At 49.1% G+C, this 113,251-nt stretch carries 114 protein-coding genes, 1 tRNA gene and 3 pseudogenes (2 of these 118 only partly in view); 56 read left to right on the top strand and 62 right to left on the bottom strand.

Features of this window, described 5'->3' with window-relative positions:
* A protein-coding gene (locus SYN6312_RS12635; protein WP_015125278.1) for a beta-lactamase hydrolase domain-containing protein crosses the window boundary here: on the top strand, nt 1-375 show its 3' portion. Its footprint begins 72 nt before the window's first position; the window shows 375 of its 447 coding nt (coding positions 73-447); its start codon lies beyond the left edge, outside the window; the stop codon is at nt 373-375.
* Between the two features lie 155 nt (nt 376-530).
* Complete coding sequence (locus SYN6312_RS12630; RefSeq protein WP_015125277.1) at nt 531-971, top strand: beta-lactamase hydrolase domain-containing protein; 441 nt, start codon at nt 531-533, stop codon at nt 969-971.
* Here the strand turns inward: SYN6312_RS12630 and SYN6312_RS12625 are convergent.
* From SYN6312_RS12625 to cysK, 4 genes are all read right to left on the bottom strand, one after another.
* Nucleotides 947-3,226, bottom strand: a complete 2,280-nt coding sequence (locus SYN6312_RS12625; protein WP_015125276.1) for a family 2A encapsulin nanocompartment cargo protein cysteine desulfurase — start codon at nt 3,224-3,226, stop codon at nt 947-949. The genes SYN6312_RS12630 and SYN6312_RS12625 overlap by 25 nt on opposite strands.
* Nucleotides 3,219-4,151, bottom strand: coding sequence for a family 2A encapsulin nanocompartment shell protein (locus tag SYN6312_RS12620; RefSeq protein WP_015125275.1), 933 nt, complete (start codon nt 4,149-4,151; stop codon nt 3,219-3,221). Before SYN6312_RS12620 ends, SYN6312_RS12625 begins: the two co-directional genes overlap by 8 nt.
* Before the next feature lie 96 nt (nt 4,152-4,247).
* Entirely contained in the window at nt 4,248-5,210 is a 963-nt protein-coding gene (gene epsC / locus SYN6312_RS12615; RefSeq protein WP_015125274.1) for a serine O-acetyltransferase EpsC, read from the bottom strand.
* Complete coding sequence (gene cysK, locus SYN6312_RS12610; RefSeq protein ID WP_015125273.1) at nt 5,207-6,196, bottom strand: cysteine synthase A; 990 nt, start codon at nt 6,194-6,196, stop codon at nt 5,207-5,209. The genes epsC and cysK overlap by 4 nt, the downstream gene beginning before the upstream one ends.
* Nucleotides 6,197-6,684: 488 nt before the next feature.
* Here cysK and SYN6312_RS12605 point away from each other — a divergent pair, with 488 nt between their 5' ends.
* Complete coding sequence (locus tag SYN6312_RS12605) at nt 6,685-7,266, top strand: Crp/Fnr family transcriptional regulator (protein ID WP_015125272.1); 582 nt, start codon at nt 6,685-6,687, stop codon at nt 7,264-7,266.
* 375 nt (nt 7,267-7,641) lie between these two features.
* Here SYN6312_RS12605 and SYN6312_RS12600 read toward each other — a convergent pair whose 3' ends face one another.
* The 5 genes from SYN6312_RS12600 to SYN6312_RS12580 form a co-directional block, all read right to left on the bottom strand.
* Nucleotides 7,642-8,727, bottom strand: coding sequence for a sulfate ABC transporter substrate-binding protein (locus SYN6312_RS12600; protein WP_015125271.1), 1,086 nt, complete (start codon nt 8,725-8,727; stop codon nt 7,642-7,644).
* Nucleotides 8,728-8,850: 123 nt separating this feature from the next.
* Complete coding sequence (gene cysW / locus SYN6312_RS12595) at nt 8,851-9,690, bottom strand: sulfate ABC transporter permease subunit CysW (RefSeq protein WP_015125270.1); 840 nt, start codon at nt 9,688-9,690, stop codon at nt 8,851-8,853.
* A gap of 44 nt (nt 9,691-9,734) precedes the next feature.
* Nucleotides 9,735-10,640, bottom strand: a complete 906-nt coding sequence (cysT, locus tag SYN6312_RS12590; RefSeq protein ID WP_015125269.1) for a sulfate ABC transporter permease subunit CysT — start codon at nt 10,638-10,640, stop codon at nt 9,735-9,737.
* A gap of 6 nt (nt 10,641-10,646) precedes the next feature.
* On the bottom strand, nt 10,647-11,672 hold the full coding sequence (locus SYN6312_RS12585) for a sulfate ABC transporter substrate-binding protein (RefSeq protein WP_015125268.1): 1,026 nt from the start codon (nt 11,670-11,672) through the stop codon (nt 10,647-10,649).
* 210 nt (nt 11,673-11,882) lie between these two features.
* Nucleotides 11,883-12,896 (bottom strand): sulfate/molybdate ABC transporter ATP-binding protein, encoded by a 1,014-nt coding sequence (locus SYN6312_RS12580; RefSeq protein WP_015125267.1) that lies wholly within the window; start codon nt 12,894-12,896, stop codon nt 11,883-11,885.
* Nucleotides 12,897-13,291: 395 nt separating this feature from the next.
* Here SYN6312_RS12580 and SYN6312_RS12575 point away from each other — a divergent pair, with 395 nt between their 5' ends.
* Together SYN6312_RS12575 and SYN6312_RS21045 are read left to right on the top strand one after the other, a co-directional pair.
* On the top strand, nt 13,292-15,154 hold the full coding sequence (locus SYN6312_RS12575; RefSeq protein ID WP_015125266.1) for an iron uptake porin: 1,863 nt from the start codon (nt 13,292-13,294) through the stop codon (nt 15,152-15,154).
* Nucleotides 15,155-15,290: 136 nt separating this feature from the next.
* Nucleotides 15,291-15,407: pseudogene (locus SYN6312_RS21045) on the top strand (IS200/IS605 family transposase); the annotation flags it as partial.
* 200 nt (nt 15,408-15,607) lie between these two features.
* Here the strand turns inward: SYN6312_RS21045 and SYN6312_RS12570 are convergent.
* Entirely contained in the window at nt 15,608-16,402 is a 795-nt protein-coding gene (locus SYN6312_RS12570) for a PspA/IM30 family protein (RefSeq protein ID WP_015125265.1), read from the bottom strand.
* Nucleotides 16,403-16,561: 159 nt separating this feature from the next.
* On the opposite strand from SYN6312_RS12570, the gene SYN6312_RS12565 reads away from it, so the two are divergent.
* The 6 genes from SYN6312_RS12565 to SYN6312_RS12540 all read left to right on the top strand — a co-directional run bounded on the left by SYN6312_RS12565 (nt 16,562) and on the right by SYN6312_RS12540 (nt 21,575).
* Nucleotides 16,562-17,110, top strand: a complete 549-nt coding sequence (locus SYN6312_RS12565) for a peroxiredoxin (RefSeq protein ID WP_015125264.1) — start codon at nt 16,562-16,564, stop codon at nt 17,108-17,110.
* A 568-nt stretch (nt 17,111-17,678) separates the two neighbouring features.
* Complete coding sequence (locus SYN6312_RS12560; protein ID WP_371257358.1) at nt 17,679-18,017, top strand: YciI family protein; 339 nt, start codon at nt 17,679-17,681, stop codon at nt 18,015-18,017.
* Nucleotides 18,018-18,033: 16 nt separating this feature from the next.
* The gene (locus SYN6312_RS12555) at nt 18,034-18,651 is read left to right on the top strand and encodes a glutathione S-transferase family protein (protein WP_015125262.1); all 618 of its coding nucleotides are present in this window, start codon (nt 18,034-18,036) and stop codon (nt 18,649-18,651) included.
* A gap of 8 nt (nt 18,652-18,659) precedes the next feature.
* Nucleotides 18,660-19,892, top strand: a complete 1,233-nt coding sequence (locus SYN6312_RS12550; protein ID WP_015125261.1) for an RNA polymerase sigma factor — start codon at nt 18,660-18,662, stop codon at nt 19,890-19,892.
* A 498-nt stretch (nt 19,893-20,390) separates the two neighbouring features.
* Nucleotides 20,391-21,089, top strand: a complete 699-nt coding sequence (locus SYN6312_RS12545; RefSeq protein ID WP_015125260.1) for an HAD family phosphatase — start codon at nt 20,391-20,393, stop codon at nt 21,087-21,089.
* 15 nt (nt 21,090-21,104) lie between these two features.
* Entirely contained in the window at nt 21,105-21,575 is a 471-nt protein-coding gene (locus SYN6312_RS12540; RefSeq protein ID WP_015125259.1) for a DUF2752 domain-containing protein, read from the top strand.
* 5 nt (nt 21,576-21,580) lie between these two features.
* On the opposite strand, the gene SYN6312_RS12535 is transcribed toward SYN6312_RS12540, so the two are convergent.
* Nucleotides 21,581-22,864: an FGGY-family carbohydrate kinase gene (locus SYN6312_RS12535; RefSeq protein WP_015125258.1), complete on the bottom strand. Its 1,284-nt coding sequence runs from the start codon at nt 22,862-22,864 to the stop codon at nt 21,581-21,583.
* Between the two features lie 176 nt (nt 22,865-23,040).
* Here SYN6312_RS12535 and lepB (SYN6312_RS12530) point away from each other — a divergent pair, with 176 nt between their 5' ends.
* The 4 genes from lepB (SYN6312_RS12530) (at nt 23,041) to nblS (ending at nt 28,107) form a co-directional block, all read left to right on the top strand.
* Nucleotides 23,041-23,703, top strand: coding sequence for a signal peptidase I (lepB, locus tag SYN6312_RS12530; RefSeq protein ID WP_015125257.1), 663 nt, complete (start codon nt 23,041-23,043; stop codon nt 23,701-23,703).
* 40 nt (nt 23,704-23,743) lie between these two features.
* Entirely contained in the window at nt 23,744-24,646 is a 903-nt protein-coding gene (locus SYN6312_RS12525) for an alpha/beta fold hydrolase (protein ID WP_015125256.1), read from the top strand.
* A gap of 53 nt (nt 24,647-24,699) precedes the next feature.
* On the top strand, nt 24,700-25,977 hold the full coding sequence (locus SYN6312_RS12520) for an acetate/propionate family kinase (protein ID WP_253276351.1): 1,278 nt from the start codon (nt 24,700-24,702) through the stop codon (nt 25,975-25,977).
* Between the two features lie 168 nt (nt 25,978-26,145).
* Nucleotides 26,146-28,107: a two-component system sensor histidine kinase NblS gene (nblS, locus tag SYN6312_RS12515; RefSeq protein ID WP_015125254.1), complete on the top strand. Its 1,962-nt coding sequence runs from the start codon at nt 26,146-26,148 to the stop codon at nt 28,105-28,107.
* Here the strand turns inward: nblS and SYN6312_RS12510 are convergent.
* Nucleotides 28,104-29,768 carry a serine/threonine-protein kinase gene (locus tag SYN6312_RS12510; RefSeq protein ID WP_015125253.1) on the bottom strand — a complete coding sequence of 555 codons (1,665 nt, stop codon included), beginning with the start codon at nt 29,766-29,768 and terminating at the stop codon, nt 28,104-28,106. The genes nblS and SYN6312_RS12510 overlap by 4 nt on opposite strands.
* Nucleotides 29,769-30,127: 359 nt before the next feature.
* On the opposite strand from SYN6312_RS12510, the gene yqeK reads away from it, so the two are divergent.
* The 4 genes from yqeK to dnaB all read left to right on the top strand — a co-directional run bounded on the left by yqeK (nt 30,128) and on the right by dnaB (nt 33,137).
* Nucleotides 30,128-30,757, top strand: a complete 630-nt coding sequence (yqeK, locus tag SYN6312_RS12505) for a bis(5'-nucleosyl)-tetraphosphatase (symmetrical) YqeK (RefSeq protein WP_015125252.1) — start codon at nt 30,128-30,130, stop codon at nt 30,755-30,757.
* Between the two features lie 91 nt (nt 30,758-30,848).
* Complete coding sequence (gene rsfS / locus SYN6312_RS12500; protein ID WP_015125251.1) at nt 30,849-31,256, top strand: ribosome silencing factor; 408 nt, start codon at nt 30,849-30,851, stop codon at nt 31,254-31,256.
* Nucleotides 31,257-31,319: 63 nt separating this feature from the next.
* On the top strand, nt 31,320-31,778 hold the full coding sequence (gene rplI, locus SYN6312_RS12495; RefSeq protein ID WP_015125250.1) for a 50S ribosomal protein L9: 459 nt from the start codon (nt 31,320-31,322) through the stop codon (nt 31,776-31,778).
* A gap of 6 nt (nt 31,779-31,784) precedes the next feature.
* Nucleotides 31,785-33,137 (top strand): replicative DNA helicase, encoded by a 1,353-nt coding sequence (dnaB, locus tag SYN6312_RS12490; protein WP_015125249.1) that lies wholly within the window; start codon nt 31,785-31,787, stop codon nt 33,135-33,137.
* Nucleotides 33,138-33,193: 56 nt separating this feature from the next.
* On the opposite strand, the pseudogene SYN6312_RS21040 reads toward dnaB, so the two are convergent.
* Both SYN6312_RS21040 and SYN6312_RS12480 read right to left on the bottom strand, forming a co-directional pair.
* Nucleotides 33,194-33,649 (bottom strand): annotated as a pseudogene (locus SYN6312_RS21040) (hypothetical protein).
* Between the two features lie 129 nt (nt 33,650-33,778).
* Nucleotides 33,779-35,758: a CHASE2 domain-containing protein gene (locus tag SYN6312_RS12480; protein WP_253276348.1), complete on the bottom strand. Its 1,980-nt coding sequence runs from the start codon at nt 35,756-35,758 to the stop codon at nt 33,779-33,781.
* A 177-nt stretch (nt 35,759-35,935) separates the two neighbouring features.
* On the opposite strand from SYN6312_RS12480, the gene SYN6312_RS12475 reads away from it, so the two are divergent.
* Nucleotides 35,936-36,445 carry a hypothetical protein gene (locus SYN6312_RS12475; protein WP_015125247.1) on the top strand — a complete coding sequence of 170 codons (510 nt, stop codon included), beginning with the start codon at nt 35,936-35,938 and terminating at the stop codon, nt 36,443-36,445.
* Between the two features lie 118 nt (nt 36,446-36,563).
* Entirely contained in the window at nt 36,564-37,220 is a 657-nt protein-coding gene (locus SYN6312_RS12470; protein ID WP_015125246.1) for a bifunctional 4-hydroxy-2-oxoglutarate aldolase/2-dehydro-3-deoxy-phosphogluconate aldolase, read from the top strand.
* Here SYN6312_RS12470 and SYN6312_RS12465 read toward each other — a convergent pair.
* Nucleotides 37,114-37,833 carry a DUF1997 domain-containing protein gene (locus SYN6312_RS12465; RefSeq protein ID WP_015125245.1) on the bottom strand — a complete coding sequence of 240 codons (720 nt, stop codon included), beginning with the start codon at nt 37,831-37,833 and terminating at the stop codon, nt 37,114-37,116. The genes SYN6312_RS12470 and SYN6312_RS12465 overlap by 107 nt on opposite strands.
* A gap of 213 nt (nt 37,834-38,046) precedes the next feature.
* On the opposite strand from SYN6312_RS12465, the gene SYN6312_RS12460 reads away from it, so the two are divergent.
* The 3 genes from SYN6312_RS12460 (at nt 38,047) to SYN6312_RS12450 (ending at nt 40,251) form a co-directional block, all read left to right on the top strand.
* Nucleotides 38,047-38,754 (top strand): pentapeptide repeat-containing protein, encoded by a 708-nt coding sequence (locus SYN6312_RS12460; protein ID WP_253276347.1) that lies wholly within the window; start codon nt 38,047-38,049, stop codon nt 38,752-38,754.
* Between the two features lie 5 nt (nt 38,755-38,759).
* A complete protein-coding gene (locus SYN6312_RS12455; RefSeq protein ID WP_015125243.1) occupies nt 38,760-39,575 on the top strand; it encodes a SirB1 family protein in 816 nt (271 codons plus the stop codon).
* A gap of 208 nt (nt 39,576-39,783) precedes the next feature.
* On the top strand, nt 39,784-40,251 hold the full coding sequence (locus tag SYN6312_RS12450) for a hypothetical protein (RefSeq protein ID WP_015125242.1): 468 nt from the start codon (nt 39,784-39,786) through the stop codon (nt 40,249-40,251).
* A gap of 95 nt (nt 40,252-40,346) precedes the next feature.
* Here the strand turns inward: SYN6312_RS12450 and dxr are convergent, their stop codons facing one another.
* Nucleotides 40,347-41,531, bottom strand: coding sequence for a 1-deoxy-D-xylulose-5-phosphate reductoisomerase (dxr, locus tag SYN6312_RS12445; protein ID WP_015125241.1), 1,185 nt, complete (start codon nt 41,529-41,531; stop codon nt 40,347-40,349).
* Between the two features lie 480 nt (nt 41,532-42,011).
* Here dxr and SYN6312_RS12440 point away from each other — a divergent pair, with 480 nt between their 5' ends.
* The gene (locus tag SYN6312_RS12440) at nt 42,012-42,614 is read left to right on the top strand and encodes an L-threonylcarbamoyladenylate synthase (protein WP_015125240.1); all 603 of its coding nucleotides are present in this window, start codon (nt 42,012-42,014) and stop codon (nt 42,612-42,614) included.
* A gap of 8 nt (nt 42,615-42,622) precedes the next feature.
* On the opposite strand, the gene SYN6312_RS12435 is transcribed toward SYN6312_RS12440, so the two are convergent.
* Nucleotides 42,623-43,045 carry a DUF4359 domain-containing protein gene (locus SYN6312_RS12435; protein WP_015125239.1) on the bottom strand — a complete coding sequence of 141 codons (423 nt, stop codon included), beginning with the start codon at nt 43,043-43,045 and terminating at the stop codon, nt 42,623-42,625.
* Between the two features lie 41 nt (nt 43,046-43,086).
* Here SYN6312_RS12435 and SYN6312_RS12430 point away from each other — a divergent pair.
* From SYN6312_RS12430 to SYN6312_RS12420, 4 genes are all read left to right on the top strand, one after another.
* A tRNA-His gene (locus SYN6312_RS12430) sits at nt 43,087-43,159 on the top strand.
* 290 nt (nt 43,160-43,449) lie between these two features.
* Entirely contained in the window at nt 43,450-43,770 is a 321-nt protein-coding gene (locus SYN6312_RS19405; RefSeq protein ID WP_015125238.1) for a DUF2188 domain-containing protein, read from the top strand.
* A complete protein-coding gene (locus SYN6312_RS19020) occupies nt 43,748-44,077 on the top strand; it encodes a type II toxin-antitoxin system PemK/MazF family toxin (protein ID WP_015125237.1) in 330 nt (109 codons plus the stop codon). The genes SYN6312_RS19405 and SYN6312_RS19020 overlap by 23 nt, the downstream gene beginning before the upstream one ends.
* Nucleotides 44,078-44,423: 346 nt before the next feature.
* A complete protein-coding gene (locus tag SYN6312_RS12420) occupies nt 44,424-45,215 on the top strand; it encodes a hypothetical protein (RefSeq protein WP_015125236.1) in 792 nt (263 codons plus the stop codon).
* Between the two features lie 174 nt (nt 45,216-45,389).
* Here the strand turns inward: SYN6312_RS12420 and SYN6312_RS12415 are convergent, their stop codons facing one another.
* The gene (locus tag SYN6312_RS12415; RefSeq protein ID WP_015125235.1) at nt 45,390-45,872 is read right to left on the bottom strand and encodes a DUF29 domain-containing protein; all 483 of its coding nucleotides are present in this window, start codon (nt 45,870-45,872) and stop codon (nt 45,390-45,392) included.
* A gap of 213 nt (nt 45,873-46,085) precedes the next feature.
* Here SYN6312_RS12415 and SYN6312_RS12410 point away from each other — a divergent pair, with 213 nt between their 5' ends.
* From SYN6312_RS12410 to SYN6312_RS12395, 4 genes are all read left to right on the top strand, one after another.
* Nucleotides 46,086-48,806 (top strand): valine--tRNA ligase, encoded by a 2,721-nt coding sequence (locus SYN6312_RS12410; RefSeq protein WP_015125234.1) that lies wholly within the window; start codon nt 46,086-46,088, stop codon nt 48,804-48,806.
* A gap of 304 nt (nt 48,807-49,110) precedes the next feature.
* Complete coding sequence (locus SYN6312_RS12405) at nt 49,111-50,130, top strand: catalase family peroxidase (protein ID WP_253276346.1); 1,020 nt, start codon at nt 49,111-49,113, stop codon at nt 50,128-50,130.
* Nucleotides 50,131-50,406: 276 nt separating this feature from the next.
* Nucleotides 50,407-50,796: a GFA family protein gene (locus SYN6312_RS12400; protein ID WP_015125232.1), complete on the top strand. Its 390-nt coding sequence runs from the start codon at nt 50,407-50,409 to the stop codon at nt 50,794-50,796.
* Between the two features lie 98 nt (nt 50,797-50,894).
* Nucleotides 50,895-52,238 carry a TldD/PmbA family protein gene (locus tag SYN6312_RS12395; RefSeq protein WP_015125231.1) on the top strand — a complete coding sequence of 448 codons (1,344 nt, stop codon included), beginning with the start codon at nt 50,895-50,897 and terminating at the stop codon, nt 52,236-52,238.
* Between the two features lie 21 nt (nt 52,239-52,259).
* Here SYN6312_RS12395 and SYN6312_RS12390 read toward each other — a convergent pair whose 3' ends face one another.
* From SYN6312_RS12390 to SYN6312_RS12360, 7 genes are all read right to left on the bottom strand, one after another.
* A complete protein-coding gene (locus SYN6312_RS12390; RefSeq protein ID WP_015125230.1) occupies nt 52,260-52,718 on the bottom strand; it encodes a cupin domain-containing protein in 459 nt (152 codons plus the stop codon).
* Nucleotides 52,719-52,843: 125 nt separating this feature from the next.
* Nucleotides 52,844-53,080: an MGMT family protein gene (locus SYN6312_RS12385; protein ID WP_216594147.1), complete on the bottom strand. Its 237-nt coding sequence runs from the start codon at nt 53,078-53,080 to the stop codon at nt 52,844-52,846.
* A gap of 134 nt (nt 53,081-53,214) precedes the next feature.
* Nucleotides 53,215-54,495, bottom strand: a complete 1,281-nt coding sequence (locus SYN6312_RS12380; protein ID WP_015125229.1) for an efflux RND transporter periplasmic adaptor subunit — start codon at nt 54,493-54,495, stop codon at nt 53,215-53,217.
* A gap of 149 nt (nt 54,496-54,644) precedes the next feature.
* Complete coding sequence (locus SYN6312_RS12375; protein WP_041430846.1) at nt 54,645-54,893, bottom strand: Ycf34 family protein; 249 nt, start codon at nt 54,891-54,893, stop codon at nt 54,645-54,647.
* 138 nt (nt 54,894-55,031) lie between these two features.
* On the bottom strand, nt 55,032-55,940 hold the full coding sequence (hslO, locus tag SYN6312_RS12370) for an Hsp33 family molecular chaperone HslO (RefSeq protein ID WP_015125227.1): 909 nt from the start codon (nt 55,938-55,940) through the stop codon (nt 55,032-55,034).
* Nucleotides 55,941-56,139: 199 nt separating this feature from the next.
* Complete coding sequence (locus SYN6312_RS12365; RefSeq protein WP_015125226.1) at nt 56,140-57,369, bottom strand: bifunctional cobalt-precorrin-7 (C(5))-methyltransferase/cobalt-precorrin-6B (C(15))-methyltransferase; 1,230 nt, start codon at nt 57,367-57,369, stop codon at nt 56,140-56,142.
* Between the two features lie 172 nt (nt 57,370-57,541).
* Nucleotides 57,542-59,275, bottom strand: coding sequence for a ShlB/FhaC/HecB family hemolysin secretion/activation protein (locus SYN6312_RS12360; protein ID WP_015125225.1), 1,734 nt, complete (start codon nt 59,273-59,275; stop codon nt 57,542-57,544).
* 498 nt (nt 59,276-59,773) lie between these two features.
* Here SYN6312_RS12360 and SYN6312_RS12355 point away from each other — a divergent pair, with 498 nt between their 5' ends.
* Nucleotides 59,774-61,048 (top strand): site-2 protease family protein, encoded by a 1,275-nt coding sequence (locus tag SYN6312_RS12355; protein ID WP_015125224.1) that lies wholly within the window; start codon nt 59,774-59,776, stop codon nt 61,046-61,048.
* Between the two features lie 140 nt (nt 61,049-61,188).
* Here SYN6312_RS12355 and SYN6312_RS12350 read toward each other — a convergent pair whose 3' ends face one another.
* From SYN6312_RS12350 to SYN6312_RS12340, 3 genes are all read right to left on the bottom strand, one after another.
* A complete protein-coding gene (locus SYN6312_RS12350) occupies nt 61,189-61,845 on the bottom strand; it encodes a Uma2 family endonuclease (protein ID WP_015125223.1) in 657 nt (218 codons plus the stop codon).
* A 27-nt stretch (nt 61,846-61,872) separates the two neighbouring features.
* Entirely contained in the window at nt 61,873-64,662 is a 2,790-nt protein-coding gene (gene secA, locus SYN6312_RS12345; RefSeq protein WP_015125222.1) for a preprotein translocase subunit SecA, read from the bottom strand.
* A gap of 102 nt (nt 64,663-64,764) precedes the next feature.
* Complete coding sequence (locus tag SYN6312_RS12340) at nt 64,765-64,989, bottom strand: hypothetical protein (RefSeq protein WP_015125221.1); 225 nt, start codon at nt 64,987-64,989, stop codon at nt 64,765-64,767.
* Between the two features lie 242 nt (nt 64,990-65,231).
* Here SYN6312_RS12340 and SYN6312_RS12335 point away from each other — a divergent pair, with 242 nt between their 5' ends.
* The 4 genes from SYN6312_RS12335 to SYN6312_RS12320 all read left to right on the top strand — a co-directional run bounded on the left by SYN6312_RS12335 (nt 65,232) and on the right by SYN6312_RS12320 (nt 66,941).
* Complete coding sequence (locus SYN6312_RS12335) at nt 65,232-65,693, top strand: photosystem I reaction center protein subunit XI (protein WP_015125220.1); 462 nt, start codon at nt 65,232-65,234, stop codon at nt 65,691-65,693.
* Nucleotides 65,694-65,730: 37 nt separating this feature from the next.
* Nucleotides 65,731-65,847 carry a photosystem I reaction center subunit VIII gene (locus SYN6312_RS12330; RefSeq protein WP_015125219.1) on the top strand — a complete coding sequence of 39 codons (117 nt, stop codon included), beginning with the start codon at nt 65,731-65,733 and terminating at the stop codon, nt 65,845-65,847.
* 215 nt (nt 65,848-66,062) lie between these two features.
* The gene (locus SYN6312_RS12325) at nt 66,063-66,401 is read left to right on the top strand and encodes a lipopolysaccharide assembly LapA domain-containing protein (RefSeq protein WP_015125218.1); all 339 of its coding nucleotides are present in this window, start codon (nt 66,063-66,065) and stop codon (nt 66,399-66,401) included.
* A gap of 36 nt (nt 66,402-66,437) precedes the next feature.
* The gene (locus SYN6312_RS12320) at nt 66,438-66,941 is read left to right on the top strand and encodes a CYTH domain-containing protein (RefSeq protein WP_015125217.1); all 504 of its coding nucleotides are present in this window, start codon (nt 66,438-66,440) and stop codon (nt 66,939-66,941) included.
* Here SYN6312_RS12320 and SYN6312_RS12315 read toward each other — a convergent pair.
* From SYN6312_RS12315 to SYN6312_RS12305, 3 genes are all read right to left on the bottom strand, one after another.
* Entirely contained in the window at nt 66,930-67,289 is a 360-nt protein-coding gene (locus tag SYN6312_RS12315; RefSeq protein ID WP_015125216.1) for a hypothetical protein, read from the bottom strand. The two genes, SYN6312_RS12320 and SYN6312_RS12315, sit on opposite strands and share 12 nt — an antisense overlap.
* Before the next feature lie 94 nt (nt 67,290-67,383).
* Nucleotides 67,384-67,992 carry a potassium channel family protein gene (locus SYN6312_RS18390; RefSeq protein WP_172636055.1) on the bottom strand — a complete coding sequence of 203 codons (609 nt, stop codon included), beginning with the start codon at nt 67,990-67,992 and terminating at the stop codon, nt 67,384-67,386.
* 207 nt (nt 67,993-68,199) lie between these two features.
* Nucleotides 68,200-69,390, bottom strand: a complete 1,191-nt coding sequence (locus SYN6312_RS12305) for an aldo/keto reductase (protein WP_015125214.1) — start codon at nt 69,388-69,390, stop codon at nt 68,200-68,202.
* A gap of 68 nt (nt 69,391-69,458) precedes the next feature.
* On the opposite strand from SYN6312_RS12305, the gene SYN6312_RS12300 reads away from it, so the two are divergent.
* A complete protein-coding gene (locus SYN6312_RS12300; protein WP_015125213.1) occupies nt 69,459-70,097 on the top strand; it encodes an exopolysaccharide biosynthesis protein in 639 nt (212 codons plus the stop codon).
* A gap of 37 nt (nt 70,098-70,134) precedes the next feature.
* The gene (gene lepB / locus SYN6312_RS12295; protein WP_015125212.1) at nt 70,135-70,743 is read left to right on the top strand and encodes a signal peptidase I; all 609 of its coding nucleotides are present in this window, start codon (nt 70,135-70,137) and stop codon (nt 70,741-70,743) included.
* A gap of 245 nt (nt 70,744-70,988) precedes the next feature.
* On the opposite strand, the gene SYN6312_RS12290 is transcribed toward lepB (SYN6312_RS12295), so the two are convergent.
* Together SYN6312_RS12290 and SYN6312_RS12285 are read right to left on the bottom strand one after the other, a co-directional pair.
* Nucleotides 70,989-71,435, bottom strand: a complete 447-nt coding sequence (locus tag SYN6312_RS12290) for an RrF2 family transcriptional regulator (protein WP_015125211.1) — start codon at nt 71,433-71,435, stop codon at nt 70,989-70,991.
* A gap of 2 nt (nt 71,436-71,437) precedes the next feature.
* Nucleotides 71,438-73,003, bottom strand: coding sequence for a SagB/ThcOx family dehydrogenase (locus tag SYN6312_RS12285; RefSeq protein WP_015125210.1), 1,566 nt, complete (start codon nt 73,001-73,003; stop codon nt 71,438-71,440).
* A 297-nt stretch (nt 73,004-73,300) separates the two neighbouring features.
* Between SYN6312_RS12285 and SYN6312_RS12280 the strand changes: the two genes are divergently transcribed.
* From SYN6312_RS12280 to SYN6312_RS12265, 4 genes are all read left to right on the top strand, one after another.
* On the top strand, nt 73,301-73,837 hold the full coding sequence (locus tag SYN6312_RS12280; protein WP_015125209.1) for a pentapeptide repeat-containing protein: 537 nt from the start codon (nt 73,301-73,303) through the stop codon (nt 73,835-73,837).
* 159 nt (nt 73,838-73,996) lie between these two features.
* On the top strand, nt 73,997-76,501 hold the full coding sequence (locus tag SYN6312_RS12275) for a hypothetical protein (RefSeq protein WP_015125208.1): 2,505 nt from the start codon (nt 73,997-73,999) through the stop codon (nt 76,499-76,501).
* 67 nt (nt 76,502-76,568) lie between these two features.
* Nucleotides 76,569-76,979, top strand: coding sequence for a hypothetical protein (locus SYN6312_RS12270; RefSeq protein ID WP_015125207.1), 411 nt, complete (start codon nt 76,569-76,571; stop codon nt 76,977-76,979).
* 2 nt (nt 76,980-76,981) lie between these two features.
* Complete coding sequence (locus tag SYN6312_RS12265) at nt 76,982-77,620, top strand: histidine phosphatase family protein (protein WP_015125206.1); 639 nt, start codon at nt 76,982-76,984, stop codon at nt 77,618-77,620.
* Nucleotides 77,621-77,627: 7 nt separating this feature from the next.
* On the opposite strand, the gene SYN6312_RS12260 is transcribed toward SYN6312_RS12265, so the two are convergent.
* From SYN6312_RS12260 to SYN6312_RS12240, 6 genes and pseudogenes are all read right to left on the bottom strand, one after another.
* Nucleotides 77,628-78,347, bottom strand: a complete 720-nt coding sequence (locus tag SYN6312_RS12260; protein WP_015125205.1) for an ABC transporter ATP-binding protein — start codon at nt 78,345-78,347, stop codon at nt 77,628-77,630.
* Nucleotides 78,337-79,119: an ABC transporter ATP-binding protein gene (locus SYN6312_RS12255; protein ID WP_015125204.1), complete on the bottom strand. Its 783-nt coding sequence runs from the start codon at nt 79,117-79,119 to the stop codon at nt 78,337-78,339. The genes SYN6312_RS12260 and SYN6312_RS12255 overlap by 11 nt, the downstream gene beginning before the upstream one ends.
* Before the next feature lie 2 nt (nt 79,120-79,121).
* A complete protein-coding gene (locus tag SYN6312_RS12250) occupies nt 79,122-79,874 on the bottom strand; it encodes a DNA adenine methylase (RefSeq protein WP_015125203.1) in 753 nt (250 codons plus the stop codon).
* A gap of 42 nt (nt 79,875-79,916) precedes the next feature.
* The gene (locus tag SYN6312_RS12245; protein ID WP_172636054.1) at nt 79,917-80,390 is read right to left on the bottom strand and encodes a DUF3122 domain-containing protein; all 474 of its coding nucleotides are present in this window, start codon (nt 80,388-80,390) and stop codon (nt 79,917-79,919) included.
* Between the two features lie 100 nt (nt 80,391-80,490).
* Nucleotides 80,491-80,745 (bottom strand): transposase family protein, encoded by a 255-nt coding sequence (locus SYN6312_RS20625; protein WP_256377503.1) that lies wholly within the window; start codon nt 80,743-80,745, stop codon nt 80,491-80,493.
* 144 nt (nt 80,746-80,889) lie between these two features.
* Nucleotides 80,890-81,852, bottom strand: a pseudogene (locus SYN6312_RS12240) (ribonuclease Z); the annotation flags it as partial.
* 133 nt (nt 81,853-81,985) lie between these two features.
* Here SYN6312_RS12240 and SYN6312_RS12235 point away from each other — a divergent pair.
* The 4 genes from SYN6312_RS12235 (at nt 81,986) to SYN6312_RS12220 (ending at nt 84,938) form a co-directional block, all read left to right on the top strand.
* The gene (locus SYN6312_RS12235) at nt 81,986-82,702 is read left to right on the top strand and encodes a pyridoxine 5'-phosphate synthase (RefSeq protein ID WP_015125200.1); all 717 of its coding nucleotides are present in this window, start codon (nt 81,986-81,988) and stop codon (nt 82,700-82,702) included.
* 351 nt (nt 82,703-83,053) lie between these two features.
* Nucleotides 83,054-83,509, top strand: a complete 456-nt coding sequence (locus tag SYN6312_RS12230; RefSeq protein WP_015125199.1) for a diacylglycerol kinase family protein — start codon at nt 83,054-83,056, stop codon at nt 83,507-83,509.
* Nucleotides 83,510-83,620: 111 nt separating this feature from the next.
* Nucleotides 83,621-84,211, top strand: coding sequence for an aminodeoxychorismate/anthranilate synthase component II (locus tag SYN6312_RS12225; RefSeq protein WP_015125198.1), 591 nt, complete (start codon nt 83,621-83,623; stop codon nt 84,209-84,211).
* 7 nt (nt 84,212-84,218) lie between these two features.
* Nucleotides 84,219-84,938, top strand: a complete 720-nt coding sequence (locus SYN6312_RS12220; RefSeq protein ID WP_253276345.1) for a DUF1361 domain-containing protein — start codon at nt 84,219-84,221, stop codon at nt 84,936-84,938.
* 2 nt (nt 84,939-84,940) lie between these two features.
* Here the strand turns inward: SYN6312_RS12220 and SYN6312_RS12215 are convergent, their stop codons facing one another.
* The 5 genes from SYN6312_RS12215 to SYN6312_RS12195 all read right to left on the bottom strand — a co-directional run bounded on the left by SYN6312_RS12215 (nt 84,941) and on the right by SYN6312_RS12195 (nt 89,238).
* On the bottom strand, nt 84,941-85,699 hold the full coding sequence (locus SYN6312_RS12215) for a hypothetical protein (RefSeq protein ID WP_015125196.1): 759 nt from the start codon (nt 85,697-85,699) through the stop codon (nt 84,941-84,943).
* A gap of 68 nt (nt 85,700-85,767) precedes the next feature.
* Entirely contained in the window at nt 85,768-87,102 is a 1,335-nt protein-coding gene (locus SYN6312_RS12210; protein ID WP_015125195.1) for an ImmA/IrrE family metallo-endopeptidase, read from the bottom strand.
* Nucleotides 87,083-87,529, bottom strand: a complete 447-nt coding sequence (locus SYN6312_RS12205; RefSeq protein ID WP_041431512.1) for a hypothetical protein — start codon at nt 87,527-87,529, stop codon at nt 87,083-87,085. The genes SYN6312_RS12210 and SYN6312_RS12205 overlap by 20 nt, the downstream gene beginning before the upstream one ends.
* Nucleotides 87,530-87,644: 115 nt before the next feature.
* Nucleotides 87,645-88,916 carry an N-acetylglucosamine-6-phosphate deacetylase gene (locus SYN6312_RS12200; RefSeq protein ID WP_015125193.1) on the bottom strand — a complete coding sequence of 424 codons (1,272 nt, stop codon included), beginning with the start codon at nt 88,914-88,916 and terminating at the stop codon, nt 87,645-87,647.
* 13 nt (nt 88,917-88,929) lie between these two features.
* Nucleotides 88,930-89,238 (bottom strand): hypothetical protein, encoded by a 309-nt coding sequence (locus tag SYN6312_RS12195; protein WP_015125192.1) that lies wholly within the window; start codon nt 89,236-89,238, stop codon nt 88,930-88,932.
* A 302-nt stretch (nt 89,239-89,540) separates the two neighbouring features.
* Between SYN6312_RS12195 and purE the strand changes: the two genes are divergently transcribed.
* Nucleotides 89,541-90,080 (top strand): 5-(carboxyamino)imidazole ribonucleotide mutase, encoded by a 540-nt coding sequence (gene purE, locus SYN6312_RS12190; RefSeq protein WP_015125191.1) that lies wholly within the window; start codon nt 89,541-89,543, stop codon nt 90,078-90,080.
* Nucleotides 90,081-90,114: 34 nt separating this feature from the next.
* On the opposite strand, the gene SYN6312_RS12185 is transcribed toward purE, so the two are convergent.
* The 8 genes from SYN6312_RS12185 to SYN6312_RS12150 form a co-directional block, all read right to left on the bottom strand.
* Entirely contained in the window at nt 90,115-90,993 is an 879-nt protein-coding gene (locus SYN6312_RS12185; protein ID WP_015125190.1) for a tetratricopeptide repeat protein, read from the bottom strand.
* Between the two features lie 74 nt (nt 90,994-91,067).
* A complete protein-coding gene (locus SYN6312_RS12180) occupies nt 91,068-91,550 on the bottom strand; it encodes a 2Fe-2S iron-sulfur cluster-binding protein (RefSeq protein WP_015125189.1) in 483 nt (160 codons plus the stop codon).
* Between the two features lie 95 nt (nt 91,551-91,645).
* Complete coding sequence (locus SYN6312_RS12175; RefSeq protein WP_015125188.1) at nt 91,646-92,323, bottom strand: V4R domain-containing protein; 678 nt, start codon at nt 92,321-92,323, stop codon at nt 91,646-91,648.
* A gap of 51 nt (nt 92,324-92,374) precedes the next feature.
* A complete protein-coding gene (locus tag SYN6312_RS12170) occupies nt 92,375-92,857 on the bottom strand; it encodes a hypothetical protein (protein WP_015125187.1) in 483 nt (160 codons plus the stop codon).
* Between the two features lie 69 nt (nt 92,858-92,926).
* Complete coding sequence (locus tag SYN6312_RS19400) at nt 92,927-93,511, bottom strand: hypothetical protein (RefSeq protein WP_015125186.1); 585 nt, start codon at nt 93,509-93,511, stop codon at nt 92,927-92,929.
* Nucleotides 93,495-94,226 carry a V4R domain-containing protein gene (locus tag SYN6312_RS12160; RefSeq protein ID WP_015125185.1) on the bottom strand — a complete coding sequence of 244 codons (732 nt, stop codon included), beginning with the start codon at nt 94,224-94,226 and terminating at the stop codon, nt 93,495-93,497. The genes SYN6312_RS19400 and SYN6312_RS12160 overlap by 17 nt, the downstream gene beginning before the upstream one ends.
* A 585-nt stretch (nt 94,227-94,811) precedes the next feature.
* The gene (gene bioF / locus SYN6312_RS12155; RefSeq protein ID WP_015125184.1) at nt 94,812-95,984 is read right to left on the bottom strand and encodes an 8-amino-7-oxononanoate synthase; all 1,173 of its coding nucleotides are present in this window, start codon (nt 95,982-95,984) and stop codon (nt 94,812-94,814) included.
* A complete protein-coding gene (locus tag SYN6312_RS12150) occupies nt 95,981-96,346 on the bottom strand; it encodes a DUF1823 family protein (RefSeq protein WP_015125183.1) in 366 nt (121 codons plus the stop codon). The genes bioF and SYN6312_RS12150 overlap by 4 nt, the downstream gene beginning before the upstream one ends.
* Before the next feature lie 221 nt (nt 96,347-96,567).
* On the opposite strand from SYN6312_RS12150, the gene SYN6312_RS12145 reads away from it, so the two are divergent.
* Together SYN6312_RS12145 and SYN6312_RS20835 are read left to right on the top strand one after the other, a co-directional pair.
* The gene (locus SYN6312_RS12145) at nt 96,568-97,248 is read left to right on the top strand and encodes a calcium-binding protein (RefSeq protein WP_015125182.1); all 681 of its coding nucleotides are present in this window, start codon (nt 96,568-96,570) and stop codon (nt 97,246-97,248) included.
* An 86-nt stretch (nt 97,249-97,334) separates the two neighbouring features.
* The gene (locus tag SYN6312_RS20835; protein ID WP_015125181.1) at nt 97,335-100,271 is read left to right on the top strand and encodes a calcium-binding protein; all 2,937 of its coding nucleotides are present in this window, start codon (nt 97,335-97,337) and stop codon (nt 100,269-100,271) included.
* Between the two features lie 165 nt (nt 100,272-100,436).
* Here the strand turns inward: SYN6312_RS20835 and nuoK are convergent, their stop codons facing one another.
* From nuoK to SYN6312_RS12115, 5 genes are all read right to left on the bottom strand, one after another.
* Nucleotides 100,437-100,742 carry an NADH-quinone oxidoreductase subunit NuoK gene (nuoK, locus tag SYN6312_RS12135; protein WP_015125180.1) on the bottom strand — a complete coding sequence of 102 codons (306 nt, stop codon included), beginning with the start codon at nt 100,740-100,742 and terminating at the stop codon, nt 100,437-100,439.
* Between the two features lie 33 nt (nt 100,743-100,775).
* The gene (locus SYN6312_RS12130) at nt 100,776-101,381 is read right to left on the bottom strand and encodes an NADH-quinone oxidoreductase subunit J (RefSeq protein WP_015125179.1); all 606 of its coding nucleotides are present in this window, start codon (nt 101,379-101,381) and stop codon (nt 100,776-100,778) included.
* 11 nt (nt 101,382-101,392) lie between these two features.
* Entirely contained in the window at nt 101,393-101,992 is a 600-nt protein-coding gene (gene ndhI, locus SYN6312_RS12125) for an NAD(P)H-quinone oxidoreductase subunit I (RefSeq protein ID WP_015125178.1), read from the bottom strand.
* 54 nt (nt 101,993-102,046) lie between these two features.
* A complete protein-coding gene (gene nuoH, locus SYN6312_RS12120; protein WP_015125177.1) occupies nt 102,047-103,165 on the bottom strand; it encodes an NADH-quinone oxidoreductase subunit NuoH in 1,119 nt (372 codons plus the stop codon).
* 214 nt (nt 103,166-103,379) lie between these two features.
* Nucleotides 103,380-104,081 (bottom strand): Uma2 family endonuclease, encoded by a 702-nt coding sequence (locus SYN6312_RS12115; protein ID WP_015125176.1) that lies wholly within the window; start codon nt 104,079-104,081, stop codon nt 103,380-103,382.
* 155 nt (nt 104,082-104,236) lie between these two features.
* On the opposite strand from SYN6312_RS12115, the gene SYN6312_RS12110 reads away from it, so the two are divergent.
* From SYN6312_RS12110 to SYN6312_RS18375, 4 genes are all read left to right on the top strand, one after another.
* A complete protein-coding gene (locus tag SYN6312_RS12110; RefSeq protein ID WP_015125175.1) occupies nt 104,237-104,587 on the top strand; it encodes a TMEM165/GDT1 family protein in 351 nt (116 codons plus the stop codon).
* Entirely contained in the window at nt 104,584-105,336 is a 753-nt protein-coding gene (locus SYN6312_RS12105; RefSeq protein ID WP_015125174.1) for a type 1 glutamine amidotransferase, read from the top strand. Before SYN6312_RS12110 ends, SYN6312_RS12105 begins: the two co-directional genes overlap by 4 nt.
* 43 nt (nt 105,337-105,379) lie before the next feature.
* Nucleotides 105,380-105,955 (top strand): hypothetical protein, encoded by a 576-nt coding sequence (locus tag SYN6312_RS12100; protein WP_015125173.1) that lies wholly within the window; start codon nt 105,380-105,382, stop codon nt 105,953-105,955.
* 405 nt (nt 105,956-106,360) lie between these two features.
* Entirely contained in the window at nt 106,361-107,221 is an 861-nt protein-coding gene (locus SYN6312_RS18375; protein WP_015125172.1) for a hypothetical protein, read from the top strand.
* Nucleotides 107,222-107,351: 130 nt separating this feature from the next.
* Here SYN6312_RS18375 and glmS read toward each other — a convergent pair whose 3' ends face one another.
* From glmS to SYN6312_RS12070, 5 genes are all read right to left on the bottom strand, one after another.
* Entirely contained in the window at nt 107,352-109,247 is a 1,896-nt protein-coding gene (gene glmS / locus SYN6312_RS12090) for a glutamine--fructose-6-phosphate transaminase (isomerizing) (protein ID WP_015125171.1), read from the bottom strand.
* Between the two features lie 24 nt (nt 109,248-109,271).
* A complete protein-coding gene (locus tag SYN6312_RS12085) occupies nt 109,272-109,700 on the bottom strand; it encodes a hypothetical protein (protein ID WP_015125170.1) in 429 nt (142 codons plus the stop codon).
* 151 nt (nt 109,701-109,851) lie between these two features.
* Nucleotides 109,852-110,511, bottom strand: a complete 660-nt coding sequence (hisG, locus tag SYN6312_RS12080; RefSeq protein ID WP_015125169.1) for an ATP phosphoribosyltransferase — start codon at nt 110,509-110,511, stop codon at nt 109,852-109,854.
* Entirely contained in the window at nt 110,505-111,728 is a 1,224-nt protein-coding gene (locus tag SYN6312_RS12075; protein ID WP_015125168.1) for an ATP phosphoribosyltransferase regulatory subunit, read from the bottom strand. The genes hisG and SYN6312_RS12075 overlap by 7 nt, the downstream gene beginning before the upstream one ends.
* A 15-nt stretch (nt 111,729-111,743) precedes the next feature.
* Complete coding sequence (locus tag SYN6312_RS12070; protein WP_015125167.1) at nt 111,744-112,694, bottom strand: J domain-containing protein; 951 nt, start codon at nt 112,692-112,694, stop codon at nt 111,744-111,746.
* A gap of 203 nt (nt 112,695-112,897) precedes the next feature.
* Here SYN6312_RS12070 and SYN6312_RS12065 point away from each other — a divergent pair, with 203 nt between their 5' ends.
* Nucleotides 112,898-113,251, top strand: partial view of a hypothetical protein gene (locus tag SYN6312_RS12065; RefSeq protein ID WP_015125166.1) — the 5' portion only. It continues 1,725 nt past the right edge of the window; 354 of the gene's 2,079 nt are visible here — the first part of the coding sequence; it begins with the start codon at nt 112,898-112,900; its stop codon lies off the right edge, out of view.

The following is a 113,251-nucleotide window of genomic DNA, read 5'->3' as shown; positions in this document are numbered from 1 at the left end:
CTGGTGGAGCAGGGGTATCAGTCTGTGATTAACCTCCGCTCTGCTGGAGAAAACGGTTTTTTGGAGAATGAGGCTGATCTGGTGGCTGAAGTTGGCCTGGAGTATCGGCATCTTCCCCTTAATTCAGGAATTGCGGAGGATCGGGAAATTGAGGCTATTCTAGCTGAGGTCAAAAAGTTACCCAAACCGATTGTCTTTCACTGTGGGGCGGGGGCCAGGGGTGGGGCTTTGGCCTTAATTGCCCTTGCCATTGAAGAACATCTGAGCCATGCAGAGATTATCCAGAAGGCAGAGGAACTGGGGATCAACTCCGAACAACCTCACTTAAAGCTGTTTTTGAGTAAATACACAGCACCCCCTGCTGCTTCAAGTTGACTTTGAGGCTGGCAACTCACCTCTCTTTCCCCGATCCTGAAAGTCCAAGTCTGGAAATCACTCCCCTCAAAATAGCCTGGAAATTTTGCCTTAATGTCCAGTTCATGGGGTAAAGTTGAGATAGTACACTTTATCGCTCGTGATTTAGGTGTTTTATGACCATCATTGCAAGAATTAGCCCAGACTATGCCGCAGCCGATCAACTCAACCCCCGTGATTTTCAAGATTTAGTGGCTCAAGGCTATCAATCTGTGATCAATTTACGTTTGCCTTTAGAAAAAGGGTTTTTGGTGAATGAAGATGCGTTGGTGGCTGAAGCTGGCCTGGAATATTGTCATTTGCCCCTGAGTCCAACCAAACCTGATCCGGTGGCTATCGAAGCAGCTTTAGCCGAAATTCAAAAATTACCGAAACCGACCTTGATTCATTGTGCGGCTGGAGTCCGGGCGGCGGCTTTGGTTCTTGTGATCTTGGCCATCCAAGAAAATCTGGGCCACAATGAAGTGTTCCAAAAAGCCAAAGAACTCGGAGTCCCCCCGCAACAACCCATTCTCCAGCAACTGTTCAATCGTTATTTAGCCGTTACCCCCGCTTGAATCCGCCGTAACGCAGTCGCGAGGGCTTCCAGTTCCCCGTGGGTGTTGTAGAAGGCAAGAGAGGGACGCACGGTTGCTTCCAGGCCAAAACGGCGCAAAATCGGTTGAGCGCAATGATGACCGGCCCGCACCGCGATTCCCTCTTGATTCAAGGCACTTCCCACCGCTTCTGGACTGTGGCCCTCCAAGACAAAGGACAACACCGCCGCTTTTTCAGGAGCCGTACCAATCAACCGCAGGCCTGGGATTTCTTGCAACAGAGCCGTTCCGTAAACTAAAAGCTCATGCTCATAACGGCAGATAGACTCCAGGCCAATTTTCTGGACATATTCCAAAGCTGCCCCCAGGCCCACGGCATCAGCAATATTCCCAGTCCCTGCTTCAAAGCGTCCCGGAGCTTGATGATAGACCGTTTTTTCAAAGGTGACATCGACGATCATGTTGCCGCCGGTTTGCCAGGGGAGAGTCGCATTGAGCAAATCCTCTTTGCCATAGACCACGCCAATCCCCGTCGGCCCAAAAACCTTATGACCGGAAAAGACAAACCAATCACAATCCAAGGCCTGGACATCAATGGCCATGTGGGAAACCGATTGCGCCCCATCCAAGAGAACTTTGGCTCCATACCGATGGGCTAAGGCAATCATTTCCGCTGCAGGGGTAACGGTGCCTAAGGCATTGGAAACATGGGTAAAAGCAACAATTTTTGTCCGGTCACTCAAGAGTTTTTGATACTCATCCAGCCGAACTTGCCCATGATCATCCACGGGGACAATCCGCAACCGCGCCCCTTTTTCCGCACAGAGTTGTTGCCAGGGGACAATATTGGCATGGTGTTCCAGATGGGTGAGGATAATTTCATCGCCTTCATGGACATTTTGGGAACCCCAACTTTTGGCCACGAGGTTAATGGCTTCTGTTGTCCCCCGAACAAAGACAATCTCATTCGTGGAAGAGGCATTAATAAACCGCCGCACCTGTTCCCGAGATTTTTCATAGGCATCGGTGGAGCGCGCCGCTAATTCATGGGCCGCCCGGTGGACATTGGAGTTTTCATGCTCGTAGTAGTAGGTCAGGCGATCAATCACCGCTTTCGGTTTATGGGTGGTGGCCGCATTGTCAAACCAAATCAGAGGCCGCCCGTTAACTTTCTCTTGGAGAATTGGAAAATCTTGCCGCACCGCATGGAGATCAAATCCCACACTGGAACCAACCCGTGGCCCCACCAGTTGTGGCACCGTCAGCGGGAAATCATGGCCGGGGTGAGCTTGCAAATAATGGGGATTGAGAGCTGGGGCAGATGGGGCGAAATGTTGCTGCTCATCAATAAAGGCAAACCCAGTTTCAAAAGAAGTTAGGGCCTGGGGAATTTGGGGCAGTGCCGCAGATGTGGGCAAATGGGCTGGCGAAACTGAGCCTAAATCAAAATGATGCGGAACGCTATCAACTGGAACCGTTTTCAAATCTGGCTGAAAAACTGGGGGAGTAAAATCTGGAATCCCAGGCCCCGGTGAACTCGGAACATTCAGTTCTGAAGCAGGTATTCCTTGACCCAAAGAAGTCGGAATTACCCCAGTTGGATTGAGAAGTTCTGGAACCGATGCTGAGGTTGGCGCAACGACAGAGGGACTCGGTAGGCCTGGAATAGAGGCTGAATTGGGAACTGCTCCACTGGGATTAGGAATTCCTGGGTTTGCAGCCGATGTAGGTGCAGCCGCCGAGAGACTGGGAATGCCGGGAACGGCCCCGGAACTGGGAATGGCTCCAGCCGGATTGACCAGGCCGGGAATTGAACCTGAATTTGGGACTCCCGTGGGTGGAACAGGCACAACAGGAATGGCTCCCGAACTCGGAATTGATCCCGATGGATTAGGCAGGCCTGGATTTGCAGCCGGAACCAGACTCGGAACAATGGGAATTAATCCAGAGCTGGGAATTGAACTCGATGGATGAGGGATTGGGACGGCGGCCCCTAGACCAGAGACTCCCGGAATTGATCCAGAACTTGGAATTCCCCCAGTCGGACTGGGTATCCCTGGTACGGCATCAGGAGTGGGAACCTCTTGGGGCGAAACCGCTAACACTTGATTGAGATCCTGCACCACCGCATTGACCAACTGTTCTAAGGCCGCCTCGTTCAATAGGGGATTCGTGGCCGAGTTGGGCGTGAGTTGACTCAATTGACTCGAACTAAAGACCTGTTGGGCAGCACTGGCCAGGGCCTGGATATTCGGAAACGAACTGGGATTACTCATAGCGGTAGGTATGGTACTGGGTCACATCCACGTTGTCTAACACCGCCAAAGCATCATCGGTCAACACCGCTAAGGAGCAATAGAGAGAAACCAAATAGCTGGCCAGGGCTTTGCGATTAATCCCCATAAACCGCACCGACAGACCCATGCCTTGTTCGCCCGGTAAATTTGGTTGATACAAGCCCACAACCCCTTGGCGACTTTCACCCACCCGTAAGAGGATAATTTTCGACTTACCTTCCACCACTGCAACTTTATCGGAGGGAATTAAGGGGACACCCCGCCAAGTAATAAACGGCGTTCCAAAGAGAGAAATCGTTGCAGGCGGCACACCCCGACGCGTACATTCCCGGCCAAAGGCAGCAATGGTTTGGGGATGGGCTAAGAAGAAACCGGGTTCTTTCCACACTTTCGTTAGCAATTCGTCTAAATCATCAGGGGTGGGAGCAGATCCACGGGGGTTAACGATTTGGCTAGGAGCAACATTATTGAGCAGGCCATATTCGGGGTTGTTGATCAGTTCATTTTCTTGCCGCTCTTTCATGATCTCAATCGTCAAGCGCAGTTGCTCGCGAATTTGGTCATGGGGGCTGCTGTAAAGGTCAGAAATCCGGGTATGGACATCCACCACGGCATTGACGGCACTGAGGAAATACTCTCGGGGGTTTTCGATGTAGTCCACAAAGGTTTCCGGCACATCAGACTCATCCCGGCTGGAGCAGGCCACCTCAATTTCTGAAGCATTACGGACTTGGTTGACGCGATAAATCCCAGCTTCTACGGGTAACCAATGGAGAAGCCGGACTAACCATCGTGGGGAAATCGTTTCTAGTTGGGGAACCGTTTTCGTGGCATTGGCTAACTGGCGAGCTGCAACATCCCCCAAGGCTAATTGCTGGGGTTCGTTTGAGGCACTAAACGTCATGAATCTTCCTCAGATAAATGTGTCAAATATTGAGTTCAATTGTAGAACAAAAGCAAGGGAAGAAAGAAAATACTAAAACTCAGTGTATTTGCGTGACTATATCCCGCCGCCGTTTTCAAAGCTATCGGAGCGGATCCGGGCCTGGGAAATGAAGCTACCCGGAGGCACATCTTTCGTTAGCCAGACGTTACCGCCAATGGTGGAGCCTTTGCCAATGGTGATTCGGCCTAAAACCGTTGCCCCAGAATAAATCACGACATCATCTTCAATCACCGGATGCCGAGGTTGCCCTTTAATTAATGCGCCAGTTTCGTCTCGGGGAAAGCTTTTCGCCCCTAAGGTCACGGCCTGGTAAATCCGCACCCGGTCGCCAATCACACAGGTTTCGCCAATGACAACGCCTGTGCCGTGATCAATAAAAAAGCTGCGGCCAATGGTAGCTCCCGGGTGAATATCAATTCCCGTTTCGGAATGACTCACCTCGGCAATAATTCGGGCTAAGAGGGGTAAATCCAAGCGGTAGAGGGCATGGGCCAGGCGATGAAACGTGATCGCGGCAATACCGGGATAGCAAAACAGCACTTCGCTAGTGGATTGAGCCGCGGGATCTCCCAGATAAGCTGCATTGACATCGGTATCGAGGATGAATTTAATTCCGGGCAATGTTTTCGCAAACTGGAGTGTGATGTCTGCGGCTAATTGGCTAATCGAAGCTTCAGTATGCTCGGGATTGTTTTCATATTGCTGTTGCAGCCAGAGTTCCCGTTGGATTTGCTCTTTCAGTAAGTTCAGCGTCTTATCCAGGGTGTTGCCGACAAAATAGTGGGTAGTTTCATCGGAGAGTTCTGGATCGCCAAAATGTCGTGGGAAAAGCACCGCCCGGAGATTATGGACAATAGCGGTTAAATTTTCCCGAGAAGGAAGAGGGTAGTAATGCTCAGCCAGACTGTGGTGTGGTCGCTGATCCGATGGAGCTTGGCTCAGGGCTGTAACAACATCATCCAGGCCCCAACGACCGGAAAAGCTGGACTTAATCGAGTTCGGGGAGAGGTACGTCATACTAAGGCCAACCCTTTTTCATTGAAAATGCCATCGAAAAGAACCGTACTCAGATAACGCTCACCCGAGTCTGGGAGGACAACAACGATGGTTTTGCCTTCATGTTCCGGTTGTTTGGCTAAACGGACAGCCACCGCCACCGCCGCCCCGCAGGAAATTCCCGCAATAATCCCTTCTTCCCGCGACAGACGACGAGCATAGTCAATTGCTTCTTCGTTAGTGACGCTTTCCACCTGATCCACGATGGACAGATCTAAGTTTTGGGGGACAAAGCCAGCCCCAATCCCTTGAATTTTGTGGGGGCCTGGTTTGAGGGGGAGACCCGCCCGGGTTTGAGCAATCACCGGACTATTTTCCGGCTCGACAGCCACCGAGAGAATTGGTTTACCTTGGGTCTGTTTGATGTAACGGGAAACTCCAGTGATAGTCCCACCAGTGCCCACGCCAGAAACCAAAATATCAATCTCGCCATTGGTCGCTTCCCAAATTTCGGGGCCTGTCGTTTGTTCATGAATGGCCGGATTCGCCGGATTGCGGAATTGTTGCAGCAACACATAACGTTCTGGGTCAGACGCTGCAATCTCTTCGGCGGTTAAAACGGCCCCGGTCATCCCCTTCACACCCTCAGTCAAAATCAACTTGGCTCCATAGGCTGTCAGGAGTTTGCGCCGCTCCAAGCTCATGGTTTCCGGCATCGTCAAGGTTAAAGGAATTCCCCGGGCCGCAGCCACAAATGCCAAAGCAATACCAGTATTGCCGCTAGTGGGTTCGATTAACTCTTTCCCAGGCCCGAGTAAGCCCCGTTTTTCTGCATCCCAGATCATGGCCGCCCCAATCCGACACTTAACCGAGTAAGCAGGGTTACGCCCTTCGATTTTGGCTAAGACCGTTGCCGGGGCCTGGCCTGGAATTCGATTTAGTCGTACCAGTGGGGTTTCGCCAATGGTTTGACTATTGTCCGAGAAAATCTTGTTTGTAAGCCCCATAATCACCTCTTGGCACTCAAGACATAAATTTTGAATTTTCAAAAGCAATAGCTTTAGACCGTTCAAGCTCTGGCGTGACTATTTGGTTAAGTCAGGTCTTAACAAATCACTAAAAGCTCAGAGAGTCTGTTTTGCTTACCTACAATACAAGTAACCACACAAATATACTAGGTTTTTAGTAGATTATGATCATTTAATAATATCGAGAAAAATATATGTATTAGAGGGGGGTGAGTGCAGTTTTGCTTAGGACTATAGGCCAGAGTTTATTGTCATGCTCAAAAATGATTGAAGAAGGCTGAAAAATAACTATTAGTTTTTAGAAAATGATACTTCTATAAGCCCATTCACTAACTTCATTCTCTAGGTTCTTGCCATTCTGGAACTGCTAGAGCAAAAAATCATCACTCTACGCTCCTGTGATCTAGCAATTATCAAGGTGTTCACATATACTACTAATATTCTGTCAGGATTTAGGAGTATAGTCCATGGTTGCGTCTTTACCCCATTTTGGCGCGGGCGGAAACTTCGTGGAATACCCTTCTCGGAGTTTCTTGCCGACTGTCCCCAACCGCCTCTGGCTGATCGAGTCTGGTTATGTCCGTTCCTATATTTACACTGAGGAGGGAAGTTTAATCGTGATGGGAATTTGGGGGCCTGGGGAAGTAGTTGGTGCTGCCCTCTACTCAATTCATCCTGTTTATCTAGAAACCATAACACCCGTCCAGGCCCGTTCAACAGCATGGGTTACCTACGCGAATAAACAGCATCTTTATGCAGCCTATCTTAAACAAGCAGAGGCACTTTTAGTCATTCGCTCTCAAAAGCGAGTTGAACTGATGGTAACTAAACTATTGCAATGGCTAGGGCAACGGTTTGGACAATCCTTAGAACAGGGACAAGTTTTAGAGCTGAGGCTTACCCATCAAGATATTGCTGAAATTTTAGGTGTAACCCGTGTTACGATTACTCGCACATTTGGGTTATTGGAACAACAAGGATTTATGCAACGACTCTCAACTCAACGGATTATTTTACGAGAAGCTGATGTTTGGCATTATCAGATTTAAGTATTTAATCTGTTAATGTCCTAACCTAATATAAAACCTGCATATAGCAAAATGATTCATTCATGAGATAGGAATCTTTATGAAATCGAGTTTTTAGGCTCTCCTGTGCTCGCAAATCATCTGTGTTTGCTATACACACTTATTCATCTTAAAATCAAGACATTCTTACGGATATCGTTGTGAGATTTTCTCAGACTTTTTTCTACACATGATTGTTTTTTGCTGTTTCTCTCTGTAGATATTCTCTACGGCACAAGTAAGAGAGTTAATTTAAGCAATTTTAACCCTTAACAAAAATAAATAGCCGCCTATAAGCAAAGACGGCTAAGAGGACTATGTATCAGACTAAGGAGTGTTGAGGAGTCAACAGGGAACTTAACGACGGTTTGCCAGCAAGATTTGATCAAAGAGTCCATTATTGGCAAAGAACTTCTGCTGAGCAACATCCCAACCACCAAACTTGTTGATATTACTCAGGTTAGTGACTGCTGGAAATTGCTTGCTAAATTGTTTAGCGACAGTCGGATTAACAGGCCGGAAGAAGGCCTTGGCATATTCCGTTTGAGCTTCGGGAGTGAAAAGATATTTCACAAATGCTTCAGCTGCTTTACGGGAGCCATTCCGATCCACATTCCGATCCACTACAGCTACAGGAGTATCAATAGAAAAGTTGACAGATGGAATTGTGAAGTCGACTTTTTCTCCTTTAGATTGCGCCAGAAGAACCTCATTTTCATAATTGAGCAATACATCTCCCTGCCCTTGTTTGACAAACACATCTGTTGCTTCCCGAGCATCCTTCGGCAAGATTGGAGCATTTTTCAGCACTTGGGAGACAAACTGCCGAGCTTTGGCATCATTCCCACCAGTTTGCAGGACAGAACTCCACAACCCCAAGAAGTTCCACCGGGCACCACCAGAGGTTTTGGGGTTGGCCGTAATTACCTTGACCCCTGGCTTGATTAGGTCTGTCCACTTAGTAATTTTCTTAGGATTCCCATCACGGGTGATAAAGGCAATGACCGAGCGCTGAACAATGGCATTGTTGGGGGCCCGCTTTTCCCAACCGGGTTTAACCAGGCCGGCCGACTGTAATTGATCTACATCGGCACCTAATGCTAAATGCACCACATCAGCATTTAAGCCATCAATCACGGCTCGAGTTTGGGAGCCAGATCCCCCATAGCTCTGCTGAAATTCCACGGTTTGGCCGGTCTGTTTTTTATAAAGCGCCACAAACTTGGGAATAATTCGCTCATAGGCAGATTTAGTGACAGCATAGGAGACCAGGGTCAGCTTGACTGGCTTATTTTGAGCAAAAACAGGTTGGGCTAAACCCAGGCCAGTCGTAAGGAGCAAGGCAGAGCCACTCAAGCCCAGGAAGGCGCGCCGAGAACTGGAGCCAAGAGGAATAGAAAATTTTTGTGGCAGAGAAGAATTTGATAACCTCATAAAGTCCATAAAACCTGTAGTGATTAAGTAGTTGTTTAATATAAGAATCACATAGACTTTGTAAAAATGCAATAGGATTAGTTTAAGGTGATTGGAAAAATGACCTTGAATTAATGTCCTTTTCAACAAGGCTTAACTGGCAATACGATTATCGAAGCGGCGCAAAAGCTCTTGGCAGATTAAAGTGAGCAGTGCGACTAATCCAAGTAGAGATGCACAAGCAAAGGCAGCAATGGTTTCATACTCCAAGTACATCCGTTCCACATGGAGCGTTAAGGTATTCGTCTCGCCAATAATTTTGCCGGAAACCACCGAAACGGCCCCAAATTCCCCCAGTGCCCGCGCCGTTGAGAGTAAGACCCCATACAAAACTGCCCAACGAATATTGGGTAACACCACTTGCCAAAAGACTTGCCAACTATTGGCCCCTAGAGTTTTGGCTGACTCTTCCTGTTCACGCCCCAGATCCTGTAATGCGGGCAATACTTCTCGGACAACAAAGGGTAAGGTGACAAAAACAGTAACGAGGACAATGCCGGGCAAGGCAAAAATAATTTTTACATTCCACTGGTTCACCCAATACTCAAACAAACTACCGAGCGGACTATAAAGCAACACAAACATCAGGCCGACAATGATCGGGGAAATCGTTAATGGCAAATCTACTAATTGAAGCAGGAGTTTCCGCCCCCAAAATTGTTGCCGAGCAATCACCCAGGCCGCGCTAATCCCAAATAGAGTATTTAAGGGAACTGCAATCACGACTGCTGTTAGGGTTAAGCCAATGGCGTGCCAGGCCTGGGGGGTATTAATGCCTTGCCAATAGGCTAATAATCCTTTGTTAAAAGCCTGATAAAAAATATTGATCACGGGCAATCCCACTACCAGGGCGAGGAAACCTAACCCCAGGCCAATCCAGAGCCAGTCCCAAGCCGAGATAGTTTTTTGGTAACGTGTCCGGTTTGCATTCACCCAGGCCTTAACTCCATCGAGATTAATATCTTCAGAACAAATGGTTATTCAGCATCCCAAGGCCGACTCCACCCCTGGCACCAATTCGCCACTGCTAGCAAGAGCACCGACATGATCAACAACACAATTGCGACCGCCGTGGCCTGGCTCAGCTGAAACTCCTCAATCCGTTGGTAAATATAGACCGTTGAAACCAGGGTTTGATAAGGAATATTCCCAGATAGAATTACCACGACCCCATACTCCCCAATTGCTCGAGCTAAGACCAAGGCAAATCCAGTCAAAAGGGAGTTAAGAGACTGCGGTAAGATAATGCGCCAAAACAATTGCCGAGGGCGCGCTCCTAAAGTCATTGCTACTTCTTCGACTTCCGGCTCAATGGCTAACAGGGCTGGTTGGAGAATTCGCACCACAAAGGGCAACGTCACATAGACTTGGGCAAAGGTTACCCCAATCACCGAGGCAGTTAAATTGACCTCCAGTAACCCAAGCTGTTCAAGCAAGTCTCCCAGGGGATTTCCCGGATCAAACACCTGCCCAATAATCCCCCCCGGCCCGTACAAGGCCACTAAGGTAATCCCCGCCACCACCCCCGGCAAGGCAAAGGGTAAATCAATTAGGGCATCAGCAATTCGTTTTCCCGGAAAGCTATAACGGGTTAAAATCCAGGCCAAGATCAAGCCAAAGACAGTATTGATCGTTGCGGCAATTAGGGCTGTGGTCAGAGTTAGTTTGTAAGCATCCCAGGCCGCGGGGGCTGCAATGGCCGTCCAGAGATCGGTCAGTGGTTCTTGGCTGGCTTTCCAGAACAGGCTACTTAAGGGCAAAACCAGGATAAAGAGCAAGTAAACCCAAACCAAGGCCTGGGTCACCCGTTGATTCAGATGCCACTGCCAACCCAAGAGCCACCGGTAAAGTCGTGATTGGCTGGCCTGGAATAAAGAACTCATCCGCAACTAACGCTTGGCCGCCGCTTGTTGGGCCCGATCAAATAATCCTCCATCCGCAAAGATTTGTTGATCCAACTTGGTCCAGCCGCCAAAATCAGCAATCGTGAAAATCTTGTTCACGGGTTTATATTGCCGCACAAACTGATTCCGCACTTGCTGGTTATAGGGGCGATAACCAAGTTCTGCGTAAATCTTTTGACCAGTGGGAGAAAATAAGAATTTTGTAAATGCTTCGGCCACTTTCCGCGTGCCCCGTTTATCAACAACGCGATCAATCACAGTCACAGGGAAATCTACTTGTAAATTGGGCGAAGGGGCGACATAGGGAAAGTCCCGGGGAATTGCCTCATTGGTGAAAATAATCTCACTTTCAAACGTCAGTAGAGCATCGCCAACCCGATTTTTGACAAAGGTGTCAGTGGCTTCCCGCCCAGAGTTAACCAAGGTCTTAATATTGCGGACAAATCCATTCAAGTAGGCCTGGGCTGCGGACTGTCCCTGAGTTTTCAAAATAGCCCCATAACCGGCCAGAACACCCCAGCGGGCATTCCCTGATGTTTTGGGATTAATCGCAATAATGCCCACATCCGGTTTAGTTAAGTCTGACCAATTCCGGATCTGCTTAGGGTTCCCAGGCCGGGTCACTAAGACCATCACACTGTAGGCCGGAACAGCTTTATTGGGTAAACGTTGCTCCCAGTTGGGCTTCACCAGGCCCTTTTCAACGAGAGGAGTAACATTGGTCTGGAGGTTTTGGGCTAAAACATCGGCTTCTAATCCCGCTAAAATCGCTCGGGTTTGGGCCCCAGAAGCACCATAGGACTCCTTAAAGGTCACCGTCTGCCCAGTTTTAGCTTTCCATTCCTTTTGAAATTCCGGTATTAATTTTGCAAAGACAGGTTTTGCCACCGCATAGCTGACTAAGGTTAATTCAACAGACTGCTGGGCCTGGGCAGGTTGAAAGGGGAAAGCTGGGATCGCAATGGCTGCCAAGGTTGCCATTCCCAGTAATACGTACCGCCGCTGTAACATCTGTCTCTCCTTTTATTAAGTCTAAAAAATCTATAGATTTACCGTAGATTACGGTACAAAGAATAATCAATACCTGTCAAGCTCAGGTCTGAGAAATCTCAAAAACGTTAATAAACGTCACATCTAAGCCCCATGAGGAGGCGGTCCAAAATAACCTGACCCACAATCATCCTCATAGGTTGAAGCTCAAGCCATCCTGGGGAAATTGCCTCAGATCGAGTAGAAGAGGGGGAACGTTTTTGCTCCTTTGGGGGAGATATGAACCCGTTGCTTGGGCGTGAGATTGAGTTGGTCGTAGGATTCCCGCGATAAATGAGCCGTAATCACCTGTCCATCGTCTAGCCCTAACTCCACTTGAACTTCCCAACCGAGATGGATAATCCGCTCAACTTTGGCGGGTACCGTAGTTCCATTGGGTGAGGCAGAAATTTTAATGTCATGGGGCCGCAAAAATAACTCAGACTCCGGCGGGGCATCTTGCTTGGGAAATAAGCCAGCTACATTGGAGACCACATTCACTGGGCCAATAAAGCTCATCACAAACGGACTGGCCGGATTATCGTAAATTTCCGGGGGCGACCCCACCTGCTCCACCTTGCCATGATTCATGACAACAATTTCATCTGCAACTTCCATGGCTTCTTCCTGGTCATGGGTGACAAAAACCGTCGTCACATGAACTTCATCATGGAGCCGCCGCAACCAGGCCCGGAGGTCTTTACGGACTTTGGCATCCAAGGCCCCAAAGGGTTCATCCAACAGTAAAACTTCCGGTTCAACCGCTAAAGCCCGCGCCAAAGCCACCCGTTGCCGTTGCCCCCCCGAAAGTTGGGACGGATAGCGATTCCCCAGCCCCCCCAACTGAACTAATTCCAGTAATTCATCCACACGAGCTTCTACCTTGGCTTTGGGAGTTTTCTTTAGCTCCAGGCCAAAGGCAATATTTTTGCGGACATTCATGTGTTTAAACAGGGCATAATGCTGAAACACAAACCCAATATTCCGATCCTGGACACTTTGATGGGTTGCATCTTTGCCCGTGAGTAAAATCCGCCCCGTATCGGGAGATTCCAAACCGGCAATTAACCGCAACAGGGTGGACTTACCCGAACCCGATGGCCCCAATAAGGCCACCAGCGACCCACTGCCAATTTCGAGGTCAACTTGATGGAGGGCCTGGAAGCTACCAAACTGCTTAGACACGTTTTGAATCTGAATGCCCATTTGCCTGGCTCTCTACTGCAAAGTCAATATAGTCTATCAAGTTACCGTACTTATGAAGATAGATCAACTCCACAAATATAAGAGATTAAAGCCTCTCCAGAGCTATTTTTTTCTTTTTATGAATTCTAGAAAAGTATTTTCAGGATTTTTAAACCGGAGTAAATAATCACAAAAAGTGCGCCAGCCCTAGACAAAATCTGAATTCCTCATTTATAGTACACATACTTAGTCAAGATACCGGTCTTATTTGCATCATTCATGTTCCAACGCCTTTCTAGGTGTATTACGGTTTCATGAACAGTATTTCCCTGTTGCGCTTAGCCGGATTTCTACGGAGCATCATGTCTCTGACTGAGTTTTGAGATTTGTGTGTGAGGAATTTCAAGGAGAAATTTATGTCCCGTATTTTGTGGAAGCTAATAGCCACAACTCCAATTCTTGCCCTAAGTGTGGGTAGCAGTGCTTACGGCAGTCAATCTAATTCAAGTTTGTTACAACTAACCTCTGGGGAATTAAACTCCGGTCTATCCACCTTGCCAGCACAGCCTCTGGTTAATGTGGCTCAAAGCCTGCCAGCAATGCGTTCAGCCCCTTCAGTCTCATCCTTGGAAGCCGACCCATTAGCCGGTGGATTGCCACCTGTTTCCTCATCAACTCAACCCCAAGCACAATCAGCTATTGGCTCACGCGCTCAGCAGTCAATCCCCCAAGTCACTTCTGTCAGCCAGTTGTCCGATGTCAGCCCCACCGACTGGGCCTATCAAGCCTTAGCTTCCTTAGTTGAAAAATATGGCTGTATTGCGGGCTATCCTGACGGCACTTTTCGCGGTAATCGGGCAGCAACTCGGTTTGAACTCGCAGCGGCTCTCAATGCCTGCTTAGATGTCATCAGTGATCGATTTGCCACCAAAGAAGACTTGGCCGCCGTCCAACGCTTAGCTCAAGAATTTGCGAGTGAGTTAGCTGTTATCAAAGGTCGAGTCAATAACCTGGAAGCCCGGACTACCAACCTAGAAGCAACCCAATTCGCAACATTAACCAAGCTAGCGGGTAACATCGTCATTAATACTTCTGATGTCTTGAGTGGACAACGGGCTAACCCGCCTGGGCCTGGAGGTGTGAATACTGCTGGCCCAAACATTGTCGATAACTTGATTGTCAGCAGCCGGACTCGTCTTAACTTTGACACAAGTTTTACTGGAACCGACTTACTGCGGATTCGTTTACAAGCGGGGAACATTGTCAACTATTCCTCAATTACTGGAACTAACGCAGGCCGGTTAGCCTATGACGGGGATAGCCAAAATGCTTTCCAATTGCAGAAATTATTCTATCGGTTCTCCCCGATTAAGAACCTAACAGTCTTCGCTGATGCCAATGCCGGTCAGTGGGAAGATAACACCTTTACGTTCAACCCCTATTTCTCGTCTGGGGAAACGGGTGCCCTATCTCGGTTTGGACGCTTTAATCCGATCTATCGGATTTATGGAACCAGTGCGGCAGGTGTGACCTTCAACTACAAGTTTGCTGAGAACAAACAAGCCGGCACCAGCGTTGACTTTACCCTTGGCTACTTAGGGGGTGGAACTAACACCGCTTCAGGCCCCGTAACGTTTGATCGTAGCCCTGGGAACCCATCCCCGCCTGGTGGTTTTATTGGGGATTCCTACAGTGCCTTAGCGCAGTTTAATGTTCGTCCAGTTAAAAGTCTTGCTCTGGGGGTAACCTACGTCCGGGCCTTTGGTGTTGACCCCAGCGGTGGTACCGGAACATCTGGTTATAATGGAGCTGCAAACAACCCCACTGGCTCTGCTGGCCTGAGTGGCGGCGTGGGGAACGTTGCTTCAGATAACTTTGGGTTTCAATTTACCTATTTAGTGATTCCGCAATTTACCCTTTCAGGTTGGGTGGGTTATTCTAGCGTCAACCAAACCCAAGGAACTCCGGCTCAAGTTGGACGGAGTGCTTCACTGCTAAACTGGGCAATCACGGCTGCTGCACCTGACTTATGGCAGAAGGGTGATGTGGCTGGTTTGATCTTTGGGCAACCTCCCCAAACCATTAGCACTAACTTCACTCCTGCTGGAAACCCAAATATTACCCCATTCAATACCTATCACTTGGAAGGTTTCTACCGCTTTCAGTTGAGTAGGAATATTTCTCTATCCCCTGGAATCATTAGTATCTTCAACCCCAACAACAACTCGGCTAATGCTCCGATTGTCCTAGGAGTGGTACGGACAACGTTCCAATTTTAGGTTTACTCTTCTGAATTTCTTAAACATTCCAAAGAAGATCAATGCAGGACTGGAGACTCTCTCTTCAGTTCTTTTTTATAGATTTCATAGAGTAGTTGCGTAAATATGGCGTTACTTTATCAAGGCAGGATAGGGATGCCCCCAGATCAAACATCAGTTCTGGAGAGGAGAGTTTTCCAGTGATGGATATTTTGCCAGTACAGTTTATAAATATGGTGATGAGAGAATGATTGCCAACTATGTTAAAAATTAAGGACAAGAATATATGTAGTTACATCAAGATCGGCAACTGAGCATTTCTTGATACCAATACCTCCTCAGCTTGTGGAGGCGAGGGTTCACTCACAAGTTGGCACTCCGCCATCCTATAGCTTGTGTGCCTAACAAGACGAGGTTTTAAACCCAAAATTTTCGATAAATAAGAGACTTGTCCTGGAATCTTGCTAGTAGATGCTAATTTTTTTCTAGTGCTCTTCTGATTTCATCAATATCTGGGTCGCTGGGAGCCGTAGATTGATACGAGGCTTGAGAGGAAGAAGCATCTACAGGAAATGGCGAACTCGCAGAGGGTAAAGCCCCAGTCGTTGATGGTGTACCAGATATCTGCCGTTTCAGTTCTTCTAATTCTTCGTTGACATCGCCACTTTCAAGTTGGGCAAACTGGCTTTCCAGAGCACTACCACTGAGTTCAGCAATAGCTTCTGAGCGGGCTTCTTGTTCTAAAACCTTATTTTCCATCCGCTCAAACAAGGCAGCAGAACTACTGGTGTTAATATTACCAACCACCTTCTGGATTTGCTCGCTGGCCTTGGCAGCACGAGCGCGGGCAATCAACATATCTTTCTTGGTCTTCGCTTCGGAAATCTTACCCTCCAAGGCTGTCATGTTTTTCTTAAGGGTTGAGACTTGGGCAGCAGATTGCTCGAGTTGGGCTTTCAGGGCTAAGGCAGTTTCGGTGTTTGTTTTCTTCCGGTTCAAGGCTTCTAAAGCGAGGGCTTCATCCCCTTTCGTGAGAGCCAGCTTGGCCCGGCGTTCCCATTCACTGGCTTGTTGTTGATTGGTGTTGTACTGCTGCTCTAAGCGTTTTTGGGAGGCGATAGCTTGGGCAACGGCCTGGCGTAAACTCACCAAATCTTCATTCATGTCAATCAAGGCTTGTTCCAGCATTTTTTCTGGGTCTTCAGCCGCACTGACCATCGCATTGATATTAGAACTGAAGACTTTGCTAATTCGATCAAAAAGTCCCATACCAACGATTCCTTGCAATGAGGAGCATCTCTTCCAGACTAGCTAAATTACTGAGTTTTGCCTAGTAGTTGCCATTGTCCAGGCCCCTGCCCGGGATGGAGTGATCTTGCTATAACAAAAGAGGCTTATGTTAATCAGGGTTTTGTGGGAGTAATGATCATGCCAACGCGCCGCCAGTGGATTATGGGTTTGCTTGGGGTAGTTTTGGCCTGGAGTTTCTTGGCCTGGAATCAAACAGCCTATGCCCTCGGCGGCAAACTCCCAGAGTTGGATCAACCTGCGCCCACCTTCACCTTACCGACCAACACTGGTGATGGGGAGATTTCTCTAGCAGACCTTCGGGGACAATGGGTGTTGCTCTACTTCTATCCCAAAGACTTTACATCCGGCTGCACCCTAGAAGCCCAACGCTTTCAAAAGGATTTGGCGGAATATCAAACCCGGAATACGGCAATTATTGGGGTAAGTGCAGATTCAGTAGATTCCCACGCCGAGTTTTGTGATTCCGAAGGTTTGAAATTTCCGCTCTTGTCCGATGCGGATGGCAAAGTGAGCAAGGCCTATGGATCGTGGCTGGGGTTTGTGTCTCTGCGTCATAGCTTTTTAATTGATCCCCAAGGTATTTTGCGAAATCGGTTTGTGGATGTTCACCCCGCCAGTCATAGTCGGGAAGTCTTAGCTCGCTTAGATGAGTTACAGAGCACCTGAGTCTTCCTACCTTAGAAACACGAAGCTACAGTAGCCCAGTTTAAAACATAAGGCAGTAAAGCTTTACATCAAGATAAAGAAGGTTCTCTTTCACGTCGATTGATGAAACTTTTGCAGCCTTAAATTTATCCCTGAATCGAATGCAATTATTTAGAATTACCTGTCCGTAGTATTTTAGTACACAAGACATCTCTAAAAATCTGAAAACTATGCCTGGTCTGAGATTAAGCTATTTCGATCAGTAGTGTCCAAGCTAGAACTTCAGAAGCGCTCGGTAAAGGGAAAGTGCATGAAACCAAACTACGGTGATCTATCTAACCACCACGATGCACCGGAGCAGCTAAATAGGATCGGTGGATGACAAGAGTTATCAATGTCCAGCGATTGGGAAAGTCATCTTGCTCGAAAATCGGTAAGTTGAACATCATCCCCGGCCAAGCGGCAATCTAATCAAAAATCAATCGGCCCACAAAATCTTGATTCCTGTCGAAATGGCTAGGCTTCATCCGTTATAGAGATAGAGCGCATAGAAAACCTCTGTGCGATCAGTCAACCCAAGACGGATTTAATGATGAAATATGCCATTTTGGTTTACGAGACCGAGCAAGATGTCGCCAATCGCGAAATGCACATGCCTGCTTACAATGCCTATTCGCAAGCTCTTGCCGCAGCAGGGGTCATGGTCGGAGGGGCAGCACTCCACCCCAGTCACACAGGTACAACCGTTCGTCTCCAAAACGGACAACGGAATGTGCAAGATGGCCCTTATGCCGATACCAAGGAGCAACTCGGCGGCTTCTTTATTATCGATGTGACTGATCTAGATGCCGCATTGAATTGGGCCGCCCGCTGTCCCGCCGCGAGCAACTGCGCTGTGGAAGTCCGTCCTTTATTGCCCATGAATTAGTGCCAGGAAAACTCCAATGAAATTATATTACTTTCCCCCCTCTCCCAACACGCGCAAAGTTCATGCCGTCGCCATTTATCTAGAACTTCCCCTGGAACTTCAGTTAGTGAATTTGGAGAAAGGCGAACAGCGCACATCAGAATTTCTCGGATTAAATCCTACGGGGCGGACTCCGGTTTTACAAGATGGTGACTTTATCCTCTGGGAATCGACCGCGATCATGCAATACCTGGCGAGTCTGCTCCCGAACACGCTTTGGCCTGGGGATTGGAGGAGCCGTGCAGATATCATGCGTTGGCAAAGCTGGCAACTGGCTCACTGGTATCCCGTCTGTCAGCCGTTGCAATATGAGAACTTTGTCAAACCCCTGCTGCAACTGGGCGATCCTGATCCCCATGTGATTGAACAGGCAACAGAGCCATTCCACAAAGCGGCGATCGCACTGAATGCTCATCTGGCAGAACGCAAATTCTTAGTGAACGATAGCCTGACCTTGGCTGACTTTTCGGTGGCCAGTGATTTAACCTATGCCATACCAGGTCGCTTTCCTTTAGAGAATTATCCTCACATTCGCAGTTGGTATACTCGCATTGAGCAGTTACCCGCCTGGGAAAAAACCGCACCGGGAGGCTAATAAAACGGATGGATGCACGTCAAGCAGCAGAATTAGCCGCACGCAATTCCTATGGTCGTCTTGTTGCCTATTTGGCAGCGCGATCCCAGGACATTGGGGCGGCAGAAGATGCCCTTGGCGACGCTTTTCTGGCTGCCTTAAAAACCTGGTCAGAGAGCAACATCCCTGAAAATCCTGAAGCATGGCTGCTCGTAACGGCGCGGAATCGATTGATTGATACCGCGCGGCGCAGCCAAGTTCAAAATCGCGTCCTCCATGTTTTGGCAGAATCAGGGCTGGAAGACCAATCTGTCCGTGTTCTAGAAGATGTTGCCTTCCCGGATAATCGTCTGAAATTACTCTTTGTCTGTGCCCACCCTGCTATTGATGCATCGCTCCATACGCCTTTGATGCTGCAAACGGTTCTTGGTCTAAATGCGGCTCAGATTGCCTCAGCTTTTTTGGTAGCACCCACTACAATGGGGCAGCGACTGGTACGGGCAAAGGCAAAAATTCGAGATGCGGGCATTGGCTTTGAATTGCCTACAACAGAGGAATTACCGTTGCGGTTGTCTGCGGTGCTCGAAGCCATTTATGCCGCCTACACGACGGGGTGGGAGACGGTGGCTGGCAGCGATCCAGGATTCAGGGGACTCACTACAGAAGCAATTTGGTTAGCGCGTCTATGTGTTCAACTCATGCCGACAGAACCAGAAGCACGAGGACTGCTGGCATTAATGCTCTACTGCGAAGCCCGCCGTGAAGCTCGTTGCGATGATTGGGGTGGCTATGTGCCGCTGTTAGAGCAGGATCTGACCCTCTGGTCACAGCCGATGATTGCTGAAGCCGAGCGGGAATTGTCTCATGCGGCCACGTTTAAGGAATTAGGACGCTTTCAGCTTGAAGCGGCCATTCAATCCATCCACGCTCAACGGATCGTTACTCAGCAAATTGATTGGCATGCATTGGCATTGTTATATGAGGGGTTGATTCAGCTTTCACCGACTCTAGGGGCATTGGTGAGCCATGCTGCGGCAATTGTCGAAACGCAAGGATTAGACCGTGGCTTACAACTACTCGAAACACTCCCTCCCGAAGGCGTGAAGAATTACCAACCCTATTGGGCTCTAAAAGCTCACTTACTCAGGCGGTTAGGGCATCAATCTGCCGCTCAACAAGCCTATTCGAGGGCGATCGGTTTGACAGAAAACTCGGCTATACGCGAGTTCCTTCTGGCTCAGTCTTTTGGATCGGATGCTTGAGATGTAACAAATCTGCGACAGGAATAGTGTGTCGGCATTAATGAATTACTCCCAGAGCTAATCTTGCTTCGCACGTTATAGTCTCATTGCTGAATTTAGTTGGGTTGTGAGCAGAGGCTTTGCAGCAGAACATCACGATTCTGGGTCTGATTTATCTAATGCAGAAACCGGTTAAGCCTCTGATTGGAAGCGATTTAGATAGGGCAATTGAGAAGATCACATCCACAGAGCAAGCGAATTGGCAAAAATTGATCGCATCAGAGTGCTAAATCTAGCCCCCAGAATCATTACCACAAAGTTTAGAGCAGTCTTTTATTTGGTACCACCTTCTATCTAATATCTTGCAAAAATAAAACTCCTAAATCCAGAACAAGGAACTTAAAAACAGTATTCAGGCCAAGTTGAAACAAATCTTAACCAAGAGATGGGATAATACATCCGTCCTGGCATAACCAGTCTGCCTTTGTGGCCCAATTCTAATTTTTTGAGGTGTAATTCATGGCTTTTGCGCCCCACGTTTGTCCTCAGCCCCAGGCCTTGATTTTTGATATGGATGGGGTTCTGTGTGACACGATGGCCTATCATGTGCGGGCCTGGGATACTTACATTCAGTGCACTCCGGCCTTGGCTGGGGTTGATTGGGCCAAACTGCACACGATGGGGGGCAAACGTAACTGTGAGCTATTACCGGAATTATTGGGGCGACCGGTCAGTCAGGCTGAGGTTGATGAATTGGGTCGGAGTAAGGATGCTATCTTTCGGGAGTTGATTACCCCAGAGTTAATGGGATTAGCTGGAGTTTTAGAGTTTCTTAAGAGCGCTAAAGCCTCTGGATTGAAGCTGGGTCTGGGGACTTCGGCCAGTCAAGAGAATGTGGATTTGATCATGGCCTGGGAAAATATGGGGGATTTCTTCCCGGTACGGGTGACGGAAGTGGATGTCCAGCGGGGAAAGCCGGATCCACAGTGTTATTTATTAGTGGCAGAACGGTTGGGGGTGGAGCCAAAGGATTGCCTAGTTTTTGAAGATGCAGTGGCCGGGGTGGAAGCAGCTTGGCGGGCCGGGATGGCCTGTTGGGGGGTGTTAACCTTACATTCTGCGGCAGAATTGATTGAGAAAGGGGCTGCCGTCTGTATTCAAGATTTTACAGATGCTCGATTGGGGGAATTATTGCCCTTAGCCCAGGCCTGTGTTTAGGAGTGCTTGATCACAATGTTCGATTTTGCCACTGCGGTTTTAAGCCCTCAAGAAAAGCGAACCCGATGGGGATTTTTGGGCCTGGCCACATTTCCAATCGCAGGGGCTGTCATCTTAAATTTCGGGTTACAACCCGGGTTTACCATTTGCCCGATGTTAAATTGGACGGGAATTCCTTGCCCCAGTTGTGGTTTAAGTCGCTCATTTATGGCCCTAGTCCGGGGAGATCTTCACCAGGCCCTCAGCTTTCATCTTTTTGGCCCCCTATTTTTCATCACATTTATCGGGATTGCCGTCTGTATGGGGTTAGAACTGAGTCACAATCGCAAATTAATTAAAACCCCTTTTCGCCGCTTTACCTATTTTGCCACCTGGAAATATATCTTTTTGATTTATTTGCTTTATTACGGATTACGGATTGCCAGCTTGATCCAGGTTGGTAACTTTTATGTTCATCCATTTCAACTCATAACCCAATACTTTTAAGGTAATTATCTATTGGCATTTTTATAGGCTGCCAGGCCCTGCAAAGCAAGTAAAGCAGTACCATAGGCGGCGTCAGTATGGGGAGATACTTGAACTGGTACACCTAAAACTCGGGTGCGAATCTTTGTCCAGGCCCTGTTTTTGGCCCCACCCCCAGCCGTATAGACCCTTTTCAGCGGACTGGCTCCCAACCGGACTAATAACTGGTATCCCTGGGCTTCAATCCGGGCTAAACTCTCCAGCAAGCCATGTAAAAAGTCTTGGGGATGCTCAGGTTTTGGGTCGAGGCGGGGCTGTAAATCTGGGTCACGGATTGGGAAACGCTCACCGGCCTGAGGGAGGGGGTAATAATCAAATTCACTGGGAATATCTGGGTTAATGCCATCACTGAGAGACTCTAATTCCGGCTCCGTAAAAAACTCCTTAAGAATGGCTCCACCACAATTAGATGCCCCCCCCACAAGCCAGTAATCTCCACAGCGATGACTATAAATGCCGTAAGCACTGGCCTGGATTGGGATAGAGCTGATCAGTTTTAGGACTAAGGTTGACCCCAAGGAGGTAACGGCTGTACCCAATTCTGTTGCCCCAGAGGCGAGAAATGCCGCCATGCTATCGGTTGTCCCGGCACAAATTTGACAGCTAGGGTTAATCTCCCATCGGGCTGCGGCCTGAGGACTAATGGAGGCAATGACTGTTCCAGGGGTAACAACTTGTGGCAAGAGGGGATGAAGTGGAGCTAAAACTGGATGTTGGAACCAATCGGGATAGCGTTCACGGGCCGGGTCATAGCCCAGTTTTAAGGCATTGTGATCATCACTCACTCCGAGTTGTCCATGCAGCAAAAACCCTAACCAATCGGCCTGGTGGAGGAAATATCGTGCTGCTGGAAATTCCGGTTGGGCTTGGAACCAAAGTAACTTGGCCAAACTGGAGGTGGCGGCGATAACAACATGATCGGCGGGGGCAATGACCTTAAGGGTGTTGAGAGTGTCCCAGGCCTGGTTGCTGTTGTACAAAAGCGGCTCTCTGAGGGGATATCCCTGGTCATCACAGATTAACACCGTACTAGAAGTCCCATCTATGGCAATTCGTTCCAGGCCGCCTTTAAGATCGCCGGGAATTTGCTGCAAAAGCTGATCCAGTTGAGTTTGCCAAAGTGAACAAGATGCTGGACTGGCATTGATCGGATGACTGACTTGGGCCTGGTGCAAAATCTCTTGGCCTGAATTAATGACAATGCTCCTTGCCCCCGATGTGCCAAAGTCTAGGCCTAAGTAATAACCCATGATGTTTCCTTGAGCCGATAGGTTGTTCCTGTCTTTGGGCTGCGATCCTTACCTACCATTAATCCTGCTGGTCTAGTTGATAGAATTAGTTTATGAATTTTTGTGACCGATATGTTCGCTGCTGACAGGTCACACCCGTAATTCTCGTGCTTATACTCCTATAACGGAAAATAACTATGACTGATGGTGGCCTCCAGCCGACAGATAAGGATCATTCTGATTTGAACCTGCAAACCACTCCACCGGAAAAATCTGAGGCCTGGTGGGTCGAAGTTCTTAAAACCTTGGGACTCGCTCTAATCTTGGCATTTGGGATTCGGACATTTGTGGCAGAAGCTCGCTACATCCCTTCTGGATCCATGGAGCCGACCTTAGAAATTAACGACCGCTTGATTGTTGAAAAAATTGGTTACTACTTTCATCCCCCCCATCGCGGCGATATTGTCGTCTTTAATCCAACGGATACCCTCCAGGCCGTGGGCTTCCGAGATGCTTTTATTAAACGAATTATCGGGATGCCAGGGGATAAAGTGGCGATCCAGGCCGGGCGTGTCTTCATCAATGGGCAACCCTTTCCCGAACCCTATCTGCCCAATTCCGTCTTTACGACCATAGACACCTGTGCGGGAATGACTCCTTTTTTAGGGCAACCCCAAGTTATTCCGGCTAATTCATATCTTGTTCTGGGAGATAATCGGGGTAATAGTCTGGATGGTCGCTGCTGGGGGGTTGTCCCTCGAGATCACATTATTGGTCGGGCCGCCGTTCGGTTTTGGCCCCCCAGTCGTTGGTCAGTGATTCCCGATGGCAACCAAGTGGAGGCCGTCAAAAATCCTTAAATCCCTTAACATAAATTTATAAAGCATGGAAATAGGGATTATGACAACGGCGGTACAGGTTTCTGAGGATTTGGACAAGTACGATATTCAGCTTGAGTCTCAGGACTGGGCCTGGCGGTCGTACAAGATTCACTATGTCCAAAAAGGAGACACTGGGCCTCATCTCTTACTGGTACATGGGTTTGGCGCATCCACGGATCACTGGCGAAAAAATATTGCCGAATTGTCGCAGCACTATCGGGTTTGGGCCATTGATTTGTTGGGGTTTGGTCGCTCCGAGAAACCTGCACTGACCTATACGGGCGAACTCTGGCGGGATCAGTTGTGCGATTTTTGCCAAGAGGTGATTCAAGCTCCGGTGGTGATTGCCGGAAATTCCCTGGGGGGCTATGGGGCCTTATGCTTTGCTGTAGATTGTCCAGATTGGGCCAAGGGTTTGATTCTTCTTAACTGTGCCGGCCCCTTCAGTGATGAACAACAGCCCGAAAAATTTAACCTGCAACGGGCGATTCTAAAACTTCCTTTTGTGATTGAAATTGCCAGCTTCTTCCTCTTCCTGCAAATGCGGCAACGGGCCAAAATTCGTCAGGTGTTACTCAAGGTTTACAAAGATCCGACCGCAGTGACCGATCGACTAGTGGAAGAAATTTATCGTCCGGCCTTTGACCCAGGGGCTTTGGGAGTTTTTGGCGCAGTCTTTAAGTCTCCCCCCGGCCGGGCCTTGGATGTGCTGCTTGGCCAATTGCAAACCCCGCTTCTCCTCCTTTGGGGCCAGGCCGATCCGTGGATGTCAGCGAAAAAGGCGGAAAAACTCCAAACCTATTACCCCGAAGCTCAATTGGAGTGGGTAGATGCGGGGCATTGCCCTCATGACGAGCGACCTGCAGAAGTCAATCGGATCATTGACGGTTGGATTAGGGGACTGACCGAATCGCCCACCTGATGTTGAGCACCTGAGGATTGGGTCTGCTTCCCCCCAGCCTGGCCAAAGCTAATATGGGGTTGCTTGCCTTTGGGGTTGAGAATGAATTTGTGAATATCCTAGTCCTCAATGCTGGCTCTAGTAGTCAGAAATGTTGCCTTTACCACCTTCCTAAAGATGCACCTTGGCCAGGAAAACCGATTCCCCCCCTTTGGTCTGGCTATGGTGATTGGGGCCATTATGACGATCAGGCGGAATTAACGGTTCAGTCCTACCCGGAGGGATCTGGAGAAGCTGGGGTTAGTCTGGCCTGGAGTTTAGCGGAACCCTCCCCAGCCAAGGTTATCCAGGCCCTCATTGCCACCCTTTGGTCAGGCCCAACCGCCGTTATTGCCTCTGTGCAAGATATTACTAGTGTGGGGCATCGCGTCGTTCATGGTGGCCCCACCTATACCCGCCCAGAGCGTATTACTCCAACCATCAAAGCGGAAATTCAGGCCGCCATTCCCTTTGCCCCTCTCCACAATCCAGCCAATCTCAACGGAATGACGGTCATGGCGGAACTCTTAGGCCCAACAGTCCCCCAAGTTGCGGTATTTGATACGGCGTTTCATCGGCAGATGCCCCCAGTCGCCAAAATCTATCCCCTCCCCTATGCCCTTTTTGAACAGGGGATTCAACGCTATGGGTTTCATGGCATCAGTCACGCCTATGTCAGCCACCAGGCCAGCCTCATTCTCAACCATGATTTCCATGATCTTGCCCTGATTACCTGTCACTTGGGCAATGGCTGTTCCCTGGCAGCAGTTAAAAATGGCCGCTGTGTGGATACGACCATGGGGTTTACGCCAACGGCCGGGTTAATGATGGGGACGCGCTGTGGAGACTTAGACCCAGGAATCTTAGTTTATTTGGCGCGCCAAGGCTATTCCGCCACGGCCTTAGATGAGTTGATTAATCGTCAGTCAGGCCTGGTGGGCGTGTCTGGGATCAGTAGCGATCTCCGAGAGGTGTTGGCCGCCATCGCAATTGGGAATTCCCAGGCCCAACTGGCCTATGACCTGTATATTTATCACCTGCAAGCAAAAATTTCCAGTTTAATTCCAGCTCTGGGCCGCTTAGATGCCTTAGTCTTTACGGCTGGTGTGGGTGAAAATTCTCCCCAAGTGCGGCGAGATGTTTGTCATGGCCTGACCTGGTTGGGATTAGACCTCAATGAAACCCTCAATGACCAACAACCCCGTGATCAGGATATTGCTATGACTCATTCTCATATCCGGGTGCTAGTGATCCATACCCAAGAGGATTGGGCCATTGCCCAGGCCTGTTGGGAGAATCTAACAAGGACATAAAGGTAATAAAGTTTTATTAACTTACAGTGGGTTCTCTATCAATGTTGTCAGTCAATTTTTCTGATCTACCAGGCTTTAGAGACTTCTACCAACGTAGAACAGGCTGTCTAATCGTATAAACCTTCATAATTTAATTAGATTGTTTACAGTTTAGGGCAATAGTAGCCAGTGACCCCTCCCCAGCTTGATCCCAATCAGATAGCCGAACCAGAAATTATTCCCTCCTGGCAAAACCAGATTACACGCTGGTGGTCGGAGTTTAAGATTCAAACCCGTCTCCTGGTAGCCGTTACGCTAATTGTTTCGGTAATGACCAGTGCGGTCACCTTCTGGGCGGTCAACAGTATTCAACAAGAAGCCCGGCTCAACGATACCCGCTACGGTCGCGACTTAGGGATTCTCTTGGCTGCTGATGTGGCCCCCCTGGTTGCCCAAGGAGACTACTCTCTGGTAGCAGAGTTTTCTCAGGAGTTCTACAGTCGTAGCTCAAGTATTCGTTATATGCTCTATGCCGACAGTGATGGGGATATCTACTACGGCATACCCTATACGGCCCCACCCGTAAATAGCGCCCTCGCATTACGGCGGCGGATGCAACTGCCCCCTAGCTATGCCCAGAGTAAAGAACCCCTAGTTCGACAGCACGCGACCCCCGATGGCACAGTTGCTGATGTCTTTGTCCCCTTGGTCTATCAAGAAAAGTACTTGGGGGTGTTGGCCATTGGTATCAATCCTAATCCCACCATAGTCGCATCAGCCGCCTTGACTCGAAATGTAACCGTGGCTGTCTTTGTGGCAATTTGGGTGATGGTGATTTTAGGGGGTGTCTTTAATGCCTTGACCATTACCCAACCCATTAAGGAACTGGTGCTAGGGGTCAAGAAAATTGCGGCTGGAGACTTTAAGCAACGAATTGATTTGCCCTTTGGGGGTGAATTGGGGGAATTAATTTCTAGTTTTAATGAGATGGCGGAACGCTTAGAGGTCTATGAAGAACACAACATTGAGGAACTGACGGCCCAAAAAGCAAAATTAGAAACCCTGGTATCCACCATTGCCGATGGCGCAATTCTACTGGATCCCCAAATGCGGATTATTTTGGTGAATCCGGCCGCACAGCGGTTATTTAACTGGGAAGGGATGTCTGTCCTCGGGGGCAATGCCCTTTACTATTTACCTGCTGCCGTCACAGAACGGTTAACTTGTCCCCTGTTCCAGGCCGCTAGTGGGGAAAGTGAGGGGGGAGAATTCCGGGTCACACTGCGCGAACCCAATCAGCGCACCCTACGAATTTTATTGGCAGCAGTCTTAGATGGTCGCGATACACCCAAGGGGATTGCGATTACGGTGCAGGATATTACCCGTGAAACGGAACTGAATGAGGCTAAAAGTCAATTTATTAGTAATGTCTCCCACGAACTCCGCACGCCCCTGTTTAATATCAAGTCCATTATTGAGACTATTCAGGAGTTTGGGAATAATTTGTCGGTTGAAAGCCAGCAAGAATTTTTAATGACGGCTAATCAAGAGACGGATCGGCTGACGCGCTTGGTCAATGATGTCTTGGATTTAGCCCGTTTGGAATCGGGACGTTCCTATCAGTTTGAGGCGATAGATCTCAGCCAGGCCATTGAACAAACCCTACGCACCTATCAACTCAATGCCCAGAATAAGGGAATTAGTTTGGTTAAAGAGTCAACACCCGATCTCCCTCTGATTCGAGGGAACTATGATTTACTCCTACAGGTGTTCACAAACCTCGTGGGCAATGCCCTTAAATTTACCCCCGAAGGTGGGAAGGTAACGATTCGGGCCTATCATCTGCATCCCCAGGCCGATTTGGCAGGCCAGGCCGTGCGGATTGAAGTGGCAGATACGGGGATGGGCATTGCCCCAGAAGATCAACCCAAGATTTTTGAACGCTTTGTCCGGGTTGAAAACCGGGTGCATACCTTAGAAGGGACTGGACTGGGCCTCTGTATCGTCAATGATATTGTCCAAAAACACGAGTCCCAAGTCCATGTGATCAGTGAAGTGGGGGTGGGGAGTACATTTTGGTTCGATTTACCTGTTCACATCCCAGAAACGTTGGATGTAATGTTAGCTGAAGCTGCCACTGCCAAAGCCTAGATACCGATGCCTCGTTTTCCATTGGGATGAATCGTAAACCAGTTTGTGCGAGCCTGGGCAATTTGATTGGGCGTGATATTGGAACCTGTCAAATCTGCGTTTTGGAGATTCGCTCCCCGCAAGTTGGCATTGGTCATGCTGGTTTCCCGCAGGTTAGCCCCTTGTAAATTAGCCCCTTGCAGGTCAGCATTGACAAAATACGAGGCCCGCAAGTCACAATCCCGTAAATTTGCTCCCCCCAAGTTGGCCCGCCCGAAGTCCACATTCATCATCACACACCCCCGTAGATCCGCTTTTTGCAGAAAGGCCTGGACAAAGCGGGCATCGGATAGATTAGCCTTACGCAAAACAATATTGTCAAGCCGAGATTCAGAAAAGTCTCGTTCACCCCGGTTATAAGCAGCGACCAAGGCCTGGAGAGAAAGGCGACCACCTTCGCTTTGGAGAGTATTTTCACGACTGACCTGACTGAGGGAACCCTGTCCGACACCACCAACGCGATTGGGCGGCCTCACTGATGGGGGGGTGAAGCGTGAGTAATTGGGTTGCAGACCAGCTCGGGCCTGTTGAGAGCGAGCGGCATTGGCAGCATGACGGGTTGTGGGAGAAACAGTTGTGGGCAAACTGCCAGTAGATTGCGGGCCGGCTGTTGGTTTTGCATTGGGCTGATGGCGGGAGTGGAGTGGCCCAGCTGCCAGGCCTTGACTGATGTCGCTATCTGCAGATGATGGACTGGAAAATTGTTGCAGATCGAGTCGCTTTTGGACTAATTGCAAATCCTGGAGAACATCTTGAGCGGTTTGATAGCGATGTTTGATGGACACTTCCGTCATTTTCTCGAGCACGTTCTGCAAGTCATTACTGATGTTGACCCGACTGCGCCAGATAAATTCCCCCGTGGTGTTGTCATAACCCAGATCCTTGGGAGATTTGCTGGTGAGCAGGTAAATACAAGTTACGCCTAGGGCATAAATATTACTGGCATAGACAGGGCGCATAGCCATTTGTTCTGGCGGCGCATAACCAGGGGTTCCCACCGCAAAGGCCGTAAAGGCTGTGTAGTCCTGGGGGTTTGCCATCATGGCCTGGCTGACTTGATCCTTAACAGCCCCAAAGTCAATCAAGATCAATTTGCCATCAATCTCGCGCCGGATGAGGTTGGCGGGTTTAATATCGCGATGGATAACTTCGATTTTGTGGAGGTAGTCGAGGATTGGTAATACCTCTAACATCACTTGTCGGACTTGCCCTTCAGACATGGGTCCGTTGCGTTTGACTTCTTGTTGGAGAGTGAGACCACTGACATATTCTTGGACTAGATAAAACTCTGGCTCCAGTTCAAAATAATCCAACAGGCGCGGAACTTGAGGGTGATTACCAACCTTACCCAGGGTGGTGGCTTCTCGTTGAAAGAGTTGCCGGGCCATTTCTAAAATGTGGGGAGCAGAGGCAGCGGGGCGGAGTTGCTTAATGACACAGTTGGGCTTGCCAGGGAGAACCATATCATCCGCTAAAAAGGTTGTCCCAAATCCCCCCCGACCAAGAATTTTAGTACAGCGATAGCGACTATGAAGAAGAAGGTTTGTTCCACAGGCCTGGCAAAGGGGTGCATCATCAGGGTTAGCTGGATTTGTGCAGGCAGGGTTGTAGCAGTAACTCATAAGCCTGGGGATACAAGTAGTTGAGCAAAATGACGCTGAACTGCCGAGAGCCTAAACCCTGGGGGCAAAACTGACAGCGATTTCCGTATTTATACGATACTCTCTCTTGAAGAAAGTGACATATCCGTAAAATTACGGAAGTTGTTACCGGATGTTGAACGAGTTGCCGCCGCAGTCTGAAGTTTTTAGGACAAAACCTACCCTATTATGGTCTATTAAGGGGCTACTTCAGGAACGACAACCTGGTCAAGTAGGGTTTAACTTAAATTGTTTTCTGCTGGGCATGCTTTAGCTAGATTAAGCAGCTGACAGTTCTAAAAAATGAGTTTAAATTTATTTAAGGTTTTGTTAAAAATGTCATGGTTGCGATGTCTGTATCCTCCTCAAGCCAAATGTTAGATCGGCAGCAGGTCTTGGCCTGGCTGAAGCAGCACGTTCCAGCCTCGCGCCAACAGCACATTTTACGGGTTGAGGAGATGGCCCAGGCCCTGGCCCATCAGCATAATTTAGATACCGAGAAAGCAGCCCAGGCCGGGTTACTCCATGATTTAGCTAAATATTTCCCCCCTGAAAAACTCCTCAAGATGGCAGAAGTTGGTCGTTTAGAGATCACGGATGTGGATCGGGCCGATCCTCATCTCCTCCATGCGGATGTCAGTGTCTTGGTTGCTCAACAGGAATTTCAGGTGACGGATGCGGAGATTTTATCAGCGGTGGCGGACCATACCCTAGGGCGGCCGGGCATGGGTTTGCTCAGTTGTGTGGTTTTTTTAGCCGATAGCTTGGAACCTGGCCGGGGGAATAGCCCAGAACTTAACGCTTTACGCAAACTTGCCGAAACCGACCTCTATCAGGCTGTCTGGCAAACTTGTGATTGTACCCTCCAACATCTGATCAACCATCAACGTCTGATTCATCCCCGGATGATTGCGACCCGAAATTGGGCCCTGCAACTCTCGCCAGGCCCCAAGAACAAATCAAAATCTTAACGCTATCCTAGGAATATCATCCCTGTTAAAGTTATGCCTTTTATGCCTTGCTCATTCCCGATTGACCTAGATTCCACCACCCCTTGAAGATTTGCGTTTGAATAACTTAGCTACTGCCCCTGCCTATCCCCCGGATTCAGTCCTTGACTTGGCCTATGCGGTGGCCGAAGCGGCGGATGATCGCAAAGCCGTTGACATTCAAATTCTGGCCGTGGGCAATGTCTCTTATTTAGCTGACTACTTTGTGATTGCTTCGGGTCACTCTAAAACCCAAGTGCGGGCCATTGCCCAGGCCATCACCGCTGCGACAGAACTCCACTATCAACGCCTACCAGGCCGCACGGAAGGATTATCTGACTGTACCTGGATTTTGTTGGACTACGGGGATGTGATTGCCCACATTTTGCTACCGAAAGAGCGGGAATATTACAACCTTGAGGCCTTCTGGGGCCATGCTGAGGTGATTCCCTTTCCCCCTGTCGGAGCGCAGCAAAGCTAAGAGAAAGGTTAGAATCAAGAATACTGTCAAATTTTAGTCAAATTCTAAGAGTGTAGGATCGTCATGGCCAAACGGATGCAGTTGGTGCTGAATGAAAATATTTACAAACTGGGTAAGGTCGGCTCCATTGTCGAAGTTGCTCCCGGATATGCCCGGAATTATTTACTCCCTCGGGGTCTGGCCCAACCCGCCACTCCTGGGGCCCTAAAACAAGTGGCCCGGCTGCAAGAACAAGAGCGGCAACGCTTTGCTGAGTTAAAACTCGTGGCTGTGCAACAAAAAGCGACCTTAGAGACCATTGGCACATTCTCGATTGCGATGCCGGCTGGGGAAAAAGATGCCCTGTTTGGCAGCGTTACCCACCAAGATGTGGCCGATGCCATTAAAGCCATTGCCCAGGAAACTGTGGATAAGCGGGAAATTACCATGCCTGACATTCGCAAGTTGGGGAGTCACACGGCTGAAATTAAACTCCATCCTGAAGTCACAGCTACGATTACGGTTTTGGTTGTGCCTGAATAATCTCCTATGGTACAGGAACCCAGTTTCCGTCCCGATTTTTCGCCCATTCCGCCCCAGAACCTCGAAGCTGAGGAGTCTATTTTGGGGGGAATTTTGCTGGATCCAGAGGCGATTAGTCGGATTGCGGACTTGTTGCCTGTGGATGCCTTTTATCTGAGCGCGCATCGAGATATTTACCGAGCGGCCCTAACCCTCCACGCGCGGGGCAGTCCTACGGATTTACTCTGTCTGACGGCCTGGTTGCAGGATCAGGGCTTACTGGAAAAAGTGGGTGGGCAAAATAAACTGGCAGAATTGGTGGATCGGACTGTTAGTGCCGTCAATATTGATCAATATGCTGGCCTGGTTAAAGATAAATATCTCCGCCGCAAGCTGATCCAATCTGCCAACGATATTGCCCAGGCTGCCTATGACACCTCTACTCGTCTGGATACGATTTTGGATCAGGCCGAGCAGCAGATTTTTAGTGTCACCCAAGATCGCGTCCAGCAGGGGCTAGTGGCCACTGAAGAAATTCTTGCCAGTGCCTTTGCGGAATTAGAACAACGCTCGATTGGTAATATTCTTCCTGGCCTATCCTGTAATTTTTATGACCTCGATAACTTAACCCAAGGCTTTCAACGCTCGGATTTGGTGATTATTGCTGGGCGGCCGTCGATGGGCAAAACGGCGATTTCCCTCCAAATTGCCAAGCGAATTGCTGAAATTCATAAATTAGGGGTCGCGGTTTTCAGTTTGGAAATGTCTAAGGAGCAACTCATTCAACGGCTCTTGGCTAGTGAAGCCCGCATTGACAGTAACTATTTACGGGCCGGGCGGATCAGCCAACATCAATGGGAACCCCTGAGTCGCGCTATTGGCACTCTTTCCCAGCTTTCAATCTATATAGACGATTCGCCTAATCCCAGTTTGGGAGAAATTCGCTCTAATGCCCGCCGCCTCCAAGCTGAACATCCAGGGGGCCTGGGGTTGATTCTGGTGGATTATTTACAACTGATGGGCAGTGATGACGGCAATGAAGGGCGCGTCCAGGAGTTATCAAAAATTACCCGTTCCCTCAAGGGCCTGGCCCGGGAGTTGAATGTGCCTGTGATTGCCCTATCCCAGTTAAGTCGGGGTGTGGAAGCACGGCAAAACAAACGTCCGTTGATGTCAGATCTACGCGAATCAGGCTCAATCGAACAAGATGCTGACTTGGTCATACTACTATATCGCGATGAATACTATAACCCTGACACACCAGATCGAGGGGTTTGTGAGTTGATTTTGGCTAAACACCGCAACGGCCCGGTTGGTACAGTCAAGCTACTCTTTGATCCCCAATTTACTCGCTTTGAAAATCTAGCCCGAGATCGCTAACCCATCGCCTCACATTGATGACACGACCTTGAGCCTTGAGGGTTTGACAATCCGACTCATGGATCTTGATACTCTCCTAAAAATACCAAGAAATCTTTTAGGGCTTCTTTGGTTTGGGGGCTTGGTTCGAGTTGATGTCGTATTTGGAGAATAATGAATTGATTTTGAATTCTAGCTTGGCGAGCCGCTCGTTGTCTCTCTTCGTCTGCCAATAAATCTCGTCTAATCTCTCGCTCTCTAGCTTCATTTCCTCGTTCTCCAGCTTCATCTGCGCGGTTTCTTGCCTCAATCGCTTGGTCTCGGCTTCGATTTCCACTGTTCCACTCAAGGCCGAGATTAACCATGAGAGAGATTGTCCCAGCGATGAATGCCACGAAGCTCTAGTCGAGGAGGGTAAGGCTGAACCAGGGGATGAGGATTGCGCTGGAGTTGCCATAGAATCTTAATAATGCTGCAATTGCATAAAAAAAGGTCGTTAACGCACGAGGCAGAAGAGCAAAGAAGCTCAGCATGTCTTATTTCTAATTTTAGTGTTGAAAGCCAATAATTTGTCTGGTGTAATTTCTCTATCCTATCAATTATCAAAATTCTGGGGTCTAAACCCCCGTCCTGTTAGGCACACGATATAGGATAGCGGAATGTCAATTGATATGTCCTTGCGCATTTGGGGTGCTTACTAAACCAGGCCTGGATTGGGGGTGGCGATGCCCTTGAACCAGATAGACCTGAATTTTATGTTCCTTACCTTTAAGTTCCAATGCTCCCCAGGCCTCGACTTGATAGCGATCCGGGACATAGGCCAAGGTTTCAGCCGCAATTAAAATCCGACACGGGGTAGGATGGCGATGTTTATCCACACTTTCCAAACGAGAGGCGGTATTCACACTATCCCCAATTACGCCATATTCCAAGCGGGTTTTACTCCCCAAACTGCCCGCCACAATGGGCCCAGTAAAAATTCCGATCCGCATTCCCACTTGGGGTAGCCCTTGACGGCTCCAGGCCTGGTTTAATTCCCCTAAGGATTCCCCCAAAGCCAAGGCACAATCCACCGCGTTTTTTGCATCCTGGGCAATCTCAGCCTCGGTGGTACGGGGAATCGGGACCCCAAACACAGCCATAATTCCATCACCGGTAAATTTATTAATCACCCCTTGATGGGCCTGGACAATATCCGCAACTTTTTCCAGATAGTCATTCAGCCAAGGTAAGAGGTCTTCTGGGGCCATGGTCTCGGAAATGGTACTAAAGCCTTTGAGATCTGTAAATAGCAAGGTGGCCACCAGTTTTTGCCCCGGTAAGCGACCATCTTGGAGGAGTTCATTTCGCCGTTGCCAAAGCGTTGCCGCAATTTCAGGAGAAGTACTTTGCCCCAAGAGTCGCATCACCATTTGCCGTTGTTGCTGGGCCTGTTGGGCGGTGTAGGTAATCACGCTGGCCCCAGAAATGATAAAAGCTAAGGCCGGGGGAACAAGGGGAATCCAGCCCAAGTGCAAAAACAGCCCATAGGCAATCCCAAACAAACTCCCTAAACTGAGGACGGCCCCAAATCCAATCAACCACGGTTGTCGAAATCCCCAGGCCAGGAGTGACCCCAAACCGGCCCAAAGAGCAATCCAGACTAGCTCAACCGGCCATGACCAATACCAAAACGTAGCTTTTTTTCCGGCTCCGGCATCGAGAAATTGACTGACCATTTGGGCATGAATCACGACCCCAGGCATCCGTTGCTCATCCTGTAGGGCAGAACTAAAGGGGGTGTAAAAAAAGTCTTTCCCGCTCTCAGCCAATGTCCCAATTAAAACCACGCGGTTCCGGATCAAGCTGGGATCAAACCGCCCTGCCAAGACATCCCCCAGAGAGACCCAAGTGATCGCCGCATTATTCCCCCGATAGTTGAGCATGACTTGGTAGCCCTGAGTATCGGCCTGGACATAGGCACTGGAGTTAGGTTGGAGTGCTACAAAAATGGTTTGCCCCAGTTGCATTTCTTGGGAGTTACGGGGGTTGGCCTGGGGGCGAATTTGTTCATCTTGGAGATAGCGCAAGGCTAACCGGAGTGAAAAGGAAAATAAAGTTCCCGATTCACCTCCCAAGAACAAGATATTCCGCCGGACAATGCCGCCTGCATCCACAATCACATCATTAAAGCCCACTTGTTGGGGGGATAGGCCGCTGGGGGCGTTGATGGTGGGATGGGTTTCATCACCAATTTTTGTGACGGCAAAAATTCGGTCGGAGTCTTGGAAAATTTGGTTGAGTTGAGTGTGGCCTGGGGGGAGGGGAAGATCTCGATAAATATCTAAGCCAATCGCTCGGGGTTGGGCAACTAGTAATTTCGCTAATAGCTCGGCATAAACTTGATCCGGTAAGGGCCAGGTTTTTTGGGCTTGAATATCGGCTTCTGTAATGCCAACGACAAGAATGCGAGGGTCAGGCACAGGCTCAGGGCGCAGTTGCATCAGCCGGTCATAGGCAGCCAACTCCAAAGACTCCAAACCGCCCAGGCCCCGGACTCCCACGATCAATCCAGTTGAAATCACCGTTGCCAGTAGCACCACCAGACCAGACAGCAGTTGTCCCCAATCCGCCGGAGAAAGGCGTTGAGTAACATGGGACAATTTCAACCGCCAAGTCAAGGGAACCTACCTCAGGATCAATACAAATGATGATTTTTTAACGATTTTCCATGACACTACCCTAAACTCAGTTTGCAAGAATAAGAGAGTCATCGGCCGAGTTTTTTAGAGGATGGTCTGTGAGTAGAGTTTTATCGTGATTGTAGGAGTGACCTGTTTGTGAATTATCTTGTGGCTACGTTTCCAGAGCGATTTTCTGCTGAAGCTGCTTATACCACCCTTGAATTGGCTGATTATCCCCAAGAGCGCGTTAGTGTTTACGGGGGCGGGTACAAGACTATTGATCAACTCCAGGCCCTCTATGATCCTTTTTTAGGGGCACGGCGGGAAATGCAACGAATGCTGGTCTGGTTAGTCCCCTTTGGCTTCTTTGCAGGATTTACTTTTAACCAAGTCACCCAAATTCAAATTCTTGAAGGATTCAGTGCCTTAGATAACAGCATCATCGGCGGAATTTTTGGCGCAATTGCCGGGGGCCTGGGCAGTTTAACCGTTGGGGGGGGCTTAAAAGTTATCCTAAGCGGCAAATCGGGGACTCCCTTTCAGGCGCGATTACTCCAGGGGAATTATTTGATTGTGGTGACGGGGAACGAAACCCAAGTCCGCCAGGCCGAGCGACTCTTACAAAACCAATCTCCTCTGTATCTCCAGGCCTATGAGGATGAGTAATCTCCCCTTGGCTATTCCTATAACTAAAAAATTAAGACCGTCCTCCTAACTTGTTTTCAGCAGTCAAGCGTCTAATTTACCGGCGCGAGATTGTTCTCCCATCCCAACCCCCTCGTCCATGTCCTCCTTTCCCCAACAACCGTTGATTGCTGTGATTCGGGCTGAAACTCCCCACCAGGCCCAACAAATGGCCGAAACCGTTGCCCAAGCTGGTCTGACACTGATTGAAATTACCTGGAACACCCCCCAGGCCCCCCAGGTCATTAGCCAACTGCGGGCCCGATTACCCAGGTGTCAGATTGGGACAGGGACGATCTTGCAAGCCGATGAGTTAAGGGATGCTGTTGCCGCTGGGAGTCAGTTTATTTTTACCCCCCATGTTGATAGGACCCTGATCCAGCAAGCCTGTGCCGCCCAAATTCCAATCATTCCCGGTGCCTTAACCCCCAGTGAAATTATCCAGGCCTGGGCTACGGGGGCCACCTGTGTCAAAGTTTTTCCAATTCAGGCGGTGGGGGGAGTGAATTACCTGCGCGCCTTACAAGGGCCATTGGGGCATATTCCCTTAATTCCCACCGGCGGGGTGAACCTAGACAATGCCCAAGACTTTCTCCAGGCCGGGGCCATTGCTGTCGGTTTATCCAGTAGTTTATTTCCGAAACACTTAGTTATAGATCAGGATTGGGCGGCAATTTATCAATTAGCGGTGCAACTGCAGACCCGTTTGGGGAGGGCAGGTGAGTTGCATGAAACCGTTGCCGATGGGGACGTTTAGCCAGTTTTAAGCCCAGGGTGTTGTGAAAATCATCCTGAACCTTAGCCGTGAGGCGATGGGAGACCTGTTTGACAATTTGGGCCAAAATCCGATCCCCAGTGGACTGTAACAACCGCTGCGGCAAGTGATAAATAAACCGGGGAAAAACAATCTCAACCCCCAACTCCAAATCCCAGGTCACATGGGTATAGTCCCGTACATTCAACGCTAGCAATTCCTGATCATGGGCATCAACTGAGCGGGGAATCAGCAGCATCGCGGCCTGGAAATCCACCTCATAATTCAAATAGGGCTGATCCGGCACTGGAATAGTTTGAATCCGATACACCCGATCATTTTCCGGCAAAAGATTCAAACCAATTTTCGGCTCGACGGTATAACCAAAGGAACCAAACCGGCCAATGGTTAGGATATAGCCCGTCTGACCAATCGGTTCGGCCTGCATCGGGTGGGCACAGCGGACAAACCATCCCTGATGGGCATCTAAATAGGCCTCAACCTCTGGGACTGGGGCATACATTTCCATCCAGCCTTTGAAACTTGTCCGAAACGTGAGTGGCTCCAAGGGGGACATCTCGGTTTCCGGGGCCTGGGGATGTTCAGAGGTGGACATCGATTACACAGAAGACTCAGCACAGGTGACTACAATCTTAGCGGCTTTATTCAATGTCCCAATTTAAATTTGCTTATCAATAGCCAGAGAACTACTGAACTAAAATCCGCCTCCGTCACCCTACATATCCGGGTGGAGAACTGACTCAGACTTCCATAATGATGGCAAAATTAAGAGTTGACGTGGTTCTAACTCAACCATTAATGTGTTGATTTGTCTCTTTTCGTCAACTTAGCAGTACTGTTTAGTCTTTCATCCCCAGCCATGCCGAACGCTGAGCATCTCAACATTTTGGAGCAAGGATGCCAGGCCTGGAACCATTGGCGAGAGCAATCTCCAGGGGTTAAGCCGGATCTAGGACAAGCTGATCTGACCGGGACTGACCTCGCTTGTTTTAATCTGAGTCATACCAATCTGGAATCAGCCTTACTGGCGGGGGCCGATCTCCGGGGAGCTTACTTAGCCTCAGCCTACCTCTACCACGCCAATCTTTACATGGCTGACCTGATTGAAGCCAATTTAAGTGGGGCCTGCTTGGCCTGGGCCACCTTGGCGGGCAGCGATCTCTATCGGGCTGACCTTTCCTTAGCGGATTTACGGGATGCCAACTTAGTTGGAGCCTTAATTCGCCGCGCCAACCTATCCGCCGCGACCCTAGAACGGGCCAATCTGACGCGAGCTAATTGCCTCCAGGCCAACCTGATGCAAACCAACCTCAGCCAGTCCATCCTAACTGAAGCCGTTCTAGAGTCCGCCAGCTTGATTGATGCCAACCTAACAAATGCCATTCTCGTGGAAGCCAACCTGATTAAAACCAATGCCTGTCGGGCCAACTTTCGGGGGGCCAATCTCAGTCATGCCGAAATCGAGAAGACTAGTTTTCGGGGTGCAACGATGCCTGATGGTCGCCTTTACCCCTAGAGACTATGGAACTTTCACCCACTCGTCGCCACTTTTTTCGCACTCTTCATCAGTCTCCCCTGAATTTAGTCACAGCCGCCCTATACATTGCACAAGAAGAATATCCCAATCTAGTCATTGAAGACTACGTTGATCAACTCGAATCTATGGGGCAATCAGTTAAAAAACGCCTCCCCACAGAACGTTATCCCCTGCGGATTATTGGCGCGATTAATGACTATCTTTATGGTGAATTAGGTTTTTCTGGTAATACCGCCGACTATTACAACCCGGACAATAGTTTTCTCAACCGTGTCCTAGAGCAGCGAACGGGCATCCCCATTACCTTGGCGTTAGTCTATTTAGACGTTGCCCGCCGCGTTGATTTTCCCATGGTGGGAGTCGGATTTCCGGGACATTTTTTAATTCGCCCCGATCTGCCCGATGTCGAAATCCATATTGATGTCTTTAATAACGGCGAAATTTTGTTTGCCCAGGATTGCCAGGCCCGCTTGGAGGAAATTTTTCAACAGGCTGTTCCCTTGCGCCCAGAATTTTTCCAGGTCGTCACTCCTCAGCAATTCTTAATTCGCCTGCTCAGTAACCTGAAGCGGATCTATTTGGAGCGGCGAGATTTGGAACGATCCCTAGGGGCAGTGGAGCGGATTCTCCTCGTGTCTCCCCAGTCCGTGGATGAATTGCGAGATCGGGGGATTTTGTCCTACCACTTGGGTCGCTGGCGTGAGGCTAAGGCAGATTTACTGGACTATTTGGCTACCCGCCCCTCCTTAGAACAGCAGGCTATGGTTCAAGATATTTTGCGGCAAATTATTGATGATTAACTGGAGATTAAATGACGGCATAAAAGTGGCCAGCCTATGCCAGTTGGGCCGGATTAAAAGTCAATTATAAACCTGCACATCCAATCCGCATATTTCTATGTCTGACTTCTAAAGTAAAAATGGAGCCTAGAGTTGGGCCGCTATTAAGCTCAACATGGGGTACTTAGTTGTATTGTTCTTAGTCGCCCCCTACCAAAGGAGCAAGATCATGGGTGTGAGATTGACCACAGTATTAGCCACGGCACTCTTGGCCTGGAGTGGGAGCACCGTTGTCGCCCAGGCCCAAAGCCGTAATTTTAATCCTGCGGAAATACCCATCAATCAACCGATTATCCCCGAAGCGGCAACCCGGATCGATGGAGAAACAACCTTTTGGGATGATGTCGCCACTCTGGAAGGGGATGCCATCTTTGTGTTTGGAGCCCCAACCTACAAAGATAACGATATTTTCTGGACAGGCAAACGGGTCAATGCCCTCTATCGTGATCTTTTGCGTCAGCAAGCTTCACCGAGTATTGCCCGGACTCCTGATTTAGATACCCCCTTCTGCGAAACCATGGCGGGTCAAATGCCCCCTTGCCAAGTCTCTGTGCAACCCCCCATGACCCCACCCCCACCAGTATATTATCCACCTGTCTATCAACCCCCTGCCCGGCCTGTGCCCGCCCGCTTCTAGGAAGCCTCGGCAACAAACTCCAAATCTAGGGGAGAAAGCTTTGGTTTGAGAACAATCTGGCTGTGGCTATCTCCCTTATTGTTTTGGGCTAAGCCTCAAATCAGTACCGGGGGTTTGGCTGTTTTGGCCTTATCCCGCACCGTGGCCCGGGCCCACTGATCGGCATGGAGAATATCTGCCAGGCCTGGAGCTTGGATGTTTTGGTGCTCAAATTGGCTACAGGTTAGTTCAATTAAGCGAGGAATATCTAGAAAATCAACTTGACCATCCAAAAATAGAGCTACTGCCTGTTCGTTGGCCGCATTCAGCACCGCGGGCATTGCTCCTCCAGCTCGGCCAGCCCCATAGGCCAAGTTCATACAGGGGTATTTTTGGTGGTCGGGAGTTCGGAAGGTTAAATCTCCAGACTTGACCAAATCTAAGGGAGACCAATCTGTAGCAACTCGCTCCGGCCAAGACAAGGCGTAGAGCAATGGCAAGCGCATATCTGGCCAACCTAACTGAGCCAATACCGAGGTATCTTGTAACTCAATTAAGGAATGAATAATGCTTTGGGGATGAATCACAATATCAATCTGGTCATAACTGGCCCCAAATAAATAGTGAGCCTCAATGACTTCCAGGCCCTTGTTCATAAGGGTTGCTGAATCCACCGTAATTTTGGGCCCCATAGACCAGTTGGGATGTTTGAGGGCATCGGCGACAGTGACTTGACTCAGGTTTTCCACCGGCCAATCCCGAAATGCCCCCCCCGATGCTGTCAGGATGATCCGCCGTAAGCCCCCGGTCGGAACCCCTTGTAAACATTGGAAAATGGCCGAATGTTCCGAATCCGCTGGCAGTAGCTTGACACCATACTCCTCAATCAAAGGCAGCACCACTGGCCCACCGGCAATCAGGGTTTCTTTATTCGCCAGAGCAATATCCTTTCCCGCCTTAATCGCCGCAATTGTGGGTAATAATCCGGCACAGCCAACAATTCCTGTCACCACGGCCTGGGCATCGCCATAGGCGGCCACTTCGGCAATCCCCTCGGCTCCAAAAACAATTTTGGGTAAGGAATCTAAACCTACGAGTCCATCTAACAAGTCTTGTTTTTGGTTGGGGTCAGCAATGCTAATGATTTCTGGACAAAACTGCCGTACCTGGGGAATGAATAACTCTAAGTTCCGACCAGCCGCCAGGCCAACGATCCGAAACTTATCTGGGTGATGGGCAACAATATCCAGGGTTTGAGTGCCAATCGAGCCAGTTGAGCCTAAAAGTGTAATTGCTTTCACCGTGGTTTCTGCCGCCCTTAATCAAATTTTCACATCCCATATCTACAAGGGATTAGGCCCCGCGCGCAATGGGGAACCTGATTTGGGTGAATCACCTAGGTGACGATTAATTTTAGTTGAGATCATAGAATTGCTCCACCGACTTGCGCCTTGAGGGGGTAGGAGTTTCTGGAACGGCCGGATACATCAGAAGCTGACAATTACACTAATCTCTACGCTAAAATTTGTGATACGGCTAACAAAGCAGATACGGAAACTATTGCTAGCCACAATTGCCGCAGCCTGAAAAGAACTCAATCAACCCAATCCTATATTATTCATCGTTGTCCTATGTCTATGTACACTCAATCCTTGAAGTCTTCCCTGTTTTTGACGGCTTGTGCCTTGATTGTTTCCTTAATTATTTCTTTCCTAGTATCCTTTTAGTCACTGACTCCGCCACAAAACGGACGGTTTTTTTGACTCTGCTTAAGGGCAATCATGGCTACAATTTCTTTTTTGGCTCTAATCGCTGCGGTGCGCTCCGGTGAACACCTGATTAGCTTTCCGACAGATACGGTGCCTGCCTTGGCCTGCCGTCCAGATCAAGCCGGATTAATTTACCAGGCCAAGCAACGCCAGTCCGATAAGCCTCTCATTCTCATGGGAGCGTCTCCAGAAAGTTTGTGGCCCTATGTTGAAGGGAGTCCCCAGGCCTGGGAGATTTGGCAATCCATTGCAGCAACCTATTGGCCAGGCGCGTTAACCCTTGTTCTCCCTGCTAGCCCTCGCTTACCCCCAGCCATGAACCCGGAAAATCCAACCACCATTGGCCTGCGGATTCCCAATTCAGATATGGCTCGAGATATTCTTAACCAGACTGGCCCCTTGGCAACCACCAGCATCAATCGTTCTGGGCAGCCTCCCTTATTAACCTACCTAGAAATTCAGAAACACTTTCCCCAGGTTTTTACCGTATCCGAGGACTCCTGGCCACCTGCCCCAGAAGCAGCGATACCTTCAACGGTGATTAAATGGAACGGCACTGGCTGGGTTTGCTTGCGGCAAGGTAGCATTCCCGGTGAAAAATTCCTTCAGGTATAGGATAGGAATTATTGCAGTAAATAAATCTGTCCCAAAAAGCCAATGGCCCAAATCTTTTTACGGGTTACCGCTGGCAACTCTGTTGTATAAAGACTCACCAGGCCAAGATTATGGCGCGTTGTATGGTAGCCAATCAGTTCCTTGAGGGGGTGTTGCCCTTGTTGAAGGAGGGATTGACAGCCTTGTTGAACAAACTGCCCTAGCCCCAAACGATCGGTTGTTGAGGTTGGCGAGCAAAATTGAGTTTCTAACTGACTCAGGGCCTGGTGACTGAGATAGGTTTCATAGGCAGCTTGATCCGGGTTTGTCAGTGTTGCAACCACACTAAATCCAACCAGACCCAAGCTCAGCACGACCACCCAGGCCAAGCTTTTGGGACGAGACTGCCGCGGCGGTAGGGGATGAGCAGAAATAAGTGAAGGACGATCCATGATTAAGTATCTGGTATAATCAGAGATTAGCAACATCTGCGGCGAGCGTAGCCAAGTGGTTAAGGCAGTGGATTGTGGTTCCACCACTCGTGGGTTCGAGTCCCATCGTTCGCCCTCTTAAAATTTCCCTGACTTCACTCAGTCTATCCAAATCTAATCGTCGAGCAGAAAACTCTTAAGTTTATTTAAGTTTTGTAAAGATTGTTTGGGATCTCCATAGATTCCGATCTTGGTCGTATTTTCTATGTCAACTATCCAGAGGAAACGCATACTCAAGCCGCAAGTATCCGAAAGTCGTTTTGATTTCAGTCTCACCGACACGGAGGCTAAATGGCAGCAACTCTAGGAAACTCACCAGGCCGGGCCAGTTAGAATAAATCAGCTATTAATTTCCTACATGACACATGACTAAGAAAAATAGCGTTTCCACTCAGGAAAATCCAACCTATCATGTCCGCCCCAGGCCTGGTGGTGGTTGGCAGGTAAAACAAGAAGGAACTAGAAAAACTATTAAAGCCTTTTTAACCCAGAAAGAGGCTATTCAATTTGCACGTGGCCTGGCCCATGAAGTAGGTGGACGAGTGGATATCCATCACCGAAAAAAAGTTCCTGGTAAATTACCTAAGAATAATGCTGAGTTTTGGTTAGGTGCTAGTCAGACATCGCTGGATGCAGTTTGGGATAATGACGAGGATGATGTCTATGCCAAATTACTCGAAACATGATGTCATCCTGGTACGCTATCCATTTTCAGATTTGACGAGTTCTAAGGTAAGGCCTGCAGTTGTTATCAGCCCACCAAATCTATCTCAGGATATTTTTATTACTCCACTCACGAGCAAAATAGCATCACTCCTTGCGGGAGAGTTTATCCTTCAAGAATGGTCATTAGCTGGGTTGAATGTTGTGACTGCTGTAAAAAGAGGTATTTATACGGTACATAAAAGTTTAGTTATTAAGGTCATTGGTCAATTAGGAGAAGCTGATATGAGGCATCTTGGGGCATCGTTACGAAGTTGGTTAGATTTATAAGCGCTTTCCTGGGTATTGCAGTGAACAAATGGATCAATGGAAGCCAAATGGTAACAACTCTGGGAAACGCACCAGGCCCGTTAGAATAAGTAACTAAGTAAGCCCACAAAGACCCATGACCAAGAAAAATAGCAGTCCCACAAAAGAAAATCCAACCTATCATGTTCGCCCCAGGCCTGGTGGTGATTGGCAAGTCAAACAAGAAAGAATCAGAAAAACCATCCAAGCCTTTTTAAGGCGATCCAATTTGCGCGTGGCTTGGCTAATGATTCTTAAGAAGTCCCTACCTTAACTGGGTTTGCTAAAATAGGTTGACTTGATCACGTTAAAGTCTGTAGTAAGTGCTGTGGAAGATCAAAAGGGTATTCCCATATATTTAGATAAAGCTAAACGAAAGCTTTCTAATTTGGCAACAGAAGAAGCAAAGATTAATGATTGGCATCCATCAAATACTCCTGCCCTACATCTTTGGCGATGCTTTGATGCGCTAGAAGATATTAATAATCTATTAATGCCTACCGCTATTCTAAAGGACGCAGAACAATCTCGCCGCCGAGCCAAATTATTAGTAACTCCTTTATACTCACTTTGTGTATCAATTCGAGATTTATGTAACTATTTGCAATCTGCACCTGAGATGAGAAGTAAATCTAATAAAGCTCAGATGAAAACGATTAATAAAACTCTTGAAGATTTCCTAAAAGTTGTCCCTCTTGATAAAACAAGTGCCATTCGGGGTGTGAGAGATCGGTTATCAGCTCATGTAGATAGATTAATGCCTTATGAAGCTAAAAACATTTTTGACAGGGCAAAAAATCACGAAATAGGTACTTGGCTACATCAATGTATCCTCACATTGAGCCAGCTATTACCCCTCGATGTATACGGATGGACTACTGATGACTGTCCTGAAGGTTATGTTCGTATAATGAGTGTCGAACCTATGTTGGTTACCTTTAAACTTGAAGATAATAAGCCAACTATGCTTGCGGGGCTGCATATTTCATCGTCACCTAAGAAGCAAATATTAGAAACTTGCAATAAAGTTCTTAAAACTTCAAGATGGATGTTTCGTAAGGGTGATCAATACATTCTTTCTCTCACAGAAGAGACTATAAGCCTTAAAGAATCTATATAACGCAATCGCTCCTCCACAGAAGATAATTGATTCCCCGGCAGCTAGGTAAAATAGGTGAGCATTATTGAGTTTGCCGCCTCCATGACCACAACTGCCCCTCTACCTAGCCAATACACCCCCCAGGCCACGGAAGCCAAATGGTAAGAACTCTGGGGAACCCACCAAGCCTTCCAATTAGATGGGCAACCAGTCTGCATCAAGGGCCTGGTCGAGGGTAAATTTGGGTTCTTCAGGAACTAACACGGCGGGTAAATTGCTAGCATCCAGGAAAAGGTCACGTCCATTCCGGTACTGGGTATTAAATTCAGATTCCAGAAATCGTTTTAAACTTGGGCTATTTTCCAATAATTTGTGAAGCTCAATCCGAAAGTTTCTAATTTCCCGCCGCCACCCAGGATAACAATGCTCCCGCTCCGAATCCCAGTATTTGATCTTGAGTAAATGTTCGCAAATCCGCATGAGATAACTAGCCGCAGCATTTTTATGACTTTTACCCAAATCGCTAATTTCCTCAATTAGATTTTCTAAATCAAGTTCTGAAAAGACCTGAGACTCTAGTTGACGGACTGTTTTTTCAAGCCAGATCAGATAATCTTGCTCATATAACGATGGGACAGATGTTAGCTCTGCTGGAGATCGTGAAGGGTTAGCAACCATAAATTAATGACCAAATTCTTGCGGGGTCTTCAGCCCAGGCCTGATCGGATGGAAAACGACTGTCCTGACTCTAACCCAGTCCCCAAAAAGACTCAACATTCTTCCAAAAACTAACAAAGTAAAAGGATCGGTGAGTCACCTAAGCCTCCCAATCCCAACCAGGCCAGCGGCCGCCAGGTAAAATAGGTGAGCATTATTGAGTTTGCCGCCTCCATGACCACACCTGCCCCTCTGCCCAGTCAATACACCCCCCAGGCCACGGAAGCCAAATGGCAAACCCTCTGGGAAACTCACCAGGCCTTTCAAGCGGATCCAAACCATCCCGGTGAACCCTACTGTATTGTGATTCCGCCGCCAAACGTCACGGGCAGTTTGCACATGGGTCATGCCTTTGAACACGCCTTGATTGATGTTCTGATTCGCTATCACCGGATGATTGGGCGCAATACGCTTTGGTTGCCGGGAACGGATCATGCCAGCATTGCCGTGAGTACGATTTTGGATCGGGAATTAACGGCGGCGGGGAAAGCTCGGGAGGATGTTGGTCGGGAAAAATATTTAGAGCGGGCCTGGGCCTGGAAAGAAGAATCGGGTGGGACGATTGTCGGGCAACTGCGGCGGCTGGGCCTCTCCGTGGATTGGAGTCGGGAGCGATTCACGATGGATGCGGGCCTGTCAGCGGCGGTATTAGAGGCGTTTGTCCAGCTTTATGAGGATGGCCTGATCTACCGGGGGCAATACATGGTCAACTGGTGTCCGGCCAGTCAATCCGCAGTTTCCGATTTAGAAGTAGAAAACATCGAAGTAGCGGGGCATTTGTGGCATTTTCGCTATCCGTTGGCTGATGGTTCTGGCTATTTAGAAGTGGCAACAACCCGGCCGGAAACGATGTTGGGGGATACGGCGGTGGCAGTGAATCCTGAGGATACCCGCTATACCCAATTAGTCGGAAAAACATTGATCTTGCCGTTGATGAACCGGGAAATTCCGATCATTGCCGATAGTTATGTGGATCCGAGTTTTGGGACAGGTTGTGTCAAGGTGACACCGGCCCATGATCCCAATGATTTTGCCATGGGTGAACGCCACAATTTACCGATGATTAATTTGCTCAATAAAGATGGCACATTGAATGAAAACGCTGGAGAGTTTGTCGGCTTAGATCGGTTTGTCGCTCGGAAGAAAGTCGTTGAAGCATTAGAACAGCAAGGCTTTTTAGTTCGAGTTGAAGATTATAAGCATACCGTTCCCTACAGTGATCGGGGCAAAGTTCCGGTTGAACCACTCTTATCAACCCAATGGTTTGTTAAAATTCGCCCCTTAGCCGATCACACGCTACATGAATTAGATGACAATAACTCCCCTCGGTTTATTCCAGAACGCTGGACAAAAGTATATCGGGATTGGCTTGTCAACTTAAAAGATTGGTGTATTTCTCGTCAACTGTGGTGGGGGCATCAAATCCCGGCCTGGTATGTGGTTAGTGAAACTAATGGGGAAATTACAGATCACACTCCCTTTATTGTCACCAAGAGTCAGGCCGAGGCGGAAAAAACAGCTAAAGCTCAATTTGGTAATGACATTACCCTCGAACAAGACCCCGATGTGCTAGATACCTGGTTTTCTTCAGGACTTTGGCCGTTTTCCACATTAGGTTGGCCCGAGAAAACCATTGATTTTGACACCTATTATCCCAATGCCACCCTCGTTACAGGGTTTGACATTATCTTTTTCTGGGTCGCCCGGATGACCTTAATGGCCGGATATTTCACGAAAAAAATGCCTTTTTCTGATGTTTATATCCATGGCCTGGTGCGGGATGAAAACAACAAGAAAATGTCAAAATCCTCGAATAATGGCATTGATCCGCTGCTGTTGATTAATAAATATGGGACGGATGCTCTACGTTATACCTTGGTCAAAGAAGTCGTCGGGGCGGGTCAAGATATTCGGATGGAGTACAACCGCAAAACCGATGAATCGGCTACTGTCGAAGCCTCACGCAACTTTGCCAATAAACTCTGGAATGCCTCCCGCTTTGTCTTGCTGAATTTAGGTGAGCAAACCCCAGGCCAGTTAGGTTCTCCTGATCCAACTCAATTAGAATTAGCCGACCGCTGGTTATTATCCAAACTCAATCAACTGATTAAAACCACCCGTGAGCAAATTGATCAGTATGGGTTAGGGGAAGCATCCAAGGGCTTGTATGAATTTATTTGGGGTGATTTTTGCGATTGGTATATTGAACTGGTTAAGCCCCGCCTGCAAGGAGAAGATTCTGTTAGTAAAACCACCGCCCAACAGGTACTCGCTCAGGGCCTGGAAACAACCCTGAAACTGTTTCATCCCTTCATGCCCCACATCACCGAGGAAATTTGGCACAGTCTCACCCAGGCCCCGGACACAACCTATTTAGCCTTGCAACCTTATCCAGAACCAGATTTAAGCTTGATTGATGGGGAATTGGAAGCGAATTTCACGTTGATCATGGAAACGATTCGTACCATTCGCAATTTACGCTCTGAGGCAGGCATTAAACCCGGCCTGAAAATTACCACCATTCTCCAAGGCCAAAACCCAGACGAGTTAGCCGTTCTCAAATCCGGTCAAGCCTATATTGAACATTTAGCCCGTGTGGAAACCTTGACCATTACATCTGAATCAGCGGCCAATGAGAAAGTCTTTGCGGGTGTGGTTGGAACTGTGGAAGTTCTGATTCCGTTGGCGGGTGTTGTAGATGTGTCAGCCCTACAGGAGAAATTAACCAAAGACCTGCAAAAAGTCACCCAGGAAATTGAATCGGTGCAAAAACGGTTAGGCAATCCGGGATTTGTCGCTAAAGCCAAGCCAGAAGTAGTCGAAGGAGCCAAAGCTGCGTTATCTGCGGCTGAACAACAAGCCAAAATTCTCCAGGCCCGCTTAGGGAGGTTATAGCTCATGACAGAATCAAAAGCATTTTTTGGGGGATGTCATTTCAAACACTACCTAAACTGGCATTTGGAATCGGAGAAAGTTTTGAACCACTAAGGGGGTTTAGTACAGGAGCCGATGCCATGCTGTAACCCGGTCTTATACCAACTGAGATTCAGATTACGAACAGCCACTGATACGTTGACATGAACCGGTAAACTGCTTAACTTAAAGTCCACGTCGCAAGATAGTACAAAAAATCGCTAGAATAACCGTTGTTTATTTTTTGTGGACTAGGGTTAGGTTCTAAGCAATGGGAAAATATATCGTGCCAGTCAAGTTTAAGATTCGCTTGAAGCAAATTCTTGTCGTTTTCTTGGCGGTCGCAACATCCTTAAGTGCCATCACGCTCAGCTTTGCGGCCACAGGAGTCACCCCAGAGCAAGTCATCGCTGCAGTTGAGGGGACATTTGGGGTTAACCCAGGCCAGCGGCGGAACCATATCAAAGGGGTTTGTGCATCTGGGGAATTTATTGGCAGTGCTGAAGGTCGTAAATATTCGCGTTCTCCACTATTCTCAGGGCAACCCATTCCCGTTGTTGCTAGGTTTTCATTAGCAGGTGGCAATCCAAAGGCCCCAGATACCGCTAAAAGTGCGCGGGGATTAGCCCTCCAGTTTCAGCTACCCAACGGGAAATTCCACCAGATGGCGATGCTAAACACCCCGATTTTTGGGGCTGCTCAACCGCAAACATTCTATGACCTAATGATCGCCATGAAGCCCGACCCCGCCACAGGTAAACCTAATCCAGAGGCCCTCAAAGCGTTCAAAGAGAGTCACCCGGATAATCTCGCCCAGGCCCAATACTTAGCCAATAACAATCCCCCTACTAGCTATGCCAATAGTTCTTACTGGGGGATTCATACCTTCAAATTTATCAACCGGGCAAACAAAACAACCCTTGTCCGTTGGCAATTTGTCCCCCAAGATGGTGAGCAACGGCTGTCTGACGAGCAATTAAAATCATCACCTGCTAACTTTCTTGAAAAAGCCCTGATTGACCGGACACAAAACGGCCCCGTGCGCTGGGACATGATTGCTACGATTGGCCAGCCCAATGATGAGCAGAACAACCCCACGATTGCTTGGCCGGAAAATCGGAAACAGGTAAAAGTTGGAACCCTGACCCTAACCAAGGCAGCACCTCAACCCGGCCAGGCCTGTGAAGCTATTAACTTTGATCCTCTAATTCTGAGCGATGGTGTGCAGCCAACCAATGATCCAATCTTGCTCTTTCGTTCTGGAGCCTATGCAATTTCTTATGGGAAGCGGCAAGCAGGAAACTAAACTGAAGCGGGGATTTAGTCCAGTCTTATGCCGATTGGGAGAACATTAGCCCCCAGTAATAAACCATATGTGGTTTGGGTTGATCTTGATAAACTCAATTTGAATCCCTGCGCTCCTGGCTTGACCCTTAAATCCAGACAACTTAGAGCTATCGGGCAACTTCACCACACGATTTCAACTAGCGGATAAACTCCCATTTAAAGAAATTCTCTTGGGGTCTGAGTTAAACTTGGATTGCCGAATATTGCCTCGTCCTTCTTTGCAAGGTTATAAATCATGGCAGAAGCGAAAACATTTACCGGAGGATGTCACTGCCAGGCCATCAGGTTTCGAGTCACGGTGCGCAAATTCCAGGCCGTGGATTGTAATTGTTCCATTTGCAGTAAAAAAGGCTTTTTGCATTTGATTGTGCCACCGGAAGATTTTGAATTACTCCAAGGTGAGGATCACTTAGCTACTTACACGTTTAATACCGGCATTGCTAAACATTACTTCTGCAAAACCTGTGGCATTCATTCCTTTTATCGCCCCCGTTCCCACCCCAATGATTACGATGTCAACCTTCGTTGCTTAGATGACTGGTGGCAGCCGGAAGTCCAGGCCCAGTTTGAAATTAAACCCTTTGATGGCCAAAACTGGGAGCAGCGGGTGGATGGGATTCGCTAAGTCCTGAGTCTAGATGGCTCATTTCCTCTGGGGCAGTCATCCCTTCCCAACAAAGCAAGTTAGGATCAAAAACAACGTGAAATAAAGTGGAGTTCTCCTTGTTTGCCTTGCCACCCGAACAACTGGCCGCCCAATTCCAAACCCTGAGTCAGGCACTCCTCAATGAACTACAGGCTGATGAGCATCTATTTCTGGCCATTCGGGGTGAAAATAGCCAATTTATCCGCTTTAACCAGGCCAAAGTCCGCCAAACTGGAACTGTCAGCGATGCCCAACTGACCCTAACCCTCATCCACAACGAGCGCACCGCCCAGGCCAGCCTCCCCTTTACCAGCAATCCAGAGCTTGACCTGAGCCGGAGTCGCTACGCCCTGCACCAACTGCGCCAAGAACTGCCCCAACTTCCCCCCGACCCCTACATTGTTTTGCCCCAGAACTTTGGCTCCAGTCGTGACTATCACCCCGGTCAACTTTTAGAGCCAGAAACAGCCGTCACCGCCATTCTTGCGCCAGTCCAAGATTTAGACTTTACGGGCCTTTACGCCGGGGGACTAATTTTTCGGGGCAACAGTAACTCTGCTGGTCAACACCATTGGTTTGCGACAGAAACCTTCACCCTCGACTATTCCTTGATCACGGGGACTGGTAAAGCCGTCAAAGCCATTCAGGCCGGTTCTGTTTGGTCAGAGTCTCGCTATCAGGCCCAAATCGCTGCAGCCCGGCCCCAACTGCAAATCCTGGAGCAGCCCGGCAAAACCATTCTTCCTGGTCAATATCGGACCTATCTGGCCCCAGCCGCAACCGCCGAACTCGTAGGGATGTTATCTTGGGGAGCCGTGAGTGAAGCCGCCCTGCGCCAAGGAGAAAGTGCCTTTGCCCCACTGCGGGATGGAAAACATCTCTCCCCCAAGTTCTCTCTCAGTGAAAACTTCCGACACGGACAAGTCCCCCGTTTCAATGATCAAGGAGAATTTGCCCCTGAAGAGTTACCCATCATTGCATCCGGTCGCCTAGTAAATACCTTAGTCAATAGTCGGACCGCCAAAGAATATGGCCTGGATAGTAATGGAGCCGCTGCCAGTGAAGGACTTCGGGCCCCGGAAGTGGGCGTTGGGCAGTTAAATGCCGCAGAAGTTTTAAAAAATCTGAATACCGGCCTATATTTGAGCAATTTGCACTATCTCAACTGGAGTGATCGTCCCCAAGGTCGGATCACCGGGATGACTCGTTACGCCTGTTTTTGGGTTGAAGCTGGGGAAATTGTCGCCCCGATTCAAGACTTGCGCTTTGATGAAAGTCTCTATAACTGCTTTGGAGAGAACTTAGTTGACCTGACCCAAACCCAAGACTACATTGCCCATACCGATACCTATGAACATCGGGCTTTAGGGGGAAGTTTAGTACCCGGCCTGTTGGTGGATAACTTTACCTTTACGCTTTAGGGCGGTTGGGGTTAACCGAGCTTATTTATCCTCAACTAGAATCCGTTCCGGTTGCCCTGCCACATGAACCCGAAAGACAATTGCCCGAGCGGCTTGATCGGTTGTGTAGGGAGCATGAATCACCTTGGGCGGAATGACCACTGTTTCCCCAGCCCTAACAATCCGGTCCGGTTTTCCCTCCTCCACATGGACGACCTCTCCTTCAATCACATAGATAAACTCCTCCCCTGGATGGTAGTGGCGCGGCAAGCGTGAATTGGGAGGAATAATCACATCGGAAATAATCACCTCTACTCCCTCGGCCATGGCGGTTGGGGCCCGGAGCATTTCATTGGAGCCAGGCTTGAGGCTGTTGGGATAGGGGGCAGGGGGAGTAAGGGCAGTGGTGGGATTGTTATGGGGATGAGCGGCGGCAGGGCGAATACTGATCACAGAACACAGGGTCAGTAAACCCACACCCATGAGCCAAGACTGTTTCATCCTCTCACCCCGAAACAAGATTGTTTTGATGATATAGCATTACCGATTCCAGCCAAATGACGCGTAATCTGGTGCTTAGACTAAAGTAAGCTAGAGCAGATTATTTGTTCCTATGGGAGGCTACGTCAACAGGGTTGTGGTCGCACTTGACGGGAAATCCCACTGTTGAGATCATCTGCGGCAATAAAGTATTCGGCAAAATTGACAATCTCCCGTTTCCCTTGGAAAAACAGGCCTTCCTGTTCTAGAGCAAGTTTCTGAGTTTCGGCTTTGGCGGGATGAGGGGCTGTGATTTGGCCTGGAGCGGCAACCACTCGATACCAAGGAATGACATCTCTTTCAGCAGGACTCAGGGCTGTCAAAGTGGAGATCACCCGCAAAAAACGAGTAGTCTCCTCGCCAAGAAACGCTTAACGGCCTTTTCCTGTTGTATTGGCAACCTGACAATCATTAATCCCTGCCTCAAGACCTTGCCCTGATCCAGGCCACAGTGCTCCTAGCTATCTTGCTTGGGTCGCAGTTGCTTGGGAAAATCAACAAAAATCACATCCTCGGCCTGGAGACCTTCAAGGACTTGGGTTTGATCCTCAATGCTAGAGCCCGTGGTAATTGGCCGAAAGACAGGTTTTTGATCGGGCCCAGGCACATAGACTCCCGTTTTCCCCTTTTCAGTGGCAATGGCAACCGTGGGAATCAGCAGGGCATTGGGGAGGGATTGACCGATAAAGACTAGATCTACGTTCATCCCGGAGCGCAGCTTGTCCAGGCCAGTGCGAATCTTGACACGGACTTGAAAGAACGTCACATTTTGCTCAACCACAGCTTCTGGAGCGACGAGGCGAACATCCCCGCTAAAGGTTTGATCGGGGAATGCATCAGCGACAATATCCACCGGCATCCCCAGCTTGATTTGGCCAATATCCACTTCTGGGACTTGGGCAATCACTTCCAACCCCTCGGCAATGGCAACAATGGAGGTTGAGGTGGCAGAGGTGGTGGAGGAAGCACTTGTGGTTGGGGTGACAAACGCGCCGGGAGTGGCATATTTTTGGGTAATAATTCCGCTAAAGGGGGCCCGAATCACCGTATCGGCTAACACGACTTTGGCGGCCTCAACCTGGGCTTTAGATGCGGCAACCTGGGCATTGGCTTGGCGAATATCCTCGACCCTGGCCCCTTCCCGGAGCAAATCCAGGCGTTTACGAGCTTCTTGAAGACTGGCAGCGGTGGCATCATTGTCAGCAATTAAGGCATCTAAACTATCGCGACTAATGGCCCCCTCTGCGGCTAAGGTTTGATTGCGTTTTAAGCGTTCTTGGGCCAACTTCATCCGGGCCTGGGCCGCAGTGACTTGGTTTTGGGCCTGGGCAATTTCTTGGCGGCGATTCCCGGCCTGGGTGCGATCTCGGCGGGCTATGGCATCGGCAAGTTGGGCCTGGGCAAGGTCTAATTGGGCCTGGGCATCCCGAGGATCCATCCGAGCAATAATTTCCCCTTTTTTAACCAAATCTCCCTGTTCCACATACAGTTGGGCCAGTTGACCCGAGTTTTTGGGGCTAATATTGACGGTTTGAATGGGCACAACCTTGCCGCTGGCCGTAATCCGTAAGGTCAAATTATCCCCGCGTTGGACAGCAACCGTGTAGGGAGCCAGATCTAACTTGTGACTCGAGTGGCTCACCCATATCCCACCAGCGGCTATGATCACCCCAGCCAGACCCAGACCCAGCAACCAAGGCAATGGTCGCTTGACTTTACCTACCCAAGGAATATACATACCCCTACCTGTTTCACGGGCTAACCCTCCCATTGTAAATTTTCTTTACACTTCTGGAGCCAGTCCCAAGGGGATATTTTTCCTCAGCCATAGAGGTTGTTAGTACCAGAAAGTAGAGTTCTGCCAATGATTCAGGTGGCTGGCAACATTTAGGTTGGAATCAATTCCCCCGGCCGTAAGCGCGACCATCGCCCCGCCTCTAGCTGAAAACTGGCGCAGCCAATGACATCCCATTCCAGTTGAATTTCTTCACCAAAGGTACGGATATTGACATTAATCGTGGGTTGATCGGGTTCAAAACTCGGCTCATCAGTGAGATGGGGTTGTTGGTGCTGCTCTTCCACGGCGTAATAGGTTGTGCAGCGATCCACAAAGGCACAGTTGACACAAATACACATCATCATGCCCTCCAAGTAAAGGGTGTCAGGTAGGCATTGCCTTATCAGGAGACTACTGCCACTCTAGCGAATCTTTTGTAAATCTGCCCCAGGGCTGGGGGGGCGTTAATCCAGTTATTTAGTAAACTCCTAAAGTCCCTAACTTGAGGTGGCTGTTTCCTGTTGCAGTTCTGCCAATAATTGTTCAAGTTCCCTACTATTAGCGTGATAAACCTCGTTACAAAAATGGCAGGTAGCCTCAGCAAATGTTTCAGTCATGAGGATATCCTTGAGTTCTGCTTCCCCGAGGATTTTTAAGGCTCCCAGCATCCGTTCATGGGTACAACCACAGTGAAACCGTAATAATTGATTTTGCGGCAGAATTTTCAAGTCCAGATCCCCCAACAACTGCTCAAACATTTCCGGGAGAGTTTTGCCCGCTCGCAGCATCGGCGTAAAGCCCTGCAAGGCCGCCACCCGTGATTCCAAGGTTGCAATTAATGCCTCATTCTCCACGGCCTGGGGCAGAATTTGCAGTAAGATTCCCCCGGCGGCTTCAGTGCCATTTTGGCCGACAAAAACCCCTAACATCAGGGCCGAAGGTGTTTGTTCAGAGGTTGCTAAATAATAGGTAACATCATCGCCAATTTCCCCTGAGACGAGTTCCACGGTGCTGGAGTAGGGATAGCCGTAGCCAATATCGCGGATGACATAGAGAAAGCCAGAAGCCCCGACTGCACCACCCACATCTAACTTGCCAGATTGATTGGGGGGTAATTCAATCTCTGGGTTTTGGACATAGCCGCGCACCGTGCCATCACAGCCTGCATCCGCAAAGACAATTCCGAGGGGGCCATTGCCTTGAACTCGAATATTAACTCGGGCCTGGGGCTGTTTCATGTTGGAGGCTAACAGTAATCCGGCGGCCATTGTTCTACCTAGAGCGGCGGTAGCAACATAGGAAAGTTGGTGGCGTTGGCGAGCCTCTTCCGTGAGACGAGTTGTGATCACTCCCACAGCCCGGATTCCTTCAGCAGCAGCAGTGGCACGGATCAGTTGATCGGGCATTGTTACATTCCTTCATATTTCCCTAGATTTATCTTGGCATTTTTAGCCCCATTTCCCCAGGCCTGGGGGAGCAAGAATCCCTGATCTCACGTTTTTCTGGGTGGCTGAATCATTGATCCTAGTTATCGAAAGACTCAAGTATTTTCCACACCCCATTGTGCCTTTAGGTAACAGTTTTTAGGGCAGGCCGATGATTCACTTAGGTTTTAAGCACTTGCCATTGAGTTACTGGAGCTAAGGATCGCCAGGCCAGGTAAGTTCCCAAGGGTTCGGCCCGTTGAATTGCAATTCGCCGCAGGGTGCCCCCCACTTGTTGTTGCCAATGAAAGATCAGTTGCTCGCTGACTACGGTGACGGCATTGACCACTAATCTGCCCCCTGGTTTTAAGGCCTGCCAAGCAGTTTCTAGCATCCCAGCAATGTGAACTCCCCCGCCAATAAAAATCGCATCGGGTTGTGGGAGGTCAACCAAAATCTCTGGGGCAACTCCATGAACAATTTTCAGATTGGGAACTCCCAAGTTGGCCGCATTTTCCGCAATCCGTTGCAGGCGTTGGGGGTGTCGTTCAATGGCAATGGCCTGGCAGCGAGGATGGGCCCGTAACCATTCAATGCCAATCGAGCCACAACCAGCGCCCACATCCCAGAGGAGTTGGCCGGGTAAAGGAGCTAAGGCGGCTAAGGTCATGGCCCGGACTTCTTGTTTGGTCAGTTGGCCATCATGGCGATAAGCCAAATCTGATAAACCAGCTAAACGGGAACGAGGAAAAACTCTTAATTCAGCCGCTTCAGGAGTCCTTTGACAATGGATACCGATGATATTGAGGTTGGCGATTTCCTGTTCTGCCCAGGCCCCTGCTTGGGTTTTAATCACTCTCTCTTGGGGATGCCCGAGATTTTCCAAAATGCATAAGTCGCTGTCCCCATAGCCGCGTTTTGTTAATGTTTGAGCAACCTTGCGAGGAGTATCCCCTGTGGCACTGAGAGCAATGATCTTTGCCCCTGGATACAGGAGAGTATGCAGCAACTCTAAGGGGCGACCACACAAGCTAACCACCTCAACATCCACCCAGGCCCAGCCCAATCGACTACAGGCCAAAGCCAAGGCAGAAACAGCCGGGATAATGGTCATCTCATCAATGGAAAAACGTTCCAGTAATGGCCCACCAATGCCATAAAAAAGCGGATCCCCACTGGCTAAAACACAAACCGATTCGCCGCGCCGGGCCGCAATTTGATCGAGGGTGATCGTAATTGGACTATCCCAGGCCAGCCTCGGCCGCAGATCAGAGTCTGGAAGCATCCCTAAGTGCCGTTGACCGCCAACAATGACCTCCGCCTGATGCAGCAGAAATCGCGCCACCTCCGATAGCCCAGTTAAGCCCTCTGCCCCGACACCAATCACCGATAACCATTTTGCTTCAGACATGATTTCCCCAAGAAGCCTCCCCACCAAAAGCAGACGGAGTATCAGGATCAAACAATATGGCGTTGTTCATTCCGATGTATAGTCATTTCGCTTAGGAATGAAACACAAATATACCTGAAACCATGACAGATGGCAGTTTTGCGTGTTTCATTGGTTTGACTGGCCCCTGAGACTATGGGCGACCAATAATACTGAAGTAAAAGCCATCGGATTGTAGGCTCGATCCCTGGCCGGGCACATTAAAGACTGGCACAGCATAGCCGAACTTAATATCAATGTCTGGAGTTGGTTGATAAATCAGGCCTAAACCAGAGCCTAATAAAACATTATTGGCCACGGCCCCATTGGGGTTACTAGGGTTATTCCAGACAATCCCAAAATCTAGCAAGGGAACAAGCTGCAACATGGGGGCATTATCAGCATTGCGAATAATCGGAAACCGCCCTTCGGTGGAGAATTGAAAGCCGTTATCCCCAGACCGAGCATTGGTGGCATAGCCCCGGACTGAGGTTTCACCGCCAATCACAAACTGGTTGAAGGCTAAAAGGTTATTGGGTGACAATTGCAGGCTGGAGCGGAGAATGACAAAATTATCCTCCCAAAGCTGTTGCACCCGCTGTCCTTGGGCTAACCAACTAAAGAACTTACCGCTGGGAATTGGTCCAGGATTTTCAGTCGCGTCAAAAATTGGCAGCCCAAAGTTAAGCTGTGAGCGCAACACCCAGGCCCCGGAGTTATCCCGATGCACATAATCTTGGGTAAAGTCCACAACGCTGGTGCGACTATAACCATTCGCGTCCGGGCCAATGCCAAAGGGAAAGGGTGTGTCGTTAAACAAAAACGTCTGCCCACTTTGCTGGGTAAAGCCCACGGATAGGGCCAGTTCTTGGCGAATCGAGCGAATAATGGGTTGCCGGAAGTTGACTTGATAGACACTAGAGTTGGAGCGAATCCCCAAATCCTGACCAACGGCTTGGGTAATCCGGCTATCCCCCTGAACGGTGCGGATGGAAAATGTCCCATTAAGGGCATTCACGGGAATACTGTAGCCAAATTCATAGGTATTAGATGCGCCCCAATCAAACTCGCCCAGGTTAACCCCAACGGCATAGGAGCCATAAATCGTATCCCCTACCCCAGAAAGATTCCGATAGGAAAAATTAAGGAACCCGCGTTCGGGGGCGATGGCTGGAGGGGTATTGGTGTCCAGACCCAAAAGACCATTGGGACGGCGGGCCTGGTCAACGCGCACCGCTAAAATACTGGCTCCCTCTGTGGTCCCCGGTTGGAGGCTGGCCGAAACATTCTTAAACAGCGGATCAACCTTGAGTAAGCGTAACTGCTCTTCTAAGGCATTGCTATTGAGGGGAACTCCTGCACCTAACTGAATCCGACTCGTGATGTAAGTTTTCAGTAAGCCCTCGTTACCTGTAACTTTAATTTCCTCAAGCCGACCTTCAATGACCCGAATGGTAACCACCCCACCCGCAATAGTTTGTTCGCCCAAAACGGCCCGTGAAGTGAGATATCCCCCATCCAAGTAGAGTTGGGTAATGGCATCCGCAGCCCCTTGTAACTCTTGTAGGCTGACTGTCCGGTTCAGGAGGGGGGCGGTAATCGGATCAAGCTGGGCTGGGGCAAAAATCGTACTCCCAACCACGTTAATTTTGGCAACTGGAATTTGCGGTTGGCTGGAGAGGGGGGGCGTTGGGGTTGGCGGCGGCGGCGTAACGAGAGGTTCCGCTGGCTGAGTTGGTAAGGGGGGGACAATTGGTAGAGGGGGCTGGATTTGCTGTTGGGTAGGGTTGACTGGGGCCGTTTGGGCTAAAGTGCAGGTTGGGGACAAGAAACTGACGGCCCCACTGATACCTAGTCGTGACATGAGATTGAGTAAATTGTTGCTCATAAATTTAAATGACCCACCACACCCTAGACATTATTGAACTTATTTGAAACTAGAGAACCTGTCTAACAACCTAGATTACACACCAGCGATAGTTTATGAACATAATTAATATCCTGGACAGGAGGGATCACAATCCAGGCCTGGCATTGGGTGAGGGTGATTGCGGCTGAGGTGACTAGATAACTACTTAATCGCAGCCAAGCTCAGAAAAATTCATGAAATTATGGCTGATTTTAGTCCGCAGGGGTGGAGAAAACAAGAGAGAACTCTTTGAGCGGAGATAGCCCTACACAAATGATTTAAAAATTTTAAAAATAGTAGAAAGCTTGAAGGCATAACCTGTTATGGTATTTCCGGGTTGTTTGTGTCTGGTTTTTATCGCGTGAACTTGTCGTGATTCGCTTTGGGTGCAGGATGGCAAGGAGCCGGTCTGAAACGTCGGCCTTTAGACTGGAAGTAGGCGAAGGACATTGATCAGGCGCACGCGTCGGGGTGAGTATGGGTAAAAGCTGGCAAGTAGGGCAGTTATTTGGAATTCCGCTATTTCTGGATAGCTCTTGGTTTTTGGTAGTGGGTCTGTTTACGTTCCTGAATGGCTCAGATTGGCAGCGGGAGTATCCGGCTTGGGGGGCCTGGGCCTGGGCAGCGGGATTTGCGATGGCAATCTTATTGTTCACTTCAGTATTGCTCCATGAGCTTGGCCATAGTTTGGTGGCTCGTTCCCAAGGCATTCAAGTTAACCGGATTACCCTGTTTTTATTTGGGGGGATTGCGGCAATTGAGCGAGAGTCGGCCACACCCGGCCAGGCGTTTCAAGTTGCCATCGCTGGCCCCCTAGTTAGTTTTACCCTAGCAGCAATTTTGTTTGGTTTAAAAGCAGTCTTGCCAATAGATACTCCTGGCCAAGTCTTAGCCAGTAACTTGAGTGGCATTAACTTGGTTTTAGGCATATTTAATCTTTTGCCCGGTTTACCCCTTGATGGTGGCCAAGTGCTCAAGGCGACGGTTTGGAAAGTCACTGGAAATCGCTTTCAAGGTGTCCGCTGGGCGGCTCGATCAGGACAGGTTTTGGGATGGACTGGCATTATCCTGGGGACAGCAAGTTTAGCCTTACTGGGGGTGGGTAATGGTCTGTGGTTGGCCCTTTTAGGCTGGTTTGGGATTCGTAATGCTTCTCTCTATAATCGGATGACCAACATTCAAGAGGCCCTCTTAACTGTAACCGCAGCCCAGGCCCTGTCCCGCGACTTTCGAGTTGTGGAAGCCAGCCTGTCTTTACGGGAATTTGCCGAGCGGTATTTATTATTAGCAGACCAACAACCCACGGCTTATTTTTCGGCTAGTGAGGGACGCTATCGGGGACAAGTCGATCCCAGTCTTCTCAGTCCGATCGAGCGGAGTCAGTGGGATCAATTAACAGTCATGGCCCTAACCACTGCCTTGGATAATGTACCGACCTGCGCTGAATCTAACTCCCTGGCAGAAATTATTGTCCAGTTGGAAACCCAGGCCTGCCGTTATGTGACGGTTCTATCCCCTGCTGGAGCCGTAGCCGGAGTTATTGATCGGGGTGATATTTTCCAGGCCCTGGCTCAATCTCTAAACTGGGTTGTCATGGCTCCAGACTTGAAACAAATCAAGCAAAGTCACCAATATCCCCCCAGCCTGCAACTGCGTCAACTGGCGGAAACTGCCCTGCAAAACCAAGTACCGGCCGATCTAGACGCAAAAGACCCAGCCCCAATTCCAGAGCCACCTCTAACCAAAGTCTAGGGAACAAGAACTATAGCGTTTCTCCTTTAGGGCTAGATAGGAACATAGTTCTTTCTTTGAAGTGTTCTACTCTTTCAGAACAGTCTGGGTAACGCTGTAGCATCAGGTTAGGTTAACTGTGGTGAATCCGCCTACAGGACTCAGCTAATTTGAAACTCTTCCAATAACCACCGACTGATCATCCCGTCATCTTGGGATTGGCTGCGTTGCAAAGCTTGCTTAATCAGGTCTAAGGGCAGGCCTGGTAAGACCAATGAGCTTGTAATTTGCCGACTTCCGCCATCAATAATCTCAAAAGCAATCACTGAAACTGATGTGACATCTATAACCCAATATTCTTTGACATTTAACTGTTCATAAAGGAGGCGTTTTTGTCCTAAATCACTACTCAAGGAAGTTGCCGAAATTTCAATCACTAAATCAGGTGGGCCAAACTCCCTTAAATTAATCGGGCTATTTGTTCTTGTTGGAAATCTTAGATTATCACCCATGTAATAGGCCAAATCTGGCTGACATTCATAGTGACCGATGGCTCGGAAACTACCATTCGTTAATCCTTTACAAGGTATGCCTTTGATTGTGCAGTAGAGACTAACTAGAAGGCCGACAACGGTATTATCTTGGCTATGATTCGATCCGGTTGGCATTGTTTCCATCCTCATCCAGCCGTTGTTGTAGTAAAACTTAAGTTTGTTGGTATCCGGCTCGGTTTGATTCACCAGGCCCATGAATTCAGCCCAAGTTGCTGGCAACCAAACATCCGTAACTAATGGGATTGAGGTAAGGGTATTGGTCATTATGTTTAACCAGATTGCTCTTGAGTTTTAAACAACTTCTGTCGTCACTTCCGTTGTTGTGGCCGGCATTTGGGGCTGGAATTGGAACAGAGAGTAAACCACATTACGGCGGATCATAATCATCATGTCGAGGAAAATCTCATAGCCTTCCCGTTTGTATTCCACCAAGGGGTCTTCTTGACCATAGCCGCGCAGACCCACCGACTCCCGTAGAGCATCCATTTGTTGCAGATGTTCCCGCCAAAGTGTATCAATCTGTTGGAGGATAAAGAACCGCTCGGCCTGGCGCATTAACCCGGCCTGGATTTGATCAATTTCCGCTTCCTTGCGTTCATAGGCCGTGCGGACTTGTTCATGGAGAAACAGTTGCATTTCGGCCACGCTGAGATTAGCCAGATGTTCCGGCTCTAAATCTGCAAGTAAATAGACAAATTCCTGTACTTTACTGACCAAACTGGCTAAGTCCCATTCCTCCGCAGGGAGTTCTGGGTTGACGTAGGCTACGACAATATCATCCATGGTTTTTTCGGCATACTCAAGGACGCGATCCTTCAGATCTTCCCCTTCCAAAACCCGCCGCCGTTCCGCGTAAATCGCCCGCCGTTGGTTGTTCATCACCTCGTCATACTCGAACACCTGTTTGCGGATGTCGTAGTAGTAGGTTTCCACTTTCTTCTGGGCGTTTTCCAAGCTACCGGTCAAGATTCGCGACTCAATGGGCATATCCTCTTCGACCCGGAAGGCATTCATCAACGAGGCCACCCGATCACCGCCAAAAATCCGCAGTAGGTTGTCTTCTAGGCTGAGGAAAAAGCGAGTCGAACCTGGATCCCCTTGTCGTCCGGCCCGCCCCCGTAACTGGTTATCAATCCGGCGGGATTCATGGCGTTCTGTGCCAATGACGTGCAGGCCCCCCAGTTCCACCACCTCTTGATGCTCTCGCCCCGTAAAGGCTTCGTACTCGCGGCGAATTTGATTGTAGGCCTCCCGCAACTTCTGAATGACAGGGTCTTGGGTCGGGGCTTTTTCGGCGGCAACAGCAATCATATCCTCGGCTTGTAACTCCGGTAAACTCCGCTCGCCATATTCCTTGACGGCAAAATCCACAGCAGCACGAATGAGAGCCTCGGCATCTTTGGAGATTTCGGTGGGAAAAATCTCAGTGGAGACTTTCCAGGATTTTTGTTTTACCTCTTGGCCAAAACCTTGTCCACCTTGGCGATGATTCCCCATCAAACTCAGGAGGGACATGGGATCATCACTTTCGGGCATGACAATTCGAGGCATGAAAAATTCCCGCACCTTGAGCCGGGCCATGTATTCGGCATTGCCGCCCAAAATAATGTCCGTCCCCCGCCCAGCCATATTAGTTGAGATGGTTACCGCACCTTTACGACCGGCCTGGGCAATAATTTCTGATTCTCGCTCGACATTTTCCGGTTTGGCGTTTAAGAGGTTGTGGGGAATCCCCTGCTGTTGGAGGAGTACCGAGAGGATTTCGGATTTTTCCACGCTGGTTGTACCCACGAGTACCGGCCGGCCAGCACTATGCATCTCCGCACATTCTTGGGCTACCGCCTGCCACTTGGCCATTTCCGTTTTGTAGACCACATCGGAAATATCCCGGCGACTACTGGTGCGATTGGTCGGGACAACAGTGACTTCGAGTTTATAGATTTTTTCCAGTTCTGCTTCTTCGGTTTTAGCCGTGCCGGTCATCCCCCCCAGTTTGGGATAGAGCAAGAACAGGTTTTGGTAGGTAATGGTGGCTAAGGTTTGGGATTCGTTTTGGATTTCGACTCGCTCTTTCGCCTCAATGGCCTGGTGTAATCCGTCACTCCAGCGCCGGCCTGGCATCACCCGTCCGGTAAACTCGTCCACAATGACAATTTCTTCGCCTCGAATGATATAGTTCACATCTTTAATGAACAGTTCTTTGGCTTTGATGGCGTTGAAAATGTAGTGGGCCCAGGGGTCTTCCGGGTCAAAAAGGTCGTCCACGCCCAAGAGTTTCTCGGCTTCAATAAACCCTTCATCGGTCATCAGGACATTACGGGCCTTTTCATCGACTTCGTAGTGGACTTCTGCATTCAAACTCCGGGCAATCTCAGAGGCTTTCAGATATTTTTCCGTGGGCCGCTCAACTTGACCGGAAATGATTAAGGGGGTGCGGGCTTCGTCAATCAGAACTGAATCAACTTCATCAATGACGCAAAAATGAAACGGCCGCTGGACAACTTCTGCCATGGAGGTGGCCATGTTGTCTCGCAAATAGTCAAAGCCAATCTCGCTGTTAGTGGCATAGGTGATATCGCAGGCATAGCTTTTTTGGCGTTCTTGGGGCGGCATTTGCTGTTGAATCAGTCCCACCGTTAGCCCCAAAAACCGATGGACTTGCCCCATCCATTCCGCATCTCGCCGGGCCAGGTAATCATTGACGGTAATGATGTGAACCCCTTTCCCGGTTAGCGCGTTGAGATAGGCCGGCAGAGTTGAGACGAGGGTTTTGCCTTCCCCGGTTTTCATCTCGGCAATTTGACCATCGTGGAGAATCATGCCGCCAATCAGCTGCACATCAAAGTGACGCAATCCTAAGACCCGACGCGAGGCTTCTCTAACGACAGCAAAGGCTTCGGGTAAGAGATCATCCAGGGTTTCCCCTTTTTCTAGACGTTGCTTAAATTCACCGGTCTTGGCCTGGAGTTCGGCATCACTGAGGGGTTGGATGTCTTCTTCGAGGAGGTTGATGTCACTCACCAAGGGTTGATATTTTTTTAGCTTGCGTTGGTTTGGATCCCCAAAAATTGCTTTCAACATGGCTTAGACATGACAACAATGCGACTCCTTTTAATCCTACAGTGGTTTGCTCTAGGGCGGGGCCTGGATGTTTCTAGGGATGAGTTGATGGGGATGGGCCAGTTAGTCTAGCCAATCTAGATCGGTTTCTGTGGTGGCTGCTAGGGACTTTTGGGGAGTGGGGATGTAGTTAACTAGGGGTTTCCAGCCAATATCTTCAAAACGATAGGGACGAGTCAGGGGGGGAGGTAGGAGGGGGGCTGAGACAGTTGGGCTGGCCTGGGCCGCAGTCAGAAATTCGGCAAGGTTGATGATCTGGCCAGGAGATTTTGGGGAGTGGGGAGACATAGGCAAGCAGGGGCAATGGGGCGCAAGTCAGGAATCTTTAAGGTAATTTTTATTGTCTCTTTTCTGGTCGGGTCGTGGGGGTCTCCAAGGGGGCGAAAGAGGGGCAGTGGAGATTACAAATAATGAAGTTTCTTGAAGAGATGGTATCGAGATCGCCTAGCCTAACCCTAACTTCCCTAGAATATCTCCTTGAGACCTTTGCCCAATTGCAGAGGCTTTGACCGTCTGAGGAAATAATAACTATGGCCGAAGAATTAGTTAAGCCTTATGGGGGGGATCCCTTTGCGGGGCATTTATCCACACCCATTTCGGATTCCAGCTTTACCAAAACGTTTATTGGCAATTTGCCCATCTATCGTCCAGGCCTGTCGCCCATTTTGCGCGGTTTGGAAGTGGGAATGGCGCACGGTTATTTCTTAATTGGCCCTTGGGTAAAACTTGGCCCCTTACGGGATTCGGATGTAGCCAATTTAGGCGGTTTGATCTCTGGCATTGCCTTGATCCTTCTGGCAACGGCTTGTATGGCGGCCTATGGCCTGGCTTCGTTTCAAAAACCATCCTCCGATGCTCTGAAATCCAGTGAAGGGTGGAGTCAGTTAACTGCTGGCTTTTTTGTTGGCGCAATGGGCGGTGCCTTCGTTGCCTTTTTCTTGTTGGAAAACTTCTCGGTCGTTGACGGGATCATGACGGGATTCTTCAACTAGTTTACTGTTTATTCACAAAAGATAAGGAGATTAACCCATGAGTGGTGATTACGCGGCTTCGTTTTTACCTTGGATTTTTATTCCAGTTGTCTGCTGGTTAATGCCCGTAGTTGTGATGGGGTTGTTGTTTCTTTATATTGAGCAGGATGCCTAGGTTTAACCGGGTTTTAATCCTGAATCTTGGATGATTGGCTTAGTCCTAAGGAATCTGGATAAAGCCGATTTGTTAGAGTTTTGTTTATTGATCCCTTGCCTGTTGTTGGGTGAGGGATTTTCTGTTTTTTTGGGGTGGAAAATTTTTCTGGGTTAGGCTGTAGGAATAGGGACTAATTAGTGTAGATTAGAATGGGCAAGAACTAGGAGGAATCCATGCGCCAAGTTAACTTCTTCATGATTTTTGTCATTGCCTTGGCATTGGTTTTATTTAGTATTCAAAATACCCAACCCGTGTCTATCAAGTTGGTAGAAGGCATTAGTATCCAGGCCCCCTTGTGCATTGAGTTGATTGTTGCAGTTGGTTTTGGGGCAGTGATGGCCTGGGTGTTTAGTGTTTGGACACAGGTACAGCGGATTATTACAGTTCGCCGAGAAATGGGAAATCGAGAAGAGCAGATTGCCAACCTAGAGGAAGATCTGGAGCGGTATAAGGCGGCATTAGAAGAACAACGGCTATTACCCAGTACAACGTCTGCTTCTCTGGAGAGCTAATCCTTTCCTATTAGTCCATTGCATTTAGGTTCAGGTATGGGGCTAGAGATTGAACGGAAATTTTTAGTCCAAGGTCAGGCCTGGCGCAAGATAGCAGAAACAGGTGTGTCCTATGCTCAGGGATATTTGACGCGGGAAGTGGGGCGGTCTGTGCGGGTACGGGTGGCTGGAGATCAGGGCTTTTTAACGATCAAATCCGCAACAACAGGGATTAGTCGGCGGGAGTATGAGTATCAGATTCCGGTGGATGAGGCCTGGGAATTACTCAAGCATCTTTGTTATCAGCCCTTGATTAAGAAAACCCGTTATCGGATTGAACAGGCCCCTTTGGTGTGGGAAGTGGATGAGTTTTGGGGTGAAAACCAAGGCCTGATCCTAGCAGAAGTCGAATTAAGCCATCCAGAGCAAGCGTTGGTAATTCCAGATTGGATTGGCCGGGAAGTGAGTCAGGATCATCGCTACTTTAATGCTTACCTTAATCAGCATCCCTACCAGGAGTGGGCATCTCACAGGATCGACGTTAATCCATTAACTGACTAAAGAAACTTCTGACGGGTTTTGGGGTGGGGAAAGACGCTCAATCCTGTGGACACTACCATTAGAGACTAAGTAGCTCAGAACTTGCTCGGCAGTCATTAATCGTTTGAGGACAACCTGGCCAATTCCCTGTTGCCCAGAATGATGGATAAGATTGGGGCCGGGCTTAACTTCCACCATCAAAACTGCGTCCTCAACTTGGTACAGGCAAAGACGTTCTTCTTGCTCAAGGACAACTAAGGTCGTTTGCTCAATAATCGGTTCTCGTCTCCAGACTGCTAGACTCCAAATACCCCCAGGTTCCCAAACCCGGCCGACTTCCCAGCCTTCAGATAAGAAAAAATACTTCATTGCTGGCCTTTGCCGAATTGCATCATGACCGAGTTCTCTCAACGGTATTGTATAGCATGATTGGGAATGAAGAATTTAAGTTTTGGTGGCTGGCTTAGGGGCGCCCTGCGGGCCGGGAATTTAGAAATTGACTAATTAAGCAGGAAATAATAATCGCTGGATACATTTGCCCTGTTAATGCCTCAAGAATGGATAAGGCCATAGTGACCCCACTGGCAGGCGTAACATCCCCATACCCCACCGTTGTTAGCGTGACAAAACTGAAATATCCAAGTTCCCAGGAAATATCTACCCCTTTACTCAAGTTAAAACTGCTACTATCCAGGTTGTAAAGCATCCGATAGGCAAATGACCAGCTAAATCCCAGCAGTAAATAGACACTGACCCCGCCTAAAATTGAGTCTCTCGTTACAGATTGCTGCGAAAATATTTTCTTGAGAATGACTTGAATGACCATGAAGCTAAAGGTTAAATGAACTACTCCTGTCAATAAGTCAATCACGATGCCAATAGCTTGTTGAACATTGTTAGAAAAATAGTCCAATAGTTCTAAGGCAAAGATAGCTAAACTGACGACTAAGTAAGTATAAAATCTTGATCGCCGAGCTCGTAAAATCTGCAAGATCAGCACAATTACCAATGTTTCTAAACTGAAGGAAACTAATGATGTCCAATGCGCTGAAAAAAGGGTGGGAATCAGCATGAGAGAAACTAGCCCAATTAGTAGTCTTGCATATTGATTTTCCCAAAATGGATCACTATCACTAGGTTGAGGCGCAATCATACAAGACTCCCAGGTATAACGCTACATGGCAGAAAGACGAACAATTCAGCCTAGACTATTCAAGATGAGCCGGGATTCAGTTAACCGATAATTTTCGCACTGTTCTGGATCTAACAATACGTTCCTTTAACTTTGGGATAAGCGTTTTTGGGCCGCCCCGCCCAGGAGTTGATGGGTTTCTAGGAGTAACTGAGGAATGATGGCTTGATGGGGACTGTTCTGGAGGCATTGTTGGAGTTGCTGAAGATTGCGCCTGTCTAGGTCTTTGGCTTGTTCACCCGGAAACCAATGACTACCATTCCCCAGCAGGTTGTAGCGCATCTGGGCATAATCCACCAGTCCCCAGGCCAATGCCAGGTTCCGCAACCAGAGGATCATCTGAATATTAATTTGTCCAGGAGTCTTTCTATAGTTTGGTAGGCCTTGTGCCCAGGTATCACACCAGTCTTGGCCAAGGGTATCAATCAGGGCCTGGTTTAAGCGGTTGAGGATGGGTGGTAACAGTTCATCGGCCTGGGGCAACAACTCTAAAGCTTGCAAATGTTCCGGAAAATCTTCTGGCCGGGCAGCACCGATACTCAGGGTATGGACTTCGGGATGACTCAGACAAAACAGATCATTAAAGACCATGGGACTTAGGGGTTGGCAAAGCTCCACAAGGCGGGCGGGTGGTTGATTCAGCATTCCCCCTTTGTTGGTTGGGCTGATAATAAAGACCCCCATATCCTGTTTTTGGGCTGCGAGAATGGCGGGCCAGTTGGTCTGATTAATGTAGTACCAGTGGAGGTTAATGTAGTCAAATTGGCCGGATTCAACGGCTGACAGAATCAGATCTAGGGGGCCGTGGGTCGAAAAACCAATAAACCGCACCCGTCCTTGGGCTTGAAACTCGCGCGCCACATCCAAACAGCCCCCAGGCCGGAGGGTTTGCTCCAATAATTCGGCGTTATTGATCCCATGAATCCCCAACAGATCCACATAGTCTAAGTTCAGGTTGCCAAGGGACTGCTCAAGGGTTTGCCGAAATTCACTGGGGTTGGGACAAGGGGAGACTTTGGTCTGGACAATCAATTTCTTGCGGGGAATATTGGGGAGGATTTGCCCAAGTTGGAGTTCGGATGTTCCATAACCCCGCGCGGTTTCAATGTGGTTAATGCCCAAATCGAGGGCCTGGTGAATGGTCGCTTCTAGATTATTTTGATTATCTGTAGGAATCTCTGTCAGGGGTGCATCTTGCCATTTGTATTGATAACGCATTCCCCCACAGGAAAAAACAGGCATAGCTAAGTTGGTGCGGCCAAAACGGCGGTACAGCATGACAAACTCCGATTAATCCACTGACAGGCCTGGTAAGCTAAACATCGCGCTTAATTTCTGTCCCCACCATGGCCAAACTCTCCCAAGACCTGCATCGTTATTTTATCGAGTCTCCTCCCCCGGAGATGGAAACCGTCAGCCTAGCCGCCCTTCTTGACCAGGCCGGAGAACGCATCTTTGGTTTTTTATTGGTGATTCTCTCCCTCCCCTCGGCATTGCCAATTCCGGCCCCTGGTTATTCAACCCCCTTTGGAGTGGCCCTATTTTTACTCGCACTGCAACTGATTGCCGGGAAAACGACACCGTGGCTTCCCAATAAAATCATGCACTACCAAATTCCCTTGCCCCAGGCCCAAGGAGTGATTAAAGCGGGGATTCCTTGGCTGAAGCGGATTGAAGCTATTTCCCGGCCGCGCCTATTACCCATCTGTACCAGTACGCCAGGCCGGGTGATTTTGGGGATGGCGATTGCGTTGATGGCCATTTCCATGATGATTCCCATTCCTGGCACGAATACCCTACCCGCGATGGGCATTTTTGTCGTTGGCTTCGGCTTACTGGATGATGATGGGGTCATTTGCTTGGGGGGCCTGGTGCTTTGTCTGATGGGCGCTATCTTATCCACCTCAATCATTGCCGCTTTGGTTTGGGGCGGGACAAGCCTTTATGACACACTCAAAGAAGGCTTAAAAAGCTTATTCCAGTGATCATTTGACATTTAAATTGCCCCTCCTCCTATTGCCCATGACTTCTCACAACTCCTCTTCTCTCTGGCCACGGCTCTGGCAGGCCCAAAAAGGAAATTTGCTTTTGATTTTGATTGCTTTGGGGTTAGCCCTACTCTTACGGTTTTGGGTCGCAGAGTCCCGTTATATTCCTTCTGAGTCTATGGAACCGACCCTCTGGCCTGGAGATCGAATTGTGGTCGAGAAGATTTCCTACTATCAGCGTTCTCCCAAAGCTGGTGATATTGTCGTATTTCAGCCACCGCCCTACCTCCAAGCCTTTGGCTATAAACCCGATCAAGCCTTTATTAAGCGAGTGATTGGCCTGCCTGGACAAGTTGTACAAGTTCATCAAGGCAGGGTTTATGTGGATGGCTTACCTTTACCTGAGCCGTATATTGCTGAACCACCCAACTATGAACTTCCGCCAGTGCGAGTGCCTGAGCATAGCTTGTTTGTCATGGGGGATAACCGCAATAACAGTAATGATTCCCATGTTTGGGGGTTTCTTCCAGAAAATTCCCTATTGGGGCGGGCTGCTTTTTGTTACTGGCCACTAGAGCATTGGGGGCCAATTCAATCCACAATTGAGGCTAGGCTAGAAACCTTCCCAGGTGATAGCGGGTGACTGTGAACATCCTCCAAACTCATCCCAGGATGGAAGTTCCAGCATTACAAAGGCTGTTCTGAAATGATCAAAATTTCTTTTTGTCCTACCCTACAGTGCTAATAGTTGTGCTCTGGATCATGGCTCAACTGGGGTGATTTTTGCCCAAGCTGGGATACTCAAATCGGCGACTCATCTTGGCGCGTTGGGGTTGGCTTGAAGTCAATGTACTGATTGAAATTGAAAATGCTGGGGTCACTCAAACCTTAAACCACAAAACTGGCACTTTCCCCTTGGGCCGCTTGCCAACTGCGGGCATCGTAATATAAATCTTCAAGGGAAATATTAAACAGGGCATCCCTTAACTTTTGATGGAGGCGTTTCCAAAGGCTAACGGTGACCCAATCGGCAGCGGCTAAATCTGGGGGAGTATCGTCTAAGAATAAGGGCTGGCTCGATTCACCCACGGCCTGGAGGATTTGCCCCAGAGAAATCTGACCCGGAGCTTGAGCCAATTGATAGCCACCTTGGGAACCCCTTAGGGAATTAACTAACCCTGCTCGCCGCATTTCAATGAGGAGTTTTTCTAAATAGGGGGCCGGTAAATCCTGGCGTTGGGCAATATCCCGCACCGAAGCGGGGCCGTAGTTGGGTTGCAAACTGAGATCCAGTAAGGCTTTAACGCTGTAATGGCCACGGGTGGTTAACTTCATGGCTAGGCCGGCACTCCCAAAGTGGTTAAATACAACACCGCATCATCCACGGGTATCCCCAGAACTTCATTCACCTGATCATCAAAAAATCCGGCAATGCCACTGGCACCCAAATTTAACTGCATGGCGGCTAAGTTGAGGCGTTGGCCCAAATGTCCGGCATCCATATGCAAGTAGCGATAGGCCCGTTCTCCCAATTCTGTAATCGCTGCTTCTAAATTCGCCGTTTGAAAGACCACCGCCGCTGCATCCCGCCCCAATTCCTGGCCCAAGCTGAGGTGATGAAGTTCGGTGCGGAAATTCTTAAATCGGATTTGGCGGAGTTCCTTGGCCTGGGGCGCGTAATAGTAACAGCCCGCCTCAAGACCTTTCACCTCAGAGACGGCGACAAAGGTTTTAATCAAGTTCAAACAGAAATAATCCGGGGTCTCATCCAGGCCTTGGGGTTGATAATGTTCGGGGTGATAGGCGAAATCCAAAATTTGGGCCAGTTGGGCCTGGGTGATACTGCCGCCCGAATAGACTCGAGTTGAACGCCGCCGTAAAATAGTGTTTTCCAGGCCAGTGCAATTTTGTTGCCAGTTGATTGGCTCTACCCCTAAGTGAACGCGAGTTAAGCCGGGAAAATCATATAAATCTGGGGTGGGTTCCGGCTCTGGCTCAGGTTCCGGTTCTGGGGGCGGCATGATCGCTACACCCGTACATAAATCTAAAACCACACCATCGGGGTCGGCCTGGGGCTTGGGGATATAGGTTAAGTCGGTTGCCGTAATTTGACTGGCCTGGTGACATTCATGAAGCAAATCCCCATCAGCAATTTTGGGAATCGTGGGACAGATGGGGGACGGGAGCACCGTGGGTAAGTGGGGCAGATTTTCGGAAACTTTGAGCAGATCCGCCAAACCAATCACAACGAGGACAGCCTCTTGATCGCTATCTAAGTAAAGCAAATCATTCAAGGCCGAGTCCACAAACCCCCCTAGCAAATGGGCCCGGAAATCATTCAAGTTGGCAGCTAGTTCAATGTTGCCCAGCAAATGACCCGAATCCAGGCCAATCCGCCGATAAGCCCGATCCTCATAGCGCCAGGCCGAGCGATAGAACACCGCCGTCAGCACTACCGCCAACGTGACATGATCTAAAACCGGATGCCAAAAACAGGCCGATTGCAACGCCGACCAGACATTACTTTCCCAGAAGTGAATCAAACCGTGGGGGCGGGCCTGGTAGTTATAAAGTCCAGCGGGTAAGCAACTATCTTGACGGGCAATCAGATACAGTTCAGCCGGATAGAGTCCACCTGCCGAGGGGGCCGCCCGTAAATAGTAGGGGTCTCCAGGGGTGGCAACGGCGGCGGTAATGCCATAACTCAGATAGAAAAAGCGGGATAAACGCTCACCTAGGTTGGGATCTAAATCTGCGGGTAGCTGCTTCAGGTTAATCAGATGCCCAAATTTGTAGTCCTTATAGGGAATAGGCTGCTGACTAAAATCTAAGGCTTTGCCCCGTTGCCGAATAGTGACCGGATCGTATTTGGTGCGCTCGTGATAGTGCTGGGCCAGAGACATAGGGCAAGGAGGGACGGAGAAACTGATTTCATTGTGCCGTGATTTTGACCCCGGCCTGGAGCTTGGCAGGGCTTAAGAAAAGATTAAGCAAGATTAAGTTTTGTATGTCGGCCCCTTACATTCAAAGAACGTAACTAAGCACAAATACTTAGCCATTGTTGAGGGGTTTATTCTGACCAGCCTGATAGTCATTTCGCTGAGGAATGAAACACAAAGATACTTGAAACCATCACGGGTGGTCGTTTTGAATGCCTCAGTTTTGGCAGAAATGACGATAGCTTGACTCAGAAGCAGACTATGACCAGCTTAAATCGTGAGGAATTCATTCAAGCCTATCTGGCCGGAGAGCGTAATTTTTGCGGCGCGAATCTGTCCAAATTAGACTATTTTGAGGCTTTGCTGGCGGATGTCAATTTAACTGCGGCTAATCTTTCCCAGGCCTACCTCCCTTACGCCCAACTCCAACGCGCCATTTTAATTAAAGCCAATTTTACGGAGGCGGAACTAGGGGATACCCAACTCTACCAGGCCAACTTAACAGCGGCAAACTTAGCTGGGGCCAATCTTTCTCGGGCTAACCTTCGGGCGGCAAACCTACAGGGGGCAAATCTACAGGGGGCCGATCTAACGCGAGCCGATCTGCGGGGGGCGAACTTGGCGGGGGCTGATTTACGAGATGCTATTTTAAGCCGGGCCAACTTAGACGCAGCGGTACTAGATCAGGCCCAACTCCAAGGCACAAATCTGTTTCAAAGTATGGGTCTAGAGAGCAAGGGAATCATTTATGACTTTCGCACCAAGTTTCCCGATGGACATCATCAACATTTTGGCTGATTCCAGAACTTGTAAAAAGGAAAAGCTCTCAAAGCTCTACAGAAATAAGCCTAGAGAAAATAAAAAATAATGGCTAAACGGCTTTGTGATAGTTTGGTCATGCCATACTCCCCTGAGTTGTGGTTGTAACTGCTTTTCCTCTACTAGGCCCTGCATCCCTTGTCTAAATTCCTAACTCGTTCAATTCCTCGATGGCGTGATCCGCTGATTTTAGTCATGCTCTGGCTGGGGGCAACGATCTTTGATCGCCTCTGGTTGCAGTTGGACCATTCCGTGCCGGCCTGGGATCAGGGGGATCATCTCAGTCGAGCCTTGGACTATTGGCGGGCCTTTTGGCAACCCAACCTGTTTTCAGGCGAATGGTGGGCCAGTCTGTGGCGATTATCCCCCAGTTATCGAGCTCCCCTAGTCTATTTAGCAACAGTGCCCTTTCTGACTTTCTGGGGAACTGGGGTGGATGTGGCCATTGCGGTTAATTTATTATTCACGGCGATTTTACTGGTTGCCACCTATGGCCTGGGGCGACTGCTGTTTGAGAGTGCCGGACGAGCTACAGGTCTATGGGCCGCCGGATTTTCGTTGTGGATGCCTTTTTTGATCCAGTTGCGTTTGGACTATCTGCTGGACTATGGCCTGGTGGCGATGGTGACGCTGACGTTTTGGGGTCTGACGGCCTGGCGCTGGTCGCTACTGCACAAAAGGAGCACGGGTTGGAGTTGGCTCTGGGCTGGATTAACGGGCGGTGGCCTGGGGCTAACCATTCTGACAAAACCAACCGCCATTCTATTCTTTGCTGTGCCTTTGGCCTGGATGTTGATCGAAATCAGCAAAGCTAAATCCTGGGGCCGCTGGGGACAATTCCTCTGCCTGGGCCTGGTGGCCTTATGGACGGCTGGTTTTTGGTTCCAGGCCAACTGGCTGACCATTCTGACTTCTACGGATCGCTCCAATCGCAACTGGCAACCAGAGGGGGTAATTCCAGGGGATGTTGGGTCAAACTGGAGCTACTACCTGCGTCAACTACCCGATCTCGTCACTGGGCCAGTTCTCTGGTTATCTCTGGGGAGTTTTTTACTCTGGTTAGGCTATACCCTCTGGCGGGGTAATATTCGGATCAATCCGCAGCCCTGGCAAAGTGGAGCTTGGTTACTGATTTTCCTTTTGGGAACCTATGTCTTATTCTCAATTCCCCAAAACAAGGATCCGCGCCATATTGTCCCGATTGTGCCGATTCTTTTAGTGCTCTTAAGTCGGGGGTTTACGGTTTGGTCTAGGGCCTGGGCCGGAATTTTACCAACTCTGGCCGCCGCGCTCACCCTTGCCTGGGCCTTGGGTAATTGGTTTCCGATCCCCCTATTGAGTCAGTGGAGTGGCCGTCATTTACCCAGCCCCGGCCCCGCTTATCCCCTGGCGGAAGTGACGCAAACCATCGCCCAGGCCCAGCCCTATTTACGCTCAACCCTGGCGGTGATTCCCAATACGGCCACCGTGAACCCGATGAATTTGAACTATTACGGGCAGGTGGAGGATTTTCGTGTCTTTGCTCGGGAAGTGGGATTCCAACCGGAAGGGGTTGCCAAGGACCTGGATGATTTCCCCTGGTTCATCATCAAAACTGGGGTTCAGGGCGTGGATCATAATTTTGCCCCTGGAAAAGCGGCCCTTGCTCAACGGATTCCAACGAGTCCAAATTTACGCCTGGCCCAGGCCTGGAATTTAGCCGATGGCAGTGAACTTAAACTTTACCAACAACAGTCCCCCCAAATTGAAGTTGCACCCCAGGCCAGCCAAAGCCCCCAAATTAGACTGCAAGAGGTGAAAGTCCCCACTGCTGTTAATCCCCAACAGGCCATTCCCGTCACCTATCAAGTTTGTGGCCCTTGGGATGCCTTAGAGCAGGGAGTCTTGATTCTCACCTGGCAAAATGCTCTACGAACGAGCAAGGCTCTACAACACCAGGCCTGGGTGCATGATCATGGCATTGGCCTGGGAAATCTGGATCGAGGCCGGAGCCTAAGTCAATCTGCTGCAAGGGAGAATTTTTGTGTATTGGAGCGGTTGGTGATGCCCTTACCCACTGGACTCGCCCCAGGCCCCTATGGTTTAACCGCTGCCTATGTGAATCGGGTTTCCCAAGAGAGTTATCCCCTGGCCACCACCGCCCAAATGACCTTAGATGATAAAATTCCCCTCTCCCCGACAACCACCCCGGATTTACTCAGCCAATTTCGGCAACTGATTCCGGCTCTCCGTAGCGGCCAACTGGATCCTGTGTTTAACAATCTCAACCGGATGAACCAGGCCGACCCCACCCAAGATTACTATCAACAACTGGCCACGGCCGCTCAATTTCGCCTCCAAACCGACCCCGATAATCTGGAGCAACTTTATACGCTGTTATTAACCCAGGTTCTCCAACGCCAGGCCCCTGCCGCCACTCAAACCGCCCAACGCATTACCCAACTGGATCCCAAAAATCCCTATGCCTGGGCCTATTTAGCCGTGGTTTATCTTTACCAATGGCATGGAGGACAAGCCCAAGCCGCCCTCGACCAAGTTGCCCGCTTAAATCCCAATCTTACCGAATTGAAAACTCTCAATATTGTCGCCGCTATTATGCAGTTAAACTTAGTCCAGGCCTGGAGCCTCCTGAGCAATTCTTAAACCCCCGAATATTTGCCCTGATCCCAAACCCCAGCTTAAAGTTAAAAACAACTCTCGAAACACCACCATGTCTGCTCCCATTGTTTATCCCTCACAATCTCCAAACTTTCCCAGCCCCCAAATGATCCAAGCGAACTTAAAGCAATTCCAACAGGAGGTGGCCGACTTCAAACGGGGAGTCCAACAGTTTCAAGCCGATGTCCAACAACTCCAGGCCGAGATTCAGCAAGAAATGGCCGACATCCGCTGTCATATTGCCCCCATCCGGCATTTAGCCCCACCCACCCACCCAAGCGCGACCCGAATCAACCTAGTTCATCAAGCCGCCTTAACCCAATTTTTAGAACGGGGCAGTAAGCTATGGTACTGGACAAGTCATGGCCTGATCATGGTAGGCACCTTTGTGATCGGAAACGCCATCTTGCATCCCTTTGAGCCTTGGCTACGGGCCTGGATCCATCATCTCCTCGGACGTTAATCATGCCCCTAAAACTCTATTTTCTTCGCCACGGTCAAACCCCCTACAGTCGCGCCAATGCCTTTTGTGGAGCCTTAGACCCAGATTTGACTCCAGAGGGAACGGCCATGGCCCAAGCCTTTGCTGAGGGTTACAAAAATTTGGCCTGGACAGCCGCCTATGTCAGTCCGATGAAACGTACCCAGGCCACCGCTGCGCCCTTATGTCAGGCCTTGGGATTAACGATGGAGTTACGGGATGGCCTGAAGGAAATTCACTATGGCCAATGGGAAGGCCTGAATCCCCAAGAGGTGAATCTCAAGTTTCATGATGATTATGTCAGTTGGTTAGCGGATCCCGGTTGGCACGCACCGACTCAAGGAGAACGGGGGGTTGATATTGCCTATCGGAGTAACCAAGTCCTGACGGAAATTGAACAAACCCATGTCAGCGGCAACATTTTGATTGTGTCCCATAAAGCCACGATTCGGATTATGATTTGTGGGCTTTTAGGTATTGATGTGGGGCGATTTCGGGATCGGATTGCGGCACCAGTGGCCTCAGTGGCAGTGGTTGAGTATGGAGATCATGGGCCATTACTGTTAGCCTTGGGCGAGCGTTCCCATTTAAGTCCAGAATTGCGCCAACTACCCGGAACTTAATCAATTTTCAACCTAAATAGGCTTGTTTCACCCGTTGATCTTGGGCTAAATCACTGGCATTTCCGGAGAGGATTAATTCCCCTGATTCAATCACATACCCCCGATCCGCAATTGCAAGAGCTAAATTGGCATTCTGTTCCACTAAAAGTAAAGAAATTCCCTCCTGTCGTAACTCCTTCAAAATACTGAAAATTTCTTGAACAATCACCGGGGCCAGGCCGAGGCTAGGTTCATCTAATAACAACAATTTTGGCCGACTCATGAGAGCACGGGCTAAGGCTAACATCTGCTGTTCTCCCCCACTCAACGTTCCCGCTAATTGATGTTGACGTTCAGCCAAGCGGGGAAAAAAACTAAATTGTTGGGCTAAATCCTGCTTAATTTCCCGGCGATCATGACGACAGTAGGCCCCCAGTTTCAAGTTATCTAAGACCGTTAAACGGGAGAGAATTCGCCGCCCCTCCGGCACATGGGCTAACCCCAAACTGACCAACTCCTCGGCCCGATAACGATGAATACTACGCCCCTGATAAAGAATCTGGCCGTGGCTGAGGGGGACTAAACGAGAAATAGCTTTCAGGGTGGTACTTTTGCCTGCTCCATTGGCCCCAATTAAGGTGATACATTCCCCGGCCTGGATGGTCAGGTTAAACTGTCGCAGGGCCTGGATTTGACCGTAATTAACCGCAACATTTTCTAAGACTAGGAGGTGGGCATCAAGGCTCATGTTGATCTCCCAAATAAGCCGCGATCACGGCCGCATCTTGACGCACTGCATCCGGTTTGCCCAGAGCAATTAACTGCCCAAAGTCTAAAACCGCAATCCGGTCAGATAGGCCCATTACCAAAGGAACATGATGCTCAATCAAAACAATCGTTAATTGAAATGTTTTCTGAATTTGGCGAATAAACTCACAGAGTTCCTGTTTTTCCGTCGGATTCATCCCCGCGGCCGGTTCATCTAAGAGTAAGATTTGCGGACGAACGGCCAAGGCTCGGGCAATTTCTAAACGGCGTTGTTCCCCATAGGCTAAATGACTCGCTTTTTCCGATTGTCGCCCTCCCAGGCCGAGGAGATTTAAGAGTTCTAAGGCTTCCTCTTTGGCAACCCGCTCCCAATTATTAACTTTTTTTAACGGCAAAATTCCAGGCCAGAGCTTAACGGGGGTATGAATATGACGACCAATCAAGACATTGTCTAAAACCGACAAATCCCGAAACAAGCGAATATTTTGAAAGGTACGGGCAATGCCTCGCTGGGTAATTTGATGGGGGTGATAGCCGACCAACGATTGATTACGAAGGAGGAACTGTCCCTGAGTGGGGGGAATTACGCCGGTTATGATGTTAAACAGAGTTGTTTTCCCCGCACCATTGGGGCCAATTAAGCCAAAAATCTCACCGGTTTCAATCGCAAAAGAGACATCATTAACCGCCACCAGGCCCCCAAAGGTACGACTGAGATGTTGAATGGATAGAAGGGGAGATAAATCATCCATATCTAGATATTCACCACCAAGATTTCTTTACTTGTCTTATTGCGACTCATGCCATATTTCCAGTCTGGAAAAATAATCTCATAATCCCGATAAAGCTCAAGAATTTCTGGACAATGATTGTAAGACAAAATCCACCGCTGACAGGTTTTTAGGTTTTCGGCCAAGGCCTGGTGATCAAATCCTTTATGGGTGCTGCCGCGATTGCCGTACAACGTGGATTTAATCAAATAGGGTGGGTCAAGATACATAAACTCATCGGCGTAGTTTTCCAGTACGGTCTGATAATCGGCCCAGGCCACGCTGAAATGATCCACTCGGAAATTTCGCAGCCGTTCAATGGAGGATTGGGTAAAACGTTGGGTTACGGATTGTTGCGAGCAGCCGCCGCTCAGGGTTGTGCCGGAAAAAGAGGCCCGATTCAAGACAAAAAATAAGACCGCCTGTTCTGGGGTGGCTACATCTTGATGTTGGGCTTGCAATTCATAAAATCGAGTTTTAGTCAGGGGATAGTGAGCTTGGACGGCGGCGGCTAATTGTTCGGGGTCTGTTAACAAATACTGCCAAAAGGCCACTAATGGTTGAAAGATATCAAACCCCTGAACCTTAATCCCCTTTTCGGCACAGGCCAGTTCAATGGAGCCTCCCCCCAAAAATGGCGAGACTAACCGACTCACATCTTTAGGAATTAAGCGAGTAATGGTGTCAACGGCTCTGGATTTACCACCGGGGTATCGCAGCGGGGACTTAATCGTCATTGGGGCCTGGATCAGACAACGGAATTAGCGCGTTCAACAGTCTCACTCTTGGGTTTTCCCTTGACTTGTTCTTGAGAGATTCTGCCATTCAAACAATGCCGATGGACTGATGTTGATGACGGCTTTTTCTGGGCTGGGGATTTCTAAACGTAAGGGCACAGCAATATTCAACCTAGGGATAACGTCCGCTAAATCATATTGAGCAATATGGGATTCTGGGTGGGTTGTATCCGTAAACAGATTATCAAAAGCGGGTGGGGCCGCAAATCGATCTCCGAGGGCATTGCTCATGATCAGCGGCAACTCGGCATCAATGCGGACAATTCCTGGAAAGCCGACGACTCGTAAATAAGGATCACTAATTTGGCCCGCCTTGACCCGCTGATAGGCAATAATCTGCCAGGTTTGATTTTGTTGATCTCGGACTGCTTGCCGCGATTGATAGACCATTTGCTCTGGAGCTTCTTCGATTTCTTGCAGACGGGCCTGGGCGGGGCAAGTGAACCCAAGCATCATTATTCCCAGACAAAAACTAACAACAAGGAATGGTTTTGTGAAGTTCCACAACCTTTGCCAAGAACTGCTCATTATTGGGACATCCTGCATTGAAAAGGGGTTATTCAGACTGAAGGGCCATGATGACCAGGCCTGGGTTTGCTTTCGTCTCGGCCTGGGTGATAACTCGGAACTGGTTGGAGTTAGTCATGTGCGTTTTCACCTCTCGGATCAATTTGGATACGGCTGACTCTCCCAAATCCCATGAACTAGCAACCTCTCGATAAGTTAAATGATTGCGCCAATAATGCAAGGCCATCAGGACTTGATTTTCCGGGGACAGTGTAGCTTTGGGTTGGGAAGACCGAGGGGCCATTTTCAGGGGAATCAGCTTTACCAATGCCCTAAAGGTTTCGAGGGTAACTCCAACTAAGTTCTTAAATTCGGTTGGCGAAAGATGTTTGAGAGACTCATACCGATGGGATTGGCGCGGGCTAACAGGGACGGGTTCTCCGACTGGCGCGGGGGTGGCTTCTGGAGATGGGGCAATAGTCCGGTGACGGGGCAATTCATAGGTGAGAAAATCGCGGGCCAGTTGGCTATTGGGAAAAATGGCCTGGGCTTCAGCTAAGAGATCTTCAACTCGGAGGGCATTCCCAGGGGCATAGCGGGGGCTAAAGTGGGTCAGAAACAAGAGCTTAACTTGGGCCGTGGCTGCAACTTGGGCCGCCATTGTCGAAGTGGAGTGGAGCCGTTGTTCAGCCATATCTATGTCTTGGTGGGCAAAGGTAGATTCATGGATTAAAACATCGGCCTGGTAGGCTAACTGAACCGCTGCATCACAATAGATTGTGTCGGTGCAATAGGCGAGGGAGCGGCCCAACTCTGGCGGATCACAAAAATCTCGACCGTCAAAGGTGCGGCCATCCCCAAGCTTGACCGTTTTTCCCTGTTTCAGTTGTCCATAGACCGGCCCAAAGGGAATCCCCAAAGCTTTTGCTTTTTCCACATCAAACCGCCCCGGCCGATCCGTTTCTTGAATTCGATAGCCATAGGCGGTGACGCGATGATGCAACGGCCCACAGGTGACAGAATAATCTGCGTCTTCATAGACCCGGCCTGGGGAAACCGTATGCACCCGTAAGGTATAGTGCAGATGCATTTGCGACCATTTTTGGCAATTTTCTATATAGCGATCCAACCCCGGCGGTCCATAGAGGTCAATTTCACTCACTGTCCCCGCCATCCCGCAACTGGCTAACAATCCCATCAGGCCAAAAATATGATCCCCGTGCATGTGGGTCACAAAAATACGGCGAATTTGGCTGCTGCGTAAATTGCTGCGAAGCAACTGGTGTTGAGTCCCTTCCCCACAGTCAAATAACCAAATTTCTCCCCGTTGGGTTAGTCGCAATGCCACACTCGAAACATTGCGCGAGCGCGTTGGAACTCCCGAACTGGTGCCTAAAAAGGTAATTTCCACAGATCAACCTATTAAATCACCCACTTCTTGATCATAGGGGTTACAGAACCAGGCCTGGAGCATCCTGCTGTTTGCCAAGAGAAGCACCAAATTGCCACAATTAAGACAGCTGTTAACCCAGGAGCTTAAGAAGTTGCCCACGCTCGGAGTCAATATTGACCATGTTGCCACCATTCGCCAGGCCAGGGCGACCATCGAACCGGATCCAGTTGCGGCGGCAGTGATCGCGGAACTGGCTGGGGCCGATGGGATTACGGTGCATTTACGGGAAGACCGGCGGCATATTCAAGAGCGAGATGTACGGATTCTCCGGCAAATTGTCCGTACCCATTTAAATCTGGAAATGGCGGCCACCCCGGAAATGGTTGCAATCGCCCTAGAGATTAAGCCGGATTATGTCACCCTTGTGCCTGAACGCCGTCAAGAAATTACGACTGAGGGGGGCCTGGATGTGGCCGGTCAGTTGGTCGGTCTGAAAGAGGTTGTCACGACCCTGCAAAATCATGGGATTCCGGTGAGTTTATTTATTGATGCCAACCCAGAGCAAATCCAGGCCAGTGCCGATACGGGAGCCTTATTGATTGAACTGCACACAGGTGCCTATGCCGAAGCCAAAGACGAACCCAGTCGCGACCAGGAACTCCAAAATTTAATCAAAGGCGTGGCCTGGGCCCAAGAACTGGGATTACGGGTTAACGCTGGCCATGGACTGACCTATGAAAATGTTGTCCCTGTGGCCAAAATTCCTGGAATGGAGGAACTCAACATTGGTCATAGCCTGATTAGCCGAGCCGTTTTGCTGGGGCTGGAGCGGGCAGTCCAGGATATGAAACGTTTAATCCAAGGTTAAAACCACTCGCAAGGATGATCACAACTGAGACTGGATGATTCCAATACAAAATCAATTCTGATTGAAAATACCATTGCATTAGATCTAAGGATCAATCTGTCCAGGCCGCTGTGAAGTATTTCCGCAAATCCTGAAGATATTTGACTATCCCCAATCTTCTTCCCCAAATTAGGACAAATCCATAGAGCTAAGTCGCGCCAAATCTGTTTTTTTGTGGTAATTCTTAACAGCTATCAGCCATTTAAGGTATGCTGCATAGCAGTTTCGCCACACAGCCATCTGCTAGAACAGATGTGTATTGTAGATGTGTTGGCACAGTAATCAAGTGCATGTGGTTGCGGGGAGTGTGAAATGTCACCCAAGGTTCTAGTTTCATTTCCGTCTAAGGTCATTCCACGGCCTGGGTCATCCAGACGGTCATCCTATCAGGTGGCAGCTAGTCTTTGGGCCAGTTTTCACTATGCCTGGGCAGGGGTGCAATATGCCTTCATCACCCAACGCAATTTCCGCATACACACCCTAGTGGGGACTTTAGCCGTCACGTTGGCAACTACACTGCACCTAACCTTGGCCGAATTGGCGATTATTGTCGTCACAACTGCCCTCGTTATGGCGATGGAACTCATGAATACGGCCTTAGAATCAGTGGTGGATTTAACGATTGATACCCACTACCACGAACTGGCCAAAGTGGCTAAAGATTGTGCCGCGGGTGCAGTCTTAATTAGCGCGATGGTTGCCTTAATCGTGGCTGCCCTGTTGCTTTTACCCCCAATTTTGAAGTTGTTTCTGGCGCTGATGTCTTAGCCCTCAAGGATATCTCCATTACCTTGTGGCTGCTGCCCGCTCATCTTGAGAGCGAACGGCCCTGATTCGCTAAAATACGATTGCTCTGTGTGGAAAAGGGGAGCGTAACCCTTGATTTTAGTCATTGATAATTACGACAGTTTTACCTACAACTTAGTCCAATATCTAGGTGAGCTAGGCCAAGAATTCCCAGTTGCAGCGGACATCCAAGTGTACCGGAATGACAAAATCACCCTGGCAGATATTCAGCAACTGGCTCCAGCAGGTATTCTGATCTCCCCAGGCCCCGGTCGTCCCGAAGATGCGGGTATTTCCCAGGCCTTGATTCAGGAATTTGCCCCAGAGATGCCAATTTTGGGAGTGTGTTTAGGCCATCAAGCCATTGGGCAAGTGTATGGTGGCTCTGTTGTGGCAGCCCCTAGCCTCATGCATGGCAAAGTCTCGGACATTTTCCATCAAAACCAGGGAGTGTTTGCGGGCCTGGAGTTACCCTTTACTGCCACCCGTTACCATAGCCTCGTGATTGACCCAGCCGATTGCCCTGAAGTATTAGAGGTCACGGCCTGGACAGAGGATGGGATCATTATGGGAGTACGACACCGCGACTATCCCCATTTACAAGGAGTCCAATTTCACCCCGAAAGCATCTTAACCATGGCTGGTAAAGACCTGCTGCGAAACTTTCTCAGGGGTTTGCCCTAGGGCGGAGTTGTCGCGCCCGCTTAAAGGTTTCTTTTTCTCTTTTATCCTTTGTATTGATCCGGATAGTCCCACCGTGTCCCAGGCCCTGACGCAAATTCTTGATTATCTTGCCGCTGCTGATTGGGGGAGTTTTCATCGCTATACCCAATGGATTGGCTGGAATTTATTTTTAGCCTATATTCCTCTCGTCCTGAGTGTGGGCTTATTTCGTTGGCACAGTCCGCCTAAAATAAATCTGCTCTGGGGCCTGGGTTGCCTTGTTTTTCTAGCTTTCTTGCCCAATGCGCCCTATGTTTTAACGGATATTATTCACCTGCTCGCGGGGATTCGGGAGGGGATTTCTGGCTGGTTTTTAGTCCTAATCTTTCTGCCGGTTAATATCCTGGCGATTTTGATTGGTTTCCAGGCCTATGTGATTTCCTTGATCAATTTGGGGTATTGCTTAGGGAAATTGGGGTATCGGCGTTGGCTCCCCTATGTTGAGTTAGGACTCCATGGCCTGGCCGCAATTGGGGTTTATTTGGGACGGTTTATCCGCTTTAACAGTTGGGATTTAATCACCAGCCCAAGAAATATTTTTGCCACCACCCTCAACCTCCTGACCCGCCGCGAACCCTTAGTCGTGATCCTCTTTGGTTTCTTTATTTTGACGATTCTCTATTGGGTGATGAAGCAAGTCACCTTAGGATTAATTCTCCGCTGGCACTATCGCAAAACAGTGGACTAATCTTACAGCTTGAGAAAATTCTGAATTTGGGCAATCGTTTCCTCCTTATCTTTCCGCCCTACTCCATAAAAGCTGCGTAAGGGAATCTTATCCCCGGAGTACAGGCCCAAAGAAACCCGATATGTGACTTGTCCCTTGGAATTACGATGGGTCTCAAGATCAACGGTATTGATCTGACGTAAAGAATTTTCCTTGGTTTGCTGGCCCAAGAGTCCCCAATAGCTAATTCTTAATTGGCCAGTTTGTTTATTGAGGTCGAGAATGAGAATCTTCCCCCGCCAAATTAGCAGGCCGATACCCAGGCCCAAAAGTCCAAAAAAGAAGAGTATTCCCACCACCTGATGATCTTGAATTTCCTCAAACTTGTTTTGGGTCGGGGTTTGCAGGAAGTAATTCAACCGTTGAACAAGGTATTGGCTGTCGGCTGGGTTAACAATATCAGTGCCAAAATCAATCGAGCCAGTGGTGGTTTGGATCACGACCTGATAACGAATTCTGCCCCGCGACCCGCGGCGAGTCCTGACCAAGGCCTGCTGGATCTGATCTAAGGAGATTCGCTGACTCGTGCGCCTGAGGAGGGTTTGACTGGTAATTCGGCAATAACCATCCTGGCCTGTAAACCGCTGACACTTTAATTTATGTTCGGCAAACATAAAAATCGGAATCACACTGCCGAGAATCAAGACCGTCCCAGCAATCCAAGACCACCAGGGGATCTTCCGCAAAATCAGGCGATTGGGGGTGCGGCTCAGTTGCTCCATTTCACCCTCAGTAACCCAGCATTAGAGTAATTTCCTAGTAAATGCAATACTCCACTGTACCAACTCAACTAATAAGGCAGACTTGCTTCTAGATAACTATCTGATTGAGGAGAGGAAATGAGTCCATTATTTGTCAGTATTGATTCGACCGTCTGTGAACTTACCTGAAAATATTCAGCCGCGTCTTCTATCGCTGACTCTGAATAATCATTGTCTAAATAGGCCTGCAAACTACTGAGGGGGCAAAGGAATTCTGCGGCAAAAGCACGTTGATACTTCTGTCTTGATGTTCTCAAATCTGTGTTCACTAGCCATGGTTCTCCACAATTTCCATAGAGCAAGTAGTCACCAATGAACCTGGCTAGCTCAAATCTTTTAGCAATGGGATGTCTTTTTCTAGTGTGGAACCTAAATCCAGTTTGTTCTAAGGGAACTGCAATCGAAATGCGTTGTTGTCGTGGAGGATCAAAAGTTTCATATTCCGCTTTTTGTAGGCCGAGTAAGTCATAAATTTGATCATCAGTTACTGGATCTTCTGCAATATCGATTGCATCACGCAGGTGAGAAGCTACTTCCTTTGCCTTTCGCCAAGGTGCTTTTGAAAATTTTTGGGAAGTAGAGTGATTAATAGAAATTTCAGGTTTTCCATCAAATCCTGATTCTTGAATTAACTCGGTAATTGTTGCACTCAGTGGTTTTTCTTCTACTATCTCTTCGCTGTAAACAGGAGCTACCTCTGAAAATGTTTTATCCCCCATCTGCTCAGCAAGGTTTAGGGCATCTCTCACAAGGGCTTCAGGGCATTCATCCGGATCAAAGCCTAATTCAGCCTCACGACGACGATACTGCCTTGCCTCCGGGTCTGCCCGTTCTGCTTGAACTTCTTCCCAAAGGCCAGCTAGGGGAGTATTGGTCATCCAGGTTGCCTCAAGACGAGATAGGACAGATTCAATAAAGTCCTGGGCCGTTTGCTCAAATTCGCTTAAATTTACCGGAAATGGCCGCTCTAGACTATTAATGTATCTAATCGACTGTTGTTCAGCATTCGATGCTTTCGACCAAATCTGGATGAACTCCGTATCGGAAGCAAGTATTACTTTTGGCCAAATAAATCCTTGATTTGCTGCTGTCAACTCGTGCGCCATCTTCCAACTGACTGAAGGTTTAGTTCCTACTGGGGGAAGAGGCTCATAAAGTAATCTCCACCAAGAAGATAGTATCCAGGCAGCAAGAGGATAAGCAGAAACCAAAACACGGTCACGAATCGTTTGAGACCAGATATCCTCATTTCTTGTCAGACTAATATCTCCCACCTTCAGCCCCAGCAGTCCCATCGTCTGTCGGATTTCATGCGAATCATTGCCGCTAGTCAGCCATTCAAAATTAAAGCTTAGGGAGTTCACGCCGAATCCTCCATTGCTTGATCACTTCTTCACAGAATGGATCTTCAGTTTGCATGGGATAACCGTGATAAGTGCCTTCCTCTGCTGACTCAAGCTGTGCTTCTAGGGGAATTTTATCCTCCATGACCGACCATACATTCTTTGGCCACTGTCCTTCAACGCGATCGCTTATTAGTCCGGTTTTCATGCCTTGCTTGAGCAACTCTAACGCTTCCTGCTTGGTAAAAACCTTAACAGAGTCACAAAGAGATTTGCCTGGCCTGGGGCCACTGGGCGGGGTCAGTCCGAAATCGCCTGGATTTTTCTTATGCTCAGGGTTGCCACCATACCTGGCCTGAGATGCGAGTTCAGCAAGACTCTTGAAATCACACGCTTCAATCTTCTGGATTCTGCGTTTAGGGTTAAATTGGCCATTGCGCTTTTTCATAGCGTTAAGAGTATAAATCAGCCGTAGCATACTGTGGGAATGTCATTGTACGTCTGCATCCGGTAAGTTGAATCTCTGTAAACTTTGTAGTGTGTCTGCTAGGCTTGTTTTAACATTACATTCTTAAGTCTAGTAAACCCAAAGATTCCCAACTTAGTTGTCGAGATTCCGGTTCATACTCCCAGGCCAAGAGGCGATCAAGGGGATAACCAACCTCCAGGCCAGGTAAACCCATTGCTTGCCGGGGAGCATTAGTGGCCAAGTGAATCGCCTGATCTGGTGAGCAAATACCCCATTTGACTAAATTCTGTACTCCTTTGAATAAGGGCAAGGTAGTTCCGGCTAAGGTTCCGTCTCCCAGGCGGGCTGTTCCGTTAGTAACGGTTATTTCTCGCTGATCCCAAGGGTAAACCCCATCTCCTAATCCCAGAGGGGCTAAGGCATCGCTGACTAAAAATGTGCCCCTTTCCCCAGGCCGGTCGGAACGAATCAACACATCCAACATGAGGGGATCAACGTGCTGACCATCGGCAATTAACCCGTAACTAACTCTCGGATCTACAATCGCTGCACCCAGGGGGCCAGGTTGACGATGATGCAGGCCGGGCATGGCATTAAAGGCATGGGTGAGCATCGTTACGCCCTGATCAAAGGCGGTTTGGGCTTGACTGGCGGTGGCCTGGGAATGTCCTAAGCTGACCGTAATTCCTAAGTCCCGCAAATAGGGGATCACCCGTCCCGTTTCATCTAGCTCGGGAGCCAACGTAATTAACTTAACCAAAGAGCTATAGTCCCCTAAAACCCGCTTAACATTTTCGATGGTTAAGGGTAACAAATGCTGTTGGGGGTGTGCGCCGCGCTTTTCTGGATTCAGGAACGGCCCCTCTAGGTGAATGCCAAGAATTTTTGCCCCACCATAGGGTGTATCCAGAAATTGAGCAAAAACTTTCAAAGTCGCCTGAATTTGCCGCAATGGGCAGGTCACGATAGTGGGCAGGAAACTATCAACTCCAGCTTCAGCTAAAAACTGACCGGCCTGCTCAAGCCGGAATCGCCCAAACTCATCTCCTCTTACCTCGGGAAATGGCAGCCCCAAACCCCCATTAATTTGTAAGTCCAGGCCAGGGAGGGAGAGGTAATCTCCTGGAAATCTAACCCGATAATCTGCTGTCCAATCCACCGCCTCGGCCTGGGGGGCAATGGCCGCCAGACAACCTTGAGGATCAGACAACATCTGTTGAGGCTCGGCAAACCCTAACAAATTGACCTGTTCAAGCCAAAAAGTCGGCCAAGACCTCTGAGCAGTGGCCGGAGTCGGTGGGGGGAGTTCCGGTATTGTTGTTGTCTGGGGAAGAGATTGCTTGAAACCTTTGCGCTTGGCAGCCATGCGTTTCTTAAACTTAATTAGCAGGGGCAACTTCCGATGTTACAGCCCGGGCCGGTGCCGATTTTGCTTTCTTGGCCTGGGCGGAAATCGGTCGCAATTCAATATGATTTAACAAGGTTGTCACAAAGGCAAACAGCAAAAAGGGCAGACTCAAAACCAAGATCAATCCACCCACCAAAAATGCTGTAACTGGATTATTGTAGAGAGCCACCGAAGCCGCCATACCCACAAAAATTACAATTAACCACACAATCACTTGACCGTAAATATCCCCAAAGGTGAGGGTGCAGGCGAAGCGGTATTTTTGTAAGTTCTCTAACATGGGTAGGCCTCAAGGGTTTGTCATTTTATCGTCAATAGAGTTGTCGTCAACAAAGGCAAACAATGGAGTAGATTTGTAACTATTGTCACTAAAGTCTAGATAAATTGATTTGGAGATGATCGCGATTGTAATAAAAATACAAAAATAAATGAATCCATCCACGATTAATCAAGCTTTTTGGGGTAGTAACATTACGAAATGTTTCGGGATTTTCAGGAATTTCGCTGAGCTTAGGCCAGTCCCTCAGAATTCTTGATGATAAAATTCATAAATTCCTAACTCTCGGCTTAATAATTCTTGCCATGAACCCTCTTAAAGACATTTCTGCTTCCCTGGCCATTGTGATGGGTAGTGACTCTGATTTACCGACAATGGCCAAGGCGGTTACAGTCTGTGAGGAGTTTGGGCTGGCCTATCACCTGGAAATTATCTCGGCCCATCGCACCCCCCAACGGATGGTCGAATTTGCTACCCAGGCCCATCAAAGCACCTTGAAAGTGATTATTGCCGGAGCTGGAGGGGCCGCCCATTTACCGGGGATGATTGCCGCCTTAACCCCCTTACCCGTCATTGGTGTCCCCGTCCCCAGTCGCCATCTTCAGGGCCTAGATTCTCTTTACTCTATTGTGCAAATGCCTGCCGGAATCCCGGTTGCCACCGTGGCCATCGGTAATGCCCAGAATGCCGCACTGCTAGCCATTCAAATCTTAGCCAGCCATAATCGGGAACTCTTAACCCAAGTCATTACCTATCGCCAATCTTTAGCCCAGCAAGTCCAGACCAAGCAGGCCCGTTTGGGTGAATTAGGGTACGAAGCCTATCTTGAGGAAATGTCCCAGTAAGCTGCGGGGATGCTGGGTTGGCCGGGGTAACGGACTAGGAAAACAACAATTCTAAGGGAACTTCCTTGCTGTCTTTAGCCGGATCACCCACTTCATGCACCCGCTTGGCTAGATCTCGGGCTCGTTGATAACTGGCAATGTCTCCCTGTTCAAAGAAATGTTTTGCGGCTGTCCGTAGGTCTGTCACTGCCCCTTTGCGATCGCCAATGGCCGCCCGCGCCACCCCCCGATTGTGATAGGCCTTAGCATAGGTATCATTGACCTGGATGGCTTCTGTATAGTCGAGAACCGCCGCTTCTGCATCCCCTAAGCGTTGATGGGTTAACCCGCGATTGTAGTAGGCCTTGGCGTGGGAGGGATCCGACTGAATCGCTTGGGTATAGTTTTCAATTTGCCGTAGACAGTCCACCACTTCCTCAATCTGCTTTTGCTCAGTGCCTAAAATCCGGGTGTAGTCATGAAGGTCTCGGGTTCCCCGTCCCAAATCACTGACTTGTCCTTGGACACCTTGGACTTGATCACTGACTTGAGCCAGGCCAGCAATTAAATTACCCAGTTGATTTGCATGGTTAGTTTGGGTTTGGATCAGGGTGGACTGGGTCATCTGGTGTTGGGCTATTTCCGCCTGGAGTTTTTGGGCTAGTTTTTTGCGCTCCGCCAAATTCATCACCAGGGAAGCCGAAAGGGGTAATGTCGCAATGGAGGTGAGCAAGAGGTTTTGGAAGGCCGCCCCAGCGATGGAGGTAGCAACAGCAATGAAGGCCGAACCAATTTCTAGATAATTGAAGCCACCATCAAGGGCTGCCGGGGCCTGGGTTAGGCAATCCATATCCTGAGCGGGGCTGGTTTCCGGCAAGGATAAGAGGGGGCTGTTGATGGTTTCTGGTGCTGTCCCCTGGGCTTGACTCTCCATAATTTTCCCCTTTGTAAAGTATTGGTAATTGGTTCAATGTGCATCATCTTAAAGGCACAGGTTCTAGGTTGAAATTAGGCATCGGTAGTTTTGGCGAGGTACGCCCCGGCCTGGACTTGGGCATCTTGGAGTTGGCTGATCATGGTACGGGTGATTAATTTCCCGGCTTCCACCAAGATTCGCCCGTCCAAGGGGTGCAAAATATCCTGCTCAGCCCGCCGGCCAATCAAGGCCTCAATATCAGCCACGGCATTGACATACATCCCAGAGGGTAACTCGACCACCACACCTGGGCCGACAACTCGGGCCTGGCAGGCCAAGCGAGAATTAGGCTTGCAGGTGGTAATGACCTCTAAGGTTCGCTGCTCTCGCCGAGTTAAAGGGGAAAGGCTATCCATCCCGTCTTTGATGAAAACGTGACAGGTTGCACACATCCCCCGCCCCCCACATTCCTTGAGAACATGCAACTCACTGTCTAAAAGAGCCGAGAGAATATTGTCATTGGTGTTAATGCTTGTTTCTCGGGCAATCGGTTCGAGTTTGACAACTTTGGCCACAGAAAGCATCCTCCAGAATAAATAGGTTAGGTGGGGTGTGCCAGCTTTATTAGTTTAGAAATAATCTGTCAACACTCTACCCAATGACATGATTCCTAGTTGCTGGTGGGTGGAGCAGAACAGAGCCGTTCCATAATCGTTTTGTGATCATGGCCTTCCTGTTGCCAGGCCTGGGCTGGATTAACCCGGTCCGCAATACCTAAGACAAAGTGATTACAGTCAGCCCCCATAGATTCACAGGTAGTTTGGACACAGTGGAGTTCCCGGCCAGTGAGTTGACTGAAAAACGCGGATAATATCCCGACTTCGGCAAAACATTGGGGCTGGCTGGTATTGACCGGAGCCGCCGCTGCAAAGGCAGACTGCCAGGTTTTAAGGATTAAGAAACCCTGTTGGTAGTAGCTAATATCCAAGTCAATGATGCCCCAACCGTGAGTTTTCCAACATTCCTTCAAGCATTGGAGAAATTCCACCATTTCCATTTCTGCTAAGGGACGGTTGTAGTATTCGCTCACTTCTTGCACAAAACGGGAATAAAAGTTTTTGCCCCACCAACGTCCGCAGTTTTCGAGGACAATCCCCGCCGCTTGCCCTGTTTCGTGATCCAGGCCAGTATAAATGGCTTGCAAGAGGGTGTCGGGTAGGGCTACCAGTCGCGCCCCCCGCCGGTTTTCGATTAGGCCGGTTTCAAAATCACCATGCACATAGGCATCAACGGCGTAGTAGTTTCCTGGGGAACGGTTGTCCTTCAGCAGTTCAGCAACGGAAATCATTTTAATATCTCCAATATCTCTAAGAGGTCTTCGGATTCGGCAGCAGGGGCATTATGCAACAGTGACAAGCGGCACAGTTCCCACGAGGGTGGCCTGGGCTTGATCTAAGAAGGGCAGAATCAAATCTACTTCTTTGTCTGTGAGCATCTCCCGTAGCCGGGCCTGGAGTAATTGGTGAAGTGTTGTCACCAGGCCTTGGGACTGCCGAGAAGCAACAATATCCGTTAACCATTCCAGGAGTCGCCGCTGTAAAAACTCAGGATTGTTAAGCAGCATCGCCATCGCCCCATAGCGAAACAGGGCAATCCCTTGGCGGAGAATTTGCTCGAGGGTCGCATCAACCTCCTGGGGAAAGGCCTGTTGGAGACGATCCGCGACGGGTTGCCAAATCTCGAGTTCTTTCTCCCGCAGTAACTCATACAATGTCAAGCGTTGTTTCAGGGAATCGGTATGGTGCTTAAAAACCTTCAAGTCCACATCGCTGAGGTAGTGATCTTCGGCTTTGTAGAACAGTAAGGCTAAGTCGGGTTGCATAGGGGTTTCGTCTCCTTAAATGTCGCAATATCTGGGCAAACGTAGATTTCAGACCGTGAATCTGAAGGGTTAGAACAAGCTGGACAGATCCGTGAGGGTCATGGTTGGCTCCGGTTCCGGTTCCGGAGGGAGTGTCAGCGGGGGGACAGCCCCAATCACGGGTTTTAAATCCCAGGCCACAGCTTGACAAAATTGGGCCACCGACAGTTGCAGGGGCGATTGCATTCCTGGTAAGAGTTGCGCTTGCTCCGGTTTACCCAGCCAGTTGACCCGCCCAAAAAAGTCCATCACGCTCAGTTGTAGCCAAGTGCTGGGGACGGGCTGCTGAACAGGGGGTGGAATAACCTCAGCCAGAGACTTTGAAATGCTGAGGGGTTGTCCTGTCCAATTGGCTGCTTGGATAAATTCCGTCACTGAACAGTTCAACCAGAGCCGCTCTCCCCTCCTTTCTGAAACAGCAGGGATACCCCAGGCTACTTGCCGAACTTGATGCTGGCCATCCCAGTTACACCCTTGCCAAAAGTCCCGTACCGAGAGGCCCAGCCAAGCCTGACTGTCCACCGGAGTCGGAATTGCCACGGATAACCCCAGCCAATTTACCTGCTCCAAGAACCGATCAACGGACTGCTGCTGCCAATTAACGACGTTGGCCATTGAACAAGTCCCCACTGCGTAAGCGTTTTTCAATGTCTTGGGCGGTGGCTCCCTCGTTTTGCCAGAAGGAGGCGGCATCAATCCGGTCTTTTTTCCCTAAAAGGAACTTACAGAAGGTTTCCCCCATGGCATAGCATTGAATCTCGATACAATCTAGGGGTTTCTGCACCAGGCCAGAAAAAAAGCCAGCAAACAAGCCAGCGTAGAGATGACAGACCGGCCGCCCCACATCCCCTAATGTCCGAGCCACGACTGAATCAAAAATATTGATAAACATGAAGCCATGCTTTTGCTCGCTCAGATCCACCTCCCAGTTTCCCCAGCCTTGGGCCGTACAAGGCCACCACCAAGCCTCGAGAACATAGGGGAGTTGCATTTGCTTGATGCTTTCATATTGATATTCTTTCACAAACCAATTTTGAAAAAACTCAGCATCTTTGCGGCCCCATTCTTCGCCGATTTTATACATCACCACGGAAGCTGCTGGCCCCACTTCATGCTCCAGGCCAGACATCAGCCCGATAATAAAATCTTCCGTGACTAGAATATTGCGGCTCTCGTTCCAATCGGCATAGACCCCATTGGCAGAATCAAAATTGAAGAATTCCCGGAGCGCAAAGTGATGATGCCGTTGAGGATACTTCTTGCGTAAAACATTCTCGGCCGCTTGCCAATGCTTGGTTTCAGAGTTGTTGTGAATCAGCGTGGCAGTCACAGGGCTTCCTCCTAAACAAATAAAAATTTACAATCATAAAAATTAAAAAAAGCAATCACTAGTCAGAGTGCTGAATTGAAGTCGAGTTACTGACTCATTCGGGGGGTTTTTAGGGTGGCAAAACGTTAAAGCTAGTGAAGGTAGAGCAATTAATTAATCCAATGCTAATGAACTTCTCCTCACTTCTAGCTAATTCTCCTCCCCTTAAACCCCTGGAAAACTAGTCAAGAACCTTATCTCAAGGATCCTAAAGCATCACTGAGTAATGACTGAAGACCGAGGCAAAATCAGCAAAGATCAACAGGGTTTATATCAAGTTCATGACACTTAGCCCTAGATTTCAGCAGAGAATCACCCATGAAAATTTGGTGATGCCCCGGTCTGGACGATGAGCTTTTGATTCCCAGTTCCTCAGCAATCTTAATTATTACTTAACTATTTTCTGGACTAACGCAATTGCACATTAAACTTTACTTAACCTCTGCTTAAGTGGATGTTCTTTAATCATAAAAAGCTGAATTGCCCCCCAGCGTCCGTAGTTGCACGGAAAAAGCATTTCATATGTTCAAAAATAATTAAGCTTTGTTACACAGTCCAGGCCTGGAGAGCCTCCACTAAACCGATAATCTGGGCGGGACGATGACTGGCCATGAGGCTGATGCGTAAGCGACTGCGGGGCACTGTCGGCGGACGAATTGCAGGCACCCAATACCCGGCCTGGTAAAGAGCTTGACTCATGGCCTGGACTTCGAGAATCGTCTCACCTTGTAGGCACAGAATGGCGGACTCTGAGGGCAGGAGTTTGAGGGGAAAGGAAGGGGGCAGTTTTGCAAGTGATTGGGCGAGTAAGTTTCGATTTTGCCAGAGTTTTTGGTGATGTTCCGGCTCGGCTTGGATCAGGTGGAGGGCGGCCAAGGCGGCAGCGGTATCGGCGGGGGATAGACCAGTGGTGTAAATCCAACTCCGGGCCCGATTGCGTAAATAATCAACCAATAGCTGAGACCCCACAACATAGCCCCCTAAGCTTCCCAAGGCTTTGCTAAGAGTTCCCACCTGAATTAATGACCGTCCTTGACAGGCAAAATGTTCAACTGAACCACGCCCCGTTGGCCCTAACACACCCGTGGCATGGGCCTCATCAATCAACACCATGGCCCCAAAGCCCTCCGCCAGGCCCAGTAATTTTGGTAGATCACACAGATCACCGTCCATACTGAAAACACTATCGGTCAGAATTAAGCAGCGGCGGTAATGGAGACGATGTTGGGATAATAATTCCTGGGCTTGTTCTAAGTTTCCGTGGGTAAATTCATAAACCTTAGCTCCACTGAGTTTGGCTCCACTTTTAAGGCTGGCATGGTTATAGGCATCAGCAATAATCAAATCCTTAGAATCAACTAAAGCCGTAATCACCCCGAGATTGGCCAAATACCCCGAACTAAACCCAAGGGCAGCTTCAGTTTGTTTGAACTGGGCCAGGGTGATTTCTAAATCCTCATGGAGTTGTTTATGGCCACTCAAGAGGCGCGACCCCGTACTCCCAACGCCCCAGGCCTGGCAGGCTTGAATCGCGGCCGCGATTACCCTGGGATCAGTAGCTAATCCTAAATAATCATTACTGCCGAAATTCACCAGTCGTTGGCCGTTGAATTCAATCACGGGGCCTGGCGGACTTTGAACAATCTTGGGTGTCCGATACCAGCCGACTCGTTCTAATCGGTTTAATTCCGGTTCAATCCAGTCATAGGCCGAGTTCATGATTGTTGTTGCAGATAGCTCAAGAGCCAATTAGCTGCCGTGGCCCGCCGGGTCAGCCTAGGTTTCAATTCACTCACCGAGTAGCCCGCAAAGCCCAATTGCTCTTTCAAGAGTTGTTTATTTTCCGGTGGAATCGAACGAGTCAGTTTAACCGTTGCTGGGCGGCTGGCAATAAAATCCGGGGGTTCAGGATAGCTTACTTGCCACTCGGGGGAGACCTGGCTTAAATCCCAGGCCTGGGTTGTTTCATCCCACGCATAACCCAAGGTTTGCCACACCAAATGATTCACCTGCTCATCGGTTACTTCATCCCGCAAAATCCCCCAAATTATTTCAAGTGTGATAGGTTGTAACTGTATCATTGCGCTTCAGATAAAGTCATTTACAGTTGAAAATAGATTTGTATATCTTCATTAAATGCACAAAATATAACTAATTATAAAATATAGCTAATTAGTGTTAGTGCTGTTGGTTGCATATCTAAAGTTAAGACTACTTTGAGAGAATCTTATCAAAATAAAACACTGTTCCCTACAATTTTTCGCTAATTTTATTGATTTCCCGAACTTTATTGGCACATTTTATGGCGATCATCTTCACCGACCCCACTTCCGCCCCTACCGCTGGCCCTGACACGATTATCGGCAACAATGCCAATGACACTATCAATGGCTTAGACGGCAACGACCAACTCTTCGGTGAATCCTTTACAGGCAGTATTAGTGGCATCGCAGGCAGTGATGTTTTGTATGGCGATTCCTTTGCCGGATCTGTCAGTGGTACAGCCTTTTCGGATACGTTATTTGGCGAACTTTACACCGGTAGCATTGCCGGGGGCATTGTGATTGGTGGTAATGACATCCTCTCCGGAGACTATTACGCCAGTACCATTCTTGGTGGGACGGTGACAGGCGACAGTGACAACTTATTTGGCGAATTTTATGGCAGTAGTATCACTGGTGGAACTGTAACCGGGGGTAATAATGTTCTCTATGGGGAATTCTATGCCAGCAGCATCACAGGTGGTCTTGTCACCGGGGGCAATGATTTACTCTATGGGGCTTTTTATAACAGTAATCTGATCGGCGGCATCGTTACAGGTGGCAACAATAAGCTCTACGGAGACTTTTACAATGGCAACATTATTGATGGTTCAGTAGTTGGCGGCCAGGATCAACTCTATGGCGATTATTATGCCTTTGGCACCAGCATTGCGGGCGGTACGGTGACGGGCGGTAAAGATATTCTCTACGGTGAATACTAAACACCCCGATCACGGGCGGCACTATCATCGGTCAGGAAGACGTTCTCACAGGAGACTACTATAACGGCACCATTGCCGGGGGGTTAGTGCAGGGCGGGAATGATTCGCTCTATGGGGAATTTTACAACGGGGAAATTAGTGGGGGCAGCATTGTTGGATTTACGGATCGTATGGTCGGTGAACGTTACGGCAGCATCACCGGTGGCCTGGTTAAGGGAGGGGCTGACAACCTTTATGGGGAGTACTACAACAGCAATATTAGCAACGGTACGGTGATTGCGGGAGATGATTACCTTTACGGAGAGCTTTACGGCAACATCATCGGCGGCACAGTGATTGGCGGCAATGACAATCTCTATGGAGAATATTACAAGGGGAATATAACTGGCGGCAGCATCCAAAGTGCCTTTAACGTCATCTACGGCGAAATCTACGGTGACATCAACTCAATTGGCAACGGCACGAGTGTCCTGGGTGGCAATGACAAGCTCTATGGAACGTACTACGGGGGTACGATTAACGGCGGGACAGTTAGCACCAAAGGCAGCCCAGTTTATGGAGAAGCTTATGGCGGCTCGATTACTGGCGGTGTCGTCACAGGGGGGAATGATGTCCTTTATGGGATGTATTACAACGTTATTGCTGCTGGCCTGGTTGCTTCCAGGGATGATGCCCTTTTCGGAGAATACTATGGCAATCAGAATCCTGGCCCAACCGTAATCATCGGTGGGACGGTTAAAGGGGGCAATGATACTCTCTACGGCAAATACTATGGCACGATCACCGGGGGGACAGTCACCACGAGTGGCAATAACCTTTATGGAGAATATTATGATAGCCTAAACGCTATTACGGGCGGCACGGTAATTGGGGGCAATGACACTATCTATGGCCAATATTACCAAGTCATAACTGAGGGTGTCGTCAGTGCGGGTAATGACAAGCTCTACGGTGAATTCTATGCCGGAACGATCACGGGTGGGGTTGTTACTGGGGGCAATGATAAACTCTACGGCGATTACTATGGCACGATTAGCGGTGGGACGATCACGGCGGGGAATGATTCTCTGTTTGGGGGCCTGGGGAACGATATTCTTGCTGGGGAATACTTTGGTGGCCCGATTAGTGCCAGTGCAAAAATAATTTTAGGCAATGATTTCTTGGATGGTGGTGACGGCATTGATACCGCTGACTACTCGACAGCCCCAGCCTTAGTAAAGGCCAATTTGGTTACAGGGATAGCCACAGGTGGATCGGGTAATGATCAATTAGTCAACATCGAAAATCTCTGGGGGTCACGCTTTGCCGATACGTTGACCGGAAATAGTGAGAATAATAGTTTGCTGGGCAATGACGGCAATGATGTTCTCAACGGTGGCCTAGGGTCTGACTACATGGCGGGTGGGAACGACAATGACACTTACTATGTGGACGATATTGGTGATGTGGTTGTTGAAGCAGCGAACCAAGGCATAGATTTGGTCTTTTCCTCCATTACCCATAGCCTGACCAGCAATGTTGAGAACCTGACCTTGACGGGAACTGATAACCTCAATGGCACAGGCAATGCCTTAGACAATACGATTACAGGAAATAGTGGCGCAAACTCTTTGAATGGTGGAGCAGGTGCTGACCGCTTAGTGGGTGGCCTAGGGAATGACACTTATGTTGTGGATAACGTGGGTGATGTAGTTGTCGAAGCGGCCAACCAAGGGATTGATGCTGTGTTCTCGTCTATTACCTATAGTCTGATGGCTAATGTTGAAAACTTGACCTTAACCGGGACAGCGGCAATTAATGGAACGGGGAATGCTCTCGCCAATACGATTACGGGGAATTCTGGTAGCAATACCCTGAGTGGTCTGGATGGTAACGATTACCTCGATGGGGGAAAAGGGGCTGATCTCTTAGTCGGTGGCCTGGGAAATGACACTTACGTTGTCGATAATGTAGGCGATGTGGTTGTCGAAGCGGCGGGTGAAGGCATAGACAAAGTCTTCTCGTCTATTACCTATAGTCTGACGGCTAATGTTGAAAACTTGACCTTAACTGGGACGGGCAACATTAATGGGACGGGCAATGATCTCGCTAATACGATTACGGGAAATAGCGGGAATAACTCCCTCAGTGGTGGAACGGGTGCAGACCGATTGGTGGGTGGCCTGGGAAATGACATCTATGTGGTTGATAATGTCGGGGATGTGATTGTCGAAGCGGTGGGTGAAGGGATAGACAAAGTCTTCTCCTCCATTACCTATAGCCTGACTAGCAATGTTGAAAACTTGACCTTAATCGGGTCAGACAACATTAACGGCAATGGAAATGTTCTGGAAAATACAATTACGGGGAATTCTGGCGCAAACTCTTTGAATGGTAGAGCGGGTGCTGACCGATTGGTTGGTGGCCTGGGAGATGACATCTATGTTGTGGATAACGTGGGTGATGTGGTTGTTGAGGCAGCGAATCAAGGGATAGATGCGGTCTTCTCCTCGATTAACTACAGCCTGACTGCGAATGTGGAGAACTTAACCTTGATAGGTGGGAGTGCAATCGCTGGAACTGGAAATACTTTTCCTAATACGATTAGTGGCAATACTGGTAACAATAGCCTCAGTGGGTTAGCGGGCAATGATTCTCTCACGGGTGGAGGTGGGAATGATACGCTGGTAGGGGGCCAGGGCCTGGATGTCTTAACGGGAGGAGCAGGGAATGACTTTTTCCGGTTTAATGCACCTAATGAGGGCCTGGATACAATTACAGATTTTAGTAAGGTGGCTGGGAATATTGATAAGATTCAAGTCTTGGCTAGTGGGTTTGGCGGTGAATTAACGGTGGGAACATTAGCAGCATCTCAGTTTGTCTTAGGGGCGGCGGCAACTAATTCTAGTCAACGTTTTGTCTATGACCAAGCCAATGGTTCATTATTCTTTGATCCGGATGGTTTAGGTGGAGCCTCTCAAGTACAAATTGCGAAATTAACTAACCTAGCTAGCTTATCTAATACAGATATAAGAGTTATCTAAGAAAAAGCCCAAGATTTACTTTTTTAACGAATACCTAGCAGGAATAAGTCAAGCCTTGTCCGACATTCTCCTATCCAGTCTTAAGGGGTTAGCTGTAATAAACTGGAAAACCTTATAGAAAAAGACTTAGGGTTTTGTACTCTTAAACTTTACGGGCTGACTTAACTACCACTTCAGTAAATTAAACCGTTCCATATCCACCGTGTCTTTGTTTCGGTAAATTGCCAGGATAATCGCCAGGCCAACAGCAGCTTCGGCCGCCGCAATCGCAATCACAAATACGGCAAAGACTTGGCCTTTTATTTCCAGGCCATCTAGGTAATTGGAAAACCCAATTAAATTGAGATTAACCGCGTTCAAAAGTAACTCAATGGACATGAGAACCCGCACTGCATTGCGACTGGTTACCAGGCCATAAATCCCAATACAAAATAGGGCAGCAGCAAGCAATAAGATTAGATCTAAATTCATGATTTTCTCCTCAAGCGGTCAGGGGAATTAGGATTATTTGCCAGATAAAACAGCCGACTCGCGGGGGCGTTCTGGTAATTCCAAGGGGGGTTGGGGAACTTCACCAATGGAGGGTTCTTCGTCAATCAAATAGTCTCGCCGTGCCAATACCACTGCCCCAACTAGAGCCATTAATAACAAGACCGAAGCCAATTCAAAAGGCAAGAGAAAATCCGTAAAAAAGTGCTTGCCAATGGTCACAATCGTCTCTGGAGTGGGCATCGTGTTGGCTGGAACCTTCCATGAGGTTTGCAAGACCATCACACTTAAAAGGCAAAACAACCCTGAAGCCACCAGTCCAGCCGCCCCTTTGCGAATCCACCGCCGCGGTATCGGCGCAAAATCTTCTCGCTTATTGACCAACATGATGGCAAACAAAATCAGGACATTAACGGCCCCAACATAGATCAAAATTTGGGCGGCCGAGACAAAATCAGCATTAAGGAGAATATAAATTCCAGAAATACTAATGAAAACTCCCCCCAACAAAAAAGCTGAGTAAACAATGCTATCGAGAAGTACAACCCCCAAGGCTGCTCCAATCACCAAGACCGCCAAGAGAAAGTAGGCGATGGTTTGTACGCCAGTTGCTAAATCCACAAGTTAACTCCTTATTCTGGTTTGCTGGCTGTTGTGTGCAGTTGGGCCGCAATCTCCTCTGGCCGAGACCCTGCCCGCTGATCTGTTAGTTTTGCCTCATGGCCATCGGTAACACCTGCCGGTAAATAGGCAAATTCCCGAATCGGAGTCACCATTGGATCCTCAGTCACCTTATAGGGAAGCCGGCCCATCGCCACATTATCAAAATTCAATTCATGGCGGTCGTAAGTGGCCAGTTCATATTCCTCTGTGACGGAAAGGCAGTTTGTGGGGCAATATTCCACGCAGTTGGCGCAAAAGATGCAGACTCCAAAATCAATACTGTAGTGCTTGAGTTCCTTCTTCTTTATTTCCTTGTTGAATTCCCAGTCCACCACAGGCAGATTAATGGGGCAGACCCGGACACAGACTTCACAGGAAATACATTTATCAAATTCAAAGTGAATCCGACCCCGAAACCGCTCCGAGGGAATCAGTTTTTCGTAAGGATACTGCACCGTAATCGGTCGTCGCTGCATGTGGTCAAAGGTGACAGCCAGACCTTGCCCAATATACTTGGCAGATTGCAAGGTTTCTTTGGCATAAGAGCCAATTTTATTGAGAAACTTCATGATCTAAACTCACTCCGAGGAATATCAAATTAGACTCTAAGGAACAGAGAGCAACTAACCCCCAAAGGCAAAGGGAAAGGTGAGTTTTAACCCCGCTGTCAGCAATAAATTGACCAGGCCCACAGGCAATAAAAACTTCCAACCTAAATCAAGTAACTGGTCAATCCGTACCCGAGGAACTGTCCAACGCAGGAGAATAGCCAAGAAGATAAAGAAATAGGCTTTTAAGAGGGTCATCGTAATCCCCAGCACCGCCATGCCAATTTGGAAAAAGGGATTGGTTTCACTAATACCCAACCAGCTTGCCAGTTGATCCAGCGGAATTGGGAAATCCCAGCCCCCAAAATAGAGGACGGCAACCAGGAGGGCTGAGAGGACAAGGTTAACGTAAGACCCCAAATAAAACAAGGCAAATTTCATCCCCGAATATTCGGTTTGATAGCCTGCCACCAGCTCTTCTTCCGCTTCCGGCAAGTCAAAGGGGAGACGCTCACATTCAGCGAGGGCCGCAATCCAAAAAATCAAAAAGCCAATCGGTTGCCGCCAAACATTCCAACCGAGAATGCCATAGCCGGACTGCTGCTCAACAATATCCACCGTCCCTAGGCCATTGGACATCATCGCCACCGCCAAGACCGCCAAGGCTAGGGGAATTTCATAACTAATGGATTGGGCTGCGGCTCGTAACCCTCCTAGTAAGGAATATTTATTATTGGAGGCATACCCAGACATCAACAACCCAATCGGGGCAATGCTGGAGAGGGCAATCCATAAAAATACCCCCATCCCAATATTAGACAGCAGCAAGTTTTGCCCAAAGGGCACAATGACATAGGACAAGAAGACGGGAACGACTACCAAGATTGGCCCCAAGGTAAAAAGCAATCCATCGGTTTGGGTCGGAATCACATCTTCTTTGAAGACCAGTTTCAAGCCATCGGCTAGGGGGGCCAAGATGCCCAAGGGGCCAATGTATTCTGGGCCAATCCGTTGTTGGACGGCGGCTGAGATTTTTCGCTCTAACCAAACCGAAATCAACACCCCCACGGTGGCCACGACTAACATTAACAACATGGGTAAAGGTAGCCAGATTAACTTGGCCAGGCCTGGGGTTAGCCCTAATGCCTCTAAGGCCGCTCGTAACTGCCCCTGGAGATCAATGCCATTTTCCATAAGAACACTTGCCGGACACGACAGCCCTGTGGATGAACGCCTCTCAGTATATAGTGTTTTCCCACCAGGCCTAGAACAGGGAGCTATTGAAACTTCTTAACTCCTGATATAGTTTCCACTAATACTTCTGCTTTTAGAAATTGAAGTGAATCTATGGCAAATGAGTCAAGACCTTGACCCGGCCTGGCAGCTTGAGACCTTGACTTGACCAGATTTAAATGTCACTGGGATCAACACCCAATTCTCGCAATTTAGCTGCCAGCCGCTCTCCCCGTTGATATTCTTGGTCAGCCCGTTGGCGTTCAATCTGCTCTGCTTCGGTGGCCGTGGGGATTAACTCGCCTTCTGGAGTCAAAAATCGCAGTCGGCCATGGGCAATCCCTAAGTACAGTTGCAATTCCTCACTCCACAGCCACCCCTGCTCATTGGGGACAAGTGGTTGATACATCCCATTGCCAAAGCGAAACCCCGTCAACTCCAGGCCATTGGGATCTAACCAGAAATACTCAGGCGTCCGAAACGTATTCTGATACAGGTCTTTTTTTGTGGTTTTATCTACCGTGACCGTACTCTTGGAGAGAATTTCAATGATTAAGTTTGGATATTTGCCCCCTTCCCCCCAGACAACCCAACTGCGCCGCTCCTTTAGCTCAGTATCCAGTACCGCAAAGAAGTCAGGGCCTCGGAACTCTCGCTTCCTTAGTTGTTCTTCGTTGTAGTAAATCGTCAGGTTGCCTGTAACATAAAAATCCGTTCGGTCGTGCCAATAGCGTTTGAGCAGGTGAATGAGAATTTCAATTTGGTCACGGTGAAAGTCAGATTCCAAGGGTGGCTCATCACTCCATAAATCAATTGGGGGAAAGGTGATGTCTGGTTCAAGCTCAAAATTGGTTAGGGTTTCAGGGCTAGCAACCATAGCATCTGACTCTGGGGGATTGGCTCTTCCTAACTTCACTATATTTCAGAGAGTTGCCAGGTGGTTGGGGCAGGCCTGGGAGAGTGGGCTAAAATAGCTACCGAATCCAGATTTTATTTTTGGGAGTTAACGTTGGCCCGACAGAGGATGCAGTGATGAATTGGCAGCTATTGGGTGTCAGCTTTGTGATGGTTTTCCTTTCCGAATTAGGAGATAAAAGTCAATTAGCCGCAATTACCTTGGGGGGAAATGCCCGCTCTGCCCGATTAGCCTTTTTAGGGGTTGCCAGTGGCCTGGTGTTCACTAGTTTTTTAGGGGTACTCTTGGGCGGCCAAGTGTCGCGGATATTCCCGGCCCCACTGCTCAAATCTATTGCGGCAATTGGCTTTGCTCTCCTTGGATTGTATTTACTCTGGCGGCCGAGTCCTCCGCTGGTGATTGACTTGTCTTCAGAATCCGAGCCTAGCCCAGATGATCTCGCCTCATCCGAAATCTCAGCACTATGAATCGGAACTCTCTGCGGATTTTACTCCTCCAGGCCCGGAATGATCCCCCGACACAGCAAGAGGAACTAGCCGAATTTAGCCGCTACAGTGGTTTACGCCCGGATCAATTTACCGTTCTCAATGGGTTCGATCAGGCCGAGTTTCCCCCAACCGTGATTCACAGCCATCATGCTTTGTTTATTGGTGGCTCTAGTGATGCCAGTGTCCTCAAGCCGGATTTATATCCCTTTGTGCCCCCTTCCCAGGCCCTCATTCTTTATTGTCTTGAACAGCGAATCCCCGTCTTCGCCTCCTGTTTTGGCTTTCAATTAGCGGTGGAAGCTCTTGGTGGCCGGGTGATTTTAGACCGTGAGCATATGGAAATGGGCACTTACCCGATTTATCTCACGCCCAACGCCGAAGCAGATCCCCTCTGTCAAACCCTACCCGCGGAATTTTTAGCAATTTCTGGCCACCAAGAACGAGCCGTATCCCTCCCCCCCGAAGCAATTCACCTCGCCTATTCTCAGCTTTGTCCCTATCATGGGTTTACCTTGCCTGAGCAGCCTTTTTACGCCTTTCAGTTTCATCCCGAAGTTAATCGTGCAGATCTAATTGCCAGGATCAGTCGCTACTGTGAGCGCTATTTTGAGCATCCTGATTCCCTGCAAGACCTAGCTAACTCTGCCCAAGAAACCCCGATTGCCAACCAACTTATTGCCACCTTTGTGGATAGGATTTTGCTGAAGTCTCCCCAATTAACCCGTTAAGAATGGTAGGGTGCTGTAACTAGAAGTCGAGTCATCTACCGACATGGGTTTTTCTCCCTCTGATCTCTACAAAGCTACTGGTGATGAATACAATGCCCGTCTCCAAGCTCGTAATCGGGCCTTTTTGACCTTTATTACGGTCGCAACAACGATCTTTGGGGTATCCCTGGCTGATGCTAATTTTGCCTTTGCGAGTGTTGGTATTGGCTTTATTTCTCTCTCAATAAATTTATTGCTGATACATCATCAACGGGTCATGACTCAAATTCTACTGTACCAACAAATTCTGACTAGCCAACGGGAGTATAATTTTCCGATTTGGCATAAGTTTAATGCAGTTGAATTGGAACGGGCCCGCCGTTCGGAAGATTTTGCCTCTTTAGTGATTCACTTGATGTTTAATTTTGGTGGACTGGGCTATGCCTTCCTTCGGGGGATTCTGTTTCCGACTGCTACAACTATTCACATCGCCATTCGCTGGTTAATTTTTGGGGTTAGTTGTTTGGCCAGCCTGTATTCAATTTGGCTAGTCCTCCAAACCCCGCGCCAACGCCGTCATACCCTTTTGTCATACCCCTATGGCCCGGCTAGTCTTGATCAAGGACTACCTCGGTCTTAAATCTCGTTGATCCAAATCACAGGCCAGGCTGATATTGATCATATTCACCGCTAACGGTTCAACCTAATGTGAGAATATGAGTTCCCGGTAAAGATGTCCAATCCAAAAGCCCTAAATCCTCCGCCCCAAGTAACTTTTGGTAAATTGACACTTCTGTCTCTATGCCAATTGTTATCCTAGAAATAGGTCTGCTTGATCGGTCGAGTTAGTAATGATGTGTTTTCCCAGGCCTGTATCTATGTGACAGCGTTTCAGTCAATTGGTTTTATGCCGCTGGGGTAGGTCTTGGTTACTCAAGTTTTTCAGTTTTTTGCCGCGCATAATTTTTCGTTTCCCTAGTCAGGTTTTGGCTTTAACAACTTTAACATCAGAGCAATTTTCAGGTTTTAGGTAAGGTGGCTGATCATGATCACAGTGCAGTCTTTGGCCTCTGGGGTGCGGACTCCCTTAGCTGGATTAACGGCTATTTCTTTAGTAGTAACCGGGAGCTTAGTCTTTAATTCCTATTGGCCAGTCTTAGCTCAGCATGATGCACCAGGTTTAAGCGAGTCTTCCCCAGGCCAGCCCGCTCAGTCCACGACCCCAGCGGATCCAATTAATAGTCCCTTTCCCTTACCCTGGGCCTGGATTATTCAACAACAAAAATTAGCTGCGACCAGTCACCAAGCCCAAATCTATGCTCAGAAAACTGCAACGTTTATTTCTCCCGATGGTGTATATGAAGCCCAGGCCGAGTTAATCTTTCACGCCCACCCTAACTTTGCCGACAATCAACTCACCAGCACTCTGACAATTACCAACACCCACACCCAAGCAGTGCAACAATGGCAAAGCAGTAGTCTGATTGATCCAGAATTACGCCAAGACTTACCCCCTGATGGCGCGGGCTTAATTGCTGTTCTCTGGCCTGTGGGCTGGTCAGCATCCGGTGAGCAACTCCTGATTCGCAACTTTCAAGGCCTGTTTTCCACGGATTTTGCATCTGATGTAGCTGTGATTTGGTCTCGCCCCCAACAAACCCTAACCGCCGTCTGGCCGCAATCAGTAGAATACGATCATGCGACTCTTTTGGGTTGGAGTCAGGAGCAACCGGATCAAATCTTATTTCAGACCGCCACGATGGGAGAACCGAAAACCCAAGTTTGGGCCGTCAACCGCCAGCAGGAAATGTTAGCCAGGCCAAGTGACCGCCCCCAAGTCTATGGCCAAACCCTGACTCCCAACAGTCAAGCTCAATCTCCTGCGCTCCTATCTCCTCAGAAATAACTGGGGCAAAAATTAAGGACTACAGTCGTTTCCCTTAAGAATCAAACACAGAAATGCTTGAAAGCATCAGCAGTTGAACTCTTGAGTGTCTCACTTTTGGCAGAAATGACTATCAGTTACCAAGCCTAAGTTACTCAACCGTGACCGATTTAGCTAAATTACGCGGTTGATCCACATCCAGGCCCCGCCTTGCTGCAATGTGATAAGCCAGCAATTGCAAAGGAATCACCGTCAGAATCGGGGACAATAACTCATCGACTTCCGGCACAGGCAAGAGGGCATCAAAAGTATCGCGGGCATCCTGTTCTTCCATCGGTGTTACCCCAATTAAGCGCGCATCACGGGCCCGCGCTTCTTGGGCATTGGAGAGAACCTTCTCAAAAACGCTCCCCGGCATCGCAATCGTCACCACCGGAACTTTCGCATCGAGTAAGGCAATCGGCCCATGTTTCATTTCCCCGGCCGGATACCCTTCCGCATGGATATAGCTAATTTCCTTCAGTTTTAAGGCTCCCTCAAGAGCAATGGGGAAGTTAATGCCACGTCCAAGAAAAATAAAATCTTGAGTATCAGCAAAATCATGGGAAAGGGTTTCAATATAGCGTTCTTGACTTTCCAGAATTTGCTCGACTTGGGCTGGGAGTTGTCGCAGTTGATCGATGATTTCGCCTAAACGGGAGTTGTCAAGGGTTTGCCGTTGCCAGGCTAGATCCAAAGCCAACAAATAAAACGCTAATAACTGAGCCACGAAGGTTTTGGTCGCGGCCACACCAATTTCAATCCCAGCATGGGTATCAATCATCTCGGGGACAAGATGACCCAAACTACTTTCTGGCCGATTCGTAATTCCCAGCAGACGGGGTTGTAGCTCTGGCCTCAAATTAGCCCGGCGGTGTAGTTCCAACTCCAAAGCCGCTAAGGTATCAGCTGTTTCCCCGGATTGAGTCACCCCAATGGTGAGGGTATGGCGGGTAACGGGTGGTGGGGCATAGCGAAACTCAGACGCATATTGAACGCTGGTTGGAATTTGGGCTAACCCTTCTAAGAGATATTTACCCACTAATCCGGCGTGCCAACTCGTACCACAGGCCAATATCTGCACCTGCTCTAAATCAGCAAGGAGTACCTTAGGTAAGTTCAATTTAATCGGGCTAAAGTCGGCATTCGGTTGCCAATCATCCCGCAGGTAATATTCCAAACAGGTGCGGACAACCCCCGGCTGCTCGTAGATTTCTTTGAGCATATAGTGTTTGAAGCCCTGCTTTTCTACTAAAACCGGATTCCAATTCAGGGTGCGTGGGGTTTTACGGAGGCGTTGCCCAGAAAAGTCGTAAATCTCCGCTCCGGTCGGGCTTAAACAGGCAATTTCTCCGTTCTCGAGGGGTAAGACGGCCTGGGTATAGGGAACTAAGGCGGGAGTATCAGAGGCACAGAAAAATTCCCCTTCCCCAAAGCCCAAAACGAGAGGAGCTTGTTGACGGGCCACAACTAACTCATCGGGGAAATCGGCGGAAATCACGGCAATGGCAAAGGCTCCCTGGAGATGTTGAACCGCTTGCCGTACTGCGTCTAACAGGCCGTGATGATGACCGTCTGGGTCGGGAGCAGATGTTTTCAGAAAGTCAGCAATCAAATGGGGAATGACTTCTGTATCGGTATCCGAGGTAAAAACATAGCCTTTTGTCTTAAGTTCTTCCCGGAGTTCCCGATAGTTTTCAATAATCCCATTTTGCACAACAGCCAAGCGGCCACTGGCATCTCGGTGAGGATGGGCGTTATACTCCTCTGGTTTGCCGTGGGTGGCCCAGCGGGTGTGACCAATGCCAATACGCGCCGGCAAGTGGAGTTTTTCCAACTTTTCTTGGAGATTGTGGAGTTTGCCCTTGGCCCGAATACAGTGAAGTTCCCCTTCCCAGACGGCCGCAATGCCCGCTGAATCGTAGCCCCGATATTCTAGTTTGCGGAGGCCTTCTAACAGCACTTCCGCAGCCGGACGTGGGCCAATGTAGCCAACAATGCCACACATGAATGACTCCTTTGGAGAGGGGGTTTAACGCCGGGCGAAGTGGGGTAATTCAACTTGGACACGGCGTTGTGAACGGATGGGTTCAGCTTGCCAAGGACGAATGCCTAGCTCTCCATTTTGCCAGGCCGGGGTCAGTTGGGCCCAGTTGGTGGCATGGGGGAGGATGACGGGGTTGGTTTGCTTCCTGGCCAGCGCAGGTTTAAGGTTCGCTGGGGAAACAGGATTGACCAACTGGGCCTGGAGATAACGGACTTGGGCCCGTAAACGCCTAATTTCTGCTGCTTGTTGTTGAACCATGTCCCGTTCTTGCTCTAACTGGGTTTGGCTGTCCAAAGATGCCGTAGGCTCCGGTAGTTCTGAGGCAAAGGATTGCTCGAGTTGTTGCCGGGAATTGACCAGGGCAGCCCATTCCGGCTCGGTAACGTGAAATTTACGTTTTGGATTAAAGCTCATCACCACACACCACAAATACTAAAGACATTAGGAAGAAACAGATTGACCGCCCAACACTGCCCTAAACTATAGTCCTTTTTTTAAGAATTGTCACAGGGACACTGATTTGTAACAGAACATTACAGTTTTCTCTCAGAGTTGGCTGCCTTGACTACGGCTTAAGGGCTGACTCCATGCATTCATTGATCCCTAAAATCTCCTCAGCCCAGGCCCGGCATTGTTCACTGTCCAAACGGTAACTGAGGGGATGGGCAATGAGGCGGGCGGTGCTGTAAAACAACTGTTCTAGTTCAATTAGGCCATTGTCCTTCAGGGTACGCCCAGTGGAGACTAAATCCACAATGGCTTCTGCCATGCCTGTGAGCGGCCCCAATTCCACCGAACCAGACAAGGGAACGACTTCCACAGGCAAATCGAGGGCTTGAAAGTAATCGGCGGCACATTTGACAAATTTAGAGGCAACCCGGGCCTGGGGGGGCAGATCTCGGGCTGATTTGTAGGGACTGGTTTGCTTCACGGCCACCGATAACCGACAGCCCCCAAACTTCAGATCTGCAATTTGAGCCACCTGGGGCTGTTTTTCCTTCAGCACGTCATAGCCCACAATTCCCAATTGGGCCTGGCCATATTCGACATAGACTGGCACGTCTTGGGCCCGCACCAGTAACGCTCTGGCCTGGCCACTGGGGTCAAGAATTTGTAGTTGCCGGTGGGAACTATCCAAGAGGGCTGAAAAATCCAGGCCAATTGAACTGAGGGTTTTAATACTATCTTTCAGGAGCGCTCCCTTGGGCATGGCAATGGTTAACATGGCACGTTCTCCCGCTCACTGACAATTTCCACCGTTGGCTGACCTGCTTCATTCACCCAGGCAATGTAGGGAATCTGTTGGCGTTGGGCATAATCGCGCATTTCATCGGGGCTGAGGGGGGCTAAGGCAACTTCAGCGCGGACATCTCCTTCAATGCGGAGAGTATGGGCATGGGCAAAGCTGGCTTTCAGGGCTGGCTCTGATGTGGGAACGACTAACCATTGGCTTCGGGGTGGCTGTTGGGGTAATTGTCCTTGGCTGGCCAGGCTCTGTTGGAGGTTCTCCAAGTTAAAGACAAAACCGATACCGGGTTGAGATTCGGCTGACGGGCTATAGGTTCCGAGGAGTTGGTCATAGCGGCCTCCCTGGGCGACAACTCTAAGATCTCCTTCGGCATAGGCCACCACATCCCAAACAATGCCGGTGTAGTAGTCAAAGGTTTGAATCAGGCTTAAATCCAGCATGATCTTCAGTCTGTCACCAATAATCCCCAATAACTGAGCTAGGGCAGCGAGTCGTGCATTTCCGGCTTGATCTAGGGGCCAGGCCTGGAGTTTCGCCATCACCTGATCGGCGGGGCCCCGCATATTGAGTAAATCGAGGACTTTTTGACGGATCTCATCGGGCAGGGGTAATTCTAAGAGAGCAACCCGATCCAACTGGGCCAAATGATGGCGAATTTGCGGTTGCCAGGCCAGGGGAAAGGTGTTTAATAAACATTGGGTTAAACCTGCTTCTCCTAGTAAAACTGACCAGGCCTGGAGATGGAGGGTATCTAAACAGTCTTCTAGTAAGAACAAAATTTCTGCATCGGCCCGCAAGCCAGACCCCCCAATCAGTTCAACCCCGGCCTGGAAAAATTCCTGGCGACGGTTCAAGCCCTTAGTGCTAGCCCGGCGAAAGACATTGGCCTTGTAGTAGAGCCTTTGGGGTAAAGGGGTTCCAGCTAGGCGGGTGACGGCAGCGCGGGCAATGGATGCCGTTAATTCGGGCCGTAAGCCTAACCAATCCGATTCCGTATCCTGTAACTGCATCACCGTTTCCGGTCGAACTGCCCCTCCCGCCATTAATGTGTCTAATCGCTCCAGGGTCGGTGTCACAATTTCGTGATAACCCCAACGTTGAAAGGTTTGCTCAAGGTGGTGTTCAATCCAGCGTTGTTGGGCCACATCTAAGGGCAGTAAGTCGCGCCCACCCGTGGGAGGTTGATAAACCATAGTGTTCTGGCTATCCTACTTATCTTTCTTCTTAAATAAACTACCAAACAGACCCCCACTGGAGGGTTTTGGCGGAATCGTTTGCTTGGACTTTTGTTGGGCCCGTCGTTCGGCCTTGGTAATCGTCTCCATTCCTGTGACGGCCTGGCCTTCTTGGGGGTTAATTTTCAGGGCCTGGTTAAAATGAACCTTGGCCATTGTAATTTGTCCCTGCTTGAGATAGGTTTGCCCCATCAAGGCATGACAGCGACTACTGTTGGGATTGAGCTTGAGGGCATCCCGCAGTTCCTTAATGGCCTGTTGAAAACTATTTTTCCGAAAAAACTCCTCGGCTCGCCGATAGTATTGCTCCGTATATTGGTCAGTACCGCTTTGGGTTGACTTACTGGAGGAAACTGCTGTTGGGGGCGGAGAACTCGCTGGCATGGTCGGAGTCGGTGGTGTGGCACTGGTGACAGTCGGTTGAGGGACTGCGGTTGATCCAGTTGAACCCCCGTGTTGTCGCCACAAAAGGGCTAGATTTAGCTCACTAATCTGTCCTGTAATAGCCACGCTCGCCGTTAAGTTTTCGTACTGCTGATTAGCCAATGTCTCTAGGGACAACAAATAAGTAGCTTCATAATCGGGGGCGGTCATGATTGCTGTTACGGCTGGATTCGATTGGTTTAAGGGAATTTGCCCATTCACCAACTGTTGTCCTAAGAGCCGGAGAATGACCTCATACTCCTCCCGCTGTTTTTCTTGGGTGAGAAGTTGATAAGCTGGGTTAACGAGTTTTGATAGAATTTGGCTAGCCAACTGCTGAGATTCATCATTACTACGACTATCTGGATGTAGGTTTCGGGCGATTTTTAAGTATTGCTTGCGAATCTGAGCAGCATCGGCTCCTAGGGGGAGTCCCAGAGCGGCATGATAGTCTTTGGCTGAATTGAATTTTCCCAGGCCCCGATTAATCTCAAAGGACATTGCTACACTCAAGCTCTGTGATGGGATATCGCAACTGAAGTCTCTGCACCCCAATCTATCAAATCATACCGCTCCCCAACTAGATACATACTCCCAGATCAGCGGAGGGTTAAATGATACTCCTCCTGCCTCGATGGCCTACTCCATGTCAGCTTAGGTTAAGGTAATTTTCAGCCAGGCCCAGCTACCTGAAAGTAACAGTTATGTCCAGTACCTCAGAACTCGCCCCTGCTCTTTGGATTCGTGGGGGAGTTCAGTCCGGCAAAACCACCCGCTTGGTGAGGGAATTAAAAACGTGGATGAACCAGGCCCAACTCCCGGGCGCGCCTGCCTATCCACGGCGGGGAGAACTGGCCCGCAAGGTTTTGATGATGGCGGCCAATGCCGAAAATGGGCAGCGGTTACGGGAACGGATTCATCAAACCATTGGCCTGGGCCTCCCGTTAACGGTCACGACCCCCCTGGGCTTTTTCCCGGAAGAGGTGATTTTGTTTTGGCCCTTAATTGTTCAACATTTAAATATTCCTGGCCTAATGCCTGTGCGGTTGCAGGCGGAA

The organism is Synechococcus sp. PCC 6312 (assembly GCF_000316685.1).
GTDB lineage: Bacteria > Cyanobacteriota > Cyanobacteriia > Thermosynechococcales > Thermosynechococcaceae > Pseudocalidococcus.
The sequence above is the reverse complement of the archived record's forward strand: the minus strand, read 5'-3'. Positions and strand labels throughout refer to the sequence as shown.

What these genes read in the sequence shown, in the direction of transcription:
- SYN6312_RS12265 (WP_015125206.1), top strand. Translation starts at nt 76,982, where the DNA reads ATGCCCCTAAAACTCTATTTTCTTCGCCACGGTCAAACCCCCTACAGT.
- SYN6312_RS12070 (WP_015125167.1), bottom strand. Translation starts at nt 112,694, where the DNA reads ATGTCCTTTGAGATTAATCGGGGCCTGGGAAAATTCAATTCAGCCAAA.
- SYN6312_RS12085 (WP_015125170.1), bottom strand. Translation starts at nt 109,700, where the DNA reads ATGAGCTTTAATCCAAAACGTAAATTTCACGTTACCGAGCCGGAATGG.
- hisG (WP_015125169.1), bottom strand. Translation starts at nt 110,511, where the DNA reads ATGTTAACCATTGCCATGCCCAAGGGAGCGCTCCTGAAAGATAGTATT.
- SYN6312_RS12525 (WP_015125256.1), top strand. Translation starts at nt 23,744, where the DNA reads ATGACAACGGCGGTACAGGTTTCTGAGGATTTGGACAAGTACGATATT.
- yqeK (WP_015125252.1), top strand. Translation starts at nt 30,128, where the DNA reads ATGGTTGCGATGTCTGTATCCTCCTCAAGCCAAATGTTAGATCGGCAG.
- cysK (WP_015125273.1), bottom strand. Translation starts at nt 6,196, where the DNA reads ATGGGGCTTACAAACAAGATTTTCTCGGACAATAGTCAAACCATTGGC.
- SYN6312_RS12185 (WP_015125190.1), bottom strand. Translation starts at nt 90,993, where the DNA reads ATGGAGAGTCAAGCCCAGGGGACAGCACCAGAAACCATCAACAGCCCC.
- SYN6312_RS12250 (WP_015125203.1), bottom strand. Translation starts at nt 79,874, where the DNA reads ATGACGATTAAGTCCCCGCTGCGATACCCCGGTGGTAAATCCAGAGCC.
- SYN6312_RS12390 (WP_015125230.1), bottom strand. Translation starts at nt 52,718, where the DNA reads ATGAAACAGTCTTGGCTCATGGGTGTGGGTTTACTGACCCTGTGTTCT.
- SYN6312_RS12380 (WP_015125229.1), bottom strand. Translation starts at nt 54,495, where the DNA reads ATGTATATTCCTTGGGTAGGTAAAGTCAAGCGACCATTGCCTTGGTTG.
- SYN6312_RS18375 (WP_015125172.1), top strand. Translation starts at nt 106,361, where the DNA reads ATGATCACAGTGCAGTCTTTGGCCTCTGGGGTGCGGACTCCCTTAGCT.
- SYN6312_RS12365 (WP_015125226.1), bottom strand. Translation starts at nt 57,369, where the DNA reads ATGTCTGAAGCAAAATGGTTATCGGTGATTGGTGTCGGGGCAGAGGGC.
- SYN6312_RS12450 (WP_015125242.1), top strand. Translation starts at nt 39,784, where the DNA reads ATGGGTGTGAGATTGACCACAGTATTAGCCACGGCACTCTTGGCCTGG.
- SYN6312_RS12535 (WP_015125258.1), bottom strand. Translation starts at nt 22,864, where the DNA reads ATGGGTTATTACTTAGGCCTAGACTTTGGCACATCGGGGGCAAGGAGC.
- SYN6312_RS12470 (WP_015125246.1), top strand. Translation starts at nt 36,564, where the DNA reads ATGTCCTCCTTTCCCCAACAACCGTTGATTGCTGTGATTCGGGCTGAA.
- SYN6312_RS12465 (WP_015125245.1), bottom strand. Translation starts at nt 37,833, where the DNA reads ATGTCCACCTCTGAACATCCCCAGGCCCCGGAAACCGAGATGTCCCCC.
- epsC (WP_015125274.1), bottom strand. Translation starts at nt 5,210, where the DNA reads ATGACGTACCTCTCCCCGAACTCGATTAAGTCCAGCTTTTCCGGTCGT.
- SYN6312_RS12205 (WP_041431512.1), bottom strand. Translation starts at nt 87,529, where the DNA reads ATGAAAAAGCGCAATGGCCAATTTAACCCTAAACGCAGAATCCAGAAG.
- SYN6312_RS12200 (WP_015125193.1), bottom strand. Translation starts at nt 88,916, where the DNA reads ATGGCTGCCAAGCGCAAAGGTTTCAAGCAATCTCTTCCCCAGACAACA.
- nuoK (WP_015125180.1), bottom strand. Translation starts at nt 100,742, where the DNA reads ATGAATTTAGATCTAATCTTATTGCTTGCTGCTGCCCTATTTTGTATT.
- SYN6312_RS12110 (WP_015125175.1), top strand. Translation starts at nt 104,237, where the DNA reads ATGAATTGGCAGCTATTGGGTGTCAGCTTTGTGATGGTTTTCCTTTCC.
- hslO (WP_015125227.1), bottom strand. Translation starts at nt 55,940, where the DNA reads ATGCCCGATCAACTGATCCGTGCCACTGCTGCTGCTGAAGGAATCCGG.
- SYN6312_RS12360 (WP_015125225.1), bottom strand. Translation starts at nt 59,275, where the DNA reads ATGAGCAACAATTTACTCAATCTCATGTCACGACTAGGTATCAGTGGG.
- nuoH (WP_015125177.1), bottom strand. Translation starts at nt 103,165, where the DNA reads ATGGAAAATGGCATTGATCTCCAGGGGCAGTTACGAGCGGCCTTAGAG.
- cysT (WP_015125269.1), bottom strand. Translation starts at nt 10,640, where the DNA reads ATGAGTTCTTTATTCCAGGCCAGCCAATCACGACTTTACCGGTGGCTC.
- SYN6312_RS12195 (WP_015125192.1), bottom strand. Translation starts at nt 89,238, where the DNA reads ATGTTAGAGAACTTACAAAAATACCGCTTCGCCTGCACCCTCACCTTT.
- SYN6312_RS12510 (WP_015125253.1), bottom strand. Translation starts at nt 29,768, where the DNA reads ATGAGTTACTGCTACAACCCTGCCTGCACAAATCCAGCTAACCCTGAT.
- rplI (WP_015125250.1), top strand. Translation starts at nt 31,320, where the DNA reads ATGGCCAAACGGATGCAGTTGGTGCTGAATGAAAATATTTACAAACTG.
- SYN6312_RS12580 (WP_015125267.1), bottom strand. Translation starts at nt 12,896, where the DNA reads ATGGGCATTCAGATTCAAAACGTGTCTAAGCAGTTTGGTAGCTTCCAG.
- SYN6312_RS12355 (WP_015125224.1), top strand. Translation starts at nt 59,774, where the DNA reads ATGGGTAAAAGCTGGCAAGTAGGGCAGTTATTTGGAATTCCGCTATTT.
- SYN6312_RS12440 (WP_015125240.1), top strand. Translation starts at nt 42,012, where the DNA reads ATGGCTACAATTTCTTTTTTGGCTCTAATCGCTGCGGTGCGCTCCGGT.
- SYN6312_RS18390 (WP_172636055.1), bottom strand. Translation starts at nt 67,992, where the DNA reads ATGCTGATTCCCACCCTTTTTTCAGCGCATTGGACATCATTAGTTTCC.
- SYN6312_RS12340 (WP_015125221.1), bottom strand. Translation starts at nt 64,989, where the DNA reads ATGTCTCCCCACTCCCCAAAATCTCCTGGCCAGATCATCAACCTTGCC.
- SYN6312_RS12100 (WP_015125173.1), top strand. Translation starts at nt 105,380, where the DNA reads ATGGGTTTTTCTCCCTCTGATCTCTACAAAGCTACTGGTGATGAATAC.
- dnaB (WP_015125249.1), top strand. Translation starts at nt 31,785, where the DNA reads ATGGTACAGGAACCCAGTTTCCGTCCCGATTTTTCGCCCATTCCGCCC.
- SYN6312_RS12575 (WP_015125266.1), top strand. Translation starts at nt 13,292, where the DNA reads ATGTCCCGTATTTTGTGGAAGCTAATAGCCACAACTCCAATTCTTGCC.
- SYN6312_RS12435 (WP_015125239.1), bottom strand. Translation starts at nt 43,045, where the DNA reads ATGGATCGTCCTTCACTTATTTCTGCTCATCCCCTACCGCCGCGGCAG.
- SYN6312_RS12540 (WP_015125259.1), top strand. Translation starts at nt 21,105, where the DNA reads ATGTTCGATTTTGCCACTGCGGTTTTAAGCCCTCAAGAAAAGCGAACC.
- SYN6312_RS12105 (WP_015125174.1), top strand. Translation starts at nt 104,584, where the DNA reads ATGAATCGGAACTCTCTGCGGATTTTACTCCTCCAGGCCCGGAATGAT.
- SYN6312_RS12320 (WP_015125217.1), top strand. Translation starts at nt 66,438, where the DNA reads ATGGGGCTAGAGATTGAACGGAAATTTTTAGTCCAAGGTCAGGCCTGG.
- SYN6312_RS12150 (WP_015125183.1), bottom strand. Translation starts at nt 96,346, where the DNA reads ATGATACAGTTACAACCTATCACACTTGAAATAATTTGGGGGATTTTG.
- SYN6312_RS12560 (WP_371257358.1), top strand. Translation starts at nt 17,679, where the DNA reads ATGATGAAATATGCCATTTTGGTTTACGAGACCGAGCAAGATGTCGCC.
- SYN6312_RS12175 (WP_015125188.1), bottom strand. Translation starts at nt 92,323, where the DNA reads ATGATTTCCGTTGCTGAACTGCTGAAGGACAACCGTTCCCCAGGAAAC.
- SYN6312_RS12605 (WP_015125272.1), top strand. Translation starts at nt 6,685, where the DNA reads ATGGTTGCGTCTTTACCCCATTTTGGCGCGGGCGGAAACTTCGTGGAA.
- SYN6312_RS12215 (WP_015125196.1), bottom strand. Translation starts at nt 85,699, where the DNA reads ATGGAGCAACTGAGCCGCACCCCCAATCGCCTGATTTTGCGGAAGATC.
- SYN6312_RS12555 (WP_015125262.1), top strand. Translation starts at nt 18,034, where the DNA reads ATGAAATTATATTACTTTCCCCCCTCTCCCAACACGCGCAAAGTTCAT.
- SYN6312_RS12305 (WP_015125214.1), bottom strand. Translation starts at nt 69,390, where the DNA reads ATGCTGTACCGCCGTTTTGGCCGCACCAACTTAGCTATGCCTGTTTTT.
- SYN6312_RS12620 (WP_015125275.1), bottom strand. Translation starts at nt 4,151, where the DNA reads ATGACGTTTAGTGCCTCAAACGAACCCCAGCAATTAGCCTTGGGGGAT.
- SYN6312_RS19400 (WP_015125186.1), bottom strand. Translation starts at nt 93,511, where the DNA reads ATGGCCAACGTCGTTAATTGGCAGCAGCAGTCCGTTGATCGGTTCTTG.
- SYN6312_RS12625 (WP_015125276.1), bottom strand. Translation starts at nt 3,226, where the DNA reads ATGAGTAATCCCAGTTCGTTTCCGAATATCCAGGCCCTGGCCAGTGCT.
- SYN6312_RS12455 (WP_015125243.1), top strand. Translation starts at nt 38,760, where the DNA reads ATGGAACTTTCACCCACTCGTCGCCACTTTTTTCGCACTCTTCATCAG.
- lepB (WP_015125212.1), top strand. Translation starts at nt 70,135, where the DNA reads ATGACTTCTCACAACTCCTCTTCTCTCTGGCCACGGCTCTGGCAGGCC.
- SYN6312_RS12630 (WP_015125277.1), top strand. Translation starts at nt 531, where the DNA reads ATGACCATCATTGCAAGAATTAGCCCAGACTATGCCGCAGCCGATCAA.
- SYN6312_RS12115 (WP_015125176.1), bottom strand. Translation starts at nt 104,081, where the DNA reads ATGGTTGCTAGCCCTGAAACCCTAACCAATTTTGAGCTTGAACCAGAC.
- SYN6312_RS12600 (WP_015125271.1), bottom strand. Translation starts at nt 8,727, where the DNA reads ATGGACTTTATGAGGTTATCAAATTCTTCTCTGCCACAAAAATTTTCT.
- glmS (WP_015125171.1), bottom strand. Translation starts at nt 109,247, where the DNA reads ATGTGTGGCATTGTTGGCTACATTGGCCCACGTCCGGCTGCGGAAGTG.
- SYN6312_RS12075 (WP_015125168.1), bottom strand. Translation starts at nt 111,728, where the DNA reads ATGGTTTATCAACCTCCCACGGGTGGGCGCGACTTACTGCCCTTAGAT.
- SYN6312_RS12550 (WP_015125261.1), top strand. Translation starts at nt 18,660, where the DNA reads ATGGATGCACGTCAAGCAGCAGAATTAGCCGCACGCAATTCCTATGGT.
- SYN6312_RS12415 (WP_015125235.1), bottom strand. Translation starts at nt 45,872, where the DNA reads ATGGTTGCTAACCCTTCACGATCTCCAGCAGAGCTAACATCTGTCCCA.
- SYN6312_RS12400 (WP_015125232.1), top strand. Translation starts at nt 50,407, where the DNA reads ATGGCAGAAGCGAAAACATTTACCGGAGGATGTCACTGCCAGGCCATC.
- SYN6312_RS12325 (WP_015125218.1), top strand. Translation starts at nt 66,063, where the DNA reads ATGCGCCAAGTTAACTTCTTCATGATTTTTGTCATTGCCTTGGCATTG.
- SYN6312_RS12170 (WP_015125187.1), bottom strand. Translation starts at nt 92,857, where the DNA reads ATGCAACCCGACTTAGCCTTACTGTTCTACAAAGCCGAAGATCACTAC.
- SYN6312_RS20625 (WP_256377503.1), bottom strand. Translation starts at nt 80,745, where the DNA reads ATGGCCCCTCGGTCTTCCCAACCCAAAGCTACACTGTCCCCGGAAAAT.
- SYN6312_RS12375 (WP_041430846.1), bottom strand. Translation starts at nt 54,893, where the DNA reads ATGTGTATTTGTGTCAACTGTGCCTTTGTGGATCGCTGCACAACCTAT.
- SYN6312_RS12260 (WP_015125205.1), bottom strand. Translation starts at nt 78,347, where the DNA reads ATGAGCCTTGATGCCCACCTCCTAGTCTTAGAAAATGTTGCGGTTAAT.
- SYN6312_RS12245 (WP_172636054.1), bottom strand. Translation starts at nt 80,390, where the DNA reads ATGATGCTTGGGTTCACTTGCCCCGCCCAGGCCCGTCTGCAAGAAATC.
- SYN6312_RS12520 (WP_253276351.1), top strand. Translation starts at nt 24,700, where the DNA reads ATGGGGTTGCTTGCCTTTGGGGTTGAGAATGAATTTGTGAATATCCTA.
- SYN6312_RS12285 (WP_015125210.1), bottom strand. Translation starts at nt 73,003, where the DNA reads ATGTCTCTGGCCCAGCACTATCACGAGCGCACCAAATACGATCCGGTC.
- SYN6312_RS12335 (WP_015125220.1), top strand. Translation starts at nt 65,232, where the DNA reads ATGGCCGAAGAATTAGTTAAGCCTTATGGGGGGGATCCCTTTGCGGGG.
- SYN6312_RS19405 (WP_015125238.1), top strand. Translation starts at nt 43,450, where the DNA reads ATGACTAAGAAAAATAGCGTTTCCACTCAGGAAAATCCAACCTATCAT.
- SYN6312_RS12230 (WP_015125199.1), top strand. Translation starts at nt 83,054, where the DNA reads ATGTCACCCAAGGTTCTAGTTTCATTTCCGTCTAAGGTCATTCCACGG.
- SYN6312_RS12315 (WP_015125216.1), bottom strand. Translation starts at nt 67,289, where the DNA reads ATGAAGTATTTTTTCTTATCTGAAGGCTGGGAAGTCGGCCGGGTTTGG.
- SYN6312_RS12280 (WP_015125209.1), top strand. Translation starts at nt 73,301, where the DNA reads ATGACCAGCTTAAATCGTGAGGAATTCATTCAAGCCTATCTGGCCGGA.
- SYN6312_RS12270 (WP_015125207.1), top strand. Translation starts at nt 76,569, where the DNA reads ATGTCTGCTCCCATTGTTTATCCCTCACAATCTCCAAACTTTCCCAGC.
- SYN6312_RS12145 (WP_015125182.1), top strand. Translation starts at nt 96,568, where the DNA reads ATGGCGATCATCTTCACCGACCCCACTTCCGCCCCTACCGCTGGCCCT.
- SYN6312_RS12565 (WP_015125264.1), top strand. Translation starts at nt 16,562, where the DNA reads ATGCCAACGCGCCGCCAGTGGATTATGGGTTTGCTTGGGGTAGTTTTG.
- purE (WP_015125191.1), top strand. Translation starts at nt 89,541, where the DNA reads ATGAACCCTCTTAAAGACATTTCTGCTTCCCTGGCCATTGTGATGGGT.
- lepB (WP_015125257.1), top strand. Translation starts at nt 23,041, where the DNA reads ATGACTGATGGTGGCCTCCAGCCGACAGATAAGGATCATTCTGATTTG.
- SYN6312_RS12330 (WP_015125219.1), top strand. Translation starts at nt 65,731, where the DNA reads ATGAGTGGTGATTACGCGGCTTCGTTTTTACCTTGGATTTTTATTCCA.
- ndhI (WP_015125178.1), bottom strand. Translation starts at nt 101,992, where the DNA reads ATGAAGTTTCTCAATAAAATTGGCTCTTATGCCAAAGAAACCTTGCAA.
- SYN6312_RS12570 (WP_015125265.1), bottom strand. Translation starts at nt 16,402, where the DNA reads ATGGGACTTTTTGATCGAATTAGCAAAGTCTTCAGTTCTAATATCAAT.
- SYN6312_RS19020 (WP_015125237.1), top strand. Translation starts at nt 43,748, where the DNA reads ATGCCAAATTACTCGAAACATGATGTCATCCTGGTACGCTATCCATTT.
- bioF (WP_015125184.1), bottom strand. Translation starts at nt 95,984, where the DNA reads ATGAACTCGGCCTATGACTGGATTGAACCGGAATTAAACCGATTAGAA.
- SYN6312_RS12300 (WP_015125213.1), top strand. Translation starts at nt 69,459, where the DNA reads ATGGCCAAACTCTCCCAAGACCTGCATCGTTATTTTATCGAGTCTCCT.
- SYN6312_RS12410 (WP_015125234.1), top strand. Translation starts at nt 46,086, where the DNA reads ATGACCACACCTGCCCCTCTGCCCAGTCAATACACCCCCCAGGCCACG.
- SYN6312_RS12585 (WP_015125268.1), bottom strand. Translation starts at nt 11,672, where the DNA reads ATGTTACAGCGGCGGTACGTATTACTGGGAATGGCAACCTTGGCAGCC.
- secA (WP_015125222.1), bottom strand. Translation starts at nt 64,662, where the DNA reads ATGTTGAAAGCAATTTTTGGGGATCCAAACCAACGCAAGCTAAAAAAA.
- SYN6312_RS12290 (WP_015125211.1), bottom strand. Translation starts at nt 71,435, where the DNA reads ATGAAGTTAACCACCCGTGGCCATTACAGCGTTAAAGCCTTACTGGAT.
- SYN6312_RS12545 (WP_015125260.1), top strand. Translation starts at nt 20,391, where the DNA reads ATGGCTTTTGCGCCCCACGTTTGTCCTCAGCCCCAGGCCTTGATTTTT.
- SYN6312_RS12255 (WP_015125204.1), bottom strand. Translation starts at nt 79,119, where the DNA reads ATGGATGATTTATCTCCCCTTCTATCCATTCAACATCTCAGTCGTACC.
- SYN6312_RS12350 (WP_015125223.1), bottom strand. Translation starts at nt 61,845, where the DNA reads ATGACCAATACCCTTACCTCAATCCCATTAGTTACGGATGTTTGGTTG.